General features: G+C 61.1%; 98 protein-coding genes and 2 pseudogenes (1 of these 100 running past the window's edge). 60 read left to right on the top strand and 40 right to left on the bottom strand.

Annotation, left to right across the window (positions count from 1 at the left end):
• Positions 1-202: 202 nt before the first annotated feature.
• Together AACX99_RS13600 and upp are read right to left on the bottom strand one after the other, a co-directional pair.
• On the bottom strand, positions 203-1,471 hold the full coding sequence (locus tag AACX99_RS13600) for a uracil-xanthine permease family protein (protein ID WP_339412553.1): 1,269 nt from the start codon (positions 1,469-1,471) through the stop codon (positions 203-205).
• Between the two features lie 2 nt (positions 1,472-1,473).
• The gene (upp, locus tag AACX99_RS13595; protein WP_108487097.1) at positions 1,474-2,112 is read right to left on the bottom strand and encodes a uracil phosphoribosyltransferase; all 639 of its coding nucleotides are present in this window, start codon (positions 2,110-2,112) and stop codon (positions 1,474-1,476) included.
• Between the two features lie 245 nt (positions 2,113-2,357).
• On the opposite strand from upp, the gene AACX99_RS13590 reads away from it, so the two are divergent.
• Together AACX99_RS13590 and AACX99_RS13585 are read left to right on the top strand one after the other, a co-directional pair.
• Positions 2,358-2,915: a hypoxanthine-guanine phosphoribosyltransferase gene (locus tag AACX99_RS13590; RefSeq protein ID WP_339412551.1), complete on the top strand. Its 558-nt coding sequence runs from the start codon at positions 2,358-2,360 to the stop codon at positions 2,913-2,915.
• 5 nt (positions 2,916-2,920) lie between these two features.
• Positions 2,921-3,394: a WbuC family cupin fold metalloprotein gene (locus tag AACX99_RS13585; protein ID WP_339412549.1), complete on the top strand. Its 474-nt coding sequence runs from the start codon at positions 2,921-2,923 to the stop codon at positions 3,392-3,394.
• Here AACX99_RS13585 and dauA read toward each other — a convergent pair.
• A complete protein-coding gene (gene dauA, locus AACX99_RS13580; RefSeq protein ID WP_339412547.1) occupies positions 3,391-5,130 on the bottom strand; it encodes a C4-dicarboxylic acid transporter DauA in 1,740 nt (579 codons plus the stop codon). The genes AACX99_RS13585 and dauA overlap by 4 nt on opposite strands.
• A 183-nt stretch (positions 5,131-5,313) precedes the next feature.
• Between dauA and AACX99_RS13575 the strand changes: the two genes are divergently transcribed.
• From AACX99_RS13575 to AACX99_RS13495, 17 genes are all read left to right on the top strand, one after another.
• A complete protein-coding gene (locus tag AACX99_RS13575; protein ID WP_339412545.1) occupies positions 5,314-5,601 on the top strand; it encodes a PA4642 family protein in 288 nt (95 codons plus the stop codon).
• A gap of 208 nt (positions 5,602-5,809) precedes the next feature.
• Positions 5,810-6,403 carry a TetR/AcrR family transcriptional regulator gene (locus AACX99_RS13570; protein ID WP_339412543.1) on the top strand — a complete coding sequence of 198 codons (594 nt, stop codon included), beginning with the start codon at positions 5,810-5,812 and terminating at the stop codon, positions 6,401-6,403.
• A gap of 52 nt (positions 6,404-6,455) precedes the next feature.
• Positions 6,456-7,565, top strand: coding sequence for an NADH:flavin oxidoreductase (locus AACX99_RS13565; protein WP_339412541.1), 1,110 nt, complete (start codon positions 6,456-6,458; stop codon positions 7,563-7,565).
• 275 nt (positions 7,566-7,840) lie between these two features.
• Positions 7,841-8,788: an alpha/beta fold hydrolase gene (locus AACX99_RS13560; protein WP_339412539.1), complete on the top strand. Its 948-nt coding sequence runs from the start codon at positions 7,841-7,843 to the stop codon at positions 8,786-8,788.
• Between the two features lie 166 nt (positions 8,789-8,954).
• Positions 8,955-9,461: a TRAP transporter small permease subunit gene (locus AACX99_RS13555; RefSeq protein WP_339412537.1), complete on the top strand. Its 507-nt coding sequence runs from the start codon at positions 8,955-8,957 to the stop codon at positions 9,459-9,461.
• Positions 9,461-10,786 (top strand): TRAP transporter large permease, encoded by a 1,326-nt coding sequence (locus tag AACX99_RS13550; protein ID WP_339412535.1) that lies wholly within the window; start codon positions 9,461-9,463, stop codon positions 10,784-10,786. Before AACX99_RS13555 ends, AACX99_RS13550 begins: the two co-directional genes overlap by 1 nt.
• 224 nt (positions 10,787-11,010) lie before the next feature.
• Positions 11,011-12,060, top strand: a complete 1,050-nt coding sequence (locus AACX99_RS13545; protein ID WP_339412533.1) for a TRAP transporter substrate-binding protein — start codon at positions 11,011-11,013, stop codon at positions 12,058-12,060.
• 283 nt (positions 12,061-12,343) lie between these two features.
• Positions 12,344-13,717: a glutamine synthetase family protein gene (locus tag AACX99_RS13540; RefSeq protein WP_339412531.1), complete on the top strand. Its 1,374-nt coding sequence runs from the start codon at positions 12,344-12,346 to the stop codon at positions 13,715-13,717.
• Between the two features lie 186 nt (positions 13,718-13,903).
• On the top strand, positions 13,904-15,292 hold the full coding sequence (locus AACX99_RS13535; protein WP_339412529.1) for an aldehyde dehydrogenase family protein: 1,389 nt from the start codon (positions 13,904-13,906) through the stop codon (positions 15,290-15,292).
• A 7-nt stretch (positions 15,293-15,299) separates the two neighbouring features.
• Positions 15,300-16,469, top strand: coding sequence for an iron-containing alcohol dehydrogenase (locus AACX99_RS13530; protein WP_339412527.1), 1,170 nt, complete (start codon positions 15,300-15,302; stop codon positions 16,467-16,469).
• A gap of 393 nt (positions 16,470-16,862) precedes the next feature.
• Positions 16,863-17,786: an ABC transporter ATP-binding protein gene (locus AACX99_RS13525; RefSeq protein WP_339412525.1), complete on the top strand. Its 924-nt coding sequence runs from the start codon at positions 16,863-16,865 to the stop codon at positions 17,784-17,786.
• A complete protein-coding gene (locus AACX99_RS13520; protein WP_339412523.1) occupies positions 17,783-18,517 on the top strand; it encodes an ABC transporter permease subunit in 735 nt (244 codons plus the stop codon). The genes AACX99_RS13525 and AACX99_RS13520 overlap by 4 nt, the downstream gene beginning before the upstream one ends.
• An 8-nt stretch (positions 18,518-18,525) precedes the next feature.
• Positions 18,526-20,361, top strand: coding sequence for a GldG family protein (locus AACX99_RS13515; RefSeq protein WP_339412521.1), 1,836 nt, complete (start codon positions 18,526-18,528; stop codon positions 20,359-20,361).
• A 147-nt stretch (positions 20,362-20,508) separates the two neighbouring features.
• The gene (locus AACX99_RS13510) at positions 20,509-20,697 is read left to right on the top strand and encodes a 4-oxalocrotonate tautomerase (protein ID WP_339412519.1); all 189 of its coding nucleotides are present in this window, start codon (positions 20,509-20,511) and stop codon (positions 20,695-20,697) included.
• A gap of 304 nt (positions 20,698-21,001) precedes the next feature.
• Positions 21,002-21,211, top strand: a complete 210-nt coding sequence (locus tag AACX99_RS13505) for a cold-shock protein (RefSeq protein ID WP_339412517.1) — start codon at positions 21,002-21,004, stop codon at positions 21,209-21,211.
• 271 nt (positions 21,212-21,482) lie between these two features.
• Positions 21,483-25,565, top strand: a complete 4,083-nt coding sequence (gene hrpA, locus AACX99_RS13500; protein ID WP_339412516.1) for an ATP-dependent RNA helicase HrpA — start codon at positions 21,483-21,485, stop codon at positions 25,563-25,565.
• Between the two features lie 83 nt (positions 25,566-25,648).
• Positions 25,649-26,467: a substrate-binding periplasmic protein gene (locus AACX99_RS13495; RefSeq protein ID WP_339412515.1), complete on the top strand. Its 819-nt coding sequence runs from the start codon at positions 25,649-25,651 to the stop codon at positions 26,465-26,467.
• A gap of 3 nt (positions 26,468-26,470) precedes the next feature.
• Here the strand turns inward: AACX99_RS13495 and AACX99_RS13490 are convergent, their stop codons facing one another.
• Together AACX99_RS13490 and AACX99_RS13485 are read right to left on the bottom strand one after the other, a co-directional pair.
• Positions 26,471-27,706: an MFS transporter gene (locus tag AACX99_RS13490; RefSeq protein ID WP_339412513.1), complete on the bottom strand. Its 1,236-nt coding sequence runs from the start codon at positions 27,704-27,706 to the stop codon at positions 26,471-26,473.
• A gap of 461 nt (positions 27,707-28,167) precedes the next feature.
• Positions 28,168-29,373, bottom strand: a complete 1,206-nt coding sequence (locus AACX99_RS13485) for an NAD(P)/FAD-dependent oxidoreductase (protein WP_339412512.1) — start codon at positions 29,371-29,373, stop codon at positions 28,168-28,170.
• A 124-nt stretch (positions 29,374-29,497) separates the two neighbouring features.
• Here AACX99_RS13485 and pdxR point away from each other — a divergent pair, with 124 nt between their 5' ends.
• A complete protein-coding gene (gene pdxR / locus AACX99_RS13480; RefSeq protein ID WP_339412511.1) occupies positions 29,498-30,997 on the top strand; it encodes a MocR-like pyridoxine biosynthesis transcription factor PdxR in 1,500 nt (499 codons plus the stop codon).
• 94 nt (positions 30,998-31,091) lie between these two features.
• Here the strand turns inward: pdxR and AACX99_RS13475 are convergent, their stop codons facing one another.
• Entirely contained in the window at positions 31,092-31,418 is a 327-nt protein-coding gene (locus tag AACX99_RS13475) for a hypothetical protein (protein WP_160013485.1), read from the bottom strand.
• A gap of 274 nt (positions 31,419-31,692) precedes the next feature.
• Complete coding sequence (locus AACX99_RS13470) at positions 31,693-32,142, bottom strand: GFA family protein (protein WP_339412509.1); 450 nt, start codon at positions 32,140-32,142, stop codon at positions 31,693-31,695.
• 103 nt (positions 32,143-32,245) lie between these two features.
• Here AACX99_RS13470 and AACX99_RS13465 point away from each other — a divergent pair, with 103 nt between their 5' ends.
• On the top strand, positions 32,246-33,157 hold the full coding sequence (locus AACX99_RS13465; RefSeq protein ID WP_339412507.1) for a LysR family transcriptional regulator: 912 nt from the start codon (positions 32,246-32,248) through the stop codon (positions 33,155-33,157).
• A gap of 343 nt (positions 33,158-33,500) precedes the next feature.
• Here AACX99_RS13465 and AACX99_RS13460 read toward each other — a convergent pair whose 3' ends face one another.
• The 7 genes and pseudogenes from AACX99_RS13460 to AACX99_RS13430 all read right to left on the bottom strand — a co-directional run bounded on the left by AACX99_RS13460 (position 33,501) and on the right by AACX99_RS13430 (position 40,569).
• Positions 33,501-34,727 (bottom strand): MFS transporter, encoded by a 1,227-nt coding sequence (locus AACX99_RS13460; protein WP_339412506.1) that lies wholly within the window; start codon positions 34,725-34,727, stop codon positions 33,501-33,503.
• A gap of 73 nt (positions 34,728-34,800) precedes the next feature.
• A complete protein-coding gene (locus AACX99_RS13455) occupies positions 34,801-35,172 on the bottom strand; it encodes an ethanolamine utilization protein EutQ (RefSeq protein ID WP_339412504.1) in 372 nt (123 codons plus the stop codon).
• Positions 35,169-36,497 carry an NAD(P)/FAD-dependent oxidoreductase gene (locus AACX99_RS13450; protein WP_339412502.1) on the bottom strand — a complete coding sequence of 443 codons (1,329 nt, stop codon included), beginning with the start codon at positions 36,495-36,497 and terminating at the stop codon, positions 35,169-35,171. The genes AACX99_RS13455 and AACX99_RS13450 overlap by 4 nt, the downstream gene beginning before the upstream one ends.
• Before the next feature lie 10 nt (positions 36,498-36,507).
• Positions 36,508-37,764 (bottom strand): FAD-dependent oxidoreductase, encoded by a 1,257-nt coding sequence (locus tag AACX99_RS13445; RefSeq protein ID WP_339412563.1) that lies wholly within the window; start codon positions 37,762-37,764, stop codon positions 36,508-36,510.
• Positions 37,753-37,917, bottom strand: a pseudogene (locus AACX99_RS13440) (rubredoxin); the annotation flags it as partial. The pseudogene AACX99_RS13440 and the gene AACX99_RS13445, both read right to left, overlap by 12 nt.
• A gap of 5 nt (positions 37,918-37,922) precedes the next feature.
• Positions 37,923-39,368: an aldehyde dehydrogenase family protein gene (locus tag AACX99_RS13435; RefSeq protein ID WP_339412500.1), complete on the bottom strand. Its 1,446-nt coding sequence runs from the start codon at positions 39,366-39,368 to the stop codon at positions 37,923-37,925.
• Positions 39,369-39,378: 10 nt separating this feature from the next.
• A complete protein-coding gene (locus AACX99_RS13430; protein ID WP_339412498.1) occupies positions 39,379-40,569 on the bottom strand; it encodes an aromatic ring-hydroxylating oxygenase subunit alpha in 1,191 nt (396 codons plus the stop codon).
• 397 nt (positions 40,570-40,966) lie between these two features.
• Here AACX99_RS13430 and AACX99_RS13425 point away from each other — a divergent pair, with 397 nt between their 5' ends.
• Positions 40,967-42,673 carry a BCCT family transporter gene (locus AACX99_RS13425; protein WP_339412496.1) on the top strand — a complete coding sequence of 569 codons (1,707 nt, stop codon included), beginning with the start codon at positions 40,967-40,969 and terminating at the stop codon, positions 42,671-42,673.
• A gap of 85 nt (positions 42,674-42,758) precedes the next feature.
• Here AACX99_RS13425 and AACX99_RS13420 read toward each other — a convergent pair whose 3' ends face one another.
• Both AACX99_RS13420 and AACX99_RS13415 read right to left on the bottom strand, forming a co-directional pair.
• A complete protein-coding gene (locus AACX99_RS13420) occupies positions 42,759-43,688 on the bottom strand; it encodes a LysR substrate-binding domain-containing protein (RefSeq protein ID WP_339412494.1) in 930 nt (309 codons plus the stop codon).
• 212 nt (positions 43,689-43,900) lie between these two features.
• Positions 43,901-44,794 carry a LysR family transcriptional regulator gene (locus AACX99_RS13415; protein WP_339412492.1) on the bottom strand — a complete coding sequence of 298 codons (894 nt, stop codon included), beginning with the start codon at positions 44,792-44,794 and terminating at the stop codon, positions 43,901-43,903.
• 182 nt (positions 44,795-44,976) lie between these two features.
• Between AACX99_RS13415 and AACX99_RS13410 the strand changes: the two genes are divergently transcribed.
• The 9 genes from AACX99_RS13410 to AACX99_RS13370 all read left to right on the top strand — a co-directional run bounded on the left by AACX99_RS13410 (position 44,977) and on the right by AACX99_RS13370 (position 54,412).
• On the top strand, positions 44,977-46,005 hold the full coding sequence (locus tag AACX99_RS13410) for an alpha/beta hydrolase (RefSeq protein WP_339412490.1): 1,029 nt from the start codon (positions 44,977-44,979) through the stop codon (positions 46,003-46,005).
• Positions 46,006-46,109: 104 nt separating this feature from the next.
• Complete coding sequence (locus AACX99_RS13405) at positions 46,110-47,240, top strand: MFS transporter (RefSeq protein ID WP_339412561.1); 1,131 nt, start codon at positions 46,110-46,112, stop codon at positions 47,238-47,240.
• Between the two features lie 16 nt (positions 47,241-47,256).
• Positions 47,257-47,715, top strand: a complete 459-nt coding sequence (locus AACX99_RS13400; RefSeq protein WP_339412488.1) for a cyclophilin-like fold protein — start codon at positions 47,257-47,259, stop codon at positions 47,713-47,715.
• Positions 47,716-47,958: 243 nt separating this feature from the next.
• On the top strand, positions 47,959-48,654 hold the full coding sequence (locus AACX99_RS13395) for a tRNA (adenine(22)-N(1))-methyltransferase (protein WP_339412486.1): 696 nt from the start codon (positions 47,959-47,961) through the stop codon (positions 48,652-48,654).
• Positions 48,655-48,967: 313 nt separating this feature from the next.
• Complete coding sequence (locus tag AACX99_RS13390; RefSeq protein WP_339412485.1) at positions 48,968-49,864, top strand: LysR family transcriptional regulator; 897 nt, start codon at positions 48,968-48,970, stop codon at positions 49,862-49,864.
• Positions 49,865-49,867: 3 nt separating this feature from the next.
• Positions 49,868-50,770 carry a LysR family transcriptional regulator gene (locus AACX99_RS13385; RefSeq protein ID WP_339412484.1) on the top strand — a complete coding sequence of 301 codons (903 nt, stop codon included), beginning with the start codon at positions 49,868-49,870 and terminating at the stop codon, positions 50,768-50,770.
• Between the two features lie 178 nt (positions 50,771-50,948).
• Positions 50,949-51,578 carry a glutathione S-transferase family protein gene (locus AACX99_RS13380; RefSeq protein ID WP_339412483.1) on the top strand — a complete coding sequence of 210 codons (630 nt, stop codon included), beginning with the start codon at positions 50,949-50,951 and terminating at the stop codon, positions 51,576-51,578.
• 51 nt (positions 51,579-51,629) lie between these two features.
• The gene (locus AACX99_RS13375) at positions 51,630-53,690 is read left to right on the top strand and encodes a pyridoxamine 5'-phosphate oxidase family protein (protein WP_339412481.1); all 2,061 of its coding nucleotides are present in this window, start codon (positions 51,630-51,632) and stop codon (positions 53,688-53,690) included.
• A gap of 245 nt (positions 53,691-53,935) precedes the next feature.
• Positions 53,936-54,412 (top strand): nuclear transport factor 2 family protein, encoded by a 477-nt coding sequence (locus AACX99_RS13370; RefSeq protein WP_339412479.1) that lies wholly within the window; start codon positions 53,936-53,938, stop codon positions 54,410-54,412.
• Positions 54,413-54,792: 380 nt separating this feature from the next.
• Here AACX99_RS13370 and AACX99_RS13360 read toward each other — a convergent pair whose 3' ends face one another.
• Positions 54,793-55,332, bottom strand: a complete 540-nt coding sequence (locus AACX99_RS13360) for a helix-turn-helix domain-containing protein (protein ID WP_339412477.1) — start codon at positions 55,330-55,332, stop codon at positions 54,793-54,795.
• A gap of 113 nt (positions 55,333-55,445) precedes the next feature.
• Here AACX99_RS13360 and AACX99_RS13355 point away from each other — a divergent pair, with 113 nt between their 5' ends.
• Together AACX99_RS13355 and AACX99_RS13350 are read left to right on the top strand one after the other, a co-directional pair.
• Positions 55,446-56,228 (top strand): aldolase, encoded by a 783-nt coding sequence (locus AACX99_RS13355; RefSeq protein ID WP_339412475.1) that lies wholly within the window; start codon positions 55,446-55,448, stop codon positions 56,226-56,228.
• 28 nt (positions 56,229-56,256) lie between these two features.
• Positions 56,257-57,144: a dihydrodipicolinate synthase family protein gene (locus AACX99_RS13350; protein ID WP_339412473.1), complete on the top strand. Its 888-nt coding sequence runs from the start codon at positions 56,257-56,259 to the stop codon at positions 57,142-57,144.
• A 200-nt stretch (positions 57,145-57,344) separates the two neighbouring features.
• On the opposite strand, the pseudogene AACX99_RS13345 reads toward AACX99_RS13350, so the two are convergent.
• From AACX99_RS13345 to AACX99_RS13335, 3 genes and pseudogenes are all read right to left on the bottom strand, one after another.
• Positions 57,345-57,590 (bottom strand): annotated as a pseudogene (locus tag AACX99_RS13345) (catalase-related domain-containing protein); the annotation flags it as partial.
• A 415-nt stretch (positions 57,591-58,005) separates the two neighbouring features.
• Positions 58,006-59,715 carry an amidase gene (locus tag AACX99_RS13340; protein ID WP_339412471.1) on the bottom strand — a complete coding sequence of 570 codons (1,710 nt, stop codon included), beginning with the start codon at positions 59,713-59,715 and terminating at the stop codon, positions 58,006-58,008.
• Positions 59,716-59,804: 89 nt separating this feature from the next.
• Positions 59,805-60,509: a glutathione S-transferase N-terminal domain-containing protein gene (locus tag AACX99_RS13335; RefSeq protein ID WP_339412469.1), complete on the bottom strand. Its 705-nt coding sequence runs from the start codon at positions 60,507-60,509 to the stop codon at positions 59,805-59,807.
• A 134-nt stretch (positions 60,510-60,643) separates the two neighbouring features.
• Between AACX99_RS13335 and AACX99_RS13330 the strand changes: the two genes are divergently transcribed.
• On the top strand, positions 60,644-61,081 hold the full coding sequence (locus AACX99_RS13330) for an HIT family protein (RefSeq protein WP_339412467.1): 438 nt from the start codon (positions 60,644-60,646) through the stop codon (positions 61,079-61,081).
• Positions 61,082-61,208: 127 nt separating this feature from the next.
• The gene (locus AACX99_RS13325) at positions 61,209-61,634 is read left to right on the top strand and encodes a 3-isopropylmalate dehydratase (RefSeq protein ID WP_090387586.1); all 426 of its coding nucleotides are present in this window, start codon (positions 61,209-61,211) and stop codon (positions 61,632-61,634) included.
• A gap of 25 nt (positions 61,635-61,659) precedes the next feature.
• On the opposite strand, the gene AACX99_RS13320 is transcribed toward AACX99_RS13325, so the two are convergent.
• A complete protein-coding gene (locus AACX99_RS13320; RefSeq protein ID WP_339412465.1) occupies positions 61,660-62,562 on the bottom strand; it encodes a LysR family transcriptional regulator in 903 nt (300 codons plus the stop codon).
• 140 nt (positions 62,563-62,702) lie between these two features.
• On the opposite strand from AACX99_RS13320, the gene AACX99_RS13315 reads away from it, so the two are divergent.
• The 3 genes from AACX99_RS13315 (at position 62,703) to AACX99_RS13305 (ending at position 67,305) form a co-directional block, all read left to right on the top strand.
• On the top strand, positions 62,703-63,461 hold the full coding sequence (locus AACX99_RS13315; protein WP_339412463.1) for an SDR family NAD(P)-dependent oxidoreductase: 759 nt from the start codon (positions 62,703-62,705) through the stop codon (positions 63,459-63,461).
• Between the two features lie 82 nt (positions 63,462-63,543).
• A complete protein-coding gene (locus tag AACX99_RS13310) occupies positions 63,544-64,890 on the top strand; it encodes an FAD-dependent oxidoreductase (RefSeq protein WP_339412461.1) in 1,347 nt (448 codons plus the stop codon).
• Between the two features lie 66 nt (positions 64,891-64,956).
• Positions 64,957-67,305, top strand: coding sequence for a M48 family metallopeptidase (locus AACX99_RS13305; protein WP_339412459.1), 2,349 nt, complete (start codon positions 64,957-64,959; stop codon positions 67,303-67,305).
• 4 nt (positions 67,306-67,309) lie between these two features.
• Here the strand turns inward: AACX99_RS13305 and AACX99_RS13300 are convergent, their stop codons facing one another.
• From AACX99_RS13300 to AACX99_RS13285, 4 genes are all read right to left on the bottom strand, one after another.
• Entirely contained in the window at positions 67,310-68,062 is a 753-nt protein-coding gene (locus tag AACX99_RS13300; RefSeq protein WP_339412457.1) for a hypothetical protein, read from the bottom strand.
• A gap of 431 nt (positions 68,063-68,493) precedes the next feature.
• Complete coding sequence (locus AACX99_RS13295) at positions 68,494-69,222, bottom strand: substrate-binding periplasmic protein (RefSeq protein WP_339412456.1); 729 nt, start codon at positions 69,220-69,222, stop codon at positions 68,494-68,496.
• Between the two features lie 29 nt (positions 69,223-69,251).
• Positions 69,252-69,863 carry a LysE family translocator gene (locus AACX99_RS13290; RefSeq protein ID WP_339412455.1) on the bottom strand — a complete coding sequence of 204 codons (612 nt, stop codon included), beginning with the start codon at positions 69,861-69,863 and terminating at the stop codon, positions 69,252-69,254.
• A gap of 149 nt (positions 69,864-70,012) precedes the next feature.
• Complete coding sequence (locus tag AACX99_RS13285) at positions 70,013-71,086, bottom strand: hypothetical protein (protein ID WP_339412453.1); 1,074 nt, start codon at positions 71,084-71,086, stop codon at positions 70,013-70,015.
• Positions 71,087-71,436: 350 nt separating this feature from the next.
• Here AACX99_RS13285 and AACX99_RS13280 point away from each other — a divergent pair, with 350 nt between their 5' ends.
• Genes AACX99_RS13280 through AACX99_RS13270 form a run of 3 tightly spaced genes read left to right on the top strand, consistent with a single transcriptional unit; the run spans position 71,437 to position 73,396 of the window.
• A complete protein-coding gene (locus AACX99_RS13280) occupies positions 71,437-72,558 on the top strand; it encodes a beta-ketoacyl-ACP synthase III (RefSeq protein WP_339412559.1) in 1,122 nt (373 codons plus the stop codon).
• On the top strand, positions 72,558-73,169 hold the full coding sequence (locus AACX99_RS13275; protein ID WP_339412451.1) for an RNA polymerase sigma factor: 612 nt from the start codon (positions 72,558-72,560) through the stop codon (positions 73,167-73,169). Before AACX99_RS13280 ends, AACX99_RS13275 begins: the two co-directional genes overlap by 1 nt.
• On the top strand, positions 73,163-73,396 hold the full coding sequence (locus AACX99_RS13270; RefSeq protein WP_339412449.1) for a zf-HC2 domain-containing protein: 234 nt from the start codon (positions 73,163-73,165) through the stop codon (positions 73,394-73,396). Before AACX99_RS13275 ends, AACX99_RS13270 begins: the two co-directional genes overlap by 7 nt.
• Before the next feature lie 111 nt (positions 73,397-73,507).
• On the opposite strand, the gene AACX99_RS13265 is transcribed toward AACX99_RS13270, so the two are convergent.
• A complete protein-coding gene (locus AACX99_RS13265; protein WP_339412447.1) occupies positions 73,508-74,041 on the bottom strand; it encodes a hypothetical protein in 534 nt (177 codons plus the stop codon).
• Positions 74,042-74,168: 127 nt separating this feature from the next.
• Here AACX99_RS13265 and pgm point away from each other — a divergent pair, with 127 nt between their 5' ends.
• From pgm to AACX99_RS13250, 3 genes are all read left to right on the top strand, one after another.
• Positions 74,169-75,821, top strand: a complete 1,653-nt coding sequence (gene pgm / locus AACX99_RS13260; RefSeq protein ID WP_339412445.1) for a phosphoglucomutase (alpha-D-glucose-1,6-bisphosphate-dependent) — start codon at positions 74,169-74,171, stop codon at positions 75,819-75,821.
• A 134-nt stretch (positions 75,822-75,955) separates the two neighbouring features.
• On the top strand, positions 75,956-76,114 hold the full coding sequence (locus AACX99_RS13255) for a DUF3309 family protein (protein WP_339412443.1): 159 nt from the start codon (positions 75,956-75,958) through the stop codon (positions 76,112-76,114).
• Positions 76,115-76,217: 103 nt separating this feature from the next.
• A complete protein-coding gene (locus AACX99_RS13250) occupies positions 76,218-76,580 on the top strand; it encodes a winged helix-turn-helix domain-containing protein (RefSeq protein ID WP_339412441.1) in 363 nt (120 codons plus the stop codon).
• Between the two features lie 10 nt (positions 76,581-76,590).
• Here the strand turns inward: AACX99_RS13250 and gluQRS are convergent, their stop codons facing one another.
• Both gluQRS and dksA read right to left on the bottom strand, forming a co-directional pair.
• A complete protein-coding gene (gluQRS, locus tag AACX99_RS13245) occupies positions 76,591-77,478 on the bottom strand; it encodes a tRNA glutamyl-Q(34) synthetase GluQRS (protein WP_339412439.1) in 888 nt (295 codons plus the stop codon).
• A 63-nt stretch (positions 77,479-77,541) separates the two neighbouring features.
• Positions 77,542-77,985 (bottom strand): RNA polymerase-binding protein DksA, encoded by a 444-nt coding sequence (gene dksA, locus AACX99_RS13240; protein WP_090251641.1) that lies wholly within the window; start codon positions 77,983-77,985, stop codon positions 77,542-77,544.
• 196 nt (positions 77,986-78,181) lie between these two features.
• On the opposite strand from dksA, the gene AACX99_RS13235 reads away from it, so the two are divergent.
• Complete coding sequence (locus tag AACX99_RS13235; protein WP_339412435.1) at positions 78,182-79,363, top strand: pyridoxal phosphate-dependent aminotransferase; 1,182 nt, start codon at positions 78,182-78,184, stop codon at positions 79,361-79,363.
• On the top strand, positions 79,353-80,060 hold the full coding sequence (sfsA, locus tag AACX99_RS13230; RefSeq protein WP_339412433.1) for a DNA/RNA nuclease SfsA: 708 nt from the start codon (positions 79,353-79,355) through the stop codon (positions 80,058-80,060). The genes AACX99_RS13235 and sfsA overlap by 11 nt, the downstream gene beginning before the upstream one ends.
• 22 nt (positions 80,061-80,082) lie before the next feature.
• Here the strand turns inward: sfsA and AACX99_RS13225 are convergent, their stop codons facing one another.
• Positions 80,083-81,261: a glycosyltransferase family 4 protein gene (locus AACX99_RS13225; protein ID WP_339412432.1), complete on the bottom strand. Its 1,179-nt coding sequence runs from the start codon at positions 81,259-81,261 to the stop codon at positions 80,083-80,085.
• Positions 81,262-81,319: 58 nt separating this feature from the next.
• A complete protein-coding gene (gene bsrA, locus AACX99_RS13220) occupies positions 81,320-82,222 on the bottom strand; it encodes a LysR family transcriptional regulator BsrA (protein WP_339412430.1) in 903 nt (300 codons plus the stop codon).
• 82 nt (positions 82,223-82,304) lie between these two features.
• Between bsrA and AACX99_RS13215 the strand changes: the two genes are divergently transcribed.
• Positions 82,305-83,414: an SRPBCC family protein gene (locus tag AACX99_RS13215; protein WP_339412428.1), complete on the top strand. Its 1,110-nt coding sequence runs from the start codon at positions 82,305-82,307 to the stop codon at positions 83,412-83,414.
• Positions 83,415-83,429: 15 nt separating this feature from the next.
• On the opposite strand, the gene cysZ is transcribed toward AACX99_RS13215, so the two are convergent.
• Complete coding sequence (gene cysZ, locus AACX99_RS13210; RefSeq protein ID WP_339412426.1) at positions 83,430-84,182, bottom strand: sulfate transporter CysZ; 753 nt, start codon at positions 84,180-84,182, stop codon at positions 83,430-83,432.
• A 263-nt stretch (positions 84,183-84,445) separates the two neighbouring features.
• On the opposite strand from cysZ, the gene trxB reads away from it, so the two are divergent.
• Positions 84,446-85,396, top strand: a complete 951-nt coding sequence (trxB, locus tag AACX99_RS13205) for a thioredoxin-disulfide reductase (protein ID WP_339412557.1) — start codon at positions 84,446-84,448, stop codon at positions 85,394-85,396.
• A gap of 57 nt (positions 85,397-85,453) precedes the next feature.
• On the opposite strand, the gene AACX99_RS13200 is transcribed toward trxB, so the two are convergent.
• From AACX99_RS13200 to AACX99_RS13190, 3 genes are all read right to left on the bottom strand, one after another.
• On the bottom strand, positions 85,454-86,041 hold the full coding sequence (locus AACX99_RS13200; protein ID WP_339412424.1) for a putative glycolipid-binding domain-containing protein: 588 nt from the start codon (positions 86,039-86,041) through the stop codon (positions 85,454-85,456).
• A gap of 172 nt (positions 86,042-86,213) precedes the next feature.
• Complete coding sequence (locus AACX99_RS13195; protein WP_339412422.1) at positions 86,214-86,558, bottom strand: HopJ type III effector protein; 345 nt, start codon at positions 86,556-86,558, stop codon at positions 86,214-86,216.
• Positions 86,558-86,848, bottom strand: a complete 291-nt coding sequence (locus AACX99_RS13190; RefSeq protein WP_339412420.1) for a DUF1244 domain-containing protein — start codon at positions 86,846-86,848, stop codon at positions 86,558-86,560. The genes AACX99_RS13195 and AACX99_RS13190 overlap by 1 nt, the downstream gene beginning before the upstream one ends.
• 264 nt (positions 86,849-87,112) lie before the next feature.
• On the opposite strand from AACX99_RS13190, the gene AACX99_RS13185 reads away from it, so the two are divergent.
• On the top strand, positions 87,113-88,114 hold the full coding sequence (locus AACX99_RS13185) for an SDR family oxidoreductase (RefSeq protein WP_339412418.1): 1,002 nt from the start codon (positions 87,113-87,115) through the stop codon (positions 88,112-88,114).
• Positions 88,115-88,137: 23 nt separating this feature from the next.
• A complete protein-coding gene (locus AACX99_RS13180) occupies positions 88,138-89,937 on the top strand; it encodes a glycoside hydrolase family 15 protein (protein WP_339412417.1) in 1,800 nt (599 codons plus the stop codon).
• A gap of 1 nt (position 89,938) precedes the next feature.
• On the opposite strand, the gene folX is transcribed toward AACX99_RS13180, so the two are convergent.
• Genes folX through folM form a run of 3 tightly spaced genes read right to left on the bottom strand, consistent with a single transcriptional unit; the run spans position 89,939 to position 91,606 of the window.
• A complete protein-coding gene (gene folX / locus AACX99_RS13175; protein ID WP_339412416.1) occupies positions 89,939-90,313 on the bottom strand; it encodes a dihydroneopterin triphosphate 2'-epimerase in 375 nt (124 codons plus the stop codon).
• Positions 90,313-90,873 (bottom strand): GTP cyclohydrolase I FolE, encoded by a 561-nt coding sequence (folE, locus tag AACX99_RS13170; RefSeq protein ID WP_339412414.1) that lies wholly within the window; start codon positions 90,871-90,873, stop codon positions 90,313-90,315. Before folE ends, folX begins: the two co-directional genes overlap by 1 nt.
• 22 nt (positions 90,874-90,895) lie before the next feature.
• Positions 90,896-91,606: a dihydromonapterin reductase gene (gene folM / locus AACX99_RS13165; RefSeq protein ID WP_339412412.1), complete on the bottom strand. Its 711-nt coding sequence runs from the start codon at positions 91,604-91,606 to the stop codon at positions 90,896-90,898.
• A gap of 265 nt (positions 91,607-91,871) precedes the next feature.
• Between folM and AACX99_RS13160 the strand changes: the two genes are divergently transcribed.
• Positions 91,872-92,168 carry a hypothetical protein gene (locus AACX99_RS13160; RefSeq protein WP_339412410.1) on the top strand — a complete coding sequence of 99 codons (297 nt, stop codon included), beginning with the start codon at positions 91,872-91,874 and terminating at the stop codon, positions 92,166-92,168.
• 4 nt (positions 92,169-92,172) lie between these two features.
• On the opposite strand, the gene AACX99_RS13155 is transcribed toward AACX99_RS13160, so the two are convergent.
• On the bottom strand, positions 92,173-92,598 hold the full coding sequence (locus tag AACX99_RS13155; RefSeq protein ID WP_339412408.1) for a thiol-disulfide oxidoreductase DCC family protein: 426 nt from the start codon (positions 92,596-92,598) through the stop codon (positions 92,173-92,175).
• A gap of 91 nt (positions 92,599-92,689) precedes the next feature.
• Here AACX99_RS13155 and AACX99_RS13150 point away from each other — a divergent pair, with 91 nt between their 5' ends.
• The gene (locus AACX99_RS13150) at positions 92,690-93,643 is read left to right on the top strand and encodes a MerR family transcriptional regulator (protein WP_339412406.1); all 954 of its coding nucleotides are present in this window, start codon (positions 92,690-92,692) and stop codon (positions 93,641-93,643) included.
• Between the two features lie 208 nt (positions 93,644-93,851).
• Positions 93,852-95,630, top strand: a complete 1,779-nt coding sequence (locus AACX99_RS13145; RefSeq protein ID WP_339412405.1) for an acyl-CoA dehydrogenase C-terminal domain-containing protein — start codon at positions 93,852-93,854, stop codon at positions 95,628-95,630.
• 149 nt (positions 95,631-95,779) lie between these two features.
• Here the strand turns inward: AACX99_RS13145 and AACX99_RS13140 are convergent, their stop codons facing one another.
• A complete protein-coding gene (locus AACX99_RS13140) occupies positions 95,780-96,391 on the bottom strand; it encodes a hypothetical protein (protein WP_339412403.1) in 612 nt (203 codons plus the stop codon).
• Between the two features lie 53 nt (positions 96,392-96,444).
• On the bottom strand, positions 96,445-96,906 hold the full coding sequence (locus AACX99_RS13135) for a PAS domain-containing protein (RefSeq protein WP_339412401.1): 462 nt from the start codon (positions 96,904-96,906) through the stop codon (positions 96,445-96,447).
• 112 nt (positions 96,907-97,018) lie between these two features.
• On the opposite strand from AACX99_RS13135, the gene AACX99_RS13130 reads away from it, so the two are divergent.
• From AACX99_RS13130 to AACX99_RS13100, 7 genes are all read left to right on the top strand, one after another.
• Complete coding sequence (locus tag AACX99_RS13130) at positions 97,019-97,471, top strand: flavodoxin (RefSeq protein ID WP_339412399.1); 453 nt, start codon at positions 97,019-97,021, stop codon at positions 97,469-97,471.
• Positions 97,471-97,938, top strand: a complete 468-nt coding sequence (locus AACX99_RS13125; RefSeq protein WP_339412397.1) for a cupin domain-containing protein — start codon at positions 97,471-97,473, stop codon at positions 97,936-97,938. Before AACX99_RS13130 ends, AACX99_RS13125 begins: the two co-directional genes overlap by 1 nt.
• A gap of 99 nt (positions 97,939-98,037) precedes the next feature.
• A complete protein-coding gene (locus AACX99_RS13120; RefSeq protein ID WP_339412395.1) occupies positions 98,038-98,820 on the top strand; it encodes a class II aldolase/adducin family protein in 783 nt (260 codons plus the stop codon).
• Positions 98,817-99,701: an alpha/beta fold hydrolase gene (locus AACX99_RS13115; protein ID WP_339412393.1), complete on the top strand. Its 885-nt coding sequence runs from the start codon at positions 98,817-98,819 to the stop codon at positions 99,699-99,701. The genes AACX99_RS13120 and AACX99_RS13115 overlap by 4 nt, the downstream gene beginning before the upstream one ends.
• Positions 99,701-100,231 carry a DUF1569 domain-containing protein gene (locus AACX99_RS13110; RefSeq protein ID WP_339412392.1) on the top strand — a complete coding sequence of 177 codons (531 nt, stop codon included), beginning with the start codon at positions 99,701-99,703 and terminating at the stop codon, positions 100,229-100,231. Before AACX99_RS13115 ends, AACX99_RS13110 begins: the two co-directional genes overlap by 1 nt.
• A 104-nt stretch (positions 100,232-100,335) precedes the next feature.
• Complete coding sequence (locus AACX99_RS13105) at positions 100,336-100,791, top strand: hypothetical protein (RefSeq protein ID WP_339412391.1); 456 nt, start codon at positions 100,336-100,338, stop codon at positions 100,789-100,791.
• A 142-nt stretch (positions 100,792-100,933) separates the two neighbouring features.
• Positions 100,934-101,237, top strand: the 5' portion of a protein-coding gene (locus AACX99_RS13100) for an SDR family oxidoreductase (protein ID WP_339412389.1). The gene runs 608 nt beyond the window's last position; only the first 304 of its 912 coding nucleotides appear in the window; the start codon lies at positions 100,934-100,936; its stop codon lies off the right edge, out of view.

The following is a 101,237-nucleotide window of genomic DNA, read 5'->3' as shown; positions in this document are numbered from 1 at the left end:
TCCTGCAGCGCCTGGTGAAGCGCGGATTTCTGTTTGGCACTGAGCTGGCTCACCTGGGCCAACCAGCGCTGAAAGGCTTGAGTATCCATGGTGGGCTGACCTCACAAGCGGATGTCTGCCTTAAAGCGTAGTCCTTGCAACACGGTCTTGGGACATAGCCATAAAAAAGCCCCGCAGTGCGGGGCTTTTTACTGGGCGCGGTTTACAGGTCAGGTTCTTCCAGCACTGTCTTGTCGCGCCAGCCGTGGCCGCCCGGCAGGACCAGGTTGAGTACCAGGGCGCAGATGGCGCACAGGGAAATGCCGGAGAGGGCGAAGTCACTGTTGCCGATCATCATGCCGCCGATGCCGAACACCAGGGTTACCGAAACGATGATCAGGTTACGTGCTTCGGACAAATCGACCTGATGGCGAATCAGGGTATTCAGGCCGACCACTGCGATGGAGCCGAACAGCAGGCAGAGAATGCCGCCCATCACCGGTACGGGAATGCTCTGCAGCGCGGTGCCGAACTTGCCGACAAAGGCCAGGCCGATGGCGAAGCAGGCAGCCCAGGTCATGATCTTCGGGTTGTAGTTCTTGGTCAGCATCACCGCGCCGGTGACTTCCGCGTAGGTGGTGTTGGGCGGGCCGCCGAACAGGCCGGCAGCCGAGGTGGCCAGGCCGTCGCCAAGCAGGGTGCGGTGCAGGCCGGGCTTCTTGATAAAGTTCTTGCCGGTTACGCTGCCGATAGCCACTACGCCGCCAATGTGCTCGATGGCCGGAGCCAGGGCGACCGGGACGATATAGAGAATCGCGCCCCAATGCAGTTCCGGGGTTACGAATGCTGGAATCGCCAGCCAAGGTGCGGCCGCAATATTGCTGGTGTCGATCACCCCGCAGAAGGCGGCGACGATGCAGCCAACGATAATCCCCGCCAGGATCGGCACCAGGCGCAGCAGGCCACGGCCCATGGCAGCGACCAGCACGGTAGTGATCAGTGCCGACATGGAAATCAGCATCGCGGTTTCATACGGCACCAGCTGCGCGCTGCCATCACCGGCTTTGCCCATGGCCATGTTCACCGCCACGGGCGAGAGTGCCAGGCCGATGGAAATGATCACCGGCGCAATCACTACCGGCGGCAGCAGGCGGTCGATAAAACCGGCGCCTTTAACCCTTACCACCGCGCTGAGCAGGATATACACCAGGCCGGAAGCGATGATGCCGCCGAGCACGGCCGGCAGGCCGAACTCACCCTTGGCGGCGAGAATCGGTGCGATAAAGGCGAAGCTGGAGGCGAGAAAAACCGGTACCTGGCGACCGGTCACCAGTTGGAACAGCAAGGTGCCGATACCAGCGGTGAACAGTGCAACGTTGGGGTCCATGCCGGTGATCAGCGGCATCAGCACCAGGGCGCCGAACGCTACAAACAGCATCTGCGCGCCGGAAATGCCCTGACGCCAGAGTGGGTCGTTGTATTCGTCCTGCATGCTTATGCGTCCTTCTGTTTGGTGCCGAAGATCTTGTCGCCGGCATCACCGAGGCCGGGAATGATGTAGCCATGTTCGTTCAGGCGCTGATCGATGGAGGCGGTGTAAATGGTCACGTCCGGGTGTGCGTCGTTGACCACCTTGATCCCTTCCGGCGCGGCAACCAGGACCATGGCGCGGATTTCCTTGCAGCCGGCTTTCTTCAGCAGATCGATGGTGGCGACCATCGAGCCTCCGGTAGCCAGCATCGGGTCGATGATCATCGCCAGGCGCTCGTCGATTTCCGGCACCAGTTTTTCCAGGTAGGTGTGCGCTTGCAGCGTTTCCTCGTTGCGCGCCACGCCCACGGCGCTGACCTTGGCGCCCGGGATCAGGCTGAGCACGCCTTCAAGCATGCCGATGCCGGCACGCAGGATCGGCACCACGGTGATCTTCTTGCCGGAGATCTTTTCCACCTGCACGGTGCCGCACCAGCCTTCGATCTCATAGTTTTCCAGGGGCAGATCCTTGGTTGCCTCATAAGTCAGCAGTGCGCCGACTTCCTGGGCCAGCTCACGAAAGTTCTTCGTACTGATATCGGCGCGGCGCATCAGGCCGAGTTTGTGGCGGATCAGCGGGTGGCGGATCTCAAGGATGGGCATAGCGGGGTCTCCGGCTGGACGGGCGTAAAATTGAGTTAGATTAAAGCATTGGCTATGCCAATAGCTGCGTCATCCATGGGTGTTAGCGGTAATTGGCCGGTAAATGTCGTCGATTACGTGCAATTGTCGCAATTGGTCTGCTGGGGCTTGCTCTGTCAGGGGCGGATGCGTACCTTTGCCGGCTTTTATTTTGACGCCTTGATCAGCTTTCTGCTCTGGCCGTCCCACTTCCAAGAGGAAACAGCATGTCCGTCGATCTCGCGCACATCCGCCAAGTTATGGCCGAAGCCGATTGCCTGCACAGCAATGCCGAGGTCGAAGTGGCCATTGAGGCCATGGCCGCCGCCATCAACAACGAGATGACTGACAGCAACCCTGTGGTGTTTTGCGTGATGAATGGCGGGTTGATCTTCTCCGGCAAGCTGCTGCCCAAGCTCAACTTCCCGCTGGAGTTGTCCTACCTGCACGCCACCCGCTACCGCAATGAAACCAGCGGCGGCGAGTTGTTCTGGAAGGCCAAGCCGGAAATTTCCTTTATCGACCGCGACGTGCTGATCATCGACGACATCCTCGATGAAGGGCACACCCTCGGTGCAATCATCGATTTTTGCCGGCATGCCGGTGCCAAGAACGTGCGCATCGCCGTGCTGGTAGACAAAACCCACGACCGCAAAGCGCGTCCTGACCTTAAGGCTGATTACGTCGGCATGTCCTGCGTTGATCGCTATGTGTTTGGCTACGGCATGGACTACAAGGGCTACTGGCGCAATGCGCCGGGCATCTACGCCGTCAAAGGCTTGTAAGGCTGATGGCTGGTCCACGCTTTCTCGATCAGACCCTGTTCGGCACACTGGCCGAGCAAGCGGCGGCCAACCCCCGGCAACGTCAGCACCATAACTTCCACCAGATGGAAGAGCCTTGCCACCGCATGGCGGTGGGGTTGCAACCGGATACTTATATCCCGCCGCATCGCCACCTCTCGGCGGATAAGGCCGAAGCGCTGCTGGTGCTGAAAGGTCGCTTGGGCTTGCTGATCTTCAATGACTCCGGTGAGGTGTTGGATAAGCGTGTGCTGGAGGCGGGCGGTGCCTGCATCGGCGTCGACCTGCCGCCTGGGGTGTTTCACGCCCTGGTGGTGTTGGAAGCCGACAGCATTCTGTTCGAGTGCAAAGCCGGGCCTTACAAGCCTGTAGGTGAGGGCGAGCAGGCCAGCTGGGCACCGCGTGAAGGTGAGCCTGACGTTGCCGACTACCAGGCCTGGATGCGCGCGCAATTTACTTAGCCCGCTGATTCCCCATCGGGCTTTGTTGCTAACCAACGCAACGCTTTCTCCCTGGCTTGGGCCAGGTCGCGTACATAAGCCAGCTGACCTTCAACGCGCACGATGCCGGCGCGGCGTAATTGCAGGCGCACCTGCGGCGTTGGCCCGCTCAGCACCAGGGCGACGTGTTGCTCGCGATAGTCGCGCAGCACATTGTCCAGTGCGGCAATGGCGGTCATATCCAGCAGCGGCACGGCGCTGATATCGACGATCACCACCTTCACCTCAGGGGTAAAGCGCCGCAGCACGCTCAGGGCCTTTTCCGCTGCGCCGAAGAACAGCGGGCCGCGAATGGCGTAGGCCAGCACGTGTTCGGGCAAGTCATTAAGCGCCTGGTGGAAGTGCTTGGGCAGCGCTTCGGTATCGGTCAGGTCGCTCATGCGTTTGATAAACAACCCGGCGGCCAGCAACAGGCCGACGCCCACCGCCAGCACCATATCGAACAGCACGGTGAGAATCAGGCAGGTCAGCAGCACCAGCACATCACTGCGTGGCGCGATACGCAGGGTATGTTGCACGTGCCGCGGCTCGCTCATGTTCCACGCCACTATCAGCAGCAAGGCCGCCAGCGCCGCCATCGGCAGGTAGCTGAACAGGGGCGCGAGAAACAAAATGGCGATCAGCACCACGCCGGCGTGGGCGATGGCGGCCATCGGCGAGTAAGCCCCTGCACGTACATTGGCGGCGCTGCGGGCAATCGCGGCGGTGGCGGTGATCCCGCCGAACAGCGGCGCAACCAGGTTGCCGATGCCCTGGCCGATCAGCTCGCCATTGGGATCGTGCTTGCTGCCGGTCATGCCATCGGCGACCACCGCGCACAGCAGCGACTCGATGGCCCCGAGCATGGCGATGGCAAAGGCCGGGGCCAGCAGTTGGCGGAACAGCTCGAAGCTCACCACCAGCGGCTGGCCATCGGCACCCGGTAAGTGCCAGGGCCAGATAAAGCTCGGCAGAAACGGCGGAATACCCGGATGCTCAACGCCATTCAGGCTATAGCTGAAGCGCTCACCAAGGGTCGCCACGGGAATCTGCAGGCTTTCCAGCAGCAGCCCGAGCAGTGCGCCGACCGTCAGCGCCACCAGATGCCCGGGGATCTTCGGCACCCAGCGCGGCCATATGAGCAGTGTCGCCAGGCACACCAGCGCCACCAGACAGTCACCCAGTTGCAGGCTGGGCAGGGCATGCAGCAGGCCGTTGAGTTGTTCTATGTAGTTGTGCGGCTCGCTGCTCAGGCGCAGGCCGAGTAGATCCTTGATCTGCAGGGTGGCGATGACGATGCCGATACCGGCGGTAAAGCCCAGTGTCACCGGGTAGGGGATAAATTCGATCAAGCGTCCAGCGCGCATCAGCCCGAGGGCAATCAGGATCACCCCGGCCATGAGGGTGCACAGCAGCAGGCCACCGAGGCCGAATTGCTGGGTGATCGGCAGCAGAATCACCACAAAAGCGGCGGTCGGCCCGGAGACGTTAAAGCGCGAACCGCCAAACAGGGCGATCAGCGTGCCCGCCACCAGCACCGTATACAGGCCGTGTTGCGGCGCTACACCGACGGCAATCGCCAGGGCCATGGCCAGCGGAATGGCGATAATGCCCACCGTGACGCCAGCGCTCAGGTCGCTGCGCAGGTTTTTCCAGCCATAGCCGGCGCGCAAAGTCTGGCGCCAGGCGGAGAGCAGCGGCGGTAAGGGCAGCGACATAATGACTCCCGGGTGTCCGGGCGCAGTATAAGGGCGGGGCGCGGTGGTCGGTGTTGACCTAAGTCGGCTGTTACCCATACGTGGCTCGTGTTAGAAGAGTCGGCTGAACTGCTTCCGTTGAGCCATTGCCCGCCCCGGAGGTACACTGCCGGCCCCGTGTGGCCTGGTTAGCTGGAGTGAACGATGCGTAAAGACAAGAAACAGGTGATTGGCGAAGAGATTGGTGACGAGCCGATCAAGCTGTTCCTCAGCGTAGAGCCGGCCGATGCCACGCCGCCGTCGCTGCACAAGCTGGTCAAGGCCTACCGTGGCCTGCGTATCGACGATTTCGAGCGCTTTGTCGGCTTCTTTGTTGCTGCTGGCTACGACCTGAGTGCCAAAGACGAGCAGGGCAATGATTTTGTCGCGTTGATCCAGGACCAGCGTTTTGCCGAGCCTTACATCGAAGTGATCAAAGCCGCTCGCGGCTGATTCAACCCTCCGCCAGGCAGGCCCGTCTGGCTTGGCTCCGCGTTTTGCTCCCAGCAGAACGCAGCGCTCCATTCTGTTGTTGCTGCACAGCTATCGCGGACATGGTAGCCAGCCCTGCTCAGGCAATTACCCGCTGTGCTTCTTACCTGTAATCACGCAAATCAATAGTGCTGGGCTAGGCGAGACGACCGGTCATATTCTTGCCGGCATGAACACCAGCATTCGACTCGACAAGCGTGACCTGATCCTCGCCAAAGGCGCCGAGGTGATGACCCGTCGTGGTTATCACGGCGCTGGCGTGCAGGAAATCGTCCAGGCGGCGGGGGTGCCGAAAGGCTCCTTCTACCACTACTTTGCGAGCAAGGAAGACTTTGCCCTGCAGGCGCTGCAGCAGGTCTATCAGCCGCGCCTGGCGCGTTATGCCGAAGCCTTGGCCAATCCTGCATTGAGCCCGCGCGAGCGCATCCTCGGTTATTACGCCGAGCTGGTGGAGCACTTCGCTCGCCAGGAACGTCTGGAATACCACTGCTTTATTGGCAGCCTGAGTTTCGAGATGGCCGAGCTCTCACCGACTCTGGGCGCGCAGGTCGATGCGATTCTGCAGGCCTCTGCGGACACCCTGCAGGCTTGCCTAGAACAGGCGCAGGCCGCCGGCGAGCTGTCTGTCGATGAGGATTGCCGCAACCTGGCGAGCTTTATCGCCAATGCCTGGCAAGGCGCGCTGACCCGGCTCAAGGTGGCGAACAACACCCGCGCCCTGACTGACTTTATCCAACGCCTGCAACTGCTGTTGCGGGTCTGAATACAAGCCCCTTTAACCAGTTGCGGCGCTCTGGCCGCCCCGAGGAATGATGATGACCGATCCCGTTAAAGCGCTGTTTCAACCCTTTAGCCTGGGCAACCTGGAGCTGCCGACCCGTGTGGTCATGGCGCCGATGACGCGCTCCTTCTCCCCGGGCGGCGTACCGAACAGCAAGGTCATCGAGTACTACCGTCGCCGTGCTGCAGCTGGCGTTGGCCTGATCGTTACCGAAGGCACCACCGTCGGTCACAAGGCATCCAACGGTTACCCGAACGTACCGCGTTTCTACGGTGAAGATGCTCTGGCTGGTTGGAAGAAAGTGGTAGATGCGGTGCACGCTGAAGGCGGCAAGATCGTTCCGCAGCTGTGGCACGTGGGCAATGTGCGCAAGCTGGGCACCGAGCCGGACGCCAGCGTTCCAGGCTACGGCCCGAGCGAGAAAGTAAAAGAAGGCAACGTGGTTGTGCACGGCATGACCCAGGACGACATCAAGGAAGTGATCGCCGCCTTCGCCCAGGCCGCCAAGGATGCCAAAGCCATCGGCATGGACGGTGTGGAAATCCACGGTGCCCACGGCTATCTGGTCGACCAGTTTTTCTGGGCTGGCAGCAACCAGCGTAGCGACGAATACGGCGGTGACCTGGCGCAGCGCTCGCGCTTTGCCATCGAACTGATCCAGGCTGTACGCGCCGCCGTCGGCCCGGAGTTCCCGATCATCTTCCGTTTCTCGCAGTGGAAGCAGCAGGACTACAGCGCCCGTCTGGTGGAAACGCCAGAAGCTCTGGAGGCCTTCCTTAAGCCGCTGGCCGATGCCGGCGTGGATATCTTCCACTGCTCGACCCGCCGCTTCTGGGAGCCTGAATTCGACGGCTCCGAGCTGAACCTGGCTGGCTGGACGCGCAAGCTCACCGGCAAACCAACCATCACCGTCGGCAGCGTTGGCCTGGACGGCGAGTTCCTCCAGTTTATGGTCAATACCGACAAGGTGGCTCAGCCGGCTAGCCTGGAAAACCTGCTGGAGCGCCTGAGCAAGCAGGAGTTCGATCTGGTTGCCGTAGGTCGCGCACTGCTGGTCGACCCGGACTGGGCGGTAAAAGTACGCGATGGCCGCGAGCAGGACATCCTGCCGTTTAGTCGTGATGCGTTGACCAGCCTGGTTTAACAACCTACTCGGATCTGCGGCGTCGCGAGATCCGCAACAGGCTCTAAATACCCGTTTTATCGTGTGCGTCGCAAAACGGCGCAACACTCCTCAAGCCCCGGCACATCGGGGCTTTTTTTCGTCTTTTTAACGGGCAACCTGTAGGCGCGGGCCATGGCCGCGAAGCCCATATCGCGGCCATGGGCCGCTCCTACGACCGGATGGTGCACAACGGTCACAGGCAAGCTGCGAGTCGTTGACTAGTATTGCCAGTGCCCCGTCATCAGGTACCGACTATGAAGCGTGCTGTGCAGATATCCGTATCCCTTGTCCTGTTGCTGCTGATCAGCCTGGCCGCTGCGGTCGCCTGGAACTGGGCGCCGGATCGCCCCGTAGCGGAGCTCAAGCCGCGCTGGGCCATGCCGCCATCCGAGTTTCTGGCCATCGACGGCATGTTGGTGCACCTGCGTGATCAGGGCCCACGGGATGACCCTGCGCCGATTGTGCTGCTGCATGGCACCTCGGCCAGCCTGCACACCTGGGAAGGCTGGGTGGCAGCGTTGCAGGCTAAGCGTCGGGTGATCAGCCTCGATCTGCCCGGCTTCGGCCTGACCGGGCCATTCCCCGATGGCGATTACCGCATGGCTCACTACAGCGCCTTCCTCGGCCATGTGTTGGACCAGCTGCAGGTGCCGCGCGCGGTGGTGGCGGGTAACAGTTTTGGCGGGCAACTGGCCTGGCAATTTGCCCTGGACCATCCGCAGCGCGTCGAGCGCCTGGTGTTGGTGGATGCCGCCGGTTACCCGCGCAATGCCACCTCCATGCCCATCGGTTTTCGCCTGGCGCAGATTCCTGCGCTGGCGCCGCTGATGGCCAACCTGCTGCCCCGGCAGATGATCGAGGCGAGCATTCGCAACGTCTATGGCGACCCGGATAAGGTCAGCGATGAACTGATCGACCGCTACTACGAACTGACCTTGCGCGCCGGCAATCGTGAAGCCTTGCGTCAGCGCTTTATCCAGGCCGAAGCGGGGCAGAGCTACACCCGTATCGCCGAACTCAAGGTGCCGACGCTGATTATCTGGGGTGGTCGCGATGAGTTGATTCCGCCGGTCAATGCCGAGCGCTTCAAGCGCGATATCAAGGGTAGCCGTCTGGTGTTGTTTGACGAGCTGGGCCATGTGCCCCAAGAAGAGGACCCCGAACGCACCGTGGCGGTGCTGATGGGCTTTCTAGAGGGCTAGCTGGGCGTTACGGCAGCTTTTTGTACCGCACTAAGCTGCTGATATTTCGAGAGAGATTGCCTGCCTAAAAGAGCTGGCGTGCTTTGTGCTACCTCAGCTTGCGCTGATTGGCTTTGGCCAATCTTGGTCTAGGCTCTCGGAATAACAATTATTCGGCAGGTGCAGTATGCCCAAGGCCATCAGGCTGTTTGTGCACGCAGTGGAGGCGCTAAACCGCGTTGTCGGGCGCTTCGCCATGTACCTGATCTTCGCCATTCTCGGCGTGCTGCTGTACTCCTCAATCAGCAAGACCTTCTTTATGCCGGCCGCCTGGACGCTGGAGTCGGCGCAGTTTCTGATGGTTGCCTACTTCCTGCTTGGCGGCGCCTATTCGATGCAGCTTGATGCCCATGTGCGCATGGATTTGTTCTACAGCCGATGGTCGCCACGGGCCCGCGCGATCATCGATGCGATCACCATCGGCTTTCTGATTTTCTATCTGGTGCTGCTGCTTTACGGCGGTATTTCTTCGACCCAGTACGCCCTTGAATACAGCGAAACCAGCTACTCGGCCTGGTCGCCCCCCATGGCCCCGATCAAGATCATCATGTGCATCGGCATCGCCCTGATGTTGCTGCAGGCTATCGCCACCCTGTTCAAGGACATCGCCGCCGCGCGGGGGGAAACGCTGTAATGGATTACGAGCTGATAGCCCTGCTGATGTTCTCCTCGATGATGTTGTTGCTGCTCACTGGCAAGCGGGTATTTGGCGCGATTGGTTTTGTCGCAGTGGCGGCGGCGCTGATGCTTTGGGGTGATGGCGGTTCGGAGGTGGCCTTCAGCGCTGCCATGAAGTTGATGAAGTGGTATCCGCTGCTGACTCTGCCGCTGTTCGTATTTATGGGCTACATGCTCTCCGAGTCGGGGTTGGCCGAAGACCTCTACAAAATGTTCCACGTCTGGATGGGCCCGCTCAATGGCGGCCTGGCCGTCGGCACCATCGGTTTGATGGTGGCGATCTCGGCGATGAATGGGCTGAGCGTGGCAGGCATGGCTATCGGTGCGAGCATTGCTTTGCCGGAGTTGTTGCGTCGTGGCTACGACAAGATCATGGTCACCGGGGTGATCCAGGCAGGCAGCTCCCTCGGGATTTTGATTCCGCCAAGCGTGGTGCTGGTGCTGTACGGCATGATCGCCCGCCAGCCGGTTGGCCAACTGTGGTTGGCTGGGGTGTTTCCCGGTCTGCTGATGGCCGGGCTGTTTATCCTCTATATCGCCGTGCGTTGCCGTTTGCAGCCAGAACTAGGGCCGGCCTTATCTGCAGAGGAGCGCGGGCAGATCAGCCGACGCGAGAAACTACTGCTACTCAAGGCTGGGATTGCGCCGCTGTTTATCTTCTTCTGCATGACCGGGCTGTTTCTGATGGGTATTACCAGCCTGGTGGAAAGCTCGGCGGTAGGCGCTGCTGCGGCAACCCTGATGGCGTTGGTCAAGGGCCGTTTGACCCGCAGCGTGATGGAAGAAACCCTGCGCAAGACCCTCGGCATCAGCTGCATGTTTATGTGGATCATCCTCGCCGCGCTGTGCTTCGGCGCGGTGTTTGACGGCCTTGGAGCGGTCAAGGCAATTGAGGCGTTCTTCCTCGAAAGCCTCGGACTGGGGCCCTGGCAGGTGCTGATCCTGATGCAGCTGTCGTTCATCATCATGGGCATGTTCCTAGATGACACCGCGATGCTGGTGATCGTCGCCCCTTTGTATATTCCGCTGGTCGGTGCTCTGGGCTTCGACCTGGTCTGGTATGGCGTGCTCTACACCATCACCTGCCAGATCGCCTATATGACTCCGCCCTTCGGCTACAACCTGTTCCTGATGCGCGCCATGGCTCCGCCGGAAGTCTCACTGCGTGACATCTACGTCTCGGTTACCCCATTCGTGCTGATCATGGTGCTGGCCTTGGTGCTGGTCATGGTCTTCCCGCAGATCGCCCTGTGGTTGCCACAGTGGCATTACGGCGCATAAGCACATGAATTTCAGCTGTAGGCCAGCGCAGTTGTACCTATAGAAGCCAGTGAGAATTACCGCGGCGTGTGGCGCTTATGCCGTCCGCAATCCTCAAGGGCTTTGTCGCAATCAGGTACAGCTTGCCCCTCTGAAAACCCTGCCAGTGCCCCGTGGGTCAGGCAGTGCGGTTGTATGCCATCTGAATCGTCACGATCTGAATCGACACGTCTGGAGATAACAGCATGAGTACGAGACGCAGTTTTCTGAAAACCGCCGCGGTGGCTACCGGGGCAGCAGGGGCAACGGCATTGGGCCCGGCGCATATCTACGCCGCCGAACCAAAGAAAATCGTTTGGCGCCTGCAGACCTATGCCGGCGCGGCATTGGGCGAGCATGTGATCAAGCCATCCATCGATGCCTTCAATAAGGCCGCCAATGGCGAGATGGAAATCCAGCTGTATTACGCCGATCAGTTGGTGCCGACTGGCGAGTTGTTCCGCGCCATGCAGAAGGGCACCATCGATGCTGTGCAGAGCGATGACGATTCCATCGCCGCGCCCGTGGATATTTCGGTATTCGGTGGCTATTTTCCGTTTGCCACCCGTTACAGCCTGGATGTACCGGTACTGTTCGAAAAGTATGGCCTCAACGAAATCTGGGCCGAGGCCTACGGTGAGGTTAAAGGCGTGACTTGGCTCGGCGCCGGCGCCTGGGACCCTTGCCACTTCGCCACGGTGGAGCCGATTACCAAGCTTGAGCACCTCAAGGGCAAGCGCATCTTCACCTTCCCCACTGCCGGCAAATTTCTCTCCCGCTTTGGGGTGATCCCGGTAACCCTGCCTTGGGAAGACGTTGAAGTGGCCATGCAGACCGGCGAGCTGGACGGCATTGCCTGGTCCGGCATCACCGAGGACTACACCGTCGGCTGGGCCAACGTGACCAAATACTTCCTCACCAACAACATTTCCGGTGCTTGGTGCGGCTCTTACTTCGCCAACTCGGATCGTTGGGCCGAGGTGCCTGAACATCTGAAAACCCTGTTCAAGCTGTGCATGGACAGCTCTAACTACTACCGCCAACACTGGTACTGGGGAGGGGAGGCGCAACTGCGGGTCGAAGGCGGAAAGCTGCAGCTGACCTCCATCCCGGCCGAAGAATGGGCCACGGTGGAAGCCGAGGCGCTGAAGTTCTGGGACGAAATCGCCAAAACCAGCCCGCGCTGCGCCCGCGTGGTGGAGATCTTCAAAAAGTACAACGCCCTGATGGCCAAGGCTGGCGCGCCCTATCGTTGAGCGCGTTAAGCCGCCTGCAAAACCACGCCCGCGCCATCAATCGCGGGCGTTTTGCTGCGTGCAGCGCGGCAGCTATGGCAAACAGCAGATATTTCCTGGATCAGCCAGCCAACTTCCCAATCCTGTACCACACTGAACAGGCTTTTTGCCGGGTGTTCTAACAGGCGTTGGGTGGTAGTCAGAGCGCGTTATGCGGGTGTTGTGGGGATGCGCTTGAGACTCTGTTGTTGCCCCCGGATGTCGGCCATAACGACAGTCATAACAACAAGAGACAGGTGCATTTATGCTCAATCCGCGAGACGTGAAAACCGTTCAGGATGCCAAGCGCATTGTCGAAGAGCGGGGCCTTAGCCATATCAAGGTCGGGGTGTTTGATAACGATGGGGTGATGCGCGGCAAATACCTCAGCCGCAGCAAGTTCTTCTCTGCCCTCGACAGCGGCTTTGCTTTCTGCGATGTGGTGCTCGGCTGGGACGTAAAGGACCAGCTCTACGACAACGCTCAATACACCGGCTGGCACACGGGCTACCCGGACGCGCCGGTGCGGGTGTTGCCGCACACCTGCCGCGACCTGCCGTTCGAGAATGGCATGCTGCTGTTTATCTGCGAGTTTGCCGAGGCGGCGGAAAAGGTCTGTCCGCGCGGCACCCTGCGCCGTGTGGTGGAGCGCTGCAAGGCCATGGGCTTCGATGCCTTTGCCGCCCTTGAATATGAGTTCTTTATGTTCGATGAAACCCCGGAATCGGCGCGGGCCAAGGGTTTTCGTGACCTCAAACCGTTCACCCCGGACTGGTTCGGCTACTCGATGATCCGCAACTCGGTGCACGCCGAGCTGTACCACGAAATTCTGGAGATGGCCGAGCGCATGGACTTCCCCATCGAAGGCCTGCACACCGAAACTGGCCCTGGCGTGCTGGAGGCGGCGATTGCCTATGACCGCGCCGAAGATGCGGCGGACAAGGGCGCGCTGTTCAAGACATTTATGAAGGTGCTGGCCCAGCGCAACGGTCTGATGGCCACCTTTATGGCCAAGTGGTCGGGCAAGTATCCGGGGCAGAGCGGGCATATCCATGTTTCGCTGCGCGATCTGGCCAGCGGCAAGTCGGCGTTTCATGACCCCAACCAGGCGCACAATATGAGCACGATTCAGCGCCATTTTCTCGCCGGACAGCAGCGCCTGATGCCGGAGTTCCTCTGCATGGTCGCGCCTACGCTGAACAGTTATCGGCGAATGATCCCCGGCTTTTGGGCACCCACCGATGCCACCTGGGGCGTGGAAAACCGCACCGCTGCGTTGCGGGTGATTCCTGGCAGCGACAAATCTCAGCGCCAGGAATATCGCCTGGGGGCGGCCGATGGCAATCCGTTTTTGGCGCTGTCGGTGGCGCTTGGCTCCGGCCTGTACGGGGTGATGCAGCAGTGGGAGCCCACCGAGCCGGTTGTGGGTAACGCCTACGCCATGAAACACCCGGAAGAACTGGCTCTGCCTCGAACCCTATGGGATGCCGCGCAACGGCTGAAAGGCTCGACCGCAGCGCGCGAGTTGTTCGGCGATGAGTTTGTCGAGCACTTCGCCGCCAGCCGCGAGTGGGAAGAGCGCGAATACCGCCGGCATGTCAGCGACTGGGAGCTGGATCGCTACTTCGAAATTATCTGATGCCCTGCTTTGCCGCAGGTGCCAATAGACACAGGGGCTAGAGGTGCTGGGTAGGGTGGATGACGCGGTTTTCATCCACCAGCGTATGGGTGGATGGGTAAAGCGCCATTCACCCTACGAGACCCAGGCTTGTAGAGTCACAGCAGACTTACCTGTTGTTCGCGACAGAATTCTAAGGTGCAAGCAATGAGCAAACTGCAATGCATATCGCCCATCGACGGTTCGGTTTATGTCGAGCGTCGTTTGGCCTCAAACCCAGAAATTCAGGCGGCCTTGGCCAAGGCCGAGCTGGCGCAGCAGGCCTGGAAGAACACCCCGTTGGCCGAGCGTATCGCCATCGCTCGCAAGGCGATTAGCGCCTTCGCCGCCAAGGAAACCCAGCTGGCCGAAGAGCTGTGCTGGATGATGGGCCGGCCGATCCGCTATGCCGCAGGCGAGGTGCGCGGTTTTGTCGAGCGTGCCAGCTGTATGGCGGATATCGCCGAACAGGCCCTGGCCGATATCAAGGTGCCGGAAAAGCCCGGTTTTATTCGCTTTATCCGCCGCGAACCGTTGGGTGTGGCCCTGGTTATCGCGCCGTGGAACTACCCCTACCTGACGGCGGTAAACGCGGTGATGCCGGCGCTGCTGGCGGGCAATGCGGTGCTGCTCAAGCACTCCGCGCAAACACCTTTGTGCGCCGAGCGCATGGTCGAAGCTTTTAACGAAGCCGGCTTGCCGGACGGGGTGTTCCAGTACCTGCACCTGAGCCACGGTGAAACCGAGGCGCTGATTCAGGCGCCGAGCATCAATCATGTGGCCTTCACCGGTTCTGTGCCCGGCGGCACCATGGTTGAACGGGTAGCGGTAGGGCGCTTTCTCAGCATCGGTCTGGAACTGGGCGGTAAGGATCCGGCCTATGTACGGGCCGATGCCGACCTGGCCCACGCGGTAGAAACCACAATCGATGGAGCATTCTTCAACTCCGGGCAATCCTGCTGCGGCATCGAGCGCATCTACGTGCACGAGTCTCTGTACGACGCCTTTGTCGAAAAGGCAGTGGCGCTGGTGAAACAGTACAAGCTGGGCCGCTCCGATGACCCGGATACCACCCTCGGCCCGTTGGTACGTGCCGAGGCGGCGGACTTCGTTCGTGGGCAGATCCACGACGCTATCGAGCGGGGCGCCACGGCCCATCTGGTGCCCGCCGACTTTGCCCTGGACCATCCTGGCTCGCAGTACTTGGCGCCTCAGGTGCTGACCAATGTGCATCACGGCATGCGCGTGATGACCGAGGAGTCCTTTGGCCCGGTGGTGGGCATCCAAAAGGTCAAGGATGACGAAGAAGCCCTGGCGCTGATGAATGACAGCGAGTTCGGCTTGACTGCTGCGATCTTCAGCCGTGATGTAAACGCCGCCATGGCTCTGGCCGAGCGGGTGGAGGCGGGGACGGTGTTTCTCAACCGCTGTGACTACCTCGACCCGGCGCTGGCCTGGACCGGGGTGAAAAACTCCGGACGCGGCTGCACCCTGTCCAGTGTCGGCTTCGAGCACGTGACCCGGCCGAAATCCTTTCACTTCAAGACTCAGTTATGAGGCGCCCATGGACCTGAATCACTACCGCATGAACTGGAATTACCCGACCTCGGTGCGTGTCGGCGTTGGCCGTGTCAGCGAATTGCCTGCGGCCTGCCGGCAATTGGGCATGAGTGCACCGCTGCTGGTCACCGACCCTGGCCTGGCTGCCTTGCCAATGATTGACCGCGCGTTGCTGCATTGTCGCGATGATGGCCTCAAGGCTGGGTTGTTCCATGGCATCAAGGGCAATCCCACCGGGCAGAACGTGATGGACGGTGTGGCGGCATTCAAGGCCGGCAAGCATGACGGGGTGATTGCCTTTGGCGGCGGCTCGGCACTGGATGCCGGCAAGGCGATTGCCCTGATGGTTGGGCAGAATCGCCCGCTGTGGGATTTCGAGGACATCGGCGATAACTGCAACCGTGTCAACGTCGCCGGCATGGCCCCGGTGGTGGCGGTGCCGACTACTGCCGGCACTGGTTCGGAAGTCGGCCGCGCCTCGGTAATCACCGATGACGCGGTGCATATCAAACGCATCATCTTTCACGCGCGTATGCTGCCGGCGCTGGTGATCCTCGACCCCGAGCTGACCCTCGGCCTGCCGGCCAAGATTACCGCGGCCACCGGCATGGATGCGCTGTCACACAACCTGGAAGCGTTCTGTTCGCCGCTGTTTCACCCTATGGCCGAAGGCATTGCCTTGGAAGGCATGCGACTGGTGCAGGAGTATTTGCCGCGCGCGGTGGCGCAGGGCAGTGATGTGGAAGCGCGCTTGCAGATGCTGGTGGCTTCCAGCATGGGCGCGACCGCATTCCAGCGAGGCCTCGGTGCCATGCATGCCCTGGCCCATCCGCTCGGTGCGCTGTACGACGCGCACCATGGCCTGCTCAATGCGGTGCTGATGCCCTATGTGCTGGTGGCCAACCGCGAACGTATCGAACCACAAATGGAGAAAATGGCGCGTTACCTGAATCTGGGCAAACCCGGCTTTACAGGTGTGCTGGAGTGGGTGATGGCGCTGCGTGAGCAGGTGGGTATCCCACATAGTCTGGGCGAGATCGGTATTGATGACGCGCGCATCGAGCAGGTCGGGCAGATGGCCGAGGTCGATCCCTCTGCCGGCACCAACCCGATTGCCTTTACCGCTGCGCAATACAGTCAGCTTTTCGAGAAAGCCCTGCGCGGCACTCTGTAGAGCCAGCCCAAGATCTGCTGCGCGTCGGCCATGCTGCGTTGAAAACAGGCTCGGACGGTGGCTTGCTACCGAACGGCCTTTAGGCCGGCCCGAAGGGCGAGCGGAGCGAGTAATGCTCATGTACAACAGTACACTCCGCTTCCTCGCCTGTTTGACCAGCCGAAGGCTGTTACTAACGTAGCGCCTTGCACGGCTCTAGCTCGCGAGATCTTGAGCAGACTCTAAATTGCTCTATTAATTGTTCTGCTGCGCTGTAGCGAACAGATACATGACTCCCCGGTTCTTGGCTTGCGCTGCCTGCGCGTGACTCCTTATAGTCCGCCGGCACTTAAGCGCCCGGCTTGCGTCAGTACCGGCTGCAAGCAGGGCCTGTTACCGCAATGGTGAGAGGCCATGATAGAAATAAAAAACCTAACCAAGCGTTTTGCTCAGCACACAGCTGTCGACGACCTGTCCTTCAGCGTTCAGCCCGGTGAAGTGCTGGGCTTTCTCGGCCCTAATGGCGCCGGCAAATCCACCACCATGAAGATGCTCACCGGTTTTCTTGCGCCGACGTCGGGCAGCGCCAGCATTCTCGGTTTCGATATCCAGAAAGACACCCTCAAAGCCCAGCGGCAGATCGGTTATCTGCCCGAAGGCGCGCCGTGCTACGGCGATATGACGGTGCGCAGCTTCCTCGAATTTATTGCCGAGGTGCGCGGTTTCAAGGGGGCCGAGAAACGTGAGCGGGTGGCCAAGGCGGTCGCTCAGGTCGAACTGGAAGCCGTGCTGGAGCAGTCGATCGAAACCCTGTCGAAAGGCTTTAAGCGCCGCGTCGGTTTGGCCCAGGCGATTCTGCATGATCCCAAGGTGCTGATCCTTGACGAGCCCACCGATGGCCTCGATCCGAATCAGAAGCATCAGGTGCGCAAGCTGATCCAGAGCCTGGCCTACGACAAGATCGTGATCATCTCCACCCATATTCTCGAAGAGGTCTCGGCCGTGTGCACCCGTGCGGTGGTCATCGCCCACGGTAAGCTGCTGGCCGATGGCACGCCGCTGGAGCTGGAAAGCCGCTCGCGTTACCACCAGGCGGTCACCTTGGTGGCCGCTGAACCGCTTGATCTGACCGCGCTGGCTGCCTTGCCGGGCGTGGCCGGGGTGGAAGAAAACGCCCTAGAACACAGCCTGAGCATCCTGGCCAAACCAGGCGAGGTGATCTTTCCGCAGGTCAATGCGCTGATCGCCGAGCGCGGTTGGCAGGTGCGTGAATTGAATGTTGAACGCGGGCGGCTGGACGAAGTGTTCCGCAGCCTGACCCGTGGGGAGGTGGTATGAGTCAGCTGTCGGTGGTTTTCAAACGCGAGCTGGCGAGCTACTTCGCCACGCCGCTGGCCTACGTGTTTATCCTGATTTTTCTGGTGCTGTCCGGGGTTTTCACCTTCTACATGGGCGGTTTCTTCGAGAGTGGCCAGGCGAATCTCGTGGCCTTCTTCAACTTTCACCCCTGGCTCTATCTGTTTCTGGTGCCGGCGATTGCCATGCGCCTGTGGGCCGAGGAGCGCAAGAGCGGCACCATCGAATTGCTGATGACGCTGCCCATCACCCGTTTTGATGCAGTCACCGGTAAGTTCCTCGCCGCCTGGGCCTTTGCCGGCCTGGCGCTGCTGCTGACCTTCCCGATGATCATCACCGTCAACTACCTCGGTGAGCCGGATAACGGCGCGATCATCACCGGCTATATCGGCAGCTGGCTGCTGGCGGGGGCTTATCTAGCGATTGGCTCGTGCATGTCGGCGCTGGCAAAGAACCAGGTGATCGCCTTTATCCTGGCGGTCAGCGTGTGCTTTCTGTTTATCGTCAGCGGCTTTCCCATGGTGCTCGACGGGTTCAATGGCTGGGCGCCGCAATGGCTGGTGGATGCGGTGGCTTCGTTGAGCTTCCTGACCCGTTTCGATGCGATCAGCAAGGGCGTGATCGATTTGCGCGACTTGCTGTATTTCCTCACCCTGATCGCCGCCTGGTTGGCTGCGACGGCGGTGGTTATCGACCTGAAGAAAGCTGACTGAGGCCGCCCATGAAAAAGCTGATGGTTTCCAGCGCCGGGCTCGCACTCATTGCCCTGGCGTTTCTCGCCTTTAACCTGTTCTCCAGCGTCAGCCTCAGTGGCGTGCGTCTGGATCTGACCGAGCAGAAGCTCTACACCCTATCAAGCGGCACCGAGCAGATTCTGGCCGAGCTGGACGAGCCGGTGGAGCTGAACTTCTTCTACTCCGATACCGCCACCAAGGACCTGCCGGCGCTGCGCACCTACGCCAAGCGCGTTGAGGAAATGCTCAAGGCCTACCAACGCGAGGCCGGTGACAAACTCAAACTGACGATCATCGATCCGGCGCCATTCTCCGAGGATGAAGACAAGGCCGCCGAATTCGGCCTGCAGGGCATTCCGCTGCAGCAGGGCGGCGACTCGATCTACTTCGGCCTGGCCGGCAAAAATGCCGAAGGCCAGACCCAGGTGATCCCGTTCTTCGCCCTGGATCAGGAAGAGTTTCTTGAATACGAACTCAGCCGTCTGGTGCAGAACCTGGCCAAGCCTGAGCGGCCGGTGGTCGGCGTACTCGCCGGTCTGCAGGTCAACGGCGGCTTCGACATGGCCGCGCGGCAGCCGACGCCGGCCTGGATGCTGATCGAGGAAATTCGCCAGCTGTTCCAGATCGAAAGCCTCAAGCGCGATGTCGACCTGATCCCGGAGAACGTCTCGGTGCTGCTGCTGATTCACCCCAAGCAGCTGCCGGAACAGACCCTCTACGCCATTGACCAGTTCGTCCTGCGCGGCGGCAAGTTGCTGACCTTTGTCGACCCGTTCAGCGAGGCCGATACCCAGGCCGAAATGCCCGGCGAAATGGTGGTCGACAAAGCCTCCGATCTGCCGAAGCTGTTCAAGGCCTGGGGCCTGCGCATGGTGCCGGACCAGGTGCTTGGTGATGGCTCCTACGCCATGTCGGTCAGCATGGGCCAGGGCCAACGCCCGGTGCGTCATGCCGCCTGGCTGACGCTGCCCAAGCGTGCCCTGGATGCTGAGGACATCAGCACTGCCTCGCTGGAAACCGTCACGGTTGCCACCGCCGGTATTCTCGAACCGCTGGAAGGCGCGAAGACCAGCTTTACCCCGTTGATCCGCAGCTCGCAGTACGCCATGCCGTTTGATGCCAAACGCTTCGGCATGCTGGCCAACCCGGAAGAGCTGATCCGCGAGCTGGAACCCACCGGTGAGCGCTACACCCTGGCTGCGCGCATCAGCGGCCCGGCGCAAACGGCCTTCCCTGAAGGCATCGAAGGGCAGAAGGATGGCCTCAAACAAGCCGACAACATCAACGTGATTGTGGTGGCGGACACCGACATGCTCACCGACCGCATGTGGGTGCAGGTGCAGGACTTCTTCGGCCAGCGTATTCCGCAGCCGTGGGCAGACAACGCCGGTTTCGCGATCAACGCCTTGGACAACCTGGCCGGCTCCGAAGCGCTGATCAGCGTGCGTTCGCGCGGTCGCTTTACCCGGCCGTTCGAGGTGGTGGACGTCATACAGCGTGAAGCCGAGGTCAAGTTCCGCGAGAAGGAACAGGCCCTGCAAACCCAACTGGCTGAAACCGAGCAAAAGCTGGCAGCGCTGCAGCGCAGCGATGATCCGAGCAAAGCCTTGGAATTGACGCCCGAGCAGCAGGCTGCGGTGCAGCAGTTTGTGCAGCAGAAACTGGCGATCCGCAAGGAACTGCGCGATGTACGCTATCAACTGAATGCCGATATCGAGGCGCTGGGCAGTAAGCTCAAGTTCCTCAATATCGCCCTGGTGCCGTTGCTGCTGACCCTCGGCGTGCTGGCGCTGTGGTTGTGGCGTCGGCGCCGTCACGGCTGATCCCGTCTGTACCTGCAAAGGGCCGCTTGATGCGGCCCTTTGTTTTTCTGTCGTCCCGGTCAGATAATGCCCGCGCGCATAGGCGCCAAGCGGATCGCCGTGACCGATCTAACCCGTCCTGTTTCACCTGTTATGAGGATTAATTAGATGCCAACCCTCCTGGTCAAAATATTCGAAGGTCGCTGCGATGAAATCAAACGCGAGTACGCCAAAGCCCTGACCGACGCCTCGACCAAAGTGCTCGGCTGCGATGCCAGCGCGGTTGATGTGATCTTCGAGGAAGTGAAAAAGGGCGACTGGGCCACCGGTGGCGTGATGTGGTCTGAGCGCGATTAAACAAGCTGTCGCCATCGACGTAGGATGGGGCGGGCCGCGTAGGTTGAGCGTAGCGACACCCATGCTATTCTGGCTTTTGCGATGGGTTACGCCGCTGCGCGGCTAACCCATCCTACGTCTGCAATCTTGCACAATCCCAGCCCGTAAATATCGCTGCATAGCTTGTCCTGTATGGCCTGTAGCCTGCCGGCAAAAAGTCCTTTTCAGTCATAAACGCTGTTTTATACTCGGCCTTCGGTGATGGCCGGGCACGCGCCCGCAGGCTGCGCCAAACAATAAAAACTGCATGCTGGAGACACAGATAATGGCTGAGCGCGAGACAGGCACCGTCAAGTGGTTCAATGATTCCAAGGGCTATGGCTTTATTCAGCGCGAGAGCGGCGCGGATGTATTCGTGCATTTCCGCGCCATCCGTGGCGAAGGCCATCGCACCCTGCTCGAAGGGCAGAAGGTCGAGTTCGCCGTCACCCAGGGGCAGAAGGGTTTGCAGGCTGATGATGTCGACGCTGTTTGAGAACCTATTTACGATCTGCTGCGCATCGGCCCTGCTGCGATGAAAACCAGGCTCGGAATGCTCATTTACACCAGTAAATTCCGCTTCCTCGCCTGTTTTCGCCTTGCATAGCTCTAGCTCGCGAGATCGTAAACATGTTCTGCACATAAGCAAAAAGCCCATTCCTAATGGGCTTTTTGCTTTCTGTCCCTCGGTCGTTTTCCTCCGGCTAAATCTGCGACAATTGCCACCCTCCAGCCCATTCCTCCTGATCCCACCCCGCGATTACCCGATGACCGAAGCCACGCCTGCCGTTGACCAACTGCTGAAAAACCTCGACCAGACCCTGCTGGGCGACCGTCATCGCCTGCGCCGACAGTTGCACGAGTTACGCAAGCAGACGCCGGGGGACGAGGCCAAACTGGCGCAGTGGCTGCAGCGTTTTGAGGCGTCGCGCGCCAAGGTTGAGGCGCGCCGCCTCAGCGTGCCGCCGATGCGTTACGACGATGCGCTGCCGATTGCCGCCAAGCGCGACGAGATCAAGGCGGCCATCAGCAAGCACCAGGTGGTGGTGATCGCTGGCGAAACCGGTTCGGGTAAAACCACTCAGCTACCGAAGATCTGCCTGGAACTGGGCCGTGGCGTGCACGGGCTGATTGGCCACACCCAGCCTCGGCGGTTGGCGGCGCGCAGCGTGGCCACAAGGGTTGCCGAGGAGATCGGCACGCCGCTGGGCGAACTGGTCGGCTATCAGGTGCGCTTTGAGGACCAGAGCAACGAACGCAGCCTGATCAAACTGATGACCGATGGCATCCTGCTGGCGGAAACCCAGCACGACCGCTACCTGGAAAAGTACGACACGATCATCGTCGACGAAGCCCATGAGCGCAGCCTGAACATCGACTTCCTGCTGGGCTTTCTGAAAACCCTGCTGGTGCGCCGGCCTGACCTCAAGCTGATCATCACCTCGGCGACCATCGACCTGCAGCGTTTCTCTGAACACTTTGGTGGCGCGCCGATAGTTGAAGTGTCCGGCCGCACCTTCCCGGTGGACACCTGGTATCGGCCGCTGGCTGCCGAGCAGGACGAAGATGGTAATCGGGTCGAGGAAGACCTCTCTGTCGATCAGGCGATTCTCGCCACGCTGGATGAGATTGGTGCGTTTGAAAAAGCCGAAGGCAAGCGCCCCGGCGATGTACTGGTATTTCTGCCTGGCGAGCGCGAGATTCGCGACGCCGCCGAGGTGCTGCGCAAGGCCAACCTGCGCCTGACCGAAGTGCTGCCGCTGTATGCGCGGCTGACCCCGGCCGAGCAGCAGAAGATTTTCGCGCCCATGGGCGCACGCAAGATCGTCCTGGCCACCAACGTCGCGGAAACCTCGCTGACCGTGCCCGGTATCCGCTACGTGATCGACTCCGGCACCGCGCGGATCAGCCGCTACAGCTACCGCGCCAAGGTGCAGCGCCTGCCCATCGAGGCCATCAGTCAGGCCAGCGCCAACCAGCGCAAGGGTCGTTGCGGGCGGGTCGAGCCAGGCATCTGCATTCGTTTGTATAGCGAGGAAGATTTCAATGGCCGCCCGGCCTTTACCGATCCGGAAATTCTGCGTACCAACCTGGCGGCGGTAATTCTGCAGATGCTCCATCTGCGCCTTGGTGAGATCGACGCCTTTCCCTTTATCGAGCCGCCAGACGGCAAGGCCATCAGCGACGGCTTCAACCTGCTGCAGGAGCTCTCGGCGGTTAATCGAGAAGGTCAGCTGACGCCGCTGGGCCGCCAGCTTGCGCGCTTGCCGGTGGATCCGCGCCTGGGCCGCATGGTGCTGGAAGGGGCCAAGCAGGGCAGCCTGGAAGAAATCCTGATCATCGCCAGCGCCTTGTCGGTGCAAGATGTCCGTGAGCGCCCGTCCGACCGTCAGCAGGCTGCCGATCAGGCCCATGCGCAATGGAAGGATGTGGATTCTGACTTCGCTGCGCTGATCAACCTCTGGCGTGGCTTCGAGGAACAGCGCCAGGCCCTCGGTTCAAGTGCGCTGCGCAGCTGGTGCCGAAAGAATTTCCTGAATTACCTGCGACTGCGCGAATGGCGCGATGCGCATCGCCAACTGGTGCTGATTACCCGTGATTTGCAGCTCGGCGCTGGCAAGAAGGTGGATGGCTCCGGCCATCCACCCTACGGCGCTGATCGTAGGGTGGACAACGCCGCAGGCTTGTCCACCACGGCTAATCCCCAGGACCGCCGAAATGCCGGAGCACAGCTCTCAGCGGTGCAGAAAGAAAAAGAACTGGCCGAGAAAGAACAGGCCGCGCAGCGCAGCAAGGGTTACGCCGCGGTACACAAAGCGATTCTTGCCGGCCTGCTTAGTCAGATTGGCCAGAAGACCGAAGACGGTGATTATCTCGGCGCGCGCCAGCGGCGCTTCTGGGTGCATCCGTCCTCGGTGATCGGTCGCAAGAAACCGACGTGGTTGATGGCCGCCGAACTGGTGGAAACCACCAAGCTGTTTGCGCGCATGGTGGCCAAGATCGAACCGGACTGGATCGAGCCGCTGGCTGGTCATTTGATCAAGAAAAACCACCTGGAACCGCACTGGGAGAAGAAGCGCGGCCAGGTCGTGGCCTATGAGCAAATCAGTTTGTATGGCCTGATCGTAGTCGGTCGCCGTGCCGTGCATTTCGGCCCGATTGAACCGGTGATTTCGCGCGAGCTGTTTATTCGCGAAGGGCTGGTGGGGGGTGAAATGCACAGCCGCGCCAAGTGCCTGAGTGCCAACCGGCAATTGCTGGAAAAACTCGACGAGCTGGAAGCCAAGGCGCGTCGGCGGGACATCCTCGCCGACGAGGAAACCCTGTTCGCTTACTACGAGGCGCGTCTGCCGGCGAACATTTACCAGAGCGCCACCTTCGACAGTTGGTACAAGACTGAAAGCGCGAAGAATCCGCAGCTGTTGATCATGCGCGAAGAGGATGTGCTCGCCCGCGATGCCAAGGAGGTCACCGCCGCACAGTACCCGGACACCCTGGGTCTGGGCGAGCTGACCCTGCCGCTGAGTTATCACTTCGAACCCAATCACCCGCGTGACGGGGTAACCCTGCGAGTGCCCGCGCCGTTGTTGCCGCAACTGCCGCCCGAGCGCCTGGAGTGGCTGGTACCGGGCTTGCTGGAAGCTAAATGTATGGCCCTGGTGCGCGGTCTACCCAAGGCGCTGCGCAAGAACTTTGTACCGGTGCCGGACTTTGTCGGCGCAGCGCTGAGTAAAGTGCAATTTGCCGAGGGCAGTTTGCCGCTGTCGCTCGGGCGCGAACTGACGCGCATGACCGGTGCGCGGGTTAGTGACGAGGCGTGGGCTGAGTCCGCCGCACAGCTTGAAGGTCATCTACGGATGAACATCGAAGTGGTCGACAACCAGGGCAAACCTCTGGGTGAAGGCCGCGATCTGGCCGAGCTGACGGCGCGCTTCAGTGCGGCGACTCAGGCCGGCCTGGCCCTGCCGAAAACCGCGCAAAGCCAGCAGCCGGTTGAAGCCAAAGTGTTTAGCGAAGTGGCGGCGAAAACCCAGCAGCAGGTCGCTGGCCTGTCCATGACGGTTTATCCGGCGTTGGTGGAGGAGGGCGGCGTGGTCAAGGAGGGGCGTTTCCCGACTCTGGCCGAAGCGGAGTTTCAGCACCGTCGTGCGCTGCAGCGTCTATTGCTGCAACAACTGGCCGAGCAGGCCAAGTTCCTGCGTAACAAGTTACCGGGGCTGACCGAATTGGCGTTGCTTTACCGCGAGCTGGGTCGGGTTGATGCGTTGGTCGAAGACATTCTGCTTGCCAGCCTCGACAGCTGCATCCTTGAAGGCAGCGAGCCGCTACCGCGCGATGGCGCTGGTTTAGCCGCCTTGGCCGAGCGCAAGCGTGGCGATTGGACCGGAGAGGCCGAGCGTTTGGCCAAGCTGACCTTGGAAATCCTCAAGCTGTGGCACGGTCTGCAGAAGCGCTTTAAAGGCAAGATCGACCTGGCCCAGGCCATGGCGCTGAATGACATCAAGCTGCAGCTAAGTAATCTGGTCTATCCCGGTTTCGTCCGTCAAACCCCGGCGCAGTGGCTAAAGGAAGTGCCGCGTTATCTGAAGGCCATCGAGCAGCGCCTGGACAAAATCGCCGGCCAGGTACAACGCGACCGCGTCTGGAGTGGCGAGCTGGCCGGTTATTGGGAGCAGTACCAGGCACGCTTGGGTAAGCACGGTCAGGAAGGCAAACGCGATGCGCAGTTGCTGATGTATCGCTGGCTGCTGGAGGAGTACCGCGTGTCGTTATTTGCTCAGCAACTGGGCACCAAACTGCCGGTCTCGGACAAGCGCCTGAGCAAGCAGTGGAACAGTGTCGAGGCCTGAATCTCGTTGAGTGGTTTGCGGGCGTTGAATGAGAGAAAGGGCTGCTAGACTCCACTCAATATCCCATCGAGCCCGCGTGAGTGATGATCTTGATTGCAGTCGATATACGCCGCTCGCTTTTACCGCGTCACTGTTTATTGCTTGCCTTGTTGCTGCTGGCCTGCGTCCCTGGCCTGGCGTTGGCTGCATGCGAGAAAACCCTGCGTTGGGATGATGATCCGCCGTTCAGCATGCAAACGGCGGATGGTGCAGTGGTCGGTATTTCGATTGAGGTCAATCGCGCGGCGTTAGCGCGCCTGGGGTGTCAGACCAAGCTGCGCAAGTTGCCTTGGGCGCGGGCACTCAAAGAACTTGAGCTGGGTCGCCTGGATATTTTGCCAGGCGCCTTCCGCCGGCCAGAGCGCGAGGCGTATGCGCACTTTTCCGGCCCGGTGCTGCCGCCCTCGCGCAATATCCTGTTTATGCATACCCAGGCTTTACAGCGCTGGCCCGCCACGCGGTTGCTGGAGTTGCAGCACAGCGAGTTCCGCCTGGGCGCGCAGGTCAACGTGGCCTATGGCGCGGACTACGAGCAACTGATGAACGATCCTGCGTTTGCCGCACGGGTGGTGATGGTGGTCAACCGCGGCAACCTCTGGCGCATGCTCGGCAAGGGCCGAATCGACGGGGTAATTGCTGACGAGCACAGTGGGGCCTATGAGATTCAGCAGCTCGGCCTGGGTGAGCAGATCAAAGCCACGGCGGTGGTGGTGTCCAGCGATTCGGCCGAAGTTGCGATCAGCAAGCGCTCGACTCAGGCCGATTTTGTTCAGGCCTATTCCGATGCTTTGCGTGAGCTGGTGGTGGATGGCAGCTATGAGCGCATTGTGCAGCGCTATGTGATGCCGCAGGGCGACCGCTGATGGCTAAACAGGCTCCCTCACCGGGTAGTTAACGGTTAACTCTGTTGTGGCAGCAGGCGCCTCTCGGGGCAGCTTGAGTGTCAACGCGATGAGCAATACACCTACGCCGCTAATGGCGGCATAGATCCCCGCAAAGCTGCCGCTGTGATTGGCCAATAGCCCTGCGCCGTAATTGCCTAGCATGCCGCCAGAGCCTTGCATCACGTTGGCAACACCGAATATGGACACGGCCATCGCGCTGGATGATGCCAGCTTGGAAACGTAAGCGGGGATAAGGCCGAAGATTGGGTAGAAGGCTATGGAGAACAGCCCGGCAGCGATTAAAGGCCAATGACCTGAGGGCATTATCACAAAGATCAGTGCCGCCGTTACCACGCAGCCATACACCAGCAGCATGGCCGCACGTAACCCGGTGCGGTCTGAGAACCAACCGACGGCCAGCCCCGCGAACATGCCGACGAAACCGATCACGGCCCAGACCTGAGCGCTGAACTGCACATCAAAACCCAGCTCGGTGCGCAGATAAGACGAGAGGTAGGTCTGGAACGGAAAGGTCGCGAAGCCAATCAAGAAATTCATCGACCAGATCAGCAGCACCCAAGGTTTTATTAGCTCCAGGCGCATGCTTGGCACAGCTTTCTCGGTCGCCAGGGGCGTTAATGCCGGCGGTACGGTTTGGCTGAGCAAGCCGCCTTTTTTAAATACCACCAGCACCAGTACAGCCATTGCCACCGTAATCAGTCCCACCCACCACCAAACGCTGCGCCATTCGCCTTGCGCGGCGTACATGGGCACTAACAGGCTGTTGATAGCGACCCCATAGCTGGTCCCGCTGGACACCAGGCCCATAGCCAAACCCCGATAACGGTAGGCCACCACTCTGGCGATGACATCGACCATTGGCACAAAAACAGTCGCTGCAGTACCTGCCAGCAGGGTCAGCAATGCGCCGATAACGAAGATGTTGTTTGACAGCGGAATCAGCAGTAACGCCAGTGCACACACCGCCCCCGAGGCCACTATCATCCAGCCGCCGCCAATCTTGGGTGTCAGCCAAACGGCCAGCAGCGCGCAGAGCAGAAAACCCAATTGCGCCGATGCAGTGATACTGCCTACGTAGGAGAAGTCGAATCCTAGAGAGGCCTGCATGTCCGGTACGAGCTGAGCAAACAGGTAGATACCGAAGCCATAGGTCGCTGCGACCAGGCTGGTTAGCAGCACGACAATCGCAGCATTCAAACGCATGGTCTGCACCCTATGGGCGGTTGGAGTTGGATAGCAGTCAGTCAGGGCGCAGGGTTACAACAGCATAAAGCGATCTCCGCGCAGGCCTCTAGCGTGGCTCGGCACTCAGTCGCGCGGCCATCTCTAGGGAACGTGAGGCGTGCATCTATTGCTCTGTTGCGGCCTAACTCTACTGAGCCTGCCACTCGGACGATCGATAAAAGCGTCCTGCATATGCTCCATAGCGCCATGATGCATGGCTATCCGTCGTTCAGAGGTGTCGCCACAGGCTGCCGGATAAACGCAGAGGCATGTGGCTGTTGAGTATTGGCTGCGCCAGCGCTGCCTGCTTTGACGGCAGGTGGACAACTAAAGGTTGTCCACCCTGAGTAGCGCTCACATTCGCAGAGTGTGGGCGCAACCGAGTCTCTCCATCACCCTCTGCGGTCTTGTTGTTGGGGCTCGGCAGCCAATGGTTATGCCACCACCGGGATTAGCGGGTCGGCCGCCGCCAGGGCGATTGCCCGGTCCGCTGCCGGTGGATAGATCCACTGGGTGTTGATCTGGGTTTTCAGCGCCTTGCCTTCCTGGCCGGTCAGCAGCACCTTGCGCTCCCAACCTTCGGTAAATACCGCGCCCCAGGCGCCCAGATCCAGGCAGGTGACGTACTTGTACTGGCTGTAGGCAATCGGCGCGACACCGATCAGATCAGCTGCGGCGTTGTTGCCGGCCGAGCGGCCCAGGGCGATGGCGTGTTGGCAGGTCATCAGGGCGTGATTGCCCTGCTCATCCACAGCGGCGTAGGCGGTGTCGCCGGTGGCGTAGATGGCATCCTGGCCCAACACCTTGAGATTGCGATCAACGTGCAGACGGCCATGTACATCGCGTTCGCCGTTGATCTGTTGGGTCAGCGGTGAGGCTTTCACACCCACAGCGAAGATCACCGTACTGGTAGCAATACGCTCGCCGTTGCCCAGCTGCACGCCATGCTCATCGACCTTCGATACCGGGCTGCCAAGCCGCCAGGTGACGCCCAGGCTGTCGCTGGCTGCGGCGACGATCCCGGCAATTGCTTCGCCCATGGCCGCGCCAACCTGCTTGGCCATATCCACCACAATGACGCGGATGTCGGTCTGCTCACCGAGGATGGCGCGCAGGCGTGCCGGCATTTCGGTGGCAGTTTCGATCCCGGTGAAGCCGCCGCCGACCACCACCACGGTGTTGCGAGCGGCGCTCTCTGGCTGCTGGGCAAGGCCTTGCAGGTGGGTTTCGAGTTTTTGCGCCGATTCCAGGCTGTCGACATCGAAGGTGAAGCGCTCGATACCTTCCAGCGGTGGGCGTGCCACCTGACTGCCGGACGCGAGGATCAGACGGTCATAGCTCAACTCGGCCTCGGCACCCGAGGCATCGCGGTAGCTGACGCGCTTGCTCGCGGCATCAATCTGCGTGGCACTGCCCTGGACGAAGCGCACACCCACGGCCTCGAACAGCGGGCCGAGCGGGGCGACGGTGCTGGCCAGGTCGGTTTCATAAAAACGTGGACGTACGCGCAGTTCCGCCTGGGGCGCGAGTAGGGTGACGTTGACGTCCAGGCGCTGTTGTTGATCGAGCAGGCGCACGGCGCTGAGTGCACTCCACATGCCGGCAAAGCCGGCACCGATGATCAGGATTTGCTGTTTCATTTGGGTAGGTTCCCGTAGTGAAGAGAAAGGCTGTTAGCTGACGACGGGAGTGATTCTGCCTCTGGTTTGGATCAAGGTATTGATCCATTCTTGCTTGAGGTTATTAGTCCACTTTGGAGCGACCATGCCCACTGATAAATCGCCTCCGTTGGTGGTCTTCCTGCCCCTGGGCATGCCCGAACCGGGCGTCAGATTGCAGCGCTGGCTGTATGAGGCGCTGCGCAGCGCCATCCTCGGCGGCCGTCTGCCGGCTGGCAGTAAACTGCCCAGCACGCGTGCCCTGGCCGAGCACTACAAGCTGGCGCGGGGTACGGCCCAGGCGGCTTATCAGCAGTTGTTGTCCGAGGGTTATCTGGAGGCTCAGACCGGCAGCGGCACGCGAGTTTGCCAAGTGCTGCCGGATGCCACGCTTAACGCCGGTTATGTGCGGCGCAAGGTCGTGGCCACGCCAGAGACGCCGCGCACGTCACCGGCTACGCCGTGGATCGAGCGTCTTGAAGCGATCACCCCGATATTTGCGCGGCGCTCGGTGACGCCCGGGTTACGCCCGTTCTTCCCACATCGTGGTGATGTTCAGGCCTTCCCGGTCGATCTATGGCGCAAGTTGCATATCCAGCAGCTGCGCGCCTCGCGGCTGCCCATCCTGCTCGACTCGGACCCTGGCGGCTTGCCGGAGTTGCGTGAAGCCATCGCCGGCTACCTGGCCATCGCCCGGGGTGTGCAGGTACCGGCCGAGCGCATCCTGGTACTCAGCAGCGTGCAGCAGGGGCTCGATCTGTGCCTGCGCTTGTTGGCAGCGGGCGATTCCCAAGTGTGGATGGAAGACCCTGGCTACCCGGGGGCACGCCAGCTGATCGATGTTTCGGGCGTGCAGCGGGTGGATGTGCCGGTCGACGCCTACGGCATTCAGGTGGAAGAGGGTGTGCGTCTGGCTCCCAATGCCCGGCTGGCCTATGTCACCCCTTCGCGACAAGCGCCGCTGGGCAGCGAACTTTCACCGGCGCGGCGGTTGGCGCTGTTGCAGTGGGCGGCGCAGCACGGCAGCTACATCTTCGAGGACGACTACGACAGCGAATACCGCTTTATCGCCAAGCCGATTCCGGCACTGCGCTCGATGCCGGCGGCGGAGCAGTCGGTGATCCTCGCCGGCACCTTCAGCAAGCTGCTGTTTCCCTCCATCCGCCTGGCCTATCTGGTATTGCCGGCGCACCTGCTGGAAAGCTTCACCCGCGCCGCTGCGCTGATGTCCCGCCACGCCAACAGCCTGTCGCAAGCGGTGCTGGCTGACTTTATTCATGAAGGGCATTTCGACCGCCATGTACGGCGCATGCGCAAGATCTACGCCTCACGCGCCGTGGCCTTCGCCGAGTCGGCGCAGCGGCATTGGCAGGGGTTTATCGACGTGCCGGAGATTCGTGCAGGGCTGGATATCACCTGCAACCTGCAGATGGACAACGAACAGGCTGCATTCGCCCGTCTGCAGGCCGCCGGTATCGACACCATGCCGCTGGCGCGCTATTGCGTGCAGCCCCGAGAACCGGGGCTGGTGCTGGGTTTTGCGCCCTACGATGAGCGCACTATTGAGGATGCCGCCAAGGCAGTTGCTGCGGCCTTGAAGCAATAAGGCCGCGCGAAGCTGACGTTAACCGACCAGGTGGGCGCTACTGGTTGCTGGATAGGCAGCGCGGCCGTTGGCGATCGGTCGAGGTTTGCCGCATTTAAACAAATACCTGCCGAGCCATCCCACGCGGGATGCGGTTTCTACCCGGCAGTTGCTCAAGGCGTTGCTGCCATTCGGCGCGAGGTTTTAGGGTGGCGGTTGGTTTTACCAGCTCAGCAGCTGCGGCAGCGGCCTTTGCAGCTTTTGCGGCGGCTCTGAGTTCAGCGAGACTTGGGGTTTTACGGACAGGTTCTGCAGTGCCTTTTTCAACGCTGCGCAGGCACAGCTTGCATGAGACCTGAGTTACATCCTGGGTGCTGCTCAGGTTCGAGCCGGTACGTCCACATGCGACATTTTCCGCGGACGCGGTGTAGTGAATAGCCAACGTGTTGTCTCCTGCATTTTCGGGGCGCGGGATTCTACACGCTTCGCTTAGCACGCCAACTGCTTATCGTTGTGTCGCAGCAGAGTTATGGGAAAGGCCGAATAGTGGCGCCATGTCCAAGTCTGCGCAATTGTGCGTGGTAACGCTCTGGTCCTGGATTTCACTTCGCCGTGACAGTTGTTGGGCAGGTTGGTAGATAAATACTCGATAGGCCGCAGTCGGCCAGGAGCGGTCAAAAGTAGCCGGCCAGATTCGTCTATAAACTAGAGCCAGCTCAGGAACTGCACTCGCGTGTCTGCAGCGCCTGAGCGAAGTCCTCTGGTGTCGGAGTTTCCGGCCAGCTCGGAATACCCTCTGCAAGCTCTAGCCAAGGCTGCTTGCGCTTCACCCAAATGTGCGCAATCGGTTCGATCGCAGCACTGTTGTGCAGGGTGCCGGCACGTAATACCAGCATGCCGGGAGCTGCGCTGGTGGTGTTATAGATACGCGTATGGCAATGGGCGCAGAGCCGATGATGGCTAGCCTGGTGCGCACCTTCGTAGCGGTAGGCGCTTAACTCGCCAGTTATCTGCAGCGCGTCCTCGGGTAATAGCGCGTGCAGACCAAACGCACTGCCGCTGGTTGTCTGGCAATCCAGGCAATGGCAGGCATAGCTTGGTGGCAGGTTATCCGTAGCAACAACGTAGCTCACCGCGCCACAATGGCATCCACCCGTAATATTCATGCAATCCCCTTTTGTATGCGTTAGCCACCGTTGCCGTACAGCATGACGTTGGCGCGGGGTGAAACCAACTGCCTAAAGTTGCTGTGCCGCTAGTAGGAAATGTATGAGCCCACTCACCCTGCATTGGGAAAATCAACGTGCGTTCCTCGCTGTGCTACGTACTGGAAGCTTGTCCGGTGCCGCACGCATGCTGGGTATAGCCCAGGCCACAGCGCGCCGCCGCATTGAGGCACTGGAAAGCAGCGTGGGCGTCAATCTGTTTACCCGCTCCTCCGCGGGCTTGATTCCCACGGAAACAGCCCGTGAGCTGATCGCCCATGTGGAGAACATGGCGCTGGCTGCCGAGGCCTTTAACCGCGCAGCTTCAGCCGAAGCCATAGCCGGTGGGGGTACGGTGCGCATAACCAGCAGCGACTTGCTGGGCATCGAAGTGCTGCCGCAGTTGCTGCAACCCATCGGCCGGGCTCATCCCCAGTTGACCTTTGAACTGAGCGTCAACAACCGTCTCGAAGCCCTGGCCCGCCAGGAGGCGGACATTGCCATTCGCACTCACCGTCCGACGGAGGCAGACGTGATCACCCGCCGCGTTGGTGCACTGCAGATTGGGCTGTACGCAACGCAGGAATTGCTTGATCGGTGTGGCACACCCACATGTTTGGAAAGCCTGGTGCGCCTGCCAATGATCGGCCCCGATCGCAATCTAGCCGACATCCAGACTCTCAGCGCGCAGGGATTTCCCTTTGCGCAGCAGTACTTCCAACTGCGCAGCGACAATCACCTCGCCCAGCAGGCCGCGTTGCGCGCAGGCATCGGTATTGGTGTGTGTCCAAGCCAGGTGGCCGCGCGCGATGGGCTGATCCGCGTACTGCCCGATGTGCTGGGCTTTGCCGTCGACGTGTGGATTGCCACGCACCGCGACCTGCGCCGCATACCGCGTATCCAACAGGCTTTCGACGCGTTAGCCGCGGCGCTGGAAGTCTATTTGGATGGTCGCGTGACGCTGCCAGCCTTGTAGGGCGGGTCATTGACCCGCACTGATCGGTGCTTACCACTGGCCGTGACGCCGATCGGTACGGCGGCAACACGGCTTGGGTGGCGACCTTAATATCGTAGGGCGGGTTACGCCTTCGGCTAACCCGCCCTACGTCTCGCCGAAACCAACAGGCGGCGCGTGCTGCCCAACCAGCTCCACCACCCAATCGATAAACCCCCGCAGCTTGGCTCTGACATGCCAGTTGCGGAAAAGGGGGCCGATTTATTTACTGGTTTGTTGTCAACTTTTGGCCGGGACTAGCCTGTCGTATCAGGCTGGAGACGGCCAAAAGCGGCCATCTAGTTCCTACTAATTTAGGGGCGATTCATTCCTCCAGTTCTGCGACTGCTACTGCCGAGCTTGCGATGCCGTTTGGCAGCGGTTGGTGGTGCAGAGGGGCACCGTCCTGCAGGTGCGCACCGCTGATGCGCCGCTGGCTGACTGTGATTGCAAGTAACCCCGCGCTAGCTGCGCAGAACAGATATAGCCAAGCTGGGCCGAAGTACTCCATCAATATCCCCGCCAACAATGGGCCGATGCAGGCACCCACTCCGAAGGTGATCAGCAACATGCCCGCCAGCGATACGCGCAGTTGCGGCTCAATATTGTCGTTGGCCAGAGCCACGCCCAGCGGGTACAGGCAAAACTGCAGAAAGCCCACCGCTGCACTGAGCAGCAACATGCCCGGCAGCGACATATCGGGCAGCCAGGCCATTGCCAGGCAGGCCGCCGACAGCAGCAGTGAAACGCCGCGAATCAGACTGGCTCTTGGAAACCGGTCAGATAGCAGGCCGAGCGGTAGCTGCGCCAGCAGTCCCGCTCCGATCGCAACTGCCATAAATAAGCCGACCTGAGAGGTGCTCAAGCCGTGCTTGCTGGCGAAGATCGAGGCCAGGCCATAGAAACCGCCATTAATCATCCCTGACACTAAGATGGTCATCAGCGATTGCGGCAGGCGTCGGATAAACAGGCGCACGGCAATTGCCGACTGCTCCATCGCAGCCGGATGCATGCTGCGGGTCAGAGCCACCGGCACCAGACACAGGGAAAAGGCCATCGCCACGCCGATCAGGCCCAACACGCCGAGTTCGCCGCTGACGGTCAACGCCAACTGGCCGAGCATCATGCCGACATAACTGGCGACCATATACAGCGCCAGCACCCGACCGCGCTGCTGGCTTTGCGCGCAGTCGTTGAGCCAGCTTTCCAGCACCATCAGCTGGCACATCATGGCCATGCCGACGATGGCCCGCAGCAGCAGCCAGAACCACAGTTCACTGGTGAAGGCATGGCTCAGTACTGCCGCCGAGATCAGCCCCGCGCAGGCCACATAGGTACGGATATGGCCAACCCCTGCGATCAATTGATAACCCAGCTTGGCGCCCAGGATCATCCCCAGCGAGTTGGCGGCCATCAGTGCGCCGCCCTTTAGCCCGCCACCGCCGCTGGCTTCCATGCGCAGCGCCAGGTAGGTCATCAGCAGGGTCGAGCCCAACTGCATCAGCAGCGTCGCCAGGTACAGCGCGCCGAAGGTCCGTGTCAGTCCCAGCATGGTTGGCTCCTTGGCCAGCACGAAAAAAGCCGCCACCCGGCAAGCGGGTGGCGGCGGTTCAGTCTGTTACAACTCAGGCCAGGCCGTGGCGCTGCTTCCAGTCGCCCGGGTGCACCACGTAGCCGAACAGCGCATGGCCGCCGTAGACCAGTTCGGTGCCTTCCGGAATCCACAGCAACTGCCCGGGCGTGACCCGGTACAGCTCACCGTTGGCCTGCAACTCGAAGCAGCCCTCAATCACGAAGATCACCTCGTCGTACAGCAGGGTCCAGTTGACCTCGGCGCCTTCCCAACGGGCGAAGCCGATGCCGATATTGGGTGAGATCTCGTTGCTGATCGCGCGGGCCACGAAGGCGCGGCCGGGTGGGCCGCCACGGGGGATAAAGTCCAGGTCATGGTGATTGACCAACAGCACCGGGCCTTTTCCAGAAACCACCTGGCTCATAGCTCGCTCCGACTGTTCCAGGCCGCCAGGCGGATGCGTGAGCGCACGCCGAGGCCGAGGAAGGGTTCTGGTGGGTTGAGTGCCGGCATGCCGGTGACCGCTTGGATATCGCGCAGCTGCGCAGAGTCTGCGCCCACCGCCAGATCGGCCAGCAGGGTGCCGGAAATAGTGCCCCAGGCCGCGCCGACGCCATTGTCGCAGGCCGAGGCGTACACACCCTGCGCCAGCTCGCCGAAGAAGTTGGTGAAGTTGCGCGAGATGGCGTAGACGCCGCCCCAGGTGTGGCTGAACGGCACGTTGGCCAGCTGCGGGAAGCGCGCCAGAAAAGCCTTGCGATGGTCGTTGCGCACCGACTCGCGCATGGCGTCGTTGCTGCTCTGGCCGTATTTGGGCACGTGCTTGTAGGTGTTGCGGATGATCAGGCGTCGATCCTGGGTCATGCGCACCGTGGTGCCGGCGTGGTCGGCCGGGGTCAGGCCCCAATCCAGCTGGCCGCCATAGGCTTGCATCTCGGCATCGTTGAGCGGGCGGGTCCAGCTGGCGAAGGTCATCACCGGCAGCAGGCGGTTACGCAGGTAGCCGAATTCCTGGGTGAAGATGCTGGTGCCGAGCAGCAGCTGCGGGGTACGGATGCGCCCCTGAGTGCCGTGCAGAATCCAGCCGCCCTGGCCATCGCGCTCCAGCCGCTGGATCGGCGACTCTTCCAAGAGCTCGACGTTGTCCGGCAGCGCGCGGCCCATGCCGGTAACCAACGCCGCGGGCTGCATCAGGTAGCAACCGGGGGTGTAGATCGCGCCGCTGTAGTGCTCGCTGCCGACAACGCGGCTCAGTTCGCCGCGTTCAACCCGGCGGAACGGCTCGCCGAGGTCGCTCATCAGCTTCTCGAAGTGATCTAGGTAGGCCAGGCCGCGCGGGCCCACCGCACCCTGGTACTTGCCGGCATGTGACCACTGACAGTCGATGTTGTGAGTCTGGATCAGCCCCTGCAATTGGGCGATGGCGGCGCGGTTGAGTGCCAGCAGGCGCTGCTTGTGCGCCGGGTCCGGGTGTTCCAGGGCGAACTTGTGCGGCAGGTCGATGACGAAGCCGGAGTTGCGTCCGGACGCCCCATAGGCCACGCGCTGGGCATCGACCAGCAGAATCCGCGCTTCTGGGTGGTGCTCGGCCAGGCGCCGCGCGGCGGCCAGGCCAGCAAAGCCGGCACCGATCACCGCGTAATCGGCGCGTTGCTCGCCGTGCAGGCGCTTGCAGGCCGGTTGCTCGGGCAGGGCGGCGTACCAGCCGCAGCTGGCGTCGTCATGGGGCAAGTTGATGGAGTTTTTCATGTGATCGCCCTCAGGCCACGGCCCGCTGTGCGTTCTGACAGGACTGCAGCCAGGCATTGCGCTGCAGTTGTGCTTGGCGACCGAGCAGGACGAAGCCGTGCAGCGTCCCCTCGGCATCGTAAAAACCGGCGCTGAGGCCGTCGTCGGTGGCCGTGCAGCGCCATTCGCCGGCCACGCCGACAGTCGGTGGCAGCAGGCACAGCGGCGCGGCCGGGGTCTTCACCGTGACCGGCATCAGCGGGTAGCTGACGGCGGTCGGTTGGCCGAGCAGGGTCTTGCACAGGGCAGCGATGCCCTGGTTGATCGGTGCCAGATACGGCAGCAACTGGCCGTCGATCTCGATGCAATCGCCGAGGGCATAGATGCCCGCTTGCGAGGTCTGCAACTGGGCGTTCACCTGAATCCCGCGGCCCACCGCCACCCCGGCGCTTTGCGCCAGGCTCAGGTTGGGACGCAGGCCAACGGCGGACAGCAGCAAGTCGGCCTCAAGGTGTTGACCATCGGCCAGGCTCAGGCGGTAACCCTGCTCGGTCTTGTCGATGCGCTGCAGGGTGTTCTGCAAGTACCAGCTCACCCCCAGCTCGCCCAGCGCGTTTTGCAGTTGCTGGCCGGCTTCACGCGGCAGCAGGCGCTCCATTGGCCACTGGCCGAGACCGATAACGCTCACCGCAAAACCGCTGACGGCCAGGTCGTTGGCAAACTCGCAGCCGATCAGGCCGTCACCGAGAATGGCCACCCTGCGCACGCCGGTCAGACGTTCACGAAAGCTCTGGTAATCATGCAAGTTGTTGACGCTGAGCAGGCCGCTGCTGTCGCCCTCAATCGGCAGCCGGATCGGTGCCGCGCCGCTGGCCAGCACCAGTTGGCCGTAGTCCATCTCACCGAGATTGGTGTGCAGACGCCGCGCCGCCGCGTCGACGCGCTCAACCGTGCAGTGCGGGTAAATACGGATATTCAGGCGCTGCTCGATGGCCAACGACGCCTCGCCGGACAGTGCCGCGACGCTCTTGCCCTGGGCCAGGCCGATGGACAGTGCCGGCTTGGAGTACAGGTGCCCGGATTCCTGGGTCAGCACACGAATCTCGACCTTGGGGTCGGCCTTGCGCAGCGCCTGGGCCAGGCCGTAACCGGCATAACCGCTGCCGATGATCACAATCGGCTGACGCACCTGGGCGGCCGCCGGAGCCACGGGCGCCTTAAGCGCGGGTGGCGCGATTGGCAGCGGCGCACTGATCGCCGCAGCGACGGCCGGGCTGATATCGAGCATCTCGAAATCGTCCTTGCCGACCCCGCACTCGGGGCATTTCCAGTCTTCGGGCACCTCTTCCCAGCGGGTGCCGGCGATGATGCCGTCATCCGGCCAGCCGAGCGCCTCGTCGTAGATCAGACCGCAGACGACACAGAGCCAAGTCTTGAACATGTCGCTTACTCCTCTGCCACGCGGATGGCCACGTTCTTGGTGCGCACGTAGCTGTACAGTGCTTCCTGGCCCTTTTCACGGCCGAAACCGGAGAGGCCAACGCCGCCGAACGGCGTCTCGATGCCGCCGGCATACCATTCGTTGACGAACACTTGACCTGCCTTGAGGCGGCGCGCGCAGCGCATGGCGCGGCTGATGTCCTGGGTGAATACGCCAGCCACCAGGCCGAAGTCGGTGCCATTGGCGATGGCGATGGCCTCTTGCTCGGTCTCAAAGGGGATAATCGCCAGCACCGGGCCGAACACTTCCTCTTGGGCAATGCACATCTCAGGGCTGACATCGCGGAATACGGTCGGGCGCATAAAGTGCCCGGCGCGGTCGCTGTAAGCCTCAGCACCGGTGGCCGCTACCGCACCCTCATCGATTGCGCGCCGACACAAGGTTTCGATGCTGGCCAGTTGCGCGGCGCTAACCACCGGCGTGAGGTCAGGGTTGTCCTGGCCGAGGCCGACGCTGAGGCCTTCGGCCAGCTCGACCACGGCCTGGACGATTTCTTCGTAGATCTCGCGCTGCACCAGCAGCCGCGACATGGCCGAGCAAACCTGGCCGGCATTGAAGAAGATGCCGCCCTTGACGCTGGCCAGCAGCTGCTGACGGTCGACGTCGGCAAAGGCGATGGCGGCCGATTTGCCGCCCAGCTCCATGACGCTGGGAATGGCGTGCTCGGCGGCGTTGCGCAGGATGCTCTGGCCGGTTGGCACCGAACCGGTGAAGACGATCTGATCGACATTGGCATGGCTGACCAGATGGCTGCCGACCTCACGGCCACGGCCGCAGATCAGGTTGACCGCGCCGCTTGGCAAACCGGCCTTGGCGATGGCGCGAATCAGCACGCACATGCCCAGCGGCGACAGCTCCGGCGACTTGATCACCACCGCATTGCCGGCGGCCAGGGCTGGGGCCAGCGAGCGCGCGCAGATCGACACCGGGAAGTTCCACGGCACGATCTGCGCGGAAACGCCCATAGGGTCGTACAGGGTGAAGTCCATATAGCCGTCGCCCAGCGGGATCGAGCAGCCCTCGATCTTGTCGGCCATGCCGGCGTAGTACTCGAAGTAGCGCGCGGCCTCGGTGAACTCATCACGGGCGTCATTCAGGCTCTTGCCGTTTTCCTGGCAGAGCACCCAGGCACCTTCGTCGGCCACTGCGCGAATTTCCTCGGCGATGCGCAGCAGCCAGGTCACCCGCTGCGCCGGGCGTACACGCGTCAGCTCGCCACTGTCGGCGCAACGCCGGGCGGCCTGCACGGCGCGCTCGGCATCGGCCACAGAAGCCTGGGCGATGGTCGCCAGCGGCGCGGCGCTGCCGGGGTTGTTCACCGTCAGCTGTTGAGCGCTGTCCAGCCACTCACCGTCGATATAGTTCAGCCAATGTTCGGCAATCGGGTACATGACGGCCTCCTCAGGCGGATGGGTCGATGGCGAGCAGCTGACGCGCGGCCCACTGGTGGAAGTGGTGAGTCGGAATGTCCATCTCGGGGGAGAACACGCCGCCCTTATAGCCCGGCGAGTGACGGCCCTTCTGCATGCCTTCGACCGAGCTGATGTCTTCGGCGAACACCACTTTCCACGACTCCAGCACGGCGTTACGGCAAGCGGCGTACTCGTCGCTCAGGGCCTCGTCGCCGACGTAGAACACCCGCAGGTGTTCCAGGGTGCGCCCCGGCGCGACCGGATCCAGCTGCATGGCAAAGGCGTGGTCGGCCTGGATGCCAAGTAATACGTTGGGGAACAGAGCCAGGTATTCGGCGTTGCGCAAGCGATCCTGCGGCCAGCTGGGGAATTTCGGCAGGTGGGTGCCGGCCACATCGGAGAGGTTGTAGGCATAGCTGCCCTGCCCGGCGGAATTCTCTTCAAACAAGATGTTGTAGTGATCTTCCAGGCGCGAGTAGGTGTTCAGGCTCGGGTGCACCCACGGCAGGTGATAGGCCTCGCAATAGTTCTCCACGGCCAGCTTCCAGTTGCAGGCGATATCCAGGGTGGTGGAGTCAAAGCCTGGACGGCGGCGCAGCAGGCTCATGCCGTCCGCGCCGAGGAACTGGCTCCAGCGCGCGGTCAGCGGCGCGAGCATCTCTTCCAGGGTCTGCGCGTCGCCGGACAGGTTGATAAACACCATGTCCATCCAGATGGCGCTGCGGATGGCCTTCAAACCGTGCTTTTCGCAGGCGAAGCGCTCGTCCTTGTGTTTGTCGATACCGCCCACGTGCGGGGTGCCGCGCAGGCCGCCGTTAAGGTCGTAGGTCCAGGAGTGGTACGGGCAGCGGATCACGCCCTGCACGGTGCCTTCTTCCTGCACCAGCTTCATGCCGCGATGGCTGCAGACGTTGTGGAACACCTGCACCAGGGCCTCGCGATTGCGCATCAGCAACAGCGGCAAGCCCATGAAGTCGATGGGTTTGACCGAGCCGTTTTGGGTCAGGTCGCTGGCAAAGCCCACGCAGGCCCAGGTCTTGCCCATGACCTGATCGCGCTCGAGCTCGAAGTAGCGCTGCTCGGTATAGAAGGCATTGCTCAGGCCGGTCGCATGCTCAATCGGGTTGAGGATGGTTTCCAGCGCGTGGGTAGGAATCAATTGAGGGGCGGAGTGAGTCATTGTTGTTTTCTCCCTGGCTTGCACGGCAGGTGGTGACGATGGGCGAATGGCCCGCTAGTTGGATCGAGTGTCGACAAGCCAGGGAGCATGGACAAACGATTTTTTGTTACGACATTAATGATTTTTAATCATTAATGTCGCTCAGCGACAAAACCGACAATAGCTAGATATAACGGTATTGACCGGCTAGTCATGATTTTTTAATTAGTGCCAAAAACTCATGAGTTGATGAGGATAAATAAGTTGTCGCGCATGCTCGCCAGGACCATTTTGTTTAGGCGTGTTGGTGCCAGGGCTGTCTCCGTTTGCCTGCGTGAACAGCCCTTGCAGCGCCCCTTTTATGGGGCGCCGCCAGCAACGCCGAAGTCCTTCAACAAAAACAAACAGGGGACACACAATGCGTGCTCAGACTGGCCTGCTCAAAGGCCTCAACCCCACGGTTACCGTGGTTTCCAAAGTGCTGGTGATCGCTTTCGTGCTGTTCTGCGCGATTCAGGCCGAACAGGCCGGTGCGTTCTTCCAGAAAGCCTCCGACTTCATCCTGAACAATTTCAAGTGGTACTACTTGAGCTTGGTATCCGCTGTGCTGGCGTTGCTGCTGTACCTGATGGTCAGCCGTTTTGGCCTGATCCGTCTGGGCCGCGATGACGAGCGCCCGGAGTTCTCCTTTAGCTCATGGATCGCCATGCTGTTCAGCGGCGGTATGGGCATCGGCCTGATCTTCTGGTCGGTGGCCGAACCGATGTGGCACTACGCGGGCAACCCCCTTGCCGAGGGGCTGACCGACGAAGCCGCGACCACTGCCATGCGCATCACCCTGTTTCACTGGGGCCTGCACCCTTGGGCGATCTTCACCATGGTCGGCTTGGCACTGGCCTACTTCGCCTACCGCAAAGGTCTGCCGCTGACCATGCGCTCGATCCTCTACCCGCTGATCGGCGAGCGCATCTACGGGCCAATCGGCCATGTGGTGGACATCCTCGCGGTGGCGATCACCGCTTTTGGCGTCTCGCAGTCGCTGGGCCTGGGGGTCACCCAGATCAACACCGGGTTGAACCAGGTGTTCGGCTTACCCGTCGGCCTCGGCCCCCAATTGCTGTTGATCGCGGTGATCAGCTTTGCCGCAACGCTGTCGGTAATGTCCGGCGTGGCGCGCGGCATTCGGCTTTTGTCCGAGTGGAACATGCTGCTATCGCTGTTGCTGATTGCCGTGGTGCTGCTGATCGGCCCGACGCGCTACCTGCTCAACACCACGTTGGAAAGCACCGGAGACTATTTGCAGAACATCGTCGGCCTGAGTTTCTGGAGCGATACGCAGAAGGACAGCGGCTGGCAGAACTGGTGGACCGCCTTCTACTGGCCTTGGTGGATGACCTGGGCACCCTTCGTCGGCCTGTTTATCGCGCGTATTTCACGCGGCCGCACCATTCGCGAACTGATAGCCGGCGCGCTGTTGGTGCCGACTCTAGTCACCATCGTCTGGATGTCGGTACTCGGCGGTGCAGCATTAAAGAGCGAGCGCGATGACCGTTTACAGCACGAACAGCAGGTGGCCAGCGGCCAACTGATCGGCGAGGCGGCCGAGTTCAAGGGCGGCGAAGTGCTGCTGGCGACCAAGGCGGAAACCACCTCGGCGATGTTTGTACTGCTGCAGAAGCTGGATACGGGAATGATCGGCAAGGCCCTGAGTATTCTGGTCTGCCTGATGTTGGCGTCCTACTTCATCACCTCGGCAGACTCCGGCACCCTGGTGCTCTGTACCCTTAACGCGGTGGGGCATTCCGAGCCGCCGCAGGGCATCCGCGTGGTCTGGGGTGTGTTGATCGCCTGCATCGCCGCCGGCCTGTTGTACGCCGGGGGGCTGAAGACCATTCAGATGGCCTCGATTACCGCCGGCCTGCCGATCTCCGTATTTATCCTGCTGATGAGCTTCACCCTGCTGCGCACCCTACGCCAGGAAAGCTTCACCGGCCTGCCTACGCCATCCTCGGGCGGCCGGGCGATTGCGCAGGAAACTTCCCAGGACGCCAGTGACTCGCCCGAGCCGCTGGTCGGCCTGGGCGGGGCCTGCAACACCTCGCTACAGGCGAGAAAGGCCGGCTGAACAATCGCCTACGGGTGATGCCAACAGCACAAAAGCCAGTGGCCACAAGCCGCTGGCTTTTGTCGTTTAGGGCCCGGCAAAGGGTTTAGAAACTGGCGGGGGGCTCGGCGTCTGTCGTTGGCAGCTCGGCCATCAGCCAGTCGCGAAATTGGCGCACGCTCTGCCTGTTGCTGCCGCGCCCTAAGGGCTCCAGCAGGCAGAACTGCGCCTCGGTCGCCAGCATTTCCGTGACCGGGCGCACCAGCGCGCCAGTCTCCAGGTGGTCGTTAACCAGGTTATTCCAGGCCAGCGCCACGCCCTGCCCATTGAGTGCCGACTGAATCAACATCGAGTAACTGTTGATCTTGACCCGGTGACGCGGCTCCAGCGCCGCCAAGCCGGTACGGCGAAACCACTCCGGCCAGCCAACCCAGTCGCGGTGTGGGTCTTCCAGCCACAACCAGGTGCAGCCGGCTAATTGCTCAATGCCGAGCAACTCGGGGTGCTTGGCCAGGTAACCGGGGCTGCAGACCGGAAACACCTCTTCGGAAAACAACGGTGTGACCTGCATGTCTTTCGGCGCGGTGCGGCAGTAATACAGGGCTAGGTCGCAGTCGAGGCGGCTGTAATCCTTGACGTGGTCATGGGCGATGATGCGCAGATCGATGTCTTCATGGTCGCGCTGAAAATCGGCGACCTTAGGCAGTAGCCAGAGCGAGGCCATCGCGGTACTGGTGGCCACCGTGACCTGCTGCTCGCCCCGCCAGTTGCGGATTTCGCCCGTGGCACCGGCCAACTGCAACAATGCCTCGCGCACAGTCTCGTGATATTGGCTGCCCGTTGGGGTCAGGTTCATCGCCCGAGTGGTGCGCTCGAACAGGCTCTTGCCAAGGTAGTCCTCAAGCAGGCGCACTTGGCGGCTGATGGCACCTTGGGTGACATTCAGCTCACTCGCCGCGAGGGTGAAACTCAAGTGACGGGCAGCAGCCTCAAAGGCCACCAAGCTGTTAAGCGGAGGTAATGGCTGGATTTTCATAGAGCACGGCACAGGATTTTGTAGTTATTGACTGACAGTCTAAACCCTTGCGCAGTAGCGCCCTAGCGTCTTACTGAATCGCCTCTAATTGCTTAATACTAATACGCCCGAATGGCTGCTATTGGCCGCTTTTGGCCGGTTGGCCACAGGCGGAAACCGGCCAGAAGCGGGCACTGAGATAACCAATCTTGGGACGATCCGGCACTGTTGCTCTACCTCGTAACTCGTAACGCTTCGAGCACCAGAGCGAAGGCCGGTGAGGGTTGTCTACGATTGGGATAGTAGAGGTGATAGCCGGAAAATGGCTCGCACCAGTTCTCCAGCACGCGAATCAGCCGGCCCTCCTCAAGGTGCGGGGCAAATTCATCTTCGGGTAGATAGGCAATTCCCAAGCCGCCGACAGCGGCGTCCGCAATATGGGTCGTGCTGTTGAATACCAGCTGCCCGTCGACCCGCACCTTCAGTTTTTTGCCTTTGCGCTCGAACTCCCAGGCATCCACTCCACCGTAGGTAGGGAAGCGGATATCGATGCACCGATGCGCGGCTAGATCGTGCGGGTGCTCAGGGATGGGGTGTTCGGCGAAATAGCTGGGGGCCGCCACCGCCGCCATGCGCAGATCGCCACCGATGGGCAGCGCAATCATGTCCTGAGCCACCGTCCCGCCGAAGCGCACGCCAGCATCGAAACGCTCAGCCACGATGTCACAGAAGCCGTAGTTGATATCGAATTCGAGCTTGATATCCGGATAGGCCGCCAGGACGGGGATCAGTTTGGGCAACAAGGTCGTCTTGATGATGTTATCGCCACAGGTGATACGCACCGTGCCCGCCGGTTTGTCGCGTAACTCGGTCAGGGCATCCAGCTCGGCTTCGATCTCATCGAAGCGGTGGCCGATGGCCTCCATCAGCCGTTCACCTGCCGCCGTCATGGAAACGCTGCGGGTGGTGCGGGTGAGCAGACGAATCTCAAGCCGCGTCTCCAGCCCGGACACCACCTGACTGACTGCCGACTGGGTAACGCCCAGGTGTGCTGCTGCGCGCGTAAAGCTGCCTTCGCGCGCCACTGTGACGAAGGCCTGGAGGTCGTTGAAGTTATGCCGAGGCATGCGCTCACCCTCTGATTGAGTAGCAGAGGTTATAGCGGCTTTAAGCATTCATTAGCTAATCAAAGTCTAACTATTTCACGAGAATGTTCTCTGCCCCGCTGGCGTCTTCACCCGCGAGCGGGGCCAAGCAATCGCCAGAGTCAGATCGACGATTGATCTTCAACCCGTGAGAGGACGAATCCATGAACAGACTTTTTTTAGCGCTGGGCCTTCTGCTCAGCTCGATCACCGCTCTAGGAGCCGATATGTCCAACGGTGCAGACAATTTCTTCAAGAGCGACAAAGTGACCATGGAGAAGGTCAGCTTCAACAACCAGTACCAGATGAAGGTGGTGGGCAATCTATTCGTCCCCAAGGATGTCGGTAGGTCCGTGCGTAGCCCGGCAATCATCGTTGGCCATCCCATGGGCGCGGTGAAGGAGCAGAGTTCCAACCTGTATGCCCAGAAACTGGCGGAGCAAGGCTTCATTACCCTGGCGTTGGACTTGTCGTTCTGGGGCGAGAGCGAGGGCAGCCCGCGCAACGCTGTTCTCCCCGACCTGTACGCGGAAGATTTCAGTGCAGCCGTCGATTATCTTGGCACCCAGGCGTTCGTGGATCGGCAGCGCATCGGTGTGCTGGGCATCTGTGGCAGCGGCAGCTTCGTCATCAGCGCAGCCAAGATCGACCCGCGCATGAAGGCGATTGCAACGGTCAGCATGTATGACATGGGGGCCGCCAATCGCAATGGCCTCAAGCATTCGCAGACGCTGGAACAACGCAAGCAGGCAATCGCCGCCGCAGCCGAGCAGCGCTACGTGGAGTTCAGTGGCGGCAAGACGCAGTACACCAGCGGCACCGTGCATGAGCTGACGGACGATACCCACCCGATCCAACGTGAGTTCTTCGACTTCTATCGCACTGCGCGAGGCGCGTTCACTCCGGCTGGCTCCAGCGCCGAGCTGACCACTCACCCGACGTTGACCAGCAATATCAAGTTCATGAACTTCTACCCGTTCGCGGACATCGAGACGATATCCCCACGCCCGATGCTGTTTATCGCTGGTGAGAACGCACATTCCCTCGAGTTCAGTGAAGAGGCCTTCCGTTTGGCGGGCGAGCCCAAGGCGCTTGTCATCGTCCCCAACGCCGGGCACGTCGACCTGTATGACCGGGTGAATCTGATCCCCTTCGACAAGCTCACCCAGTTCTTCCAGAACGGCCTCAAGTGATCGGCTAGGCAAGCACCATGACTAGCCAACTTGCTGCCCAACCAGGCGACCTTTCTGCACATCAGCCGCTTTACCACCCCAGTCACTGGGGTGGGGTCTTGGCGATGACGCTCTGTGTCTTTGCCCTGATCGCCTCGGAGTTCATGCCCGTCAGTCTGCTCACGCCACTGGCAACCGATCTCCAGGTCAGCGAGGGTGTTGCAGGGCAGGGTATCGCCATCTCTGGAGCGTTCGCCGTGCTGACCAGCCTGTCGATCAGCTGGCTGGCCGGGAGCATGGATCGCAAGACGCTTCTGCTGATCCTGACGGGCTTGATGGCGGTCTCCGGCGCCGTGGTAGCGTTCGCGCCGAGCTTCACCCTCTACATGCTGGGGCGAGCGTTGCTCGGTGTGGTCATTGGCGGTTTCTGGTCAATGTCGGCGGCCACGGCCATGCGGCTGGTGCCCGATGATCAGGTGCCCAGGGCGCTGGCCATCTTCAACGGCGGTAACGCCTTGGCCACGGTGATTGCAGCGCCGCTGGGCAGCTACCTGGGCTCGGTAATCGGTTGGCGGGGAGCCTTCCTCTGCTTGGTGCCGGTGGCGGTCGTCGCACTGGTCTGGCAGTGGCTCAGCCTGCCAAGCATGAAGGTCCAGGTGCGAGAGTGCCCTACGCGCAGTGTTTTCAGACTGCTCGGCACGCGCTCGGTGGCGTTCGGTATGGCGGCGTGCGGTGCCTTTTTCATGGGGCAGTTTGCTCTGTTCACCTACCTCCGACCCTTCCTGGAAACAGTGACGTTGGTCGATACCGCTTCTCTGTCATTGATCCTGCTGGTTATCGGCGTAGCCGGCCTGGGTGGAACGATGATCATTGGCTCACTGCTGAAAAAGGGGCTGTTCCGCGCGTTGATTAGTATTCCGGTGCTGATGGCGGTAATTGCCCTTGCGTTGATCCCTGTCGGCATGTGGATCGTTCCGGTGGCGATATTGCTGGGCCTCTGGGGACTGATGGCAACGGCAGCGCCTGTTGGCTGGTGGAGCTGGATCGCGCAAGCGATGCCCAGTGACGCCGAGGCAGGTGGTGGGTTGATGGTGGCAGTGGTGCAGTTTGCCATTGCCTCGGGTTCAATGCTGGGCGGCTGGCTGTTCGACCGCAGCGGCTACCAAAGCACCTTTACTGCAAGTGCAGCCATTCTGTTGCTTGGCGCAGGCCTTACCGTTCTGGCCATGCGTGCACAGCCGGGTCACCCGGATTGAGGAGGGAATCTTCAAGATGAATAGACTCAGCCAACATTTATGCCTTTCAGGCATCCAGCTATGTCTGCTGCTCATGCTGAGTAGCTGCGCACTCGCTCAGGCGATAGCGGAACCAAAACTGAAGGAAGATCGTATGTGGATGACCATTGGCGAACAGCGCTTCGCAATCACATTGGATGATAGCGAGCCCTCGCGGGCATTCGCACGGCTATTACCCCTTACCCTGGATATGACCGACCTCCATGCGAACGAGAAATACGCGAGCCTGCCGCAGCGGCTGCCAACCAACCCAGTAAGGCCCGGCATAATCCGCAGTGGCGATCTGATGCTGTACGGTACGGATACGCTGGTGATCTTCTACCAAACGTTCGAGTCGACCTACTCATACACCCGACTTGGTAGTGTCGATAGCCCCGATGAGCTTGCCGAGGCGCTAGGCCGAGACGGTTTGACTATTCACTTCTCTGCGAACTAGTTTGCGCGCGGAGCCGGCTTAGTGAATGTCCGCATGTGGCACACAAGATACGAAAGTGTTTTTACACACTCTGGGCCGTCAGCAGCCCATCACTACGTGTCGTTATTAGTGCTCCTCTGAATCCTAAGCTCGGGCGAGCACATATCGCCGGTCACCGCGATTTGCCATGCGCTGCATTGCTCGACAGAATCGCGCCCCGCTTTGGCCCAACGGCCGGACGTCGATGCTGAGAAGGGGTTGGAGTTGAACGAGCAGACATTATCCATGCGCCTTGAACGCGTGGCGGCGCATGTGCCGGCAGGGGCGCGGCTGGCTGATATTGGATCGGATCACGCCTATCTGCCGGTGGCGTTGATGCGCCGTGGTCTCATCGAGGCCGCCGTGGCCGGGGAGGTGGCTTTGACGCCGTTCCACGCAGCTGAGCGCAGCGTGCGCGATAGTGACCTGAACCAATGTATCAGCGTGCGCCTGGCAGATGGTTTGGCGGCGATTGAGGCGGGCGATGCCATCACGGCAATCAGTATCTGCGGGATGGGCGGCGAGCGGATTCGGGACATTCTCGACAGTGGTAAGGCGCGTTTGAGTGGTCTGGAGCGTTTGATCCTGCAGCCCAACGGCGGTGAGCAGCCACTGCGGCAATGGCTGATGGAAAATGGCTACCGCATCCTCTGTGAGGAAGTGCTGCGAGAAAATCGCTTTGCCTACGAAATCATCGTGGCCGAACGTTCTGGCCCGGTGCTGTACAGCGCCGAGGAACTGTACTTTGGCCCGCTGCAAATGCAGACGCGCAGCCCGGCGTTCCTGGCCAAGTGGCAACGCATGCTGCACCTAAAGCAGCAGACCCTGGCCAACTTCGCCCATGCGCGGCAGGCGGTGAGTGAGGAGAAGGTGCAGAAGGTTGCCCGGCAGACGCAGTGGATTATTGAACTGCTGACGTGAGCTTGATTCAGTAGGCGAAGTTGCCAGAGAACTGATCTCCACAGACCTCTAGAGGCTAATGGCGCAGCCTGGCGAAGTGGCTAAGGTGATTCTCAACGCGGTACGCAGCGTTGGCGAGCAGTGATCGGAAACGCGGTTTCATGCTCGCGGCCTATGACCTGAATAATTAAGCGCTTAACCTCTCCCGGATGTGCTCGCAGCCACTGCATCGTTTCAGCAGTAGGCTGTGAGCAGGCGCTACGTAAGTAGCGTTTAATGCAATTCTTAAAGCCAATCTCGACGTTGGGCGGTGAGTGTGGACAGGTTTCAGGAGATGAAGGTGCTGCTGGCCGTTGCGGAAGCGGAAAGCTTTGCCGGCGGTGCCAGGCTAGTGGGTATGTCGCCACCCAGTGTGACCCGGGTTATTGCCGGTTTGGAGAAGCGTCTGGGTACGCTGTTGTTGGCGCGTAGCACGCGTAGCCTGCGCCTGACCGAGGCGGGACGGCGTTATGTGGAGGACTGCAAACGCATCCTGCTGGAGCTGGACGAGGCCGAAGAATTGGCCACCGGCAGTAGCATTCGTGCACGTGGCAACCTGACTGTGACGGCGCCGGTGATGTTCGGCGAGCTGTACCTGATTCCGCTGATTACCGAGTACCTGTCAGCGCACCCGCAGGTGACGATCAATGCGCTGCTGGTGGATCGCCTGGTGAATATGGTGGAGGAGGGCGTGGACGTCGCCATCCGTATTGGTCAGCTGCCGGAAACCGGCTTGCAGGCCATTAAGGTTGGGCATATTCGCCCGGTTATCTGCGCTGCGCCGGCTTTTCTCGAACGCTTTGGTCGGCCACAAGAACCCAAGGAGGTGATGGCCGCGCCTATCGTGATGTCCTCAGCCAGCAGCCTGCTCACCGACTGGCAGTTTAACCTGGGCGCCAGCGCTCTTACCCTGCACCCCAAACCGCGCCTGCTGGTGAGTTCCAATCAGGCGGCGATCAATGCTGCACGCCTGGGTTGGGGCCTGACGCGGGTATTGTCTTACCAAGTGGCCGAGCTGGTTGCGAAGGGCGAGCTGGAGATCATCCTCGATACCTTTGAAGCCGCGGCACTGCCGGTACATGTGCTCTATCAAGGCGGCGGACGGGTACCCGCCAAGGTGCGCACCTTTGTCGATTTCTGTACCAGCCGCTTCTTGCAAGACCCGACGCTGCAAAGAGGCGAAGGTGCTTAAGCCATGAGCCGCTATCGGCAGTTGCAGGTGTTCGATGCCGTGGTGCAAACCGGCAGCCTGGCAGCGGCCGCACGCCAGCTTGATCAGTCGGCCGCGACCGTCATGCGCAGCATCGCCGCACTGGAAACGCGCCTGAACAACAGGCTGTTGCTGCGCGGGCCGCGCGGCGTCGAGCTAAGCCCGGCAGGCGAGCAGTTTGCCGTCAGCTGTCGGCAGATCCTCGAACACACCGCAGTTGCTGAGCGCTCCGCTGCCGGCTTGCATGCGCGCCCTGCGGGTCGGTTGATCCTGTCGTTACCGCGGCTGATGGATCAGCAGGTATTGATGCCCATCGCCCTCGATTATTTAACGGCTTTCCCTGAAGTGCAGCTGGTCACCCAGGCCAGCGAAGGTGTGCCCAAACTGCTTGAGGAAAACATCGATGTTGCCCTGGTGGTGGGCCATCTGCCGAACTCTTCTGAGTTCGCCGTGCCGGTGGGCAGGGTGCGGCCGATTGTTTGCGCTTCTCCCGCCTACCTGGCCAGGTGGGGACGCCCGCAAACGCCGGAGGACCTCAAAGCGCATCGTGCGGTATTGACCACAGCCAGCGGCCAGCAGAGCGAATGGCGCTTTCAATGCGAACGCGCCACGCGCTTGGTGAAACCTGCACCGGTGTTGACCTGCACGACTCAGCGCGCCGCCATCCATGCCGCGACCCTGGGGCTGGGGCTGATTCGCTGCATGAGCTATGAGGCGCACCATGAGTTGCAGAGCGGGTTGCTTGAGCCGGTATTGAGCGACTTTGCCAGCCAGCCCTTGCCCGCACAGTTGATCTACCGCGATGGCCGCCGGGCCGAGGCGCGGGTGCGCACCTTTATCGACTTCGCCACGCCAAGGCTGCGTGCTCATCCAGCATTTCTTGACTGACAGGGCCGTCGCTACCGTGCCCCTGTGCGGTTGCATTCTTTTATAAAACGAAATTATGCATTGCTCTGCATGGTGATTCTGCTTAAGCGCTGGTGGGTGCAGCATGAACCTACCAGCGCAAAAGCCGCCATCCCGGTTTGACGTCGCTGACTACCCTGACCCCATACGGAGCCGCACCATGTCTCAGCCAGCCATCAAACTTTATCGCGTCCCTCTTTCAGGCCACGCTCATCGCGTCGAGCTGATGCTTTCGCTGTTAAAACTGCCCACCGAGCTGGTGTTTGTCGACCTGGCCAATGGGGCGCACAAGACACCTGAATTCCTCGCCATCAACCCGTTCGGGCAAGTGCCGGTCATTGATGACAACGGCACCGTTCTCAGCGACTCGAATGCCATCCTGGTTTATCTGGCGAAGAAGTATGGCAATGGCACCTGGCTGCCTGAAGAGCCGCTCGCAGCGGCGCGCATTCAGCGCTGGCTGTCGGTGGCCGCTGGCCAACTGGCTTACGGCCCTGCATCTGCCCGGTTGATCACGGTGTTTGGTGCACCCTTGAATGCCGAGGAGGTTATCGCGCGATCTCATGCCTTGCTCAAGGTGATGGACGGCGAACTGGCCAACACTCCTTTCCTGGCGGGCGCTACCGCCACCCTCGCCGATGTCGCCAACTACAGCTATATCGCCCATGCGCCGGAAGGCAATGTGTCGCTGCAGGCCTACCCGAACGTGCGTGCCTGGCTGGAGCGGGTTGAAGCACTGCCAGGCTTTGTGTCCATGCAGCGCACTGCTGCAGGTCTGCAGGCCAACTGAGTCCGTCATAGGCTGCCGGGGTGCCGGCAGCTTTCTTGAGGAGCGCATTGCATGGATCATCTGCCCAAACACCGCCGCTCACCTTGGCATGCCGGGGAAAAAACGCTCCAGGAAACCTATGGCGTCTCTGAACGCATGGAGGTCATCGGGCAGAAGGTCATTCGCGATCACATGCCCGACCAGCATCGCGAGTTCTACCAGCAACTGCCGTTTATGATCGTTGGCGCGGTCGATGCAGAGCAGCGGCCCTGGGCCACTCTGCTTGAGGGGCCGGAAGGCTTCGTGACCTCGCCCGATCCGCAGCAGTTGCTATTGGCTGTACAGCCCGACGCGCAGGACCCGGCTGCCAGCGGCCTGCAAGCGGGGCAGGCGGTTGGCTTGCTTGGCATCGAGCTGCACACGCGGCGACGCAATCGCATCAACGGGGTGGTTCAGCAGGTTTCTGCCGGTGGCCTGGCCGTGGCGGTCGAGCACTCCTACGGCAACTGCCCCAAGTACATCCAGGCACGAGGCTATAGCCGCACTACTGAGCCGGTGAAGAACCGCGCTATGCGCCAGGACTTCACCGCGCTGAATGCCCGCACCACCGAGATGATTCGTGCGGCCGACACCTTCTTTATCGCCAGCTACTTCGACCATGACGCCCATAGCCGCTCGGTGGATGTATCGCATCGCGGCGGCCGCGCCGGCTTTGTCAAAGTCGAAGGCAACCGGCTGACCATCCCCGATTATGCCGGCAACCTGTTCTTCAATACCCTGGGCAACTTGCAGGCCAATCCGGTTGCGGGGTTGTTGTTTGTTGACTTTGTTTCCGGCGACATCCTGCAACTCACCGGCCGCACCGAGCTGATTCTCGACAGCCCGATGATTCAAGCCTTTGAGAGTGCCGAGCGCCTGTGGACCTTCGAGGTTGAGCAGGCGGTGCTGCGTCCGGCGGCTACCTCACTGCGCTGGGAATTTCACGATTACGCACCGACCAGCCTGGCCACTGGCACCTGGGCCGACGCGGACGCGAAGCTGCGCCAGAACGAGCAGCGCCGGCAGTGGCAACAGTGGCGCGTGACCCAGGTGCAGCAGGAGAGCCAGGACATCCGCTCGTTTTATATCCAGCCGCTGGATCAGGCGGCGGTGGCGTTCACCCCTGGGCAGCATATGCCGCTACGCCTGCAAACACCTGATGCTGACGCGCCGCTGATCCGTACGTACAGCGTCTCCAGCGCGCCGTCCGACGGGCATATCCGCATCAGCGTCAAAGCCCAGGGCCCGGCCTCGCATCACCTGCATAAACACGTGCAGGTGGGCGATGTGCTGGAGATGCGCCAACCCATGGGCAGCTTCACTTTGATCGAGGACGGCGAACGCCCGGTGGTGTTGATCGCTGCCGGGGTCGGCATCACGCCCTTGCTGTCGATGTTCCGCGAGCTGGCTGCGCAGAATAGTCAGCAGCAGCGGCAACGTCATGTGCATCTGTTCCAGAGCGCTCGAGTCCTGGAGGACTTGCCGTTCCAAGCCGAACTCAAGGCGTTGCAGCAGCGCGACACCGAGTACCTGCATATCCACCGCGCCTTAAGCAGCCCAGGCACTGAAGCGGTTGCTAGCCGTGACTTTGAGATAAGCGGCCGTCTCGATTTTGCCCAGGTCAAGGCGCGGCTGCCGCTGGATGACTACGACTTTTACCTGTGCGGCCCCGGCGGCTTTCTGCAGGCCATGTACGACGGATTACGTGGATTGAATATTGTCGATGAGCGCATCCATGCCGAGGCGTTCGGTCCCTCGACGTTGCAACGCTTAGCGGTTGAGCAGTCTGCTGCGCCGGTTCAGCTACCCGCCGCCAGCGCCCCAGTACCGGTCTATTTCGCCGCATCGGCAAAGGAAGCGCGCTGGACGCCGGGCGGTGGCAGCCTGCTGGAACTGGCGGAAAGCCGTGGTCTTAATCCCGACTTCAGCTGTCGTGGCGGTTCGTGCGGCACCTGCAAAACGCGCCTGGTCAGCGGCAACGTGCATTACCCCAACCCACCGGCGCAACTACCGGAGAGTGACAGCGTGCTGATCTGCTGCGCGGTGCCGGCGGAGCTGGACGGCGCTATCCAACCCCTGGTGCTCGATCTCTAGCGAGGGCTGCAACATGAACCGCGAAATAATTGACCGTTACGACGCGCCCGACGTATCGGGTGAAACGCCAGGGCACTGGGAAGTGAATTATCTACTCCCGCAGTTACTGCCTGGTCCTGAGCACCCAGGCTACGGCGTAAATGCTGCGCTGATGCGTGTATTGAAGCGACTGTTTGCCACCATGCGGGCACCCTGCGTCGTCCCGTCTGTCACTCCATCCCTCACCACGTGCAGGAGCCACCGCCATGTCTACCGTTGAAATCCGCCAACCGATCCCACCCTTTACCCGCGAGTCGGCCGTGCTAAAAGTCCGCCTCGCCGAAGACGGCTGGAACAGCCGTGATGCCGCCAAAGTGGCCCTGGCCTATACCCCGGACACCCAATGGCGCAACCGCGCGGAGTTCGTGACCAGCCGTGCCGAGGCGCAGGCGTTTTTGCAGCGAAAGTGGCGCAAGGAACTGGAGTACCGGTTGATCAAGGAGCTATGGGCATTTACCGATAACCGCATCGCCGTGCGTTATGCCTACGAGTGGCACGACGACTCGGGCAACTGGTTTCGCTCCTACGGCAACGAGAACTGGGGGTTCGCCGAAAACGGCCTGATGGCGCACCGCTTTGCCTGCATCAACGACCTGCCCATTCAGGAGTCCGAACGCAAATTCCGCTGGCCCTTAGGCCGTCGTCCTGATGACCATCCGGGGCTTTCGCAACTGGGGCTATAGGTCCAAGCGACTTAGGATAATCAGCGTTGTGGGTAGCGGGCGGTGGTCTGCTTTCGGCCCGAAAGCGGCTGGTCGTTATGACCGCTTTGGACCATCGACTTTAAATAAAAATTTTGCTTAACCGCGCCGTGCAGGATGCGGTTTTACCTGGCCGCTGCTCCAGGCGCCGTTGCCATTCAGCCCACGGGTCAGGAGCATACTTTGTTTCGCCATTTCAGCCGGAACTGCGGCAGCTTTTGCCGCTTTGGCTTCAGCTCTAAGCTCAGCGAGACTTGGTGTTTTTCGCACCGGCTCGGCGGTTCTTTTGCGACGTTACGTAGGCAGAGCTTGCATGAAACCTGGGTGACATCGTGCGTGCGGCTAAGGCTACAGACATCTGCTTACTCAGCGCTGTGTATGACCACCAATAATTGGGCCTGTACGTCGCCAACCGAGCGCAGTCGGTGCGGCTTTTGTGAGTTGAAATGCAGCGCATCCCCGCGGTCGAGTAAAAGCTTTTCGTTCATGAAATCTACTTCTACTTGCCCCTCGTGCACGAACAGAAACTCTTCGCCCAAATGTTCCTTGAAGGATTTGTCAGTAAATTCAGTGGGCGGGTAGATGATGAATGGCAGCAGGCTTCTGCTGCTGATTTGGTGCGCCAATACCGCGTAACTCGGCTCTTCGTTCCCTGCGGCCAGCGACTGACGGTCATTCGCGCGCACAAGGCTGTAGCTGTCGACGCTACTGCTTTCTTCGGAGAACAGTTCTTCGACCTTGAGATTCAGTGCCTTGGCCAACTTCAACGCAGTCGAGATGGACGGCGTGTTTAGCCCACGTTCGATTTTCGACAGGTAGCTCTTGGTCAAGCCTGATCGCTCAGCCAATACCTCCAGCGTCACGCCTAGCTTCTTTCTCAATATTTTCAAGCGGATAGCCATATAGAGCGATCAGTCCTTGCAGAAAGCAATAATTTCCCATTGTATATGACACAGTGTGTCATATAGCATCTTTAGTGTCATTTGCATGACCCCTACCTAACGAGGAGGCCGACATGGCCAAGACACTAGCACTGCCTAAAGAGCAATTGGTCAAGCAAGCGCTGACCCAGATGCAAAACACCCTTGCCGATAATACGTGGACTGACCGGCAAAAACTCGCCCTGACCTGTCGCATCCTGTTTGAGAGCGGTCACGACTCGGGTCTTGCCGGGCAGATCACAGCCCGCGGCCCGCAACCGGGTACTTACTACACCCAGCAGTTGGGCTTGGGCTTCGATGAAATTAGCGCAAGCAATCTGCTGCTAGTCAACGAAGACCTGGAAGTGCTCGAAGGTCATGGTATGGCTAACCCGGCCAACCGTTTTCATAGCTGGGTATACCGAGCGCGCCCGGATGTGAATTGCATCATCCACACCCACCCAACTCACATTGCGGCACTTTCAATGCTTGAAGTGCCGCTGCAGATCTCCCACATGGATCTTTGCCCTCTCTATGACGATTGCGCATTCCTTGAGGGATGGCCTGGCGTTCCGGTTGGCAATGAGGAGGGCGAACTGATCGCCGGCGCCTTGGGTGACAAGCGCGCGATTCTTCTTTCCCACCACGGTCAGCTTTCCACCGGCACCACCATCGAGGAAGCCTGCGTTATCGCCCAGCTGATCGAGCGGGCTGCCAAGCTCCAGCTGCTCGCCATGGCCGCAGGCACGATCAAACCGATCATTCCGGAACTAGGTCACGAGGCCCACGATTGGGTATCCAAGCCCAAGCGGCACGCCGCCGCCTTCAACTACTACGCCCGGCAGAAGCTGGGGCGCCACGCCGATTGCCTGAACTGAAACCCGCCTTTTAAACCGGAGACAATGCATGAGCAGCCCACATATTCACGGCATCATCGGCTACACCATTACCCCGTTCGGCGCGGACGGCGAGGGTATCGACCTTGATACGCTCGGTCGTTCCATCGATCGTCTGATTGACGGTGGCGTACACGCCATTGCGCCATTGGGCAGCACGGGAGAGGGCGCTTACCTGAGCGACGCGGAATGGAATCAGGTCGCCGAGTTCAGTATCAAGCACGTCGCCAAGCGTGTGCCTACCGTGGTCAGCGTATCTGATCTAACCACTGCTAAATCTGTGCGCCGTGCGCGTTTCGCCGAAGGCCATGGTGCGGATGTTGTCATGGTGCTTCCGACGTCCTACTGGAAACTTACGCAAGAGGAAATCTTTGCGCACTACCGCGCCGTAGGCGACAGCGTCGGCGTGCCGATCATGCTGTACAACAACCCAGCTACCAGCGGCACCGACATGTCCGTGGAGCTGATCCTGCGCATCGTCAATTCCGTGGAAAATGTCACCATGGTTAAGGAGAGCACCGGTGATATCCAGCGTATGCACAAGTTGCAGCTATTGGGGGAAGGCCAGGTGCCTTTCTACAACGGCTGCAACCCGCTTGCGCTGGAGGCTTTCGCGGCGGGCGCCAAAGGCTGGTGCACTGCAGCGCCTAATCTGATTCCACAACTGAACCTGGATTTGTACGCGGCTGCGTTAGCCAATGATTTGGGTAAGGCGCGCGAGCTGTTTTATCACCAGCTACCGCTGCTGGATTTCATCTTAAAAGGTGGATTGCCAGCGACCATCAAAGCAGGCTTGCGGGCTACCGGGTTGGAAGTGGGTGACCCGCGCTTGCCCGTTTTCCCGCTGGCTGAGGCGGGCCGCCGTCAGCTCAATGAGCTTCTTCAGGTTCTGCGCTGATAGTTAACACCTAAGCTCTGTGATCGTTCCTTCGGCTTCCGTTAGAACGATCAAGAAAGAAGCAGTGCGCAGATGTCTGCAAATTACATCTGTATCGATGCATCTAATTGCACCGGCCGCACGATGGATAGTGGCGGCCGGACGTCAATCACCGGTAGCGCTGAAATACCGCCGCCACCGGTGCGACGCCGTGAGGCGTTTTACAAGTAGCCCGCCAAATTGTGGCTGCCATTAAGCAGCTCAAGCGCTGCCGCTACGCCTGCGCCATACGCGGGATCAGCGTTACTGCAGTTCACAATATGACGTTGCTTAACCATGGCGGGGGCGTCGCCCATTGCCCTGGCGGTATTGTCGAACAGTGCCTGCTGTTGCGTTGGGGTCATTAAACGAAAGAGGTTTCCTGGCTGCTCAAAGTGATCCTCGTCGACCCGATGATCCCAATGGGCTGCATCCAACTTGAAACGGGTGATGAAAATCATCGGTACCGAAGACTTGTTGAAGGCGATGACGGCGTAAAAGCCTCGGCTTTTACTGCTCTATAAGCTGCCAAAGCGCTTCGTGAAGGCTCTGGTGCGTTACCGCCGCTGATCATGGCAAATTCTCGGGAAAACGCCTCGCCCAGGAGCACCCGGCTGAGGAGCTCAGGGTGCGAAAGTGTTTTTACACACTCTGGGCCGCTTTCAGCCGGTGAAACTCTACTCCTTCGGTTCTAAACCTCTAAACAGCGCGGCTACTGATGACACACCGGCTATCGTTTCACTCAGTTTGCGTGGCTTTAGCCATCTCGGTTCGCCCAGCGAGTCGTTGTCTTGAGTTCACACCATAAAGCCGCTCATGTGAGCGGCTTTATGGTGTGCGGCGTTAACCGCGCGACAGCGGCGGCGTACGTGGCGGCACCAGGCGTTTCGAGCCGGTGGACTCGAAGGCGGCGGCAAAGCGCAGCAGGGCGGAGTCGTCGTAGGCGCGGCCGGCGAAGGTCAGGCCGATGGGCATGCCGATATCGGCCATCACGCCCATCGGTACGGTGACGGTGGGCACGCCCAAGTGGCGGATGGCTAGGTTGCCGTTGGCCACCCACACGCCGTTGCTCCAGGCGATGTCGGCAGACTCTGGATTGACGTCGGCATCCGCCGGGCCGACGTCGGCAACGGTGGGGAATAGCACGGCGTCGAGGTTCAGGTTATCCATCCAGTCTTCCAGGTCGAGCTTGCGGGTATGTTCCAGGCCACGCAGGCCGTCGGGCAGGGTTGCGATCTGGTCCCAGTTCTTCAGGCCGCGCTTGGCCATGTTGACGTATTCATCCATGCCAGCGGCCAGGTCGCCCTCGCGATTGGGCAGGGTGCCGGGGTCGTGAGGGAAAATCTGCGGGCCGTCGACGTCCGCCAGCGTGTTCAGCTTGGGATCACCGTTGGCGCGTAGAAAGTCGTCAAAGGCCCAGCCGCTCAGCTCCCACAGTTCGTCATGCAAAAACTCCGGGGTAACGATGCCGCGGTTGTACACGGTCGGCGCGTCTGGGCGGTCGCCTTCGCAGTTGGAGACCAGTGGGAAGTCCACTTCGACCACTTCGGCGCCGGCGGCTTCCAGCGCCTTGCGCGCCTGCTCCCAGAGCGCAATGACTGACGGCCGAGTGTGGATGCGTTGGCCAGTCGGGCCACCGATGCCGGGGCTTTCGCTGGTGCCGGCGGCGTCATCCTTGTTGATAAACATACGCGGTACACCAAAGCGTTTGCCGGCCAGGGCATCGGCCTTGGCGGCCAGGTCGGCATAGGCCGCTGGACGCACGTCGGAGGCCCTCGGGATCGCGACCCAGGGCTGCAGGCGCCAGAGGTCACCACGGTTGTCCGGGTCATCGGCGACCACGATGTCGAGCACTTCGAGCAGATCGGCCATGGTTCGCGCATAGGGCACCACCACGTCCATGGTCGGCGTCAGCGGCCAGTTGCCGCGCACCGAAATCACCCCGCGCGACGGCGTGTAGGCACACAGGCCATTATTCGAGGCGGGGCCGCGACCGCTGGACCAGGTTTCTTCAGCCAGACCAAAAGCGGCAAAACTGGCGGCAGTGGCCGTGCCGGCGCCGTTGGATGAGCCCGAGGCGAAGGGCGCAGTAAGGTAGGCCGCGTTGTACGGGCTTTCCGCGCGGCCATACACGCCGCGCTGCATGCCGCCGTTGGCCATGGGCGGCATATTGGTTTTACCCAGGCAGATGGCTCCGGCGCCGCGCAGACGCTCGACGGTAAAGGCATCGCGATAGGCGACCAGGTCCTTGAAGGCCGGGCTGCCGGAGGCGGCGGTCAGGCCCTTGACCAGGTAGCTGTCCTTGGCGGTGTAGGGGATGCCGTCGAGCGGACCGAGTGTCTCGCCACGGGCGCGGCGCTCATCGGATGCCTGGGCTTCCTTGAGCGCATCGGGGTTGCGCACCACCACGGCATTGAGTTGGGTCGGCGTGCCGGCAGCGTCGTAGGCATCGATACGGGCGAGGTAGGCCTGTACCAGTTCGACCGCCGTGGTCTGGCCGGCTTCGAGCGCGGTGCGCAGTTCGGCAATGGAAAGCTCGGTTACCTCGATCATGCTGTCACCGCTGGCTGTTGAAGAGCGTTGTTCATATCAGTTCTCATGACGCTGTTGTGTACGCGTTGAACAGGTTGCTGGCGTCTATTTTAGCCGCGTGCCGGGGTGACCAGGCCCTTGATCACCGCCGGGCGAGCGACAAAGGCTTGCAGCACCCGCTGCACATTGCTGAAGCGCTCGAACTCCACCAGCTCGCCGGCCTCGTAGAAACCCACCAGGTTGCGTACCCAGGGCAATACGGCGATATCGGCGATGCTGTAGTCCTCGCCCATGATCCAGCTACGGCCTTGCAGGCGTTGGTCGAGTACGCCGAGCAGACGCTGGGATTCGGCGACGTAACGGTCGCGCGGACGTTTGTCCGCGTAATCCTTGCCGGCGAATTTATGGAAGAAACCCAACTGGCCGAACATCGGGCCGATGCCGCCCATCTGCCACATCAGCCACTGCAGGGTTTCGTAACGCGTGGCGGCGTCTTCGGCCAAGAGCTGGCCGGTCTTTTCTGCCAGGTAGATCAGTATCGCCCCGGACTCGAACAACGCCAGCGGTTTACCGCCTGGGCCGTTGGGGTCGAGGATCGCCGGGATCTTGTTGTTGGGGTTGAGCGAGAGGAATTCTTCGCTGAGCTGATCGTTGGTGTCGAAGCTGACCAGGTGTGGCTCATAGGCCAGGCCAATCTCTTCCAGCATGATCGAGGCTTTCACGCCGTTGGGCGTGGGCAGCGAATAGAGCTGCAGGCGCTCTGGGTGCTGGGCAGGCCATTTTTGCGTAATTGGGTAAGCGGAAAGATCTGACATGGGCGCTCCGGATTAGGTGGCAAAAGGCGCAGGATAACGGTGATTGGCCATTTGGTCAGGTTGCAGGTTTTTCCCCGCGCGCAGAAGTCGGTATGGTTGGGGCCATCTCAACCCCAGTTCACTGGAGAACACTGATGAGCCTGCACGGCGAATACGACAACCAAAATATCTTTGCCCAAATCATCCGCGGCGAAGCCTCTTGCTACAAGCTCTACGAGGATGAGGATGTGCTGGCCTTCCTCGATGTGTTTCCGCAGTCCTTTGGCCATACCCTGGTGATCCCCAAGCGCTCGGCGGCGCGCAATATTCTGGAAATCGATGGCGACAGCCTGAGCAAGGTGATGGCCGTGGTGCAGAAGCTTACGGGTGTGATCATCGACGAGCTGGAGCCAGCCGGGGTGCAAGTGGCGCAGTTCAACGGCGCACCAGCCGGGCAGACGGTGTTCCACATTCATATGCATATCGTGCCGCGCTACGCCGGCGAAGCGCTCAGCATACATGCCGGTGGCAAGGCGAGCCCGGAAGAGCTGGCGGCGTTGCAGACGCGTTTGCTCAAACGTATTGCCGGTTGATCAATGCCAGGTTGCGGCGGCGCATCAGTCTGTACTTGAGGCCGGCCGCGCCAGGGGCAATACTCAAGCCGTTTTGGCTGTTTCCCTTTGCTGTTTTCTGCGCCCATGGAGGGCTTCCATGCGTCATATGCGATTGACTTGTGCCGTTTTACCGCTATTGCTGTTGGCCGGCTGTTCGTCCTGGAAGCCCGCGCCAGAGGATGTCAAACCTGTGCCGGCGGACCGTTTGCTGGGCTATCAGGCGCCGCTGGGGCAGGGTGGAGAGTTGCAGGTCAATCGCGACTTCGGCGGCATGGGCGGCGGCTGCTATGTGGCTGTGCTGGTCGACCGCAAGGTGGCCGCGCGCATCGGCGTGGGTGAGCAGGTGCGTTTTCAGGTGCCGGTTGGCACGCGGGTGCTGAGCATCGGTATCGACGAGATGGACGACACCCTGTGCGGCATGGGCCGCCTGCGCCGTGAGCTGGCGGTGAAGGTTGAGCCGGGCTCGCAGCAGAACTTCCGTATCGTCAGCGATAACCGCAAGGGTTTCGATATCCTCCCGGTGACTCAGTAACGCGCAAGAAACCGGTGCCTGCCTGTCAGGCGCCGGTGTGCTCGGCCAGCAATGCTTCCAGCCACTGCATAAATGCTCGTACCCGCTGCGGCTGATGCCGGCGCTGGGCGTAGAGCAGGCTGATCGGCATGGGCGGCGGCAGGTAATCCGGTAACAGGCTGTGCAGCTGCCCGCTGGCCAGTAACTCGCTAACGCCGAGCAGTGGAGCCTGGATAATCCCCAGCCCACCCAGGCACGCGCCTTCATAGGCATCGACGTTATTTACCGTGACATTCCCCACCATCGGCAGCTGTTGCAGCGCGCCGTCGGCCAGGTATTCAAAACCATCTGAGCGACTGCCGAGCACCGGCACGTAGTGGATCAATCGATGCTCAGCCAGGTCGTCTAGGCTCTGCGGGGTGCCGTAGCGTGCCAGGTAGGCTCTGCTGGCACAGTTGACCATGGGCAACTGGCCGAGCGGGCGGACGATCAGATTGGGTTCGTTGACCATGCCGATGCGCAGCACGCAGTCGAAGCCTTCGCGTACCAGATCGACGCGCCGATCACTGCTGCTGATCTCCAGTTCGATGCCGGGATGCTGCGCGGTAAATTCCCCCAGCCGCGGTGCCACCAGGCGCCGCGCCAGGCCGGTGGGCATATCGATGCGCAGGCGACCGCTAAGCTGCGCGCCGTCCTGGCGGAACAGGTTTTCCAACTCTTCCATATTGGCCAGCATGTCCTTGCTGCGTTCATACAGCACCAGACCGTCCTGAGTCGGTTGTACCTTGCGGGTGGTGCGGTGCAGCAGGCGCGTGCCGAGCAAGGCTTCCAGGCTTTGCACCTGCTGCGACACGCTCGACCTGGGCAGGCCAAGGCTGTCGGCAGCCTGGGTAAAGCTGGCCAGCTCGCTGACGCGGACAAAGGTGCGCAGCAGTTCCAGGGTGTTCATGGGCGGGCGCTCCACTGAATTGTTCGTGATTGATGATCAGTGTTTTCAATTTTGCTGAGTTTATCCAGCTTAATACGAGCAATAACCTGTGCTCACTGATTGCAACCACTGCACTGCTAGTCAACTGAAGGAGCACGCATATGACCCGCAAAATTGCACTGATCACTGGCGCCAGCCGCGGCCTGGGGCGTAACACCGCCCTGCATCTGGCGGCGCAGGGCATCGACATCATCGGCACTTATCACAGCCAGGTGGCTGATGCGCAGAGCCTGGCGAGCGAAGTCGAACAACTCGGCGCACGTGCGTTGATGCTGCAGCTGGATGTCAGCCAGAGCAGCAGCTTTGCCGCGTTTGCTGGCGCCGTGGCGGCTGGGTTGCAGAGCACCTTCGGCCGCCATGATTTCGACTTTCTGATCAACAACGCCGGTATCGGCATCCACGCCAGCTTTGCCGAAACCAGCGAGGCGCAGTTTGATCAGCTGGTGAATATCCAGCTCAAGGGGCCGTTCTTTCTCACCCAGCAACTGCTGCCGCTGATCGCCGAGCCGGGCCGCATCGTCAATATTTCCACCGGCCTGGCGCGTTTCAGCCTGCCGGGTTATGCCGCCTATGCGGCGATGAAGGGCGGCATCGAGGTGTGGACGCGCTACCTGGCCAAGGAGCTGGGGCCGCGCGGTATCAGCGTCAACGTGCTGGCTCCCGGCGCTATCGAGACTGACTTCGGTGGCGGCGTGGTGCGTGACAACAGTCAGGTCAATGCCTTTATCGCCGCTAACACGGCTCTGGGACGGGTCGGCCTGCCGGACGATATCGGCGGCGCGATTGCCATGCTGCTCAGTGACGGCGGCCGCTGGATTACCGGGCAGCGGATTGAAGCTTCGGGCGGCATGTTCCTTTGACGCTGTTCATCCTGTGATCGGGCTGGCTGCGTTTATCTGGCAGAGGCGTAGAATCCGCCCGGTTTAATAACGGAGACGGGTCGTGAAGGGATTGACGATTGCCATTGTCGGGGCCGGTACGGCGGGGTTGGCCACGGCGCTGTTCCTCGCTCGCCAGGGCTTCAGCGTGCGTCTGCTGGAGCGGGTGCCGGCGTTGCAGCCGGTAGGGGCCGGGGTGTTGTTGCAACCTTCGGGGCTGGCGGTGTTGCAGCAACTGGGGCTGTTTGCCGAGTGCAGCGGCCTGGGGGCTGCGGTCAGCCGCTTGTACGGCACCTCGGGCAATGGCCGGGTGATTCTCGATACCCGTTACGCGCATTGGCAGCCTGGCAGTTTCGGTATGGGTATTCACCGCAGCGTATTGCTCACGGCTTTGCTCAACGCGGCGCGGCAAGCTGGGGTACAGATCGAAACCGGCGTGCATATCAGCCGCTTCAGCCAGCATGGCAGCCATGTGCAGATGTATCGCCAGGACGAACAGGGTATCGAGCAGCCATTCGGCGAGTTTGCCGCGCTGGTGCTGGCCGATGGCGTGCGCTCGGCCCTGCGCGGGCAGATGCAGGTCAAACAGTGGCTGCAGCCTTACCCCTGGGGCGCGCTGTGGAGCATTGTGCCGACCCCGGTTTCGTCGGCAAACGCGCCGGAGGCCACGGACCTGCGTCAGTGGTACCGCGACTGTGCGCAGATGTTCGGCATCATGCCCACCGGGCGTACCCACCTGAACCGCGAGCAAGCCCTGAGCAGTCTGTTCTGGAGCCTGCCGGTGGCGCAGTTTGACGTCTGGCGTGAAGCCGGCTTGGCTGCCTGGAAAACCCAGGTGCTGCAACTGGCCGGCAGCGCTGCCGAACCCTTTGTTGAACTGATCGAACGCCCCGAACAACTGAGCCAGGCGGTGTATGCCGATGTGCGCATGCAGCGCTGGCACGATTGCCGGGTGATCGCCATCGGCGACTGCGCCCATGCCATGAGCCCGCAACTGGGCCAGGGCGCGAATATGGCCCTGGTGGATGCGGCTGCTTTATCCGCAGCTGTTACCGCACAGAGCACACCAACGGACTGCGACTGGTCTGCGGTATTCGCCGCCTACGCCAGCAGTCGGCGTGATCACCTGCGTTATTACCGTCAAGCCAGTCGCCTGCTTACCCCGCTATTCCAATCCCACAGTCGCAGCCTGGCCTGGCTGCGTGACAGCGTGCTGTTGCTGGCGCGGCACAATCCATTTGGCCGTGCGCATGCCGTTAGCACCCTGGTGGGTGGGCGCAGTGGTTGGTTGCTGAGTGGTGCCGAGCGGCCGTTGCAGGTATGGAATGGTCAGCCTGAGGCGCAGGGGCTAGATAAACGTGCGATCTCCGCAAATACTGCCCAGCTGCCGGGTGACTTGAGTCATGTGTGACAGGTCGCGAGTACTGCACGCTTTGTTAATCTGCCCACACATTTCAATTTTTTGCGAGGGATCGCCGTGTCGTTCCGTGTTGTGCTGAGTGGCCGGGCATTGCCCGGGTTTACGCCTGAGCAGATTGCTCAGCATCTACAGACGCAGCTGAAGTTCTCTGAAGCTCAGGTGAAGGCCTTGCTGCCGCCAGCTCGCAGGGTGATCAAAAGTGGTCTGGATCGGCCCAGTGCCGAGCGCTGGTACAGCCGGTTGCAGCAGGCGGGCCTGGCTGTTGCGGTCGAGGAAGTGGCTGCGCCTGCGCCTGCGGCGGTCGACCCTCTGACAGCTTTGCAGGACTTAGCCCAGAAGGGGCTTAAGCGCGCCCGACCCAGCCCGGCTTACGCCTTGCAGCTGTTTCTGGTGACGCTCTGCTGCCTGCTGGTACCGACGCTTTATGCGGGGCTGGTGATTGGCCTGGGCGTGGGGCTTGCCTGGTACCTGATGCATATCCATGAATACCTCGGCAGCTTGCGCAATATCTGGTTGCTGCTTTGCATTTATGGCGTACCGGCCATCAGTGGCAGCATTTTGCTGCTGTTTATGGCTCGGCCATTTTTTCTACCCAGCCAGCATGGTGATGAGCCGCTGGAGTTGGACCTGGCCTGCGAGCCGCGCTTGCAATTGGTGATCAACCAGTTGTGTCAGGCGATTGGGCTGCGCCCACCGGTGGTGGTGCAGCTGTCCAATGAAGTGAATGCCAGCGTGCATTTCGAGAATGGCTGGAGCGGATTTTTCTCTGGCCGCAAGGTGCTGACCATCGGCATGCCACTGGTTGCCGGGATGAGCGTGCAGCAGTTTGTTGGTGTGCTGGGGCACGAGTTTGGCCACTTTGCTCAGCGTCTGGGCATGCGCTGTAACTTCCTGATCAACTCGGTCAATGCCTGGCTGGAAGCTCGCAGTAATAGCCGCGACCCTTGGGATGATCGCCTGCAGGAATGGCTGGAAAATGATCCCTGGTGGATTCTGCAGCTGGCCATCTGGGTGGCGCAGCAAGGAATCGAGCTGTCGCGGTTGTTGATGCGTGGCTGTTTCTGGCTGAGCTTTCGCCTGTCTCGTTCGCTGTCGCGGCAGATGGAGTTCGACGCCGACCGCTACGAGAGCCTACTGGCAGGGAGTGCGGCGTTTCGTGGCAGTGCCTTGCAGCTGCGTGCGCTGTCCTGGGCCTGGCGTGAGGTGGATCAGCAGAATGCCCGTACCTGGCGCGAGCGTCGCTTGCTGCGCGATATACCGCACGCCACTGCCGAGAAGACCTCCAACATGGGTCAGACCACTCGGCAACAGATGGAGCAGAGCCTCGAAGAGGGCAGTACCCGCTACTGGCACACGCACCCTGCCGATCTGGCGCGTATCCAGCACAGTGAAGCCCTGCAGGCGCCCGGCTACTTGCATGACGCTCGCCCGGCAGCCGTTCTGTTCGAGCACTTCGCCGAGCATTGTCAGAGTGTCACCGAGGCTTACTACGCGGAGCTGGGCCTGGACTATGACGAGCAGCAGTTACAGGACAGCCAGCAAATCTTCCAGATCAGCGCTCAGCGTGAAGAGGCACTTGATCAGCTCTGGGAGTGGACAGGCCGGCAATGGTGCAATCTGCCCTGGCTGGCCCTGCACCAGCCGGTTCAGGCGGCCCATGCCACGCTGGGCTGGCAGGCTGTGATTGATGAGTTGCGCCGCCTGTCTCCAGAAATTACTCAGGCCTGGACTCAGGCTGAAGCGCAGGAAGACCAGCGTGTGGCGCTGGCCTGGTGTGGCGAGTTGCAGCGCAATGGCATGAATTCGCGGCTCAGCGAAAACGAGGCGTTTGATGCCAGCAAGCACCTGCCGTTGTATCAGCAGATTGACGCCGGTAAGACCCCAGCGCAGCTGCAGTTGCTTCAGGCCGCTTCGTTATACCGGCGCCGCCTGGAGCTGAGCCTGGCGGGCGCAACCACGGCGCTGCGTGAAACGGCCCGATTGGCATTGCAGCTAAGCCGGCTATATGTCGACTACGCGCGCCTGCTGGAGGCCCGTGAGCTGGCCGAACGCTTTTTGGATTGGCATCAGCAGGCTCCCGACAGCCTGACTGAGCGCTTGAGCCAGGACGCTTTGTCGCGCTATCAGGATCTGGCCCTGCGCCTGCTCAAGGCGGCGGATCAGCTTCCACAGACCCTGCTCGATGGCAGCACTCTGGGCGGTTACCTGCGCCTGCGCTGCCCACGGCTAAATGCCGAGGCCGGTGAGCCGGTCGAGTTCCTGCGCAACAGCGCGACGCTGATCGACAGCCTGGCCTATGTGCATCGCCGGGCGATGGCTGAACTGGCCAGCTATGCCTTGCAGCGTGAGCGCGAGCAGGGGCTGCGCGGCATTCGGCTGGTGCTCAAGGTTACCCAGGCGGTTTGAGTCGTCAGTCCTGTTGCAGACTGCGCAGTTCCTGCTGGCTGAGCTCCAGCCATTCTTTGTGCAGTGTGCGGTAGTGCCTGGCAGCGCGGCGGGCGTAGGTCTGGATCTGTTGCTGCATCTCGCGCGCTTCACGTTGGCGGCCCAAGCTGCGCAGCAGTAAAGCGTAGCGATAGGCGGCTTCGGGACCGGCGTAGTAGCTACTCAGCGCTTGGTACTCCTCTTCAGCTTTGAGGGTTTCGCCCAAGGCTTCGAGCGTGCGGGCATAGAGCAAGTGACCGTCGGCTGAACGGAAGTCGGGGTTCTTGTTGATCAACTGCTCAAGGCTTTCGCGGCAGCCGGCGAAATCGTTGTGGGCAAAGCGCGCCTTGGCCAAGCCGATAAGGATATCCGGTGCATCGCTGTGAATCCCCCGCAAGGCTATCTGGTAGTGCTTGGCCGCTTCTTCGGCCTGGCTCATGCGCAACAGCTCATCGGCCAGATTGACGCGTGTATCGCGGGTATCACGAATCTCCAGCTCATCACGCAGGGCACGCAGGTGGCGCTCGGGGTCGATGCTGTCGTGCAGGCGGTTGATAGTGCGGCGCCCACGGTGACTGCCGAGCAAGTCGGGCAGCATGATGCCGAGGAAGTAGATCAGGCAGCCAAGGCCGGGCAAGGCGATGATCAGGTAGATCCAGTAGCGTTCCTGGCCACTGCGAACAACGTGCAGACCACAGGTGACTTGGCAGGCGATAACAAGCAGGGCGAGTAGGGGCATGGTGATGATCCAGTCCTTTGGAGTACGGATGAATTGCGTGGGTGCGTCTATCAGAGCATGGATGACAGGTGCTTGTCAGGAGCTGCCATGGCGGCTACGACGTGGATCACAGCCGGCTTGGCTGATAGGCGGTGAGTCCCCCCGCAAAAGCAGTCTTGCCATTGCTCTTGCCGAGTCTTTGTAGACCGCTATGCCGCCGAATTTGGCCGCGAACTGTGGGGGCGCGCATCTGTTTCTCTGCGCCGATGATTTCCCCTTCTTCCAGGACGGTACGCGCCAGGGCGAGTCATCCCGGCATCCGCAGAACGGCTGTTATGAGGAAGAGATGCCGCGGCAAGGCTGGACCTGCACACGGCTGACCGGCTCACTTTCGCAACGAATCGAGCGAGTACTGGCGTATCTGGTTTTACAACACTAGGCCCTTGCAGAACTCAGCGATAACGAGCAAGCAATGCGTCAAACTCGCCGGCCTGTTTCATCTGCACCATGGCGCGCAGCAGGGCCATGGTGGGTACATCCGGGGCGTCGCGGACGATGCAGGCAATCGGGTCGGAGGCTACTTCGCTGAGGTTGTACAGCTTTTGCCCGGCTGCTTGGTGGCGGTTGAACCAGTGCAGCGAGAGTTCGTTGCTGATGGCGTAGCGGTAGCGCCGGGCGCTGAGTTTGAGCAGCACCTGATCCTGGGTGCGGGCATCTTCGCGTTGTATCTGCCCGCTGGCGAACAGCGGTTCCAGGCGCGGATAAGTGAAGCCCAACACGGTGCCCAGGCGCTCATTGAGCAGTTGCTCGGGCTCCAGTTGTTCGGGTTTAACGCCTGCCAGCACATCGCGTTGAGTCATAAAGGGCAGGCTCCAGATATAGCGATAGTGGCCGCTGTTGACCCAGTTCGGGCTGACGTAGCAGCGCACATCGATCTCACCGCTATCCAGCGCCTGTTGCACGCGTAAGCGCGGCATCACTACCAGCTCGGCCTTGCGCCCAACTTTGGTGGCCATGCGCTGTTGCAGGTCGACCAGAATGCCTTCCACTGCCTTGCCGTCTTCGATACGCACCATGGGCATGGCCCAGCTGTCATTGATCGAGAAGCGCAGTGCCCGCTCTGCGGCGAATGATGGGCCGCTCAGGACGAGCAATAACAGGGCGGGCAACAGCTTGGGCACCAGGGCAGATCCTTTGCGGTGTACGCAGTTCAGCGGGTCATCGGCAGGGCAGCGCCCATCAGTGCAAACAGCCCGCCGCAGCAGCGATTGAAGCCTTTGCCAGTGCGTTGCAACCAGGGCCGCACGCGATGAGCCATGCGCGCCAGGAGGTATTCAACACCTCCTTCGACCATGGCAAAGGTCAGCGCCATGATGGCGAACTGCAGCCAGAGGTCGCCGCGCGGGTCGAGAAATTGCGGCAGAAACGCGCCGAAAAACAGGATCACCTTGGGATTCGACAGCGCCGACAGCAGGCCCTGGCGAAACAGCTTGAAGCCGCTGGTCTCGGTGGCTTTCTCGGCCATCGCGAGGTGCAAGGGCGGTGCGCGCCAGAGTTGAATGCCGAGCCAGATCAGGTAGGCACCGCCGAGCCATTTGAGGATGGTCAGGGCCTGCGCCGAGGCTTGCAGCAAGGTGCCGATACCGAGCATCGACAAGGCCATCAGCAGGGTAAAACCAAGCACTCCGCCGCTGACGGTAAACAGGGTTTTGCGATGGCCGTACAAGGCTCCATGGCTAAGCGCGAGCAGGCCGTTGGGGCCAGGCGTCAGCGACAGGCCAAATACTGCGGTAAGAAAGATCAGCCAGGTATGCAGCGCCATAAAGCAGGTATCCAGAAGCGGGAGAGTGCAGGGCAGAGCCTGCGTGCCTCTGTTTTTTCATGCTGTGACTGGATAGTCAAGCCGCCTTAAAGTCGCAGGGCGGATATGCAGATGCAGCGGTCCTGCCCGCGAAGGCAGGACCGGCGCTATCAGCGGTTAGCTTCCTTGAAGTTATCGTCGGACGGTTCCTTGGTGTAGGCGCCCTGGTCGTGGACCAGTTTCTTGCTGCCATTCATCAGGGTGGTGATGCGGCTGTCGCTGGTTTTCGCCGAGGCGGCCTGGTTGCTGGTGCCGGTAATCAGTGGTGGGTTGCTGCTGAACGACCACAGGTAGTGCCAGACGGCGGCATTGTGCTTCTCGGTCAATTGCGTGGCGCCGAAGTACCAGGGCTTGAGCTCGCTGAAGGCGGTCATATTCATCAGCCCGGTGTTGCTGTCGCCGATAAAGCCGGTGCTGCTGGCTCCGGATGTGCGGTAGACCTCAAAGATCACGCCCTTGGTTTTTAGCGCGCTGACATAGGTGCGGCACACTTCGCCGACCCACTTGTTGCCCAGGTAGCTTTTCGCGTTGTTGGAGTAGAAGGGGTCGAGCAGGGCGACGCGCTTGGGCAGCAGCTTGCTGTTCACCGTTCCGGCCGTGACCGCATCGCTGATCTTCTTGGTCAGCACGATGGCCATCTGATTGCCCAGGGAATGGCCGGCAATGCGGATATTGCTGCCACTGTAGCCGGCGAGGTTGGCTTTGTAGCTGTTGAACAGCAGGTCGCTGGCCGACTGGCTTGGGCCTGTGGCGTAAGCGCCGCTGCTGTTGCGCCAGCGCATGGCGCGCGGGCCGCTGGCGGTCCAGATCTTGGCTTCGGCATCCTTCACTTCGCCTTCATCGGCGAATTGGTTCCAGTACAGCACGCCGACGTTGTAACCGGCTGCGAGCCAGGCGTGGGCCAGATCCAGGTCTGGGCCGCCGGCATCCTTGCGGTTGAAGGTTTCACGGTTTTTCTTCTGGGTGGCGCCGTTCTGCCAGCCGTGGATATAGATCAGGGTCGGCTTGCTGGCCACGTAATAGGCGTTGCTCTGGCCGGGCACGGCCTTCTGCCAGTTGTCGCCGTAACCGAACCAGTACAGGCCGTGGTCGAGATTCTGGAAGGTGCTGTCGGGGAACACGCCCACGGCAGCCTGGCTCAGGGAGGTAAAACTCAGCACCAGCAATAGAAGCAGCTTGCGCATGACGGAAACCTTTCTTGTTATTAGGGAAAGGCGAGCATATAGATTGTCCGACAATCATCTATCACCCGGACGGGTGATGCCGCGCAAGCACCAGTGCGCGCGGCCTAGCGGGATGTGTCTTGCGCCACGTTGTGAGCATCTTTGCCTCAATAGCCGACAGCTTGTTGCAGTTGTCCTGACGTGCTGAGCGGACGAAGACCCCCAGGCTGTGGCAAACTCCGTGGCTCGTAACAGGACGTTTCATGGATCGAGTTTGCTGAGCCTGTCAGCCGTTTTTTGCCCATGGCCTAGCCTGCCTGGGTGTATTGCATAACTGGCCGCTGCCTGCGGCGAAGAACAGAGGAATGACTGTGCATAACGTCGTGATCAGTGGTACCGGCCTCTATACCCCGGCAAGCAGTATTTCCAACGATGAGTTGGTGGAGTCGTTCAACGCCTTTGTCCAGCTGTTCAATGCCGACAACGCCGCAGCCATCGCCAACGGTGAAGTCGAAGCGCTGAGCGAATCGAGCAGCGGCTTTATCGAAAAAGCCTCGGGCATCAAGAGCCGCTTTGTCATGGACAAGGCCGGCATCCTCGACCCTAAGCGCATGGCGCCGCGCATCCCGGAGCGCAGCAATGACGAGTGGGGCATCCTCTGCGAAATGGCCGTAGGCGCCGCCAAGGACGCCATGGCCCGCGCCGGCAAGACAGCCGCCGATATCGATGGGGTGATCGTTGCCTGCTCCAACCTGCAGCGCGCCTATCCGGCCGTGGCGATTGAAGTGCAGGCCGCGCTGGGCATTCAGGGTTTTGGTTATGACATGAACGTGGCCTGCTCCTCGGCCACCTTCGGCATTCAGGCTGCGGCCAACAGCGTGCAGCTGGGCCAGGCCCGCGCGATTCTGATGGTCAACCCGGAAATCTGCACCGGCCACCTGAACTTCCGCGACCGCGACAGCCACTTTATCTTCGGTGACGCCGCCACTGCAGTGATTATCGAGCGCGCCGACCAGGCCACCTCGAACTACCAGTTCGATATCGTCGGCACCAAGCTGATCACTCAGTTCAGCAACAACATCCGCAACAACTTCGGCTTCCTCAACCGCTGTGCGGAAGAGGGTGTTGGTGCGCGCGACAAGCTGTTCGTTCAGGAAGGCCGCAAGGTGTTCAAGGATGTCTGCCCGATGGTCGCCGAGCTGATTGCCGCGCACCTGGCGGAGAACAAGCTGAATGTTGGCGATGTGAAGCGCTTCTGGCTGCACCAGGCCAACCTCAACATGAACCTGCTGATCGCGCGCAAGCTGCTCGGTCGCGATGCAGAGCCGGGCGAAGCACCGGTGATTCTCGACACCTACGCCAACACCAGCTCGGCCGGCTCGGTAATCGCCCTGCACAAATACCAGGAAGATCTACCAAGTGGCGCCCTGGGCGTGCTCAGCTCCTTTGGCGCGGGCTATTCGATTGGTAGCGTGATCCTGCGTAAGCACTGATGGATTACCCGGCCGATCAGGCGCTGCTGACTCGCTTGCGTGCAGGCGAGCAGAAGGCTTACCGCGAGCTGGTCGCTACCTATCAGGGGGCGATGCGCGCGGTGGCTTTTGCCATCGTCGGCAGCCGTAATGCCGATGAAGTGGTGCAAGACGCCTGGCTGGCCGTGGTGCGCAGCCTCGATGGTTTTCAGGCGCGCTCCAGCCTGAAGACCTGGCTGTTGACCATCACTGCCAACACCGCGAAAACCCGCCTCAAGGGCAATCGCCGTGAAGTGCTACTGGACGATATTCCCTCGCCTCACGGCAGCATTGGTGATGAGCGTTTCAGCTCAGATGGCCACTGGCTGCTGGCGCCGCACGCCTGGCACCACGACTCTCCGGAAGCGCTGCTGACCGAGCATGAGTTGCGTGAATGCCTGGAGAAAACCCTCGCCAGCCTGTCCGAGCTGCAGGGCAGCGTATTGCACCTGCGCGAGCGCGAAGGGTTGGAGCTGGAGGCGATCTGTAATCTTTTGCAGGTCTCGCTCTCCAATGTGCGGGTGCTGCTGCACCGCGCGCGTCTCAAGGTATTCGCCACCCTGGAGCATTTTGAGGAGACCGGCCAATGTTGAGTTGTAAGGAGTTGGTGGCCCACTCCAGCGAGTTTTTTGATGGACAACTGGGGTTGCGCAAGCGCATGTCGGTGCGCCTGCACCTGGCCATGTGTCAGCACTGCCGGCGCTTTATTCGGCAGATGCGTCTGAGTCAGGCGGTGCTGCGGCAACTGCCGCCTGGGCAGAGCGCCGAGCTGGATGCCTTGGCTGCCAAGCTGGCGGAGTTGCGCCGCAAGCATTCCTAAAAAACTGTTTACGAGCTAGCGAGCTAGAGCCAGGCAAGGTGCTACGTTAGTAACAGCCTCCGGCTGTTTTTAACGCAGGCTGGCTGACGCGCAGCAGGTCGTATGCCCGTTTTATTCGGCTTCTTGCGCGGCCTTTAGCGCTTCATAGGCCGGCGCGGCGTAGATGCCGACTTCGACTGCCAGTTCCATCACCCGCGCCAAGTCCGTGCTGTACACCAGCACGGCTTGCAGCTCGTCATCCAGCGCTTCGCTGAAATCCAGCAGCACATAGCCCTTGGTTTCCGGCGACAGGCTGGACAGTTGCACCTGGATGCGGTTTAGCGCTTTCAGCGGCTCGACTTTCACCAGTTGCTTGGGCTTGAGCACAAAGCTCACTTCCGGGCCGAACGACTCGGTGATCTGCTGGAACAGTGCGTCATAGCTGTCGGCCTGAAACAGCACGGTTTCCGGCAGGCTGCCGACCACTACCCACTCGCCTAGCGGAATGGGAAAGCTGTCATCGAAGTTGATATCTGGGTTGGCGGCGAGGAATGCCTGTGGGTCGGCATAGGCCTGGGCCGCCTCGTCAGCGATGCGCGCGACGTCTTCCGCCAGCATGCAGCCCGAGCTTATCTTGCTGATCAATTCTTCGAGCTGGGCTTTCATTTGGGTCATCCTGCGGCAAGAAAATGGGCCGCAAGGATAGCCTAATCCTGTCTGCAAGCGCTGCGTCTAGGCGCGATGGCCTGTTAAGCTGCCGCTTTTTACGGGTTCTATCCTCTTCGGAGTTTCTATGAGCGCACGTCTTCATCCCTTGGCCGGTCAGCCGGCGCCTGTTTCCTTGTTAACCGATATCACCGCGCTGCTGGCGGCCTATTACGACCTGCAGCCGGACCCGAGCATGGCCAGTCAGCGAGTGGCCTTCGGCACATCCGGGCATCGCGGCAGCTCTCTGACGCACAGCTTTAACCAGGCCCATGTGTTAGCGATCAGCCAGGCCATCTGTGACTACCGGGCGGCCCAGGGCATTAACGGCCCGCTGTTTATCGGCGCCGATACCCATGCGTTGTCGGCGCCTGCGCTGGACAGCGCGATTGAAGTGCTGGCGGCCAACGGTGTGCAAACCATGATTTCTGCCGGCGGTGAGTTCACCCCGACGCCGGCCATCAGCCAAGCCATCCTCGTGCATAACCGGGGCCGTGATAGCGGCCTTGCCGATGGCATCGTCATCACGCCGTCGCACAACCCACCCGACAGCGGCGGCTTCAAGTACAACCCAACCAATGGCGGCCCGGCTGACAGCGATATCACCACCTGGGTGCAGAACCGCGCCAACGCATTGCTCGAAGGTGGTTTGCGTGAGGTCAAGCGAATGCCGCTGGCGCAGGCGCGGCAGGCCGCCAATGTGCAGGAATACGATTACCTCGGCAGCTATGTGAGTGACTTGGGCAACGTGATCGACTTCGCCCCGATCCGTGCCGCTGGCCTGCGCCTAGGTGTCGACCCGCTGGGCGGCGCTGGGGTGCATTACTGGGCACGCATCGCCGAGCAGTACGGCCTCAATCTGGATGTGGTGAGCGAGATCATCGATCCGCAGTTCGCCTTTATGAGCCTGGACTGGGACGGCCAGATCCGCATGGACCCATCCTCCAGTCACGCCATGCAGCGCCTGATCGGCCTGAAAAATGGCTATGACGTCGCTTTTGCCTGCGACACCGACTACGACCGCCACGGCATCGTCGCACCAAGTGTTGGTTTGCTGCCTGCCAACCACTTCCTCAGTGTGGCCATCGATTACCTGTTCCAGCATCGCCCGCAGTGGAGCGCCACGGCGGCGGTGGGCAAGACCCTGGTCAGCAGCGCGATGATCGACCGCGTCGCTACGCGCCTGGGCCGGCCGATGCAGGAAGTGCCGGTGGGCTTCAAGTGGTTTGCCGGCGGCCTGTTCGACGGCTCCCTCGGCTTTGGCGGTGAAGAGAGCGCCGGGGCGACCTTCCTGCGCCGTGATGGCCGGGTCTGGACCACTGACAAGGACGGCATCGCCCTGGCGCTGCTGGCTGCGGAAATGACCGCAGTGACTGGGCGTGATCCTGGCGAGCTGTATCAAGGCCTGAGCGATGAGTTCGGCGCGATCTATGCCGACCGCGTCGACGCGCCGGCCACACCTGCGCAGAAGAAGACCTTGGGCAAACTCTCGCCCGCGCAGATCAGCAGCCGTGAGCTGGCGGGTGACGCCATCACCCAGGTGCTCGACAAGGCGCCGGGCAACGGTGCGGCGATTGGCGGGATCAAGGTGATCAGCGAGGGCGGCTGGTTCGCCGCGCGGCCGTCGGGCACCGAAGACATCTACAAGATCTACGCCGAAAGCTTTCGCGATGCGGCGCATCTGCAGCGTATTTTCAGTGAAGCGCAGCAAATTGTTGATGGTGCACTGGCAGCGGAGTAGGTGTGAGCCTGTTGGTTCGATAGCGCACTGACGGCTACCGCTATGGCGTGCAAGGTGAAGGGGCGCTCACGCTTAGGTGCCATCTCGGCACCTGCTGATCCGGCGCATTGCAGTGACTCATTAAGGAGAACGCCATGAGCCTGGGTACCATTCTGTTGATCGTGCTGATTCTATTACTGATCGGCGTCATACCCGCCTGGCCACACAGCCGAAGCTGGGGTTACGGACCATCGGGCGGTTTGGGCGTGGTGGTGATTGTGCTGTTGGTGCTGCTATTGCTCGGGCACATATAACCGCGACTTTATCTCTCGAACGGTTGCTGCGCAGTAGGTTTGCTACTTTCGCCTGATCAGGTCAGGCGTTAGTCTGCGCAGCGAACTCCCCCGTGGTCGCCGCATGTACCGTCTTGATCTGAAAATCCGCCTGTATAACGGCTCTGATATTGCAATCGGCCCCGGCAAGGCCGAGCTGTTGGCGGCCATCGCGCAGCACGGCTCAATCAGCGCCGCTGCCCGTGCCATGGATATGTCGTATCGGCGCGCCTGGCTGCTGGTGGAAACCATGAATCGCAGCTTCAAGCAGCCGCTGGTCAGCACCCTGGCCGGCGGCAAGCACGGTGGCGGCACGCGATTGACCGAAACCGGTGAACAGGTGCTAGAGCACTATCGGGCGTTGTGCGCGCGAGCCCTAGGCGCAATAGAGAATGATTGCGCGGAGCTGGCTGAACTGTTGAGCGAGCCTCCGGCCGAAAAAAGCTGATCCAGAGTGTTTAGCGCAGCTGCGCCTCGGCCAACGTCAGGCTGCGCGGAATGCGTGTGGCATCCCAGTGCTGGCTGGCCCAGCACAGCAGCTCGCCGGGCTGGCCATAGCTGGCGCCGTCCGGCAGTGCCTGACCAAGCGCACGCAGGGCGCGGATTAGCAGCGGAGTGGCCTGGTCGGCTGGCAGCGGTGGCGAACGGTAGGATTTGCCCAGCTTGTGGCCATCCGGCTGGATAATCAGCGGCACATGCAGGTAGCGCGGTTGCGAGAAACCGAGCAGTTCCTGCAGGTACAGCTGGCGTGGGGTGGAGTCGAGCAGGTCTGCGCCGCGCACTATATCTGTGATGCCCTGCCAGGCATCGTCGAGCACCACGGCCAGTTGGTAGGCATACAGGCCATCGCGGCGGCGAATCACAAAGTCGCCCACCTCGCGGCCCAGGTGTTGGCGGTAGTCGCTTTGTACGCGGTCGACAAAGTGGTAGCTCAGCTCCGGCACGCGCAGGCGAATCGCGGCATCGGCAAAACGTTGGCTGGCGTTGCGACAGGTGCCGGGGTAAATGCCCTGGGTGCCTTCCAGTTGCTTGCGTGAGCAGGTGCAGGCGTAGGCCAGGCCCTGGCTGAGCAGGCGTTCGACCAGGGCGGCATATTCCCCGTGGCGCGCGCTTTGCCGTACCAGCTCGCCATCCCATTCGAAGCCGTAGCTTTCTAGGGTGCTGAGAATGCCTTCTTGGGCGCCGGCCACTTCCCGTGGTGGGTCAAGGTCTTCCATGCGCAGCAGCCAGCGGCCATTTACCGCGCGCGCGTCAAGGTACGACGCAAGAGCTGCGACCAGTGAGCCGAAGTGCAGATAACCGCTAGGGGTGGGGGCGAAGCGGCCGATATACGCGGGTGTGTTCATTTGCCGTGGCACACACAGGGAGGCAGAAACAACAGAGGGTGCCGAAGCACCCTCTGGGTCAGATCAGGAACCGATCTGTTTTTCTTTGATTTCCGCCAGCGTTTTGCAATCAATGCAAAGGGTGGCGGTGGGGCGTGCTTCCAGTCGGCGGATGCCGATTTCTACGCCGCAGGAATCGCACCAGCCGTAGTCGTTGTCTTCGATCAGTTGCAGGGTTTCGTCGATCTTCTTGATCAGCTTGCGCTCGCGATCACGGGCGCGCAGTTCCAGGCTGAATTCTTCTTCCTGGCTAGCGCGATCCGCTGGATCGGGGAAGTTGGCTGCTTCGTCCTGCATATGGTGCACAGTACGATCAACTTCCTGCATCAATTCAAGCTTCCACTTGTTGAGGATGCCGGTGAAGTGGGCGCGCATCGGCTCACCCATATACTCCTCGCCCTTTGTTTCTTTATAGGGCTCGAAACCACGAGTCAGTTGGCTGCTTTTTGCTTTTGCTTTGGTGGGCATGGATGACCGCCTCTCACTCTCTCTAATCCACTGCGCAGGACGGTGTCCCTTGCCGACCCTACATCGAGTAGAACCGGCCCTGCGGCTGCAAGCGGGCGAACTTACCAGAACAACTCGGCCTGCGCCACTCCCGGTTGTCGAAGCTGCGCCGGGTATGCTTTAGAATCCGCGCCTTATCTCCCAGGCAGACAGTCCCATGGCCCAGTCCTACAGTGCGCGCAGCCGCGCCATAGAACCTTTTCACGTGATGGCGCTGCTGGCCCGCGCCAATCAGTTGCAGGCCGACGGCCATGATGTGATTCACCTGGAAATCGGTGAGCCGGACTTCACCACCGCCGCGCCGATTGTCGCTGCCGGGCAGGCGGCTCTGGCCAATGGGCACACCCGTTACACTGCTGCACGTGGCCTGCCAGCCCTGCGTGAAGCGATCTCCAGCTTCTATGACCAGCGTTACGGTCTGGATATCGACCCGCAGCGCATTCTGATCACCCCGGGTGGCTCGGGCGCCTTGCTGCTGGCCACCAGCCTGCTGGTCGACCCTGGCAAGCACTGGTTGCTGGCCGATCCGGGTTACCCCTGTAATCGTCACTTTCTGCGTCTGGTCGAAGGCGCGGCGCAGCTGGTGCCAGTTGGCCCCGAGGTGCGTTATCAACTGACGCCCGATCTGATCGAGCGTTATTGGGATCAGGACAGCGTTGGCGCGTTGGTGGCATCGCCAGCCAACCCGACTGGCACCTTGCTTAGCCGCGATGAGTTGGGCGGGCTGTCGCAGGCGCTGAAAGCGCGCGGTGGCCATCTGGTGGTGGATGAGATCTATCACGGCTTGACCTACGGCGTGGATGCGGCCAGCGTGCTGGAAGTGGACGACGAGGCCTTTGTGCTCAACAGTTTTTCCAAGTATTTCGGCATGACCGGCTGGCGTTTGGGTTGGTTGGTGGCACCACCGGCCGCCGTGCCGGAGCTGGAGAAGCTGGCGCAGAACCTCTATATCAGCGCGCCGAGCATGGCCCAGCATGCTGCCTTGGCCTGCTTTGCGCCGCAGACCCTGGAGATCCTCGAGCAGCGCCGTCACGAGTTTCAGCGTCGTCGCGATTTCCTCCTGCCGGCGTTGCGTGAGCTGGGCTTCAAGATCGCCGTGGAGCCAGAGGGCGCCTTCTATCTATATGCCGATATCAGCGCCTTTGCTGGCGATGCCTTCGCCTTCTGCCAGCACTTTCTGGAAACCGAGCATGTAGCTTTTACCCCTGGCCTGGATTTCGGCCGCTACCAGGCCGCGCAGCATGTGCGTTTTGCCTATACGCAGGATCTGCCGCGCCTGCAGCAGGCGGTGGAGCGGATCAAACGCGGCCTGATCAGCTGGCAGTCCCATGCAATTTGATCCGCCGCTGGAGGAAGGCCGCCTGCTGCGCCGCTACAAGCGCTTTCTCGCCGATATCGAGACCGCCTCCGGTGAGCTGCTGTGCATTCACTGTCCCAATACCGGCTCGATGCTTAACTGCATGGCCGATAACTCAAAAGTCTGGTTTAGCCGCAGCAACGACCCCAAACGCAAACTACCGGGCACTTGGGAAATTGGCGAAACACCCCAGGGCCGTCTGGCGGTGATCAACACCGGGCGCGCCAATGCTTTGGTGGAAGAAGCTCTGCGCGCCGGGCTGATCAGCGAGTTGAACGGTTTCACCAGCCTCAAGCGCGAAGTGCCTTACGGCCAGGAACGCAGCCGGATCGACTTTCGCCTGGACTACCCTACCGGTGCGGCGTTTGTCGAAGTTAAGAGCGTGACCCTGGGGTTCGCCGATAGCCGCGTCGCCGCCTTTCCCGATGCTCGCACCGAGCGTGGCAGCAAACACCTGCGTGAGCTGGCGACACTGGCCCGTGAGGGGATTCGCGCGGTGCAGTTGTATTGCGTGAACCTGACGGACATCGACGCGGTGCGCCCGGCCGAGGAAATCGACCCGGCCTATGCCGCTGCTTTGCGTGAGGCAGTGAGCGCCGGTGTTGAAGTGCTGGCTTACGGCGCGGCGATCAGCGCGCAGGGTGTGCAGCTGATCAAGCGTCTGGATGTGCGGTTGTAGGAACGGAGCTTTCCGTTCCTCTTCAATGCTGCGTTCTGCCGGCCGGCAACTCCGCTGCGGGTTGCATGGCGCTGCGCAGATGCTGCTCGAACAGCTCGACCACCGCCGGCCAGCCCTGGCGTGAGGCATGCAGCCGCGCATTCAGGCGTACCCGGCGCAGACCTTCGTGGTCGCTCAGCAGCCAGCTGGCGGCGTCGATAAATCCGTGCTCATCTTCGGCCACGGCCAGCGCGCCGTTATGCCCGTGGCGGATATGTTGCGCGGCCGCCGCTTGATCAAATGCCACCACGCCAAGCCCGGAAGCCAGGGCTTCGAGCACCACATTGCCGAAGGTTTCCGACAGGCTGGGAAACACAAACAGATCGCCCGAGGCGTAATGCGCGGCCAGTTCCTCACCGCGTTGCAGGCCGCAGAACACGGCGTCAGGCAGTTGCTGCTGCAGGCTGGTGCGCAGCGGGCCATCACCGACCAGAATCAGTCTCAGCCGCCGTTGCGGGTGTGCCCGTTGCAGCGTCTGAAAGCTCTTGCTGAGCAGGGCCAGGTTCTTTTCCGCCGCCAGGCGGCCGACATGCAGGATGGCGATGTCTTGCTCCGCCAGCCCCCAGCGTTCACGCAAGGCCGCGCAGCGTTTGGCCGGGTGGAACAGCTGGCTGTCGACGCCCCGCGAGAGCAGTTCCAGATTGTCGAAGCCACGGCGTTGCAGTTCGATCTGCTGGCTGACGCTGGGCACCAGGGTCATCTGCGAGCGGTTATGGAACCAGCGCAGGTAATTGGTCAGCAGGCGGGTTAGCAGGCCAAAGCCGTAATGCCCGGTGTATTGCTGGAAGTTGGTGTGAAAACCGCTGACCACCGGGATCTGCAAACGGCGCGCGGCGCGTAGGGCGGACAAGCCCAGCGGCCCTTCGGTGGCGATATACAGCACATCCGGGCGCTGGTGTTGCCAGTTGCGCAAGAGCTTGTGCAGCGACGACTGACCCCACTGCAAACCGGGGTAGCCGGGCAGCGGCCAACCACGGGTTAGCAATAAGTCCTGATCGGCAGCACCGCGCGGGTCGACGCTCTGTCGCGGACGCACCAGTTGCACGCGATGGCCACGGCCACGCAGGCCATCGACCAGGCGACCGAGGGTATTGGCCACGCCGTTGATTTCCGGTGGGAAGGTTTCGCTGATCAGCGCGATATGCAGGGAAGCTGTGCTCATGGCAGCAGTGTCCGCTGCCGCTATGTAATGACTGTGACGCTTTGGTTGCGTTTGTATGTCAGTCGAGCAGCTCGAGTAGTTGCTGGCGCAACCAGGCGTGCGCTGGGTCGAGGTGCTGTTGGTGATGCCAAATTAGGCTGACCTGCACCGGCGGCATATCGAAGGGCAGCGGCGCGATTTCCAGCGCGTGCACTGGGGCGAAGGCCTCGGCCAGGCGTGCAGGCACGGTGCCGAGCAGATCGGTCTGAGCGACGATGGCCGGGATCGGCAGGTAGTTGGGCAAGTGCAGTGCCGCTTGCCGGCGTACCCTGGCTGAACCTAGGACAATTTCCAGTGGTGAGCCACGGCCGGCGCGCGGGGTTACCGTGATATGCCGGGCCTGCTGGTAATCTTCCAGGCTCAGCCCGCCAACGAAGGCCGGGTGGCCGGCACGGCCGATGGCTACCAGGGGTTCTTCGCGCAGCGGCGCGTAATGCAGGTCGGGCGAATCGAAATGCAGATAGTCGATGGCCAGGTCCAGCGCGCCGTTTTCCAAGCGCTGCACCAGGCTGTCGGCATCATCGGCTTGCACCAGCAGCTCGACCTGCGCAGCGCTGCGCGCCAGATGCGCCTGCAACATGGGCAGCAACGCGGCCTGGGCATAGTCGTTAAGCGACAGGCTAAAGGCGTGCGGCGTCTGCGGGTCAAACGGCTCGGCCGGGCCTAGGCCGGTCTGCAGCAGGCGCAGCGCCTGACGCACCGGCACATACAAGGCCTGAGCGCGGGCGGTGGGAGTCATGCCACGGGCGGTGCGCTGGAACAGCTCTTCGCCGAGTTGCTGGCGCAGACGGGCGAGGGCGTTGCTTACCGTCGACTGACTCAGGTGCAGGCGCTCGGCGGCGCGGGTCAGGTTGCCTTCTTGCATCAGGGCATCGAAGACCAGCAGCAGATTAAGGTCGAGCTGACGCAAATTCGTTATCAAGAATAATGCTCTTTTTAAATATCCATTATTCGAATGATCTGGCCGCGCCTAGACTGCTGTCAATCCGCACAGGAGTACCGCCGTGGCCTATAACAACGACAATGCCCAGGCTTTCCGCACACGTTATCGGGATGCCATCCACCCGCTGTACAACCCCTGGCTGCATGCCGCCTTTGTCCTGGCCTACGGCCTGACCTGCATCAGCCTGCTGTGGCGTACGCTGGAGGCGGTGGCGCTCTGGCAATGGCTGCTGGTGCCGCTGAGCCTGGTGTTCTTCAGCTGGGGCGAATATCAGGTGCACAAGCGGCTGGGGCACAACAAGACGCGCTTCGGCCAGCTGTTCTACAAGCGCCACACCGGTGATCACCACAGTTTTTTCGTCGAAGACCAGATGCGCTACGAGACGCCGCGCGACTGGCGGGTGATCCTCTTCCCCGCCTGGCTGATCGTGCTCTACAGCCTGCCGCTGCTGGGCATCTGGTGGCTGCTAGCGCCTATCGACGGCAACCTTGCCGCGCTGTTCGCCGGTAGCATGCTGCTGGGGTATATGAGCTATGAGGTGGTGCATGCCTGCGAGCACCTGCCGGCCGAGCACCCGCTTACGCGATTGCCGTGGATTCGCCAGATGCGCCGCCTGCATGCGCTGCACCATCGCCGTGAGCTGATGCATTCGCGCAACTTCGGTATCGTCCATCCACTGATGGACTGGCTGTACGGCACCTTGCACTGGGAACCGGAGCCGACTTATCAGCAGAACCGCCAGCAGCATCGCATTCGCCTCACCCGCTCGGCGGACGAGGTGCTGCGTTATGCCGCCGCGCCTATTCATTGGCCCGAATGGCACCCGTCGTCGTTGCATATCTACGGCCGCGAGGGTGTGCTGCTAGCCGGCGATGTGTTTGAGGAAGATATCCACGCCGGCGGGCGCGCCGGCCATCTGCGCTGGGATGTGCTCGACTACCAGCCGGCCCGCCGCTGGCAGGCCAGCGCCCGTGGCGATCACGGCCTAGGGCTGCTGCTGACCTACGAGTGCTTGGAAGTGGAAGGTGGTTGCGAATTTGTTCGCACCATGGAATACGGCTTCGACGGCATGCTGATGCGTCTGGCCAACCGTCTGTTGCTGAGCCGGCGTATCGAGCGCGAATCCCAGGCCTCGATGCAGGCGCTGCGCGCGGTGCTTGAGCGCAGCTAGCCTGCAGGCTAGAGATTAAGGAGCGGGCGTCAGCGCCTGCTCGCCGCGTTCACGTACCCAGAACAGCGTGGCGCCGGCCACGGCTGCCGGCATCATCAGGATATTCAGCCCAGGCACCAGCAAGGCGGCGTAGGTGATGCCACCAAAGCCCAGGCTCTGCCAGCGCTTCTCCCGCAACCAGGCGAGCATGTCCTGCCAGCTCATCTTGTTGTTGTCCGCGGGGTAATCGATGTATTGAATTGCCATCATCCACACACCAAACAGCAGCCACAGCGGCGCGGCGATCAGGTTGACCACCGGGATAAAGGTCAGGATCAGCAGGGCGATGGCGCGCGGCAGAAAGTAGCCCAGCTTGCGCAATTCGCGACCCAGGGTGCGCGGCACCATTTCAATCAGTTCGCCCCAGCGGAAGGCAGGGAAAGGGTCTTCGCCGCGCACCACCACCTCGACTTTCTCCGCCAGAAAGCCGTTAAACGGCGCAGCGATGATATTGGCCAACAGGGTGAAGCTGAAAAACACCATCAGCAGTACCAGCACCACAAACAGTGGCCACAGCACGTATTCGAGAAAGCTCAGCCAGCTCGGCAGGGTGGGCATAAAGGTGTCGACCCAGCCGCCGAACTGCTGCATGGCCAGGTAAATCAGGCCAACGAAGAGCAGCAGATTAATCGTCAGGGGCAGTAGCACAAAAAGCCGCAGGCCAGGGCTCAGGACCAATTTCAGGCCTTCGCTGAGGTATTGCGGGCCGGTCAGTACGGGAGCGGGCATGGATGGAAGTCTCCGCGAGGTTGAAGTCGCGCCGACCTTACCGGCTTTGTGTGGCAGGTGAAAGCCTCTGCAATGGGCGCTAACGATTGCCCGCGCACGTTATAGCGCTTGCCTATGCACGGTATTGGTAAAGCATATTTCCGCGATGCGCTGGTCGGGCATAGGCTGCGCAGCATCCCTTTGTGGGGCTTCCAAGCGTATTGCCTTCCCCTGGTATTTCGGAAGTCCCTGTTTATTGCTGCCGGCCTTGCCGGGAGGAGTTGCTGATGTCTACCAATCGTCATGCCCGCGTAATTATTCTGGGCTCCGGCCCTGCCGGTTACAGCGCTGCGGTCTACGCTGCCCGGGCCAATCTCAAGCCGCTGTTAATCACTGGCTTGCAGGCCGGCGGCCAACTGACCACCACCACCGAGGTAGATAACTGGCCGGGCGATGTGCATGGCCTGACCGGTCCGGCGCTGATGCAGCGCATGCAGGAGCATGCCGAGCGCTTCGAGACGGAAATCGTCTATGACCATATCAATGCCGTGGACCTGGCCGGTAAGCCGTTCACCCTGGTGGGTGATAGCGGCACCTACAGCTGCGATGCGTTGATTATCGCCACCGGTGCCAGCGCCCGTTATCTGGGCTTGCCCAGCGAAGAAAGTTTTATGGGCAAGGGTGTTTCCGCTTGCGCCACCTGTGATGGTTTCTTCTACCGTAATCGCGATGTAGCGGTGGTCGGTGGCGGCAATACGGCGGTGGAAGAGGCGCTGTACCTGGCCAATATCGCCAGCAAGGTGACCCTGGTGCACCGCCGTGAAACCTTCCGCGCCGAGAAAATCCTGCAGGACAAGCTGCAGGCGCGGGTCGCCGAAGGCAAGATCGTCCTCAAGCTAAATGCCGAAGTGGATGAAGTGCTTGGCAACAACATGGGCGTGACCGGCGTGCGGGTGAAGAACAACGATGGCAGCTTTGATGAGTTGAGCGTTGACGGCCTGTTTGTTGCTATCGGCCATACACCGAACACCTCGTTGTTCGAGGGGCAACTGGCGCTTAAGGATGGTTATCTGGTGGTCAACGGTGGCCGCGACGGCAATGCCACCGCCACCAGCATTCCTGGCGTGTTTGCAGCTGGCGATGTGGCCGACCACGTGTATCGCCAGGCGATAACCTCGGCCGGCGCAGGTTGCATGGCGGCGCTGGATGTTGAGCGTTATCTCGACGGCCAGTAGGTCTGAGAATGCAAAAAGCCTCGATTGATTCGAGGCTTTTTGCTGTCTGATATCTGCTTATACCCAGGTATTGAGCTTCAAATCCCTCGAGCTCATGCGCAGAAACTGGTCGCTGGCTCTGACCAGCAAGGCATGCTCGTCGACGGTCAGCTCGCTGCTCTTTCTGCCCTGCGCTTCGCTGCGGTATAGGGTTGTCCTGCCTTCTTCACGCAGGCGCTGGTAGCGCTGGCTGCGTGCTTCAACCTTGAGCGTTAGCAGGTCGACATAGGCGACCTGCATCAGTTCGCTCTGCCCGGTTTCCAGGGCGCAGCGTTGCAGGGCTGGGGTGTGGGTAAAGGGCGATTCGGAGAGCATAACCTGATGGCATTCGCTGAGGTCTGGGCGTGGTTCGCCGTTGTGGAACCAGTTGCCACGGATATCGCGCTTGAGGTTGAGGCTGCGCTGGCCGTGGTTGTCGACCTTCAGCCACAGGCGACGAAAACGCCAGCGTGGGTCGCAATTGAGCACATAGGTGGCGGCGATGCTGTGGCCTTGCAGGCTCTGCATCAGATGACTGGTGGCGTTGATGCCGTGTTCATCGATATTCAGGCGCAGGTTTTCCACGCCGGGGTTGTGCCATGGTTTCCATACCAAGGTCTGCTGCATCTAGCGACTCCAAGCCAGGTAGGGTTGGAGAAACCGGGAGAGCGCGGCCACAAAGCTGCACGGAGCACCGTCCCTGGTGTTCTCGTTCAAGTAACGGCGCGCAGCATAGGGGGGTTTAAGTGTGATGTCTGTCAGCTTTTACCGACAGTTGCGCAAGTTTTTGCGCGGGTGATTACAAGCTGTTGCGCTGCAGCGACGGCTGCTCGAAGCGCACGCCCGCCAGGCCGGTATCCATCAGTGCGCGGATATTGCCGTGGTCGCTACCGCTCGGGGTGGCCAGCACGCTGCGGTAATGTTCGCCAAAGCACAGCAGGGTCTCTTCCAGGCTCAGGCCTTCAAGCAGCGCCAGGCCGAGGGTCTTGCATGACCCTTCATTCTGCCCGGCAGCGCTATGCACCTTGCCATTGCTGAATGCGCAGGGTTGGTACTGGTAATGCTCGGCAATAAACGCCAGGGTTTCGGCGAAGGTGAAGTGTTCGCTGCGCAGCTTGGCGCGAAAGTCGTTGAGGCTGCTCATTACTTTTTTCCTTTACTGAAGGCGGCCTGCTGCTCGGCACTGGCTTCCTTCTGGTATTTGGCTTTCCACTCGGCATACGGCATGCCGTACACCTCTTCACGCGCTTCATCCGGGGTGATGGCGACACCGATGTCGTCGGCGGCGGCCTTGAACCACTTGGACAGGCAGTTACGGCAGAAGCCGGCAAGATTCATCATGTCGATGTTCTGTACATCAGGGCGTGAGCGCAGGTGTTGCACCAGGGTGCGAAAGGCGGCGGCTTCAAGTTCGAGGCGTTCTTGTTCGGTCATGGCAATACTCTGCGGTAGAAAATGTTGGCGGCGGCGCAGGCTATAGCGCTGCGGGACGATAATACCCCGCTGGATATGACAGGCACAGGGCGGCAAGGAACCGTGGTGCTGCTATTAGGGTGAACTTGGGCGAAGCGGCGAGGGTCATTTTTAGTGAGCGTCGCGTGTCGGCGCGCCCTGCGTGTGAGCCTGGAGGCCCTGCCTGATGCCAGTTATTTCCCCGTTTTGCCTTGGCGAGCAAGGCAGATGTCAGGTGCATCAGCCATGGCCCTGAAGCGAAATGAGGTGGTCGTGGTCTGCGGCGCCTCGGCCGGCATCGGCCGCGCCGCTGCCGTGGCATTTGCCCGGCGTGGCGCCAAGGTCGCATTGCTTGCCCGTGGCAGGGTTGGCCTGGCAGCGGCGCGGGCAGAGGTTGAGGCGGCAGGCGGGCAGGCGTGGGTGCAGGCCCTGGATGTGGCCAATGCTGAGCAGGTCGAGGCCGCTGCAGCACGAATAGAGGTTGAGCTGGGCGAGATCGACATATGGGTCAATAACGCGATGCTCACCGTGTTTTCGCCGGTCGCGCAAATGACTGCCGACGAATATCGCCGCGTCACCGAGGTTACCTATCTGGGCATGGTGCATGGTACCTGTGCGGCGCTTCGGCATATGCGCCCGCGCAATCGCGGCACCATTGTGCAGGTTGGTTCGGCGCTGGCCTATCGCGCCATTGCGTTGCAGTCAGCCTATTGCGCGGCGAAATTCGCCTGCCGGGGGTTTACCGATGCGTTGCGCGTCGAGTTGATGCAGGAAAAAAGCCGCATTCATCTGACCATGGTGCATCTTTCCGCGTTTAACACGCCCCAGTTCGAATGGGCGCGCACTCGCATGGAGTGTCAGCCGCAACCGGTCCCGCCGATTTTCCAGCCGGAAATCGCCGCGCGCGGCATCGTATGGGCGGCCTATCACCGTCGCCGAGAGGTGTGCGTCGGCTTTCCTGCGGTCAAGGCGATCTACGGCAACAAGCTGGTGCCCCGCTTTGCCGACTGGGTGCTCAGCCGGCAGGGCTACGACAGCCAGCAGAGTGAGCAGCCGTTGGCTGTGGGGCGGCCGGACAATCTGTTCAGTGCGGTGGAACAGGACATGGGCAGCCATGGCCGTTTCGACCAGCAGGCGCGCGATTTCAGCTGGCAGCTGTGGTTGACCATGCACCGCCGCCTGCTGACGCTCGGCTTGTTTATCGTATTGGCCATCATGCTGCTCATCGGCATAGGACTACTGGGCTGAACCCGCTCCCCGAAGAGGCCGCTATGTCTCAACCTATTGAGGATTACGCCTTGATCGGCGATCTGCGCTGCGCTGCGCTGGTCGGGCGCAATGGCAGTATCGACTGGTTTTGCCCGCCACGCTTCGACGCGCCGGCCTGTTTTGCGGCGTTGCTTGGCCGTGCTGAGCATGGCCACTGGCAGTTATCGCCGGTTGGCGAAGTGCTGGAGGTCCGCCGCTACTATCAGCCCGATACCTTGGTCCTGTGTACCGAGATGATCACCGCGAGCGGTCGCGTAAAAATTACCGACTGTATGCCGCTGGGTGATGACATCACTCTCTTGCGGCGGGTTGAGGTGCTGGCCGGCCAGGTCGCGATGCGCATGAGCCTGCTGCCCCGTTTCGGCTACGGTGCCCATGCTGCCCATTGCGAGCACACTGAAGCCGGATTGAGCGCTTGGTACGGCGAGGAACGCTTGCTGCTGCGCAGCGATCAACCGGCCGAACTCGGTGAAGGACAGATCCGCGCCCTGTTCAGCCTGAGCGAGGGCGAAAGTCGCAGCTTTCAGCTTTGCTACCTGTCTCCCGGACAAATGCCTGCGGCGTTGATCGACAGTGCGCAGCAGCTGGAAGACTGCGCCAAGGCGTGGCGCGGCTGGGTTGCTCAGTGCAGTTACCATGGCCGCTGGCGCGAAGCAGTGGTGCGTTCGTTGATCACCCTCAAAGCGCTCACCTATGCGCCCAGCGGCGGCATGGTCGCCGCGCCAACCACGTCGCTGCCGGAAGTTGTTGGCGGCGAAGCGAATTGGGATTACCGCTTTTGCTGGATCCGCGATGCAGTGCTGGCGCTGGATATTCTGCTCGATTCCAACTACTTCGATGAAGCGCGCAGCTGGCGCGACTGGCTGCTGCGTGTGTTGGATGGCGAGGATGGCGAGCTCGCTGTGCTCTACAGCGTTAGCGGCGAAGCACCGCTAGGCGAAGAGCAGCTGAGCTGGATGCCGGGCTATAAGGGCTCACGGCCTGTGCGCATTGGCAATGCTGCGAGCACCCAGCATCAGCTCGATCTGCAGGGTCAACTGATTGACCTGTTGCATTTGGCGCGCCGCAGCGGCGTAGACATGTACCCGGAAACCTGGCAGCGCCAATGCTCATTGGTCAATGACCTGGTCGAGCGCTGGCGTGACCCTGACGATGGCATCTGGGAGCTGCGCGGCGAGCGTAGGCACTTCACTCACTCCAAGATCTACGCCTGGGTCGCGTTCGACCGCTCGATCCGCGACGCCGAGACATTCGGTTGGGATGCGCCACTGGAACGCTGGCGCCAGGCCCGTGACGAGCTGCGTGCGGACATTTGCCGCAATGGCATCGACACCGCACGAGGTGCGTTCAAGCAGAGTTACGAGGAGGCGGAGCCCGACGCCAGTCTACTGATGATTCCGCTGCTGGGCTTTCTCCCCATCAAGGATGAGCGGGTACAGGCTACTATCGCCTGGGTGGAGCAGGAGCTGTATCGCAATGAACTGGTGTATCGATTCCGCCAGACAGACGCCTTCGCAGGCGAGGAGGGCGCGTTCTTGCCGTGTTCATTCTGGCTGGTTGATAACTGGGTGATGAGCGGCCGCGACCGCGAGGCCGAGGCCCTGTTTGAGCGCCTGTTGGCATTACGCAACGATGTCGGCCTGCTCGCCGAGGAATACGACCCCCGGCATGGGTTTCTGGGCAATTTCCCGCAGGCTTTTTCTCATCTGGCCTTGATCAAGAGTGCCTATCTGATCGAAGCCTGCGAGCGCGTGCATCGTGGCGGAGAGCCGGAGCGACACTCCTATAAGCCGGTGGACTGAATCAGCCGCGGTGCCCGGCCAGGGTAATCGACACCGACTCGGCAAAGCGCAGGGCGTGTAGCTTGTCCACTTCCACTTCGGCGTAACGCACGTCCGGGTTGGCCATCACCAGGTCGAGAATCTCCTGGGTCATGCGCTCCAGCAGGGCGAAGCGGTTTTCTTCGACGTGACGAATCACCGCCTTGGTGATGGTGCGGTAGTTGAGGGCGTGGTCAATATCGTTGTCACGCACCGCTTCTACGGCGGGGTAGAGGATGGTCAGGTTGATCAACACATCCTGCTTGTTGTTGATCTCCTCTTCCTTGATGCCGATGTAGGTGCGCAGGCGCAGGTCTTTGACGCGGATGCGCGCCATCCCAGGTTCCAGTCGCGGCATTACTTGCTCCGTCCGATCAGTTGCAGGAATTCATGGCGAGTGTTGCAGGATTCGCGGAAGGCTCCAAGCATCACCGAGGAGGTCATCACCGAGTTCTGCTTCTCCACGCCGCGCATCATCATGCACATGTGTTTGGCTTCGATTACCACGGCCACGCCGGCGGCGTTGGTGACCAGCTGGATCGCGTCGGCAATCTGCTTGGTGAGGTTTTCCTGGATCTGCAGGCGCCGTGCATACATATCGACAATTCGCGCCACTTTCGACAGGCCGAGCACCTTGCCGGTGGGGATATAGGCCACATGAGCCTTGCCGATAAACGGCAGCATATGGTGCTCGCACAGCGAGTACAGCTCGATATCACGGACGATCACCATCTCGTCGTTATCCGACTCGAACAGTGCGCCGTTGACCACTTCTTCCAGGCTCTTGTGGTAGCCGTTGCACAGGTACTGCATGGCCTTGGCGGCACGCTTGGGCGTATCCAGCAGGCCTTCGCGTTCGGGGTTTTCACCGACACCGAGCAGGATCTCGCGGTAGTGGTCGGGCAGTTCTGGGGTCATTACAGGGTCCTCGCGACCAGGCTCATTTGAGATGGCGGCCGCCGTTGACAGTCAGTGTGGTACCGGTGACGTAGGGGTTGTCGAGCAGGTAGCGCAGGCTTTGGTAGATCACTTGAGGCCCGGGTTCGATGCCCAGTGCCGATTTATTCAGGGTTTTGCGGCGGTAATCGGCGTCGTCGTCCGGGTTGAACATGATCAGCGCCGGGGCGATACCGTTGACCTTGATCTGCGGGGCGAAGCGTGCGGCAAACGACAGCGTCAGGCTGTCCAGCCCGGCCTTGCTGGCGCTGTAGGCCGGGCGCTTGGCGCTGCCCTTGCGCGCCACGTCATCGCTGATATGCACGATATCGGCGGGCGTTGAGCGCGCCAGCAGGGGTTGGCAGTGCAGGTTGATCAGATAGGGCGCGAGCATATGCACGGCAAACAGCTGCTGAAAGGCTGCGGCCTCTTCGCCCGGCGCTTCTATCAGCCAGTCGGAGGCGTTGTGCACGATGGCCCGCAGGCTGTCGGTATGGCTCTTGAGCAGTTCGATAAACGCCAGGATGCCGGCTTCACTGGCGAAGTCCGCATGCAGGGCTAGAGCGCCGCGTTGCCTGAGGGCCTCGATGCCGTCGCGTTCGCTGCGGTAGGTGACGATTACTTGGTGGCCGTCATCCAGCAGGCGCTCGGCACAATACAGGCCGATGCGCTGGCTAGCTCCGGTTATCAGGATGGGGGCGGCGCTGACGCTCATGCTCGACTCGGCAGAAAGAAAAGGGTGGGTTCAGCGACGCTGCGCCGGGTTACCTGACCAGTGTGGCGCGGCCTCAACTGAACCAGACGTAAAGTTATACCAGCACTGGTGTTTGTACAACCATGCGCCCTGTGCGGGTACTGGTCTGTTACCTACCGTTTAGCCTATTTCATTGAGCTGTATCGGTATTTTTTGCACGGTCGGGCTGAATAAAATTGTTTTTATCGTGTACAAGATTGGTTTTCTTGTACAGGTATATGCCGTTATGAAGCCGTGGCAGTTAAGCATCGCAGTGCTGTGTGGGCGGGTGCGCCATGTCGAGGTGCTCACCCTGCGCTGCTGTGGCTACAAGGTGCGGGTGGTCAGCAAGGCTGGCAGCGTGCGCACGCTGGAGTATGCGTCGGGGCGCCCGCTATGGCCTGGGTTGGCATTGCTCAAGGCGTGTTTACGGCGCTGCGGCGTGCAGCAGATGCTGTTGCTGCAGCCGGAAAGCCACGATGAAATTATCGGTCGTCCTGCGTTGCTTGAACCCGATCCAGGCCTGTGGATCAAGCTGCGTTGATGGCTTATTGCGGTTTTTTGCTGACAATGCACGCAGCGTTTCTGCAGCGCCGACTGGCATCCGGGTGGGGCAGCCAATCGAGGTGCGGGCGTAGCCGGCAGAATAGTTGGTAACCCAGTTCCAGCAGAGGCCGCAATGCCGGCCAGGTCAGTGGCACTGCCCAGCGCTCAAGGCCGGCGGCGCGCCAGCTCCATAGCGTGGCGTCCATGCCGGTGACCCATTGACCATCAGCGAAGCGGGCATGCAGGCGGTTCTGCAGGGTTTCTCGGCTGTGGCCGACGGACTCGGGATGAAAGTCATCGAGGCTGATATCGACCAGGCACAAACGCTGCACGTCGGCGCGCTGACGCAGCAACTGGATCTCGCGGGCGCACAACGGGCAATCGCCATCGTAGTAAAGGGTCAAGGGCCAGCAGGGCTGCTTGTTCATGGTCTAACTCTTTGTATAGGTCTTGTACAAAGTATGCCGGAAATAGCTGAGTTACAATGCGCGCAACATTTTTTCTGTGATACCTGCGCCCATGTCCGATCACGTTGGTACTGCATCCCTCGTTTCGAATGCTCTCAAGCAGGAAGAGTTATTTCCTATTCGTGAAGTGGCGCGCCTGACCGGCGTCAATCCAGTCACCCTGCGGGCCTGGGAGCGGCGCTATGGGCTGATCCAGCCAACCCGCACCGATAGTGGTCATCGCCTGTATTCGCAGGTGGATATCGAGTCGGTGCGCAGCATCCTGGCGTGGATTGAGCGCGGTGTGGCGGTGAGCAAGGTTGGCAAGATTCTGGCCAAAAGCAGCTCAATCAAATCCGCCAGTTCACCGGTCTATGAAGAGGTCAGCGCCAGCGAGTGGGGCGAGTGGCAAGCCCAGCTGCGCCGCGCTATCAGCGCCTTCGACGAGCTACACCTGGATCGTCTATACGGTCAGATTTTCTCCAGCTACCCGCTGCCGGTGGTGTTCCAGGACATCCTCATGCCGCTGTGGCAGGAACTGCTGCTGCGTCAGGACGAATATGGCCAGACCAGCGAATGGCTGTTCCTCGATACTTTCCTGCGTGCCCGTACCTTGCAACGCTTGCAGGTGTTGCGCGCCCAAGTTGAGGAGCGCGTGCTGCTGGCAGCCTTGCCGGGCCATTGCCGCGAGCTGGAACTATTGGTCGCCGGGTTGCTGCTGAGCAGCGCCGACACCGCCGTCAGCGTGCTGGGGCTGGGTCAGCCGCTGGAAGAGCTGACGCTGATCTGCGAAAAGATGCAGCCCCAGGCGCTGGTGCTGTTCTCCAACCAGCCGCCCAGCGATGACCTGCCCAAGGTGCTCTCGCGCCTAGCGCTGGCGCTGGACTGTCCACTGGTGATGGCCGGTGATGGTGCCGATCTTGCCGAGGAAAGCCTCAGTGGTTCGCCGATTGCCTGTTTGGGCAATGAAGGTCGCCTGATGCAGCGTCGCCTGCAGCAGTTTCTGGCTGGCCACCTGGATACCTGATTTCTTCTATTAAGTACGCCTGAATAAGCGCGGTCGCCGTTATGGCAGCCGCGCTTTCGCATGCCTGCAATTTGTTGTCGAGCCCGATTAGTTGTACAGCCTGTACAGAAAATTGCTTGCCATTTGGGTCTTTAGGCTATACAAGAGCTGTACATAATTTATATATGTACAGTGTTAAGCCACTTGTACAGCTTGAGGACTGAGTAACATGACTCAATACCGCGCACCCCTTCGTGATATGCGTTTCGTTTTTGACGAGGTGCTCGACGCTTATGCCACCTTGCAGTCGCTGCCTAGTCAGCGCGAGTTCGGAGACGACCTCGGTGGCGCCATTCTGGAAGAAGCTGCCAAATTGGCGGAGAACGTACTGGCTCCGCTCAATGGCCCTGGTGATAAACAGGGCTGCCATTACGATCCGGAAAGTAAATCGGTCAAGGCGCCGGACGGTTTCCGCGCCGCTTATCAGCAGTTCGCCGAAGGTGGCTGGACCGCTCTGGCCTGTACGCCCGAGTTCGGCGGCCAGGGCTTGCCCCATGTGCTGAACATGATGGTCGAGGAGATGGTCTGTTCGGCCAACTTGTCGCTGGGCATGTATCCGGGTCTGACTCATGGCGCGATCAATGCGCTGACCGCTCACGGTGCCCGTGAACTGCAGGAGCGCTATCTGCCGAAACTGATCAGCGGCGAATGGACCGGCACCATGTGCCTGACCGAGCCGCAGTGCGGCACCGACTTAGGCTTGATCCGCACCCGTGCCATACCGCAGGCGGACGGCAGCTATGCCATCAGCGGCACCAAGATCTGGATCACCGGCGGTGAGCACGATCTGGTCGACAACATCATGCACCTGGTGCTGGCCAAGCTGCCCGATGCACCGGATAGCGTGAAGGGGATTTCGTTGTTTTTAGTGCCCAAGTTCCTTGCAGACGGCAGCCGTAACCCGGCGTTCTGTGGCGGCCTGGAACACAAGATGGGTATTAAGGGCTCGGCCACCTGCGTGATGAATTTCGAAGGTGCTCAGGGCTGGCTTATCGGCGAGCCGAACAAGGGCCTCAAGTGCATGTTTACCATGATGAACTCGGCGCGCCTGATGGTCGGCATGCAGGGCCTCGGAATTGCCGAAAGCGCTTATCAGGTCAGCCTGGGCTTCGCCAAAGAGCGCTTGCAGAGTCGTTCGCTGTCTGGTCCGAAAGCGGCGGACAAACTGGCCGATCCGATCATCGTGCACCCGGATGTGCGGCGCATGTTGCTGCGCCAGAAGGTGATGATCGAAGGCTGCCGCGCGCTGGCTTATTTCACTGGTTTGCATGAAGACGTTGCCCATGACCACGAAGACCCAGCCGTGCGCGAGCAGGCCGATGATCTGGTGCAGCTGCTGACTCCGGTAGTGAAGTCCTTTCTCACTGATGAAGGCTTCAACTGCGCCAACGAAGGCCTGCAGGTGCTGGGCGGCTCCGGCTTCACCGAAGACTGGGGCATCGAGCAACTGGTGCGTGATTCGCGGATTACCCGCATTTATGAAGGCACCAACGGCATTCAGGCGCTTGATCTGGTCGGCCGCAAGTTGGGCCTGGGTGGCGGTCGCGCGGTGCGCAATTACTTCGCCTTGGTCGAGGGGTGGCTCAAGGCCAACGCCGAGGCAGAGCACGTCGCGGCAGTGGGTGCTGCGCTCAAGCAACTGCAGCAGGCCACGATGTGGATTGCTAGCGAAGGGATGAAAGACCCCGAGCAGGCCGGTGCGGCGGCAACTCCTTATCTGCGACTGTTTGCCCTGACCAGCCTGGCCTGGATGTGGGCGCGCATGGCTGCGGTGGCCAAGGTCAAGTTGGCGGCAGGCAGTACGGAAACCCTGTTTTATGGTGCCAAGCTGAAGTCTGCGGACTTCTTTGTGGCGCGCATTCTTACTGAAACCGACAGCCTGCTGGCTGAGGTCAAGGCCGGCAAAGCCACGCTGATGGCCTTTAGTAATGAGGAGTTTGCTGCCTGAAACGACTGCGCAATCCGGTAGCCATCAGTACCGCCCATTTTCGGCCGCCGGATTTTTTTATCCCTGCTGCAGGCATTTGTCCTGCACTTTAGGCCCGCCTGATAGCGGGTCTTTTTTTGTCCGGTATTTGCTCTGCATTCTTGGGCGCTTCAGCAACGCACGATATGCAGCCGTTGTTCCTGCTGTAGGTGCTGCTGGTAGATAAACTGGCGCAGCTGCTCATCGCTTTGCGGGTCTTTGGGGTGGAGCTGATAGGCCAATAGGCCGTCCTCGGTTTCGCGTACGAATACCCCGGCCACGGCAATCGCCGTATGCTCGTCCACCGGCAGCACCAGCTGAAAACGCTTGGGCGCTTTGCGTCGTGCCCGATGCTCGATCAATGCGCCATTCATCGACAGCTGGTGAATCCACAGGTCACTGGGCTGCGCGCTTGGCGTGTGCAGCGGCAACGGCTCGGCCAGTGGCGAGCGCCAGGCGCGATTGACTTCACCTTCATCGAAAATCTGTGGAGCGCTGAGCTGCAGGCAGGGGGCGTTCTGCTCATCCCGGCTAAGGTGCAGGTCAAAGGTCAGGCGCTGATTGGCGATGTGTGCGTGCAGGCTCAGCGGTTCATCGGCTGTGCAGTGCAACAGCAGTTCGCTGAGCTGCTTGCCAATATCCACTGGCAGGCGCGGCTTGCTGCGCGACGGCGTCGTCACCGGTTCGTGCAACTGGCTGATAAACGTCAGTTCAGCCTGGGTCAGGAGGGCCTGTTCTTGCATGGATGCGGTCTAATATCGAGCTCTTGAAGCTGTTCTGACCGCTGCTATGGCGATTAGTTACTGCCGGTCGTCAGCTGCAAACGCAGCAGTTCGGCCTTGAGCTCGGCCAATTCAGCTTCCAATTCCTTCACCCGCTCCTGGGCCTGAACTTGTTCGGTGACGTTCTTCTGGATACCGATGTAGTACGTCAACTGGTCAGCATCGTTAACCACCGGGGTGATCGACAGTTCGTTCCAGAACGGCGTGCCGTCCTTGCGGTAGTTACGGATGATCTGCCGGCACGGACGGTGCGCCTTCACCGCTTCGCGGATAGCAGTCAGGCCCGGCTGATTGCGGTCATCGGCCTGCAGAAAGCGGCAATCTTGGTAAAGAATGTCTTCGCTGGCGTAACCGGTGAGCTTCTCAAAGGCGGGATTGGCATAGATCAGGATGTTGTCCTCACCTTCCTGTTCAGCCACCACGATGCCGTCGTTGGAGGCGTTGATCACCAGTTGCAGCAGTTTGGCGTTGATCATGAGGCGATTTCCCAGTCTATGTCGGCTGCATTCTAAAACATCCGGGCGGGCTGTCCACTTGCGGCATAATGCCGAGCTTATTGATTTGGTTCTGACTGTTTCGGAGTTTTGCATGAAGATCGCCATCCTTTCCGGTTCGGTGTACGGCACCGCCGAGGAAGTTGCCCGCCACGCCGAACGTCTACTCAACGCCGCCGGCCTTGAGGCCTGGCATAACCCACGCGCCAGCCTGGCGGATATTCAGGCCTTTGCTCCCGAGGCTTTTCTGGCGGTGACCTCGACCACCGGCATGGGTGAATTGCCGGATAACCTACAGCCGCTGTATTACGCCATTCGTGATCATCTGCCGGCGTGGAGCGGCTTGCCTGGCGGGGTGATTGCCCTGGGTGATTCCAGCTACGGCGATACCTTCTGCGGCGGCGGTGAGCTGGTGCGCGAGCTGTATGCCGAGCTGGGCATCCGCGAGGTGCAGCCGATGCTGCGCCTGGACAGCAGCGAAAGCGTGACTCCGGAAACCGACGCGGAGCCTTGGTTGGCAGAGTTTATTGCGGCGCTGCAAGGCTGATGCACCCGCGCGCGCAGGAACTGATTAGCGCGCTGCAGTTGCAGGCGCATCCGGAAGGTGGCTATTACCGCCGCCTTTACGAATCGTCGGCGCAGCTGGAAAACGGCCGGCTGTGCGGCACTGCGATTATCTTCCTGTTGCCTGCCGGCGCGGTTAGCCGTTGGCACCGGGTGGACGCCGACGAGCTTTGGCACTTCTATGAAGGTGCGCCGCTGGAGCTGTTGGTAGCTGAGCAGCCGGATGCGGTGCGTGGTGCGCGATTGGGCCCGGTGACCATCGGCCAACTGCCACAGCGCTTGGTGCCGGCTCATGCCTGGCAGGCCGCACGCAGCAGCGGGGCGTTTACCCTAGTCGGTTGCACGGTAACCCCGGGTTTCGACTTTGCCGGCTTCCAGCTGCTCAGTGATGATCCCCAGGCCCAGCGCGACTGGCCCATGCTCGCGCAGCTGCATCCCGAGCTGGTTTGACTCGCAAGGCCACCACGCTGGCCGCCAGAGCGACTCACCTTTGCGGCATCCCTCGCTAGACTCCTTGGCACTTCAATAACAAAAGCCGAGGAATCGATCATGACCGTTGCCCATGCACTGCCTGTTGTCAGCCTCAAGGATCAGGTGTCTGCTGCCGAATGGCAGACCCGCGTGGACCTGGCCGCCTGTTACCGGCTGGTCGCCTTGTACGGCTGGGATGACCTGATTTTCACCCACATATCGGCGAAGATTCCCGGCAGCGAAGATTTCCTGATCAACCCCTACGGCCTGATGTTCCATGAGATTACTGCCTCCAGCCTGGTGAAGATCGACCTGGCCGGCAACAAGCTGATGGACAGCCCCTTCGACATCAATCCGGCCGGCTACACCATCCACAGCGCGGTGCACGAAGTGCGTCACGATGTCGGTTGCGTGTTGCATATCCACACGCCAGCGGGGATCGCCGTGTCGGCGCAGAAGCAGGGGTTGCTGCCGTTGTCGCAGCAGTCGCTGTTCGTCCTCGCCAGCCTGGCCTACCACGGCTATGAAGGCGTGGCGTTGAACCATGATGAGAAGTCGCGCCTGCAGGCGGATCTCGGCGAGAAGAACTTTATGATCCTGCCCAACCACGGCCTGCTTACCGCCTTCGGCAGCATCGCCGATGCCTTCCTCGGCATGTTCACCCTGCAGCGCGCCTGCGAGATTCAGGTGATGGCGCAAAGCGGCGGCACCGAGCTGATCCATATTCCGCAACAGGTTCTCGACGGTGCCCGGGCGATGATCGCCGGGGTGATGAAAAGCCCGCAGGGCATGGGCGGCGCACTGCCGTGGCCGGCGCTGCTGCGCAAGCTTGACCAACAGATGCCGGGTTATGCGGCATGACCGCGTTGCCTGGGATTGCCCTGGCGGATTGGCGTAGCTCGGGCCGGGATTTCAGCTTTAACGGCCATGGCATCCGCTACTGGACAGCCGGGCAGGGTGAGCCGTTGCTGCTGATTCACGGCTTCCCCACCGCCAGTTGGGATTGGCACTACCTATGGAGCGCTTTGGCCGAGCGGTACCAAGTGATTGCCTGCGATATGCTCGGCTTTGGCGACTCGGCCAAACCGCGCGGGCATGCCTATAGCCTGCTGGAACAGGCCGACCTGCAGCAGGCGCTGTTGGTGCATCTGGGTATCGCGAAGCCGGTGCATGTATTGGCCCATGATTATGGCGACAGCGTGGCCCAAGAGCTGCTGGCACGGCATCAAGAGGGTCGCGCGCAACTGGCCAGTTGCGTATTTCTCAATGGTGGGCTGTTTCCGGAAACCCATCGTCCGGTACTGGTGCAGAAGCTGCTGCTCAGCCCCATAGGCCCGCTGATCGGTCGACTGTTCAGCCGCAAGAAGCTGGCGCAGAGCTTTGCCCAGGTGTTCGGCCCGCACACCCAGCCAAGCGCCCGCGAGCTGGATGATTTCTGGAGCCTGATTGCCACCAATAACGGCCCCGCGGTGATGCATCGGTTGATCCGCTATATGCCCGAGCGCCGCGTGCAGCGCGAGCGTTGGGTGGCGGCGATGCAGGCCACTGCTGTGCCGATGCGGGTGATTGATGGCGCTGTCGACCCGATTTCCGGGGCGCATATGGTGGCGCGTTATCGCGAGCTGATCCCCCAGCCGGACACCGTGCTGCTGGAGCAAATTGGCCATTATCCGCAGACCGAAGCGCCGGATCAGGTGCTCGCTCATTATTTGCAATTCCGTGCACGGCTGGAGGCCAAGTGATGCAACGACGTACTGTCCTGAAAGGCGCCGCTCTTGGCGGTGTGGCGGCGCTGGGCGCGGGTTTCTGGGCATTGCCAAGTGGAGACGCGCCAGCTGCGGTAAGCCTCGATGCAGTCGGGAGGCTGCTGGCTGGCCTGGTCGATCAGCCGTTACTTAGCCTCAAGGGCTGGAGCCCGGCCGAGGTATTCAACCACTGCGCGCAGAGCATCGAGTACTCCATCAGCGGTTATCCCGAACTCAAGCCCGGCTGGTTCCGCAGCAGCGTTGGCCCGCTGGCGTTTAGCGTATTTGCCGCGCGTGGGGCCATGCGCCATCCGCTGAACGAGGCTATCCCAGGTGCCGCGGCCTTAAACTCGCCGGCCAGCCAAGCCCAGGCACTGCACCGTTTGCAGCAGGCTTTTGCCGACTTTGCCGCCTACCAGGGCGAGCTGCAGCCGCACTTTGCCTACGGCGCGCTAAGCCATGCCGACTATGCCCAGGCCCATGTGCTGCATCTGTATAACCACCTCAGCCTCATCCGTCCGGCCTGAATGCCTGCTTGAGTGAGTTGCGCGACCACTGATCAAAAACATCGAACCCTCGAAGCCAGCGCACAGTCGGTTTTTATGTACGCACTCACTACGAGGATGGAACGATGAATGACAAAACCAAGCTGTGCGCAATGATCTTCAGTGGCTTGCTGGCGTTTTCCGCCTTACCTGCTGTGGCAGGCGGTGCCTCACCGACCGGACCTACCGACCCGGCTGGACCAACCTCGCCGGTACCACCAAGTATCCCACCTGCTGATACCGATACCGGTATGAATAACGGTACCGACGCCAATACTAATGGCACGAGCCCTGGCCAGGGTACTGGCACCGGCACCGGTATGGATAATGGCACTGGCACTGGCACTGGCACGGGTATGGATAATGGCACCGGCACCGGCACCGGCACCGGCACCGGCACGGGTACCGCGCCTGGTAATGGCGGCGGCTCCAATAACGGTGGAGCAGGTACCGGCACTGGTACTGGCACTGGTAGTGGTAGCGGCACCGGCAGTGGTACGGGTAGCGGTGCCGGTAGCGGCGCTGGTACTGGCGGTCAGTAGTAACCAGTCAGTGAACCGCGCTCGGGTGGCAGGATCATCCTGCCACCTTATCGAGCACCATTCAGCGCTGCTCGTACCTATTGTGACCAGCGCTCGACTGCTGGACACTCGGGAGCATTGTTAATCTGCCGAGGAATGCTGCATGAGCGACGCCATCCGTTTTCAAGACCAGGTTGTAATCGTCACCGGGGCCGGCGGCGGTCTGGGCCGCGCCCATGCGCTGTTGTTCGCCAAACACGGTGCCAAAGTTGTGGTCAACGATCTGGGCGGCAGCACCCACGGTGAAGGCGCCAACGCTTCGGCAGCGGACAAAGTGGTCGAGGAAATCCGCGCGGCTGGCGGCACGGCAGTGGCCAACCATGATTCGGTGACCGACGGCGAGAAGATCGTGCAGTGCGCCCTGGACACCTTTGGCCGCATTGATGTGGTGGTGAATAACGCCGGCA

This window comes from Pseudomonas sp. EA_35y_Pfl2_R5, assembly GCF_963970805.1.
Taxonomy (GTDB): Bacteria; Pseudomonadota; Gammaproteobacteria; order Pseudomonadales; family Pseudomonadaceae; genus Aquipseudomonas.
The sequence above is the reverse complement of the archived record's forward strand: the minus strand, read 5'-3'. Positions and strand labels throughout refer to the sequence as shown.

What these genes read in the sequence shown, in the direction of transcription:
- AACX99_RS13600 (WP_339412553.1), bottom strand. Translation starts at nt 1,471, where the DNA reads ATGCAGGACGAATACAACGACCCACTCTGGCGTCAGGGCATTTCCGGC.
- upp (WP_108487097.1), bottom strand. Translation starts at nt 2,112, where the DNA reads ATGCCCATCCTTGAGATCCGCCACCCGCTGATCCGCCACAAACTCGGC.
- AACX99_RS13590 (WP_339412551.1), top strand. Translation starts at nt 2,358, where the DNA reads ATGTCCGTCGATCTCGCGCACATCCGCCAAGTTATGGCCGAAGCCGAT.
- AACX99_RS13585 (WP_339412549.1), top strand. Translation starts at nt 2,921, where the DNA reads ATGGCTGGTCCACGCTTTCTCGATCAGACCCTGTTCGGCACACTGGCC.
- dauA (WP_339412547.1), bottom strand. Translation starts at nt 5,130, where the DNA reads ATGTCGCTGCCCTTACCGCCGCTGCTCTCCGCCTGGCGCCAGACTTTG.
- AACX99_RS13575 (WP_339412545.1), top strand. Translation starts at nt 5,314, where the DNA reads ATGCGTAAAGACAAGAAACAGGTGATTGGCGAAGAGATTGGTGACGAG.
- AACX99_RS13570 (WP_339412543.1), top strand. Translation starts at nt 5,810, where the DNA reads ATGAACACCAGCATTCGACTCGACAAGCGTGACCTGATCCTCGCCAAA.
- AACX99_RS13565 (WP_339412541.1), top strand. Translation starts at nt 6,456, where the DNA reads ATGACCGATCCCGTTAAAGCGCTGTTTCAACCCTTTAGCCTGGGCAAC.
- AACX99_RS13560 (WP_339412539.1), top strand. Translation starts at nt 7,841, where the DNA reads ATGAAGCGTGCTGTGCAGATATCCGTATCCCTTGTCCTGTTGCTGCTG.
- AACX99_RS13555 (WP_339412537.1), top strand. Translation starts at nt 8,955, where the DNA reads ATGCCCAAGGCCATCAGGCTGTTTGTGCACGCAGTGGAGGCGCTAAAC.
- AACX99_RS13550 (WP_339412535.1), top strand. Translation starts at nt 9,461, where the DNA reads ATGGATTACGAGCTGATAGCCCTGCTGATGTTCTCCTCGATGATGTTG.
- AACX99_RS13545 (WP_339412533.1), top strand. Translation starts at nt 11,011, where the DNA reads ATGAGTACGAGACGCAGTTTTCTGAAAACCGCCGCGGTGGCTACCGGG.
- AACX99_RS13540 (WP_339412531.1), top strand. Translation starts at nt 12,344, where the DNA reads ATGCTCAATCCGCGAGACGTGAAAACCGTTCAGGATGCCAAGCGCATT.
- AACX99_RS13535 (WP_339412529.1), top strand. Translation starts at nt 13,904, where the DNA reads ATGAGCAAACTGCAATGCATATCGCCCATCGACGGTTCGGTTTATGTC.
- AACX99_RS13530 (WP_339412527.1), top strand. Translation starts at nt 15,300, where the DNA reads ATGGACCTGAATCACTACCGCATGAACTGGAATTACCCGACCTCGGTG.
- AACX99_RS13525 (WP_339412525.1), top strand. Translation starts at nt 16,863, where the DNA reads ATGATAGAAATAAAAAACCTAACCAAGCGTTTTGCTCAGCACACAGCT.
- AACX99_RS13520 (WP_339412523.1), top strand. Translation starts at nt 17,783, where the DNA reads ATGAGTCAGCTGTCGGTGGTTTTCAAACGCGAGCTGGCGAGCTACTTC.
- AACX99_RS13515 (WP_339412521.1), top strand. Translation starts at nt 18,526, where the DNA reads ATGAAAAAGCTGATGGTTTCCAGCGCCGGGCTCGCACTCATTGCCCTG.
- AACX99_RS13510 (WP_339412519.1), top strand. Translation starts at nt 20,509, where the DNA reads ATGCCAACCCTCCTGGTCAAAATATTCGAAGGTCGCTGCGATGAAATC.
- AACX99_RS13505 (WP_339412517.1), top strand. Translation starts at nt 21,002, where the DNA reads ATGGCTGAGCGCGAGACAGGCACCGTCAAGTGGTTCAATGATTCCAAG.
- hrpA (WP_339412516.1), top strand. Translation starts at nt 21,483, where the DNA reads ATGACCGAAGCCACGCCTGCCGTTGACCAACTGCTGAAAAACCTCGAC.
- AACX99_RS13495 (WP_339412515.1), top strand. Translation starts at nt 25,649, where the DNA reads ATGATCTTGATTGCAGTCGATATACGCCGCTCGCTTTTACCGCGTCAC.
- AACX99_RS13485 (WP_339412512.1), bottom strand. Translation starts at nt 29,373, where the DNA reads ATGAAACAGCAAATCCTGATCATCGGTGCCGGCTTTGCCGGCATGTGG.
- pdxR (WP_339412511.1), top strand. Translation starts at nt 29,498, where the DNA reads ATGCCCACTGATAAATCGCCTCCGTTGGTGGTCTTCCTGCCCCTGGGC.
- AACX99_RS13470 (WP_339412509.1), bottom strand. Translation starts at nt 32,142, where the DNA reads ATGAATATTACGGGTGGATGCCATTGTGGCGCGGTGAGCTACGTTGTT.
- AACX99_RS13465 (WP_339412507.1), top strand. Translation starts at nt 32,246, where the DNA reads ATGAGCCCACTCACCCTGCATTGGGAAAATCAACGTGCGTTCCTCGCT.
- AACX99_RS13460 (WP_339412506.1), bottom strand. Translation starts at nt 34,727, where the DNA reads ATGCTGGGACTGACACGGACCTTCGGCGCGCTGTACCTGGCGACGCTG.
- AACX99_RS13455 (WP_339412504.1), bottom strand. Translation starts at nt 35,172, where the DNA reads ATGAGCCAGGTGGTTTCTGGAAAAGGCCCGGTGCTGTTGGTCAATCAC.
- AACX99_RS13450 (WP_339412502.1), bottom strand. Translation starts at nt 36,497, where the DNA reads ATGAAAAACTCCATCAACTTGCCCCATGACGACGCCAGCTGCGGCTGG.
- AACX99_RS13445 (WP_339412563.1), bottom strand. Translation starts at nt 37,764, where the DNA reads ATGCTCGATATCAGCCCGGCCGTCGCTGCGGCGATCAGTGCGCCGCTG.
- AACX99_RS13435 (WP_339412500.1), bottom strand. Translation starts at nt 39,368, where the DNA reads ATGTACCCGATTGCCGAACATTGGCTGAACTATATCGACGGTGAGTGG.
- AACX99_RS13430 (WP_339412498.1), bottom strand. Translation starts at nt 40,569, where the DNA reads ATGACTCACTCCGCCCCTCAATTGATTCCTACCCACGCGCTGGAAACC.
- AACX99_RS13425 (WP_339412496.1), top strand. Translation starts at nt 40,967, where the DNA reads ATGCGTGCTCAGACTGGCCTGCTCAAAGGCCTCAACCCCACGGTTACC.
- AACX99_RS13420 (WP_339412494.1), bottom strand. Translation starts at nt 43,688, where the DNA reads ATGAAAATCCAGCCATTACCTCCGCTTAACAGCTTGGTGGCCTTTGAG.
- AACX99_RS13415 (WP_339412492.1), bottom strand. Translation starts at nt 44,794, where the DNA reads ATGCCTCGGCATAACTTCAACGACCTCCAGGCCTTCGTCACAGTGGCG.
- AACX99_RS13410 (WP_339412490.1), top strand. Translation starts at nt 44,977, where the DNA reads ATGAACAGACTTTTTTTAGCGCTGGGCCTTCTGCTCAGCTCGATCACC.
- AACX99_RS13405 (WP_339412561.1), top strand. Translation starts at nt 46,110, where the DNA reads ATGACGCTCTGTGTCTTTGCCCTGATCGCCTCGGAGTTCATGCCCGTC.
- AACX99_RS13400 (WP_339412488.1), top strand. Translation starts at nt 47,257, where the DNA reads ATGAATAGACTCAGCCAACATTTATGCCTTTCAGGCATCCAGCTATGT.
- AACX99_RS13390 (WP_339412485.1), top strand. Translation starts at nt 48,968, where the DNA reads ATGAAGGTGCTGCTGGCCGTTGCGGAAGCGGAAAGCTTTGCCGGCGGT.
- AACX99_RS13385 (WP_339412484.1), top strand. Translation starts at nt 49,868, where the DNA reads ATGAGCCGCTATCGGCAGTTGCAGGTGTTCGATGCCGTGGTGCAAACC.
- AACX99_RS13380 (WP_339412483.1), top strand. Translation starts at nt 50,949, where the DNA reads ATGTCTCAGCCAGCCATCAAACTTTATCGCGTCCCTCTTTCAGGCCAC.
- AACX99_RS13375 (WP_339412481.1), top strand. Translation starts at nt 51,630, where the DNA reads ATGGATCATCTGCCCAAACACCGCCGCTCACCTTGGCATGCCGGGGAA.
- AACX99_RS13370 (WP_339412479.1), top strand. Translation starts at nt 53,936, where the DNA reads ATGTCTACCGTTGAAATCCGCCAACCGATCCCACCCTTTACCCGCGAG.
- AACX99_RS13360 (WP_339412477.1), bottom strand. Translation starts at nt 55,332, where the DNA reads ATGGCTATCCGCTTGAAAATATTGAGAAAGAAGCTAGGCGTGACGCTG.
- AACX99_RS13355 (WP_339412475.1), top strand. Translation starts at nt 55,446, where the DNA reads ATGGCCAAGACACTAGCACTGCCTAAAGAGCAATTGGTCAAGCAAGCG.
- AACX99_RS13350 (WP_339412473.1), top strand. Translation starts at nt 56,257, where the DNA reads ATGAGCAGCCCACATATTCACGGCATCATCGGCTACACCATTACCCCG.
- AACX99_RS13340 (WP_339412471.1), bottom strand. Translation starts at nt 59,715, where the DNA reads ATGATCGAGGTAACCGAGCTTTCCATTGCCGAACTGCGCACCGCGCTC.
- AACX99_RS13335 (WP_339412469.1), bottom strand. Translation starts at nt 60,509, where the DNA reads ATGTCAGATCTTTCCGCTTACCCAATTACGCAAAAATGGCCTGCCCAG.
- AACX99_RS13330 (WP_339412467.1), top strand. Translation starts at nt 60,644, where the DNA reads ATGAGCCTGCACGGCGAATACGACAACCAAAATATCTTTGCCCAAATC.
- AACX99_RS13325 (WP_090387586.1), top strand. Translation starts at nt 61,209, where the DNA reads ATGCGATTGACTTGTGCCGTTTTACCGCTATTGCTGTTGGCCGGCTGT.
- AACX99_RS13320 (WP_339412465.1), bottom strand. Translation starts at nt 62,562, where the DNA reads ATGAACACCCTGGAACTGCTGCGCACCTTTGTCCGCGTCAGCGAGCTG.
- AACX99_RS13315 (WP_339412463.1), top strand. Translation starts at nt 62,703, where the DNA reads ATGACCCGCAAAATTGCACTGATCACTGGCGCCAGCCGCGGCCTGGGG.
- AACX99_RS13300 (WP_339412457.1), bottom strand. Translation starts at nt 68,062, where the DNA reads ATGCCCCTACTCGCCCTGCTTGTTATCGCCTGCCAAGTCACCTGTGGT.
- AACX99_RS13290 (WP_339412455.1), bottom strand. Translation starts at nt 69,863, where the DNA reads ATGGCGCTGCATACCTGGCTGATCTTTCTTACCGCAGTATTTGGCCTG.
- AACX99_RS13285 (WP_339412453.1), bottom strand. Translation starts at nt 71,086, where the DNA reads ATGCGCAAGCTGCTTCTATTGCTGGTGCTGAGTTTTACCTCCCTGAGC.
- AACX99_RS13275 (WP_339412451.1), top strand. Translation starts at nt 72,558, where the DNA reads ATGGATTACCCGGCCGATCAGGCGCTGCTGACTCGCTTGCGTGCAGGC.
- AACX99_RS13270 (WP_339412449.1), top strand. Translation starts at nt 73,163, where the DNA reads ATGTTGAGTTGTAAGGAGTTGGTGGCCCACTCCAGCGAGTTTTTTGAT.
- AACX99_RS13265 (WP_339412447.1), bottom strand. Translation starts at nt 74,041, where the DNA reads ATGAAAGCCCAGCTCGAAGAATTGATCAGCAAGATAAGCTCGGGCTGC.
- pgm (WP_339412445.1), top strand. Translation starts at nt 74,169, where the DNA reads ATGAGCGCACGTCTTCATCCCTTGGCCGGTCAGCCGGCGCCTGTTTCC.
- AACX99_RS13255 (WP_339412443.1), top strand. Translation starts at nt 75,956, where the DNA reads ATGAGCCTGGGTACCATTCTGTTGATCGTGCTGATTCTATTACTGATC.
- AACX99_RS13250 (WP_339412441.1), top strand. Translation starts at nt 76,218, where the DNA reads ATGTACCGTCTTGATCTGAAAATCCGCCTGTATAACGGCTCTGATATT.
- gluQRS (WP_339412439.1), bottom strand. Translation starts at nt 77,478, where the DNA reads ATGAACACACCCGCGTATATCGGCCGCTTCGCCCCCACCCCTAGCGGT.
- dksA (WP_090251641.1), bottom strand. Translation starts at nt 77,985, where the DNA reads ATGCCCACCAAAGCAAAAGCAAAAAGCAGCCAACTGACTCGTGGTTTC.
- AACX99_RS13235 (WP_339412435.1), top strand. Translation starts at nt 78,182, where the DNA reads ATGGCCCAGTCCTACAGTGCGCGCAGCCGCGCCATAGAACCTTTTCAC.
- sfsA (WP_339412433.1), top strand. Translation starts at nt 79,353, where the DNA reads ATGCAATTTGATCCGCCGCTGGAGGAAGGCCGCCTGCTGCGCCGCTAC.
- AACX99_RS13225 (WP_339412432.1), bottom strand. Translation starts at nt 81,261, where the DNA reads ATGAGCACAGCTTCCCTGCATATCGCGCTGATCAGCGAAACCTTCCCA.
- cysZ (WP_339412426.1), bottom strand. Translation starts at nt 84,182, where the DNA reads ATGCCCGCTCCCGTACTGACCGGCCCGCAATACCTCAGCGAAGGCCTG.
- AACX99_RS13200 (WP_339412424.1), bottom strand. Translation starts at nt 86,041, where the DNA reads ATGCAGCAGACCTTGGTATGGAAACCATGGCACAACCCCGGCGTGGAA.
- AACX99_RS13195 (WP_339412422.1), bottom strand. Translation starts at nt 86,558, where the DNA reads ATGAGCAGCCTCAACGACTTTCGCGCCAAGCTGCGCAGCGAACACTTC.
- AACX99_RS13190 (WP_339412420.1), bottom strand. Translation starts at nt 86,848, where the DNA reads ATGACCGAACAAGAACGCCTCGAACTTGAAGCCGCCGCCTTTCGCACC.
- AACX99_RS13185 (WP_339412418.1), top strand. Translation starts at nt 87,113, where the DNA reads ATGGCCCTGAAGCGAAATGAGGTGGTCGTGGTCTGCGGCGCCTCGGCC.
- AACX99_RS13180 (WP_339412417.1), top strand. Translation starts at nt 88,138, where the DNA reads ATGTCTCAACCTATTGAGGATTACGCCTTGATCGGCGATCTGCGCTGC.
- folX (WP_339412416.1), bottom strand. Translation starts at nt 90,313, where the DNA reads ATGCCGCGACTGGAACCTGGGATGGCGCGCATCCGCGTCAAAGACCTG.
- folE (WP_339412414.1), bottom strand. Translation starts at nt 90,873, where the DNA reads ATGACCCCAGAACTGCCCGACCACTACCGCGAGATCCTGCTCGGTGTC.
- folM (WP_339412412.1), bottom strand. Translation starts at nt 91,606, where the DNA reads ATGAGCGTCAGCGCCGCCCCCATCCTGATAACCGGAGCTAGCCAGCGC.
- AACX99_RS13160 (WP_339412410.1), top strand. Translation starts at nt 91,872, where the DNA reads ATGAAGCCGTGGCAGTTAAGCATCGCAGTGCTGTGTGGGCGGGTGCGC.
- AACX99_RS13155 (WP_339412408.1), bottom strand. Translation starts at nt 92,598, where the DNA reads ATGAACAAGCAGCCCTGCTGGCCCTTGACCCTTTACTACGATGGCGAT.
- AACX99_RS13150 (WP_339412406.1), top strand. Translation starts at nt 92,690, where the DNA reads ATGTCCGATCACGTTGGTACTGCATCCCTCGTTTCGAATGCTCTCAAG.
- AACX99_RS13145 (WP_339412405.1), top strand. Translation starts at nt 93,852, where the DNA reads ATGACTCAATACCGCGCACCCCTTCGTGATATGCGTTTCGTTTTTGAC.
- AACX99_RS13140 (WP_339412403.1), bottom strand. Translation starts at nt 96,391, where the DNA reads ATGCAAGAACAGGCCCTCCTGACCCAGGCTGAACTGACGTTTATCAGC.
- AACX99_RS13135 (WP_339412401.1), bottom strand. Translation starts at nt 96,906, where the DNA reads ATGATCAACGCCAAACTGCTGCAACTGGTGATCAACGCCTCCAACGAC.
- AACX99_RS13130 (WP_339412399.1), top strand. Translation starts at nt 97,019, where the DNA reads ATGAAGATCGCCATCCTTTCCGGTTCGGTGTACGGCACCGCCGAGGAA.
- AACX99_RS13125 (WP_339412397.1), top strand. Translation starts at nt 97,471, where the DNA reads ATGCACCCGCGCGCGCAGGAACTGATTAGCGCGCTGCAGTTGCAGGCG.
- AACX99_RS13120 (WP_339412395.1), top strand. Translation starts at nt 98,038, where the DNA reads ATGACCGTTGCCCATGCACTGCCTGTTGTCAGCCTCAAGGATCAGGTG.
- AACX99_RS13115 (WP_339412393.1), top strand. Translation starts at nt 98,817, where the DNA reads ATGACCGCGTTGCCTGGGATTGCCCTGGCGGATTGGCGTAGCTCGGGC.
- AACX99_RS13110 (WP_339412392.1), top strand. Translation starts at nt 99,701, where the DNA reads ATGCAACGACGTACTGTCCTGAAAGGCGCCGCTCTTGGCGGTGTGGCG.
- AACX99_RS13105 (WP_339412391.1), top strand. Translation starts at nt 100,336, where the DNA reads ATGAATGACAAAACCAAGCTGTGCGCAATGATCTTCAGTGGCTTGCTG.